The sequence below is a fragment of the Peribacillus suis genome (assembly GCF_059384845.1).
Genome location: NZ_CM182019.1, coordinates 3,632,034 through 3,747,376 on the forward strand (window position 1 = coordinate 3,632,034; position 115,343 = coordinate 3,747,376).

Consider the following 115,343-nt stretch of genomic DNA (forward strand, 5'->3'; position numbering starts at 1 on the left):
AATATACTAGTTAATGAAAACGCTGTCAAACTATTTATCAAAAAATAGAAAATTGTTTTATATTTTTTATTTAAACATATTCCATAACTCCGTTTTGGAAGTGGTGATCGACGATGCTCCCGCCTCAAGTGCGTTCAGGACCTCATCTGAATTACGGATCAACCCTCCGGCCAAAATCGGCGTTTGCAAATGTTCCTTCACCTCTTTAATCATCCAGGGCATGGCACCTGGCAACACTTCGATATAATCAGGCTTTGTCTTCTTTACCAACTTATAACTTTTCTCCAACGCATGGGAATCTATTAAAAAAATCCGTTGAATCGCGACAACGCCCTTTTGCTTCGCTTTTAAAATCACACTGGACTTTGTCGAAATCAAGCCATAAGGTTGGACCTCCTGGCAAATGAATTCTGTGGCATACTCATCACTTTTGATTCCTTGAATCAAATCTACATGGAAAATCATCTTCTTATTACGTTGCTTGGCCATCAAGCTCACATTTTTCAGCTGTGATATATGTAAATCCAGAAAAACCCCTATCTCATAGGAACTCTCCAAGAACCTCTCGAAATCCTTCATGCTTGCCGAAGCAGGCAGTATCTTCTGATCCATCATATCCTCCTCCTATGCTAACAATCCCATCATAATCAGAACCTGCCGTAAAAACAATAGGTCCCACCATCATTCCATAAGGACGCTCGCATTTATCCAAATTCCACGAGAAAAGAATGCGTGTACCCTAAGCATACAAAAAACCTAAATAAAGAGCCATTATTTAGGCCTTTTGTTGTTTTTTGATAGTCAAAGAGCCAATTTGATATTCATGGCACCCTCAACCAGCTCAAATGACTTAATCTGCCCGACCGGTACCTTTTTCACCATATCCCATGCGTTAAAATCAATTTTGATCATCCGATTATGATATTCAAAGAATGGTGGTTTATTAAACAGTTTATGGTTGATGAAATTAACATTAACCGGTTTCATCCCAACAAGCTGAAACAGAATCGTTCTTTTTTCGATTTGCACCGGTTTCAAGGTGACGGTGAAGGCAACCTTTTTCTTCAACATCATTTTCTTCACCTCTGTAGTCCCGCGCAGCACGATATACTCTGGTGAAATATGCACAACAATGTCTTCTTCGCCTGACTTCTTTTCTATTAAACTTGCCATCATCTTTGCCGTAATGGGGATTGAAACCCCCTCCGTTGTAGCCTTATTTATTATATCCTTGAATTTATCAAACATGGTTTCCCTCCCTTGCCCTATGCAAAAACTCCGTTGAATCATCTTATTCCGAATTGGGTAATTGCGGAACGACCCATTACCGCCCCTTCACTCCCTCTTACCATATTTTATCAGTATCTGTTCTGTTCTAACAGTTGACCACCTTTAAATAAAAAAATGCCACTCGGGATGACAGATGAATGACCGCTCAAACAAAATAATTTAAATTTTGTATTCGTCTTGCAAAACCACCCACAGCGTTCAAATTCTGGTAAAATTAATTCGCACTAAAATACCGTACGATAGAATAGGAGATTACATGATAAAAAAAGGCCTTTCACTAACCGTTATCCTCCTCTGCTTATTCGTCCTTGCTTCATGTTCAAATGATAGCCATCAGGATGCTATGGATAAGGGAATCGAATATCTAGGAAAACGGGATTATCATCAGGCAGCCATCCAATTCGAATTAGCCTTAAAGGAGAAAGAAGGAGATGAGGATGCCTCCGCTTATTTGGATCAGGCAAATCATATGGATACTGCAGTCACTGCATATGAAGAAAAAGAATTTGATACTTCCCTTGAATCTCTAAATGCCGTCATTACGAATAAAAGTACATTGAACACGTTGCAGACCGAAGCTAAAAAACTAAAAGAACAAGTCCTTGCTGATCAGGAAACAACCTCTTCGTTTGAAGACACGATGAAGCTGGTGAAAGAACTGATAGCAAAAGAAAATTACAGTTTAGCACAAAAGAAATTACGACTTTTAGAAAAAAGCTTGGAGTCGGATGAATTGCTATCAAGCTATCAATCCGAGTTGACTAAACTTACGGAACAAGTCGATCTTGCCCTGAAAGACCAGGAAGAAACGCAACCAGAAGAAAAGAAAGTAAAGAAAACTGAAGATAAGAAAACCGTAGAAAAAGCCGACGGTCAAAAAACTGCGTACCAACTATATCAAAATGGCCGTTATGGGTTCTCCATGTACTATCCCAAAGGCTTAAATATGGACACCCCACCAACCAATGGTGATGGAGCCAGGTTCTATAATGAGGAATTTGAAATTACCGCCTTTGCTAGCCATACGAATGTAATCAACGATGAAGAAACGATTGAAATGTATTATGAAGATGCTTTGAAAAATATCACAGAAGAAATCGCCTATCAGCGACTTACAGACGATTGGTATGTCATTTCCTACGAAGAAAATGGGAACGTTATCTATAAGAAATACTACTTTAATGATCAGGTCGGCACTACCTTTATCATTACCTATCCCGCTAGCGAACAGGAAAAGTACGGTCCAATCACCTCTCATATCGCAGAGACCTTCACCCCATCCACCAACTCATGACGGGGTGAGAATGATGCCACAAACCGTCCAGATACGCTTCGGTTTGTGGCTCTTTCTATTGTCAACAACCGATGTCCTTACCTGTAAAGAAGGTAAGTGGATTCGCAGCTGTTAGATCTAAACGTACATTCCCTTTGAAAATAGCCGCACCATCAAAAGAAGCAGCCAGGTCCCTTTGCCTGGCTGCTTCTTTCATTTACCCTCGTATTATTCAAAATGCAAGGTATAGTCGTCTGCTTTAATCCATTTTAATTTCTTTGAGAAAACGTAGATTAGTACAAGGTTCAACACAACCGGAAGAATGAAGAAAATGATGACCATGATGGATATGTTACTGAAAATCCATCCGCCTTCCGCCAGTTTCATGTAGTTCAAGGGACCGACCAATCCCGATAAACCAAATCCAGCACTATATGGGGTCCCTTGTATGTTTAACAAACCTGCCAACGCACCAAGAATAGCTGACGTGATTAACATGGGAAACGCAATTTTCGGTTTCATGAAGAAATTCCTCATTTGAATCTTAGGGGAACCCAACACATGGGCTAAAGCCGTCCCTAATGAATTCGCTTTGTAGCTTGCAATGGCTAGGCCCACACCAGCTGCCACGATTCCTAGGTTGGCCGCACCCGATCCTATACCTGAGAGCATAATGACCGTCGCCACCCCAACCGTTGAAATGGGAGATAAGATAATGAGACAGAAGATAACGGAAATAATGGCTCCCATCAAAATGGGCTGCAAGGACGTCACGTTAGCGATGCCGACTCCTAATAGTCCCGTAGCGGATTTTACGTATGGCAGAATGAAGTATCCAATCATTCCTGGTACCAAGATACTTAAAGTCGGCATCAAAAGAATCGCATACGCCTTTAATCTGTCGCCAATTAGTTGCAGGAACAATACGGTCAATGCCGCGGTAATTCCGGTATTGATTACAACGCCAATCCCATTAAGGGCAAATAAACCGTCAGCCGTTTTCTGGATGGCACCACTTCCGACCATGGCCGCGATCCCGATACTGGCCGTTTGAATGGATGGTAGCTTGAACGAAATCCCGACCATCACCCCAATCATGACAGGTAACAAGCTCATCACGAAAACGGTGATATCGAATATATGCTGTAACACGGGAAAATGTGGAATCAATAGTTTAAGTATTTCCCCTAACAAAGCATTCGGAATTAATGAAACGACAATCCCTATGCTCATCCCCGTTAATAATTTATTAAAAAAATCTCTCATCTGAATAATCCCCTATCTCGCTGTAATGTACACAATTATAAGAAATATTCTGACAATAGTCAAAGGATTTTTTTAATACTTCACCGCGAAAGTGTATAAAAGTATTTAAACTAAGAGAAACTACTTTCTAATAACGCTTATATTCTAAATTATCTGTTTTCTATTGACCTTTACTAATACTACCTGTATAGTCGTAATTAATTGAATAGTTCATTTTCTTATCCAGAGAGGTGGAGGGACTGGCCCTTTGATACCTCAGCAACAGACTTTACTGTACTGTGCTAATTCCAGAAGTGTTCAACTTGAAGATAAGAAGAGAATATAAGCATTGCTGATTATACCTCTTCTTTTTTAAAGAAGAGGTTTTTATATTTTAATAAGGAAAGTAGGAATCTACCATGTCTATCACTTTAACGAAAGCTCCATTCAAAGCCGACCACGTAGGAAGTCTATTAAGACCAGAAAGTATACATCTGGCAAGAAAGCAACGGAAAGAAGGAATCATTACCGCAGAACAATTACGCGACGTTGAAACGAAGGAAATCAAGCGTATCGTCGATAAGCAAATAGAAATCGGTTTAGAGGCAGTGACTGATGGGGAATTCAGACGCACCTGGTGGCACTTTGACTTCTTGGAACATTTAAATGGAATCGAAGGGTATGTCACGGAAAAAGGTCTCACCTTTGATGGAATTGAAACAGAACGTTATAACGTTCGGAATACAGGAAAAATTTCTTTCAACCCAGATCACCCCTTTATTAAAGACTTTATTGAGTTTAATGAAATCGTGGACGGACGGGCTGTGGCGAAACAAACCATCCCTAGTCCCAATCAATTATTTGCGGTAGGTGTCCATAATGAAGAAATCTATCCTGACATCGAAGACTATGCAAAAGATATTATCAAAGCCTACCAAGATGCTTTACAAGCCTTTTACGATGCCGGTGTACGTTATTTACAATTAGATGATGTATACATAGCCAGGCTTTCCGCTCCGGACTTCCAGTTCAAAGAGGGGAAATATACAAGGGAACAATTAATCGATTTAGCATTGCGCGTGATTAATGGGACGTTGGAGGGAAAACCAGAGGATTTGGTTGTCACGACTCACCTTTGTCGTGGAAATTACCAATCGACTTGGGCTTTTGAAGGCAGCTATGCCCGTATCGCCCCAACTCTATTGGCCAAGGAAAATGTAGATGGATTTTTCTTGGAATACGATGATCATCGTTCAGGGGATTTTAAACCATTAGAACACATTCCAAATGACGGCGCACAAGTCGTTCTTGGCGTGGTTACTTCGAAGAATGGCGAACTTGAAGATAAAGAAACCGTTAAATCACGTATTAAAGAAGCGGCACAATTCGTGCCACATGAACACTTGTGCTTAAGCCCTCAATGCGGATTCGCTTCCACACATCTTGGCAACAAGCTAACGGAAGAGCAGCAATGGGAAAAGTTAAAATTCGTTGTGGATGTCGCCAAAGAAGTATGGGGATAAGAACAAAAAGGGACGAGCCTATGCTCGTCCCTTTATTCAACAACATCGATCGTCCTCATCCTCTTTCTTCCCCACTACATCATCTGTCACCTTATCATCGAGCTGGTTCTTCAATGTCAATTCTGCGGCCTTTCCATCACTTGGCGACCCATCGGAAAAATACATCGGAAATAAGGAAAAGAACATAATATAGAAAGAGAAATATATGAATTGGTACCAGAGGACCGACTTCTCCAAGATTCCCTGATAAACCAAACTATATATCAACAACATGCTAATTAGGTTAAAGAGGGCTCCCCCTAAGTAAATCAAACTATTCGTGAACTTATTATCATATTTTAATCCCTTGAACTCACAATGCCCATTCCAAAAGTAGTATTTTCTCACTTCTATATTGCAAAAGGAGAAAACCTTTTCTCCACATCCGATCTTGATTTTTTTCTCCGTACCGCCAAATAGCGTGACAAAGAATAGATGCCCACCTAAATGAATGAGCGTGACAACCGGTAAAATCAGAAAAAAGGAAAAGAGAAATTTAGTGATATCAGACAAACCGAACATGCCAATCATCCTCCTTATTTGAGCTTGGTGTATACAGACAAGTCCTTATTCGAAGGATGATACTCTCTTACCCGGTGTGGATACGTTATAACTAGTAAATATTCACATGTCTTAAGGGACTCCCCCTTTAACCCACAAAAAACCGGCAGATCATCTGCCGGTCCATCCGTTGCTATCGCTCCAATTCAAGAGTGCCAAAGACCTCATCATTACTTTGTCCCGGCTTCATCCCAACATGTTTATACTCTGGAGTGAAGACCGATGTTTTGATGGGACAAGCCATCTGCCTCTGCATGTTTCCTTCTCCATCGGGCACTTCGACTATCATGCCACGCGCTTGCAGTTGCGGGTGATTGGTCGCTTCAGAAAAAGTCAGCACCGGTTCGACACAAGCCTCGAACTCTTCGAATATGCCCTGCCATTCTTCAAATGTCTTTTCAAGAAATGCATGCTTGATGATCCTTTTGAATTGGATGCTACTTTCCGCATCTTGCTTCATGCTTAACTCGAACAGTTCAGGCTGTCCGATTGCTTCACATAACACTTCACGGAATGATGGCTCCAAGCTTCCAACCGAGAAGTAACGGCCGTCTTTCGTTTCATAAAAATCATAAAATGTTCCGCCATTCAATACCAACTTTTCCGGTTCAAGCTCCAATCCACCCTGTAAATGTAGGGGGGCAGATATCGCGTTCAAAGCAAAGCTGCAATCGGTCATGCTAATATCGATGAACTGACCTTCACCCGTCCGCTCCCGGAAGATGACTGCCGACAAAATCCCGATGACAGCATGCATGGAGCCTCCTGCAAGGTCGGCTATTTGTGTTCCATTTTTTGCAGGTCCTCCTTTTTGCGTACCTGAGTAACCGGACAACCCCGCTATCGAAATATAGTTGATATCATGACCTGGACGATTCTTGTAGGGACCAGTCTGACCAAAGCCAGTAAGCGAACAGTAAATCAACTTTGGATTGATTTGTTTTAATTCTTCGTATCCCAGCCCCAACCGATCCATGACACCCGGCCGGAACTGTTCAAGGACAATATCATATTCCTTCACTAGATTCTTTACGGCATCAATCGACTCCTGCCGTTTCAAATCAAGGGCAACCGATTTTTTTGAACGGTTCAAATATTGATCGACTCCCCATGTATCAGCCTTGGCCGGCCGTTCAACCTTCAACACTTCCGCTCCTAAGTCTGCAAGCATGAGCGTAGCGAATGGCCCTGGCAAAAGTGTCGAAAAGTCTAGCACTTTCAGATTGGTCAGTAGTGTCATCGTTCATGCACCTTCCTTTTCTACCAAATGGATGCATTCTTCCTCAGTTGGGATTTCTATCTTTTATACTCATTCTTCTTCCACCCTTTCGTTTCCTGCAAAACAACATTCACATCCAATTCAATGCGACTAACATTGGTACATGTTCAATTTAAAATAATAAAATAACCGGAACCATGTCTGTGAACATGGTCCGGAAGTTTTCAGTCATACTTTTCATCAAAATTAATTTCCACTTCTTCGAGCTTAACGAATCTCGTTTTCCTAATCAGTTTATACCCAAACCAGAGGGCGAGAAAAAGAGGGATTCCTAAGTAAGCCGCCACCACACTTCCCCAATCGATATGGTCCGAAAAGAACGCTTGGATATTTTGAGCCAAGATGACGACCATTCCAATCGTAATGGCAAATATCGTCCCGATTGGAAACCATAAAGCCTTGTACGGCAGCTTATCCAATGAATGCCCTTGTAACACATATGCCTTACGGAAGCGATAATGGCTTATGGAAATGCCCAGCCAGAAGATAAATCCCGTTATCCCGATCGCGTTCATTAGCCATAGATATACGGTGCCATCACCGAATATGGAAGCCAAAAAGGCAAGCATTCCGATGGCACATGTTAAGATCATACCCGCCACTGGAACCCCTCGTTTGTTCAGTTTGGCAAAAATCCGGGGTGCTTGCCCGGCTTTAGCCATCGAATATAACATACGGGTAGAGGCATATAAGCTTGAATTCCCCGCAGATAATACCGCAGTTAAAATCACGGCGTTCATCAGGGAAGCCGCAAAGGCTACTCCCGCTTTCTCAAATATGAGCGTAAATGGGCTGACCATAACATTCTCGCCTTGTAAACTTGAATTCGTATAAGGGATAAGCAGCCCTATCACAAAAATCGCCAATATGTAAAAAAGGAGAATCCTCCAGAAGACGCTTTTAATGGCCTTCGGTATATTTTTAGCTGGGTTTTCACTTTCCCCAGCTGCAACACCAACGATTTCCGTCCCCTGAAAAGAAAAACCTGCTGCTATGAAAACGATGAATACCCCCATGAAACCACCTGGAAAAGGAGCATCGTCCACTGTGAAATTTTTAAAGCCTACCGCTTCCCCTCCCATAATGCCTACAATCATGAGTAAGCCGACAATGATAAAAATGATGATGGCCGTCACTTTAATGAAAGAAAACCAATATTCCCCTTCACCATAGCCTTTGACAGAGAGATAGTTCAATAGAAAAATAAGCACTAAAAATGAGAAACTCCACAATAGTGATGGACTATCCGGAAACCAGAATTTCATGATGATGGTCGATGCGGCTAACTCGGCCGCTATAGTCATGGACCAGTTGAACCAATATGTCCAACCCAAGGCAAATCCAAAGGCAGGATCGACAAATTTCGTTCCATATGTACTAAATGACCCACTGGTTGGCATAAAGGCAGCTAGTTCCCCTAAGCTTGTCATGACAAAGTACACCATGGCCCCGACCAATGCGTAAGCAAGTAGAGCACCGCCTGGTCCCGCTGTATGTATGGCAGCCCCACTGCTAAGAAACAATCCTGTTCCGATGGCTCCTCCAATGGAAATCATCGTTAAGTGACGAGATTTCAACCCTCTGTTTAACGCCTGTTCTTTTTTCGGTGTTTCGACTGGATACTCAAAGACTTCCTCTTCGCGTTTTACTATCATATGTACATCCCCTTTTGCTTTTGCACGCAGTTCAGAAAATTCCCACTTTAGAAATTATACTACTTGAAAGTTCTGAATGGATTAATTATTCTATTTCTTTCAGCAATTTTCATGCCACTTTTCACTTGTCAGCAAAATCCTACATCTTCACCCAATAAAACCGCGATATAGACAAATCCCTTTGCACTTACGCCATATTTCTTTGCGTTTTTGTGCCACGATATTTTGCACTTATTGGGGATTCTTCAAGAGGATAACGATTAATTTCCCTAAATTAGTTGCTTTTCTTCCTAATTGCTGTCAAGCTTATACAATCTGGACTATAAAAGAAAAGAACAAGTAGGTGACGAATATGATCGAAGTTAAAAATTCCACACTCAGTGATGGAGAGTTCAATAGAGGCGTTTTCGCAAAACGTGATATTAAAAAAGGTGAGCTGTTGCATGAAGCACCGGTTATCGCTTATCCAAATGAAGAGCATGTTCATATCGAGAAAACATTGCTAGCGGATTATGCGTTTGAGTATGGCATCAACCATACTTGCCTGCTTTTAGGATATGGCATGCTGTTTAACCACTCCTATACGCCGAATGCCACATATGACATAAACTTTGATCATCATACATTCGATTTCTTCGCTTATACCGATATTAAGGCGGGAGAAGAGATTACCATCAATTATAATGGTGAGGTCGATAACGAAGATCCATTATGGTTCAATAAAGAAGACAATGGTGAAGAAGCTGAGTAATTGATGACATAAAAGCGCCTGCCGTTTAAAAAACTTTCCCAGTTTTTTAAAGGCAGGTGCTTTTTACGTAATTCGGGAAACCAAAAAAGCTCCATCAAGGATATGCTATCCCTTGATGGAGCTTTTTTCATGCTACCTTAATTGATTGTTGAATTACTTGATTTTGATTTAGTGAAGGATTGGAGTTGGCTCTTTACCTTATCAATCATTTCAGGATTAGCGATTGATTTGATCTGGCTTATTGTTTTCTCACGCGTTTCTTTATTGCGCATTAAGTAAGCAGCTGCTCCCAATACGACGGTTCCAATCATTTTGTTTGATGGCATCTGAGTTTCCTCCTTATATTTTAGTATAGTATAGTATTTCCCTATAACCACTTCTTTAAACAAGGAGACCCAAACATCCATCCTTCAGGCGACCGGAAACGCATATAGATTGCGTAGAAACTTGTCTTCTAATTCGTGTGCTGGCAACGGTTTACTGAACATGTAACCCTGTACCTGGTTACACTCCATTTCTTTTAAAAAGTCGAATTGCGTTTGATATTCAACGCCTTCTGCCACGATATTCAGCTGCATGTTTTTGGCCAGCCCAATGATGGACGCCACAATCGCTTCATCCGGTCCACCGGTTGCCAAGTTCCTGATAAACGATTGGTCGATTTTCAATGTATTGATGGGGTAATCCTTTAAGTAAGCAAAGGAACTATATCCGGTGCCGAAGTCGTCTATGGCGATCTTCACGCCCAGCTCCCTTAACCTTTCAAAGGTAAAGATGGCCCTGTTCACATTGTTCATCGCCGTACTTTCAGTTATTTCCAACTCCAGATTCCTGCCATCTATATTCCATTTGTCCAACATGCACTTCAACTTTTCGATGAAATTCTCCTGCATGAATTGCCGCGTCGATATGTTGACGGCGATATGAATGGAATCGAATCCTTCTTTATGCCAGGCATGGAGTTGGGCACATGCCAAGTCGAGTATCTTTTCACCAAGTTGGATGATCAGCCCCGTTTCCTCAGCCAATGGAATGAACTCAGCTGGTGAGACGAACCCCAGCCTTGGATGGTTCCAACGGACCAAAGCTTCTACGCCTGATATTTTCTCAGTCTGTGTATCGATCTTTGGTTGAAAGTATAATAGAAATTCATTATCTTTATGAATCCCCGTCCTCATTTCTTCTTCAATCAGGATTTTATCCAATCTACTTTCCATGGACTCTTTAAAGAACTTATACGATGAGTCTCCCGTTCCTTTTCCTAAGAACATCGCCAGATCCGCTCTTTTCAAAAGTTCTTCGATGTCCCCCCCATCCTGCGGGTAAGCCGATATCCCAATACATGTGGTTGTGTAGATGTCATGGTTATTGAGCTTGATTGGTTCTACCAAAGATTCCAGTAACTTTTGGGCGGTGATTTCCACTTGTTCAAGCCCGGATATCTGCGGCAGGAATACCGCAAATTCATCCACCCCGATTCTAGCTAGGAGTTCTCCTGGTTCCAGGCAATCGTCAAACCGTTTGGCAATTTCTTTTATAAACCAATCACCTTGCCCATGTCCCAAGGTATCGTTAATGGTCTTGAATCGATCAATATCCATCAGGAGCAAAGCAGACATGCCTTCCACATTTTGCTCAATGAAGATATTTGCTTTTTCCTTAAAGGATCTTCGGTTTGGCAACCCTGTAAGTTCATCATGATAGGCCATATAATTGACTTTGGCCAAGGCCGCTTTCTGCTCGGTGATGTCCTTGGCAATTCCGTATACACCTTCGATTTCATTATCGACATATACCGGAACGGTCAAGACATTAAAAGTGACCTTGCTCTTATTTTTATGGATGGCCATAATTTCATAAGAGCGAAGGGTCCCTTTTAACGTATCCATATAGTAATTTTTACTTTCCTGCCATTCCTCTTCAGATACAAGACTTTCAATCGACAATCTTTGAATTTCCTCTGGTGTATAACCTAAAATCCTGAAAACCGCCGGATTGATTGTTTCCAACTTCCCTTCCTTATTCATCCTGAAAATGATATCCGGATTATAAGTAACAAGGGAATCGTACTTTTGCTGGGTTAGTAGCACCTCCTTGTTCTGTAGGGTGAGTTTCTTATCAAGGCTAATGAAAAAGAGGACAACTATTTGAATGAAAAGCATGGCACTTCCGATTCCGAGTGCCAGGAAGAGTGTTCCAATAGGAAGAGCTGAACTGGTTGGGGAAACCACGTGATTGCTGTGATACGTGGCAGCCGCCATTCCCATATAGTGCGTGCCTGCAACCGCTATCCCGATGATATTTGCACTGATGATTTTTTCAACTAGCCGGGTAGCCTTTTGGTGTTTATAGCGAAAATTGATCTTTAAAGCCGCGACTGAAGCGGAACAAGCAATCAGTACGGAACAGATCACCAATAGCGGATCGTACTGAATGGACGCCGCCATACGCATCGAAGCCATTCCCGTGTAATGCATCGTAAGGATGGCTGTACTCAATGAGGCACCTCCAATCAATAGCTGTTTCCAATTCATCGTTTCACGACTGACAAAGAACAAGGACATCCCTGAAGCAAAAATGGCGATCCCAACCGATATCAGGACCTTAAGATAATCATACGTAATTGTTTCATGGACCTGTAAAGCCAGCATCCCGATAAAATGCATCGACCATATGCCTAGACCCATCGTAATCGCTCCACCTACCAGCCAATATTTCTTGGCTTTCTGTTTTGAATGGATGATTCTTCCCACAAGATCCAAAGCCGAATACGAAGCCAAGGTCACAATTATGAAGGACAAAATGACAAGCCCTATGTTATAGCTTCCATGTATGTGCAATTTTTTTCTCCCTCATCAAAAATTCCCGTTTCTAGTCATATATCGGACACATTTCAGCAATTTCAATCTCCACATCCATTAAATATACATATTTGCCAAGCCAGTTCCTTCAAAAGACGAAAAAGAACCCGAACGACACCGTTCGGGTTCTACTTCTTGCCAATTCATTCAAGGCCCAGACCATTGATATAATCCACGCTTTCAGGACTTTTCACTACTTTTGCAGCTTGTTCTGGGTCAACGGTCGTTTGTTGAATGTTGTTCAGTTTGTAAGTCAGGACGCGCTTTGTTGATTCATCGATTCGTTCCATCGGGATTTCCCCTTTTTTAACGGCATCGATTATCCCGTTATACACCTCTAATTGGTGGGGATGTTCGTGACAGACCAAGACGATGTCCACGCCTGCAAGAATCGCTTCTTTGCCCATGTCCTTAAAGGAAAAGTAATTTTTCACGGCTCCCATTTCCATATCATCCGTGATGACGATTCCTTTGTAGCCAAGCTTCTCTCGTAGCAGGTCTTCGATAATGACCTTGGATAGGCTGGCAGGTTTTTCTTTATCATAAGCCGGATATTTTATATGCGTCACCATCATGAAAAACTTGTCATTATCCACTTCCTTGATGATTTCTTTAAACGGATAGATATCCGAGTTTTCCAGGTCAAGCTGGTTTGCTTCCACGGAAGAGGTCTCGACATGTGGATCAATCTCGCTACGGCCATTCCCCGGGAAGTGCTTCAGGGCTCCTGTAACGGATGCTTCATTCAACCCTTCAATCACTTTTTCCCCATATTGGTGGACTTTTTTGGGGTCCGTTCCAAATGAACGGCTATCTTTCTTCGATAAATCCAAAACAGGGGCAAAGTTAAGGTTGATTCCCATCGACTCCAGCTCTCTACCATTCAATTTAGCCACCAGATATACTTCATCCGCAGTGGCCTTTTCCCCTAACTTCTGTTGCGAAGGGATAGGGGAAACCTGTTCCCTCATCCGGGTAATGGCCCCTCCTTCTTGATCGATGGCAACCATGAGTGGAAGCGAGAATCGGCTACCTTCTGCAGATTCCTGCAGGGAGTTGGATAACTCGGCCACTTGTTTAGGAGAACTCATATTACGGTCAAAGTAAATGATGCCGCCTATATGTTTTTCTTCGATGAACTCCTGAACCTCGGTGCTCTTTTCCGTACCAGAAAAGCCGATCATCATGAGCTGCCCGACTTTTTCTTCGAGCGTCATCTTTTCTAGCATCTTCTCCACTTTTTCATTTTTGCTTGTGATGTCCGTCTTTGCCTTATTGTCTCGATCTTTTTCCTTCATGATATCCTCACTCTGATCCGAAGCTACACTTTTCTCTGTCTTTTCATTGGTCGTACCCCTATTCAACTGGATAAGTACAACCGTTAAAAACGCTAGAAGGGCAATGAAAAATAGGCTGAGATATGTATACTTTTTCTTCATTGGACTTCAGACTCCACTAGATTACTATCATGATTTGAAAACTTCCAAGCCGTAGATTCCTTCCCTACATGCCATTGGCCCCTACATCCTTCCCAATCTTCGGAGACTTTTACAAAAGAGGCAGTGGCTTTCCCCTCATTCATTGATTCTATTTCTGCATAGATCATTTCATCCCTCATATTATCCTCCATTTATCAGCTGCTGAATTTATTCTTTCCTTTACGGCCGGTACTGAATTATAATAAGCCGTTCCAATACTTATCTTTTTACCGGTCTATATTCCCCTTTATCATATAGCTTTAACCTCTTGTATACCAGCCATAATGGACATGGTGTCTTCTCTCCCTTATTTATGTTCCTTTACGAACGGTTATTACCCGGTTCTCTAAAATAATCACTCTTCCTCTGTTCCCTCAAGGGACAGAGGTTTTTTGTATAAAGCCTAAGATATGTGCCCCATACTACAGTATGACCCAATAAAAAGGAGAAGACTTCATGGATGATAAGGTAAAAAAACTTGCTGGGAAAGCACAAGCCTCTCTGAGTCATGCTGTAGATTATATGAAGGAAAAGATAATAGAACTTACAGGAGGAACCTCCATCACAATTATGGAGCTCGCTCTTTATATTCAAAACCAACCGGAGACGAATCGAATCGACAAGGACCTTTTAGGGAAGACCTATACCTTTTATTCTCTAAAGAAAGAAGGAGCGACCTACCATTTGGAAATGAAAAATGCCCACATCCTCCAGTTGGATGTCCACATCAAAAATCACGATATCATCTCCTATCGTTCCTATCGTGATCATTCTAAACTGTCCAGTCCCATTAAGATTCCTAATACCCTCTTGCCAGATTGAACGTCTTGAGTGGCCCTTTATAAAAAAGGGCCACTTTTTACTTTTTATTCCTCTTAAAACGAGACATATAGGAATAATATGGGTATATGATAGAGAGAGAATGAGCAGGAAAGGAGTCGATGGTATGAATGAAAAGTGGAATGGCGACCAAATGGCAGATGTAAAGGGGAAAACAGTTGTGATTACAGGGGCGAATAGCGGCCTTGGTTTTGAAACGGCTTTTGTATTAGCGGGGAAAGGAGCAGAAGTCATTCTTGCTGTCCGGAATGCTTCGAAAGGGGAAAAGGCGGTGGATCGAATCACGTCTGCCCATCCTAAGGCAAATGTCTCCGTGATGCCACTCGATTTAAGTGATTTGAGGGGCATTCATCAGTTTAGTGATTCATTCTTGGAGAACTACGATTCCTTATCCATTCTAATCAACAATGCAGGGGTCATGATTCCCCCTTATAGTCAAACGAAGGATGGGTTCGAGCTACAATTCGGAAGCAATCACCTTGGGCATTTTGCCTTGACCGGCCTGTTGCTTCCCAAAATCCTTTCGACGCCAAAATCGCGGGTCGTCACATTAAGCAGTTTAGCCGCCAATAACGGGACCATAAACTTCGATCACTTGGATGGGAAGGATCAATATAAACCAATGAGGTACTATGCCCAAAGCAAACTTGCCAATCTTCTCTTTTCCCGGGAATTGCAAAACAAATTCGAACAGCACCAGGAAAACTCGATCAGTGTCGCCTGCCACCCTGGACTTTCCCATACAAACCTCATGTCGCGCGGATCTGGCAAGTCCCTGAATAAGTTTGTCCACTACCTCTCCAAGACCTTCACCCAGCCCGCCAATATGGGTGCCCTTCCCACGCTTTATGCAGCAACGGAACCTACCTTAAGAGGTGGGGAATATATTGGCCCGGATGGAAAAAAGGGAAGAAGGGGCTTCCCTAAAAAAGATCCCATCATCGATTCTCTATATGATAAAGACACTTCAGAAAAGTTATGGGAGACTTCAGAATCCATGACAGGTGTTCAGTATCCCTTCACTTTTGCCAATATAAACCGATCATGATGCTTCTCTATAGAACAGGAACCAGCTGTTCTTTTTTTTCGTCCTTTTTCATGAAAGATGCGTAATTTCCCTTTTAAGAGAGATACTATAAAAAAAATTAATGAGGGACAAGCATGCTTGAAAACGGAAAAATTACTTCCTATCAATTGGCACTGATTATTTACCCAACCATCTTTGCTACAGCCATTTTGACCGTGCCAAACATATCCCATTCATATGCGGGGCGAGATATGTGGATATCTCCGATCATTGGCTCATTGAATGGTTTTTTCACAGCTTATATCCTATACCAATTACATAAGATGTACCCGAATGAAACGATATTCGAATACAGCCGGCATATTATAGGCAAGTTTCCTTCAAAGGCCCTGACTTGTTTGTATGTTTTCTTTTTCCTTTACATGTCGGGCTTCATTTTAAGGGAGTATGCCGATTTCATCATCATTACATTTTTGCCGGAAACGCCAAGGGTCGTCATCATGGGTAGCCTGGTCTTGGTGTCTGCCTTCGCCGTTTCTGGCGGTGTATCGGTGCTGGGACGTGCTTCATCTCTTTTCATTCCCATATTCATCATCCCGATTCCATTCATTATGTTGATTCTTTTTCAGGACTACGATACGACCAGGATTTTTCCGATATTGGAAAATGGTCTAAAGCCGCCACTATTAGGCGCCGCCGTTCCACAGGCTTGGTTCAGTGAAGTCTTTATCATTGCGGTACTTCTACCATTCCTTAGGGATCGAAAGCAGGGGATGAAATGGATCATCATCTCAATCATCGCCATTATGCTGAGCCTTATTTGTTTGAATCTAACTGCCTTGTTCCTTTTCGGTGATCTCACGAGCTACTACACATTTCCCGTATTCAAGGCGATTCGCTACATCAGTTTCATGAATTTCTTTGAGCACCTTGAAGCGGCGATCATACCAGGATGGATGCTTGGGGCATACATCAAGCTCACGGTGTTCTTCTATATCCTAGTTGTGGGTACTGCTCAGTGCCTGAATCTTCCTAGCTATAAACCGCTTATTCTACCGTTAGGATTCCTGGTTACATTATTTGGTTTTTGGGAGTTTTACAACTTACAGGGTCAGACCGAGTTTACTAGAACCGTCTTTCCTTTTTTGCTTCCCTTCATGTTGACACTGCTCCCGGTCCTGCTATTAGTAATAGCTAAATTGAAAAGACGTTTATACCAAAAGAAAGAAGTGCCGAATGGCTCTTCATCCCTAACTAAAAACTAGCCTGTAGAAAGGAGTAGGCCATGTCATGATTCAATCCGAACAAGAGAAAATAAAGCAGGACTTGCCGCTATTTAAGGATCTTCCCAAAAACCTTTCCTATTTACAAGCGACTTATTCCAATTGTTACGATGTGGTTTTTCGGACCTTTTGCATTGGGGGACATACGGATGCCGCCCTCCTTTATATGGAAGGACTATCCGATACGAAACAAATTGAAAATAATGTGATGAATACGCTGATGGAAGAGTCCCTCTCACTTTCTGACATCCATGAAGCCGTGAAAGAAAGGCTTCAAGTTCTTGATACAAAAGAAATTCGTACGTTTGCCGATTGCATCACCTATCTTTCTACCGGCTACTCGATTCTCTTGGTACAAAAAATGGATTATGCCCTGGCACTGGGCCTTGTGAAAGTTGATAAGCGCCCGATTGAGGACCCCGAAGCTGAAAGTGTGGTTCGTGGTCCCCGCGAAGGATTCATCGAATCCATACAAACCAACACATCTCTCATTCGCAGAAAAATCAGCTCCCCCACGCTTAAAATGGAAAAAGTAAAAGTGGGGAGTTATACAAAAACGGAGGTTGTCATTGCCTATATAGAGGGTAAGGCTGATAAACAAGTATTGGAGACATTGAAAACCAGGATCAACGAGATTGAATTGGATGGTGTTCTGGAAACAGGATATATCGAGGGATCCATCAAGGACAATCCATATTCGCCTTTTCCACAATTGCTAACAACGGAAAGACCCGATGTTGTGGCTGCCAATTTGCTGGAAGGACGTATCGTCATCCTAGTCGATGGGACACCTTTCGTTTTAATCGCCCCGGTCAGTTTCTATTCTTTTATCCAGTCACCGGAAGATTATTATTTTGGCTTTTTAATCGGTTCTTCTGTACGACTATTACGCTACCTATTTATTTTTTTCTCGGTTACCCTCCCGTCCTTGTATGTCGCCATCCTGACTTTTCACCAGGAAATGATTCCGACCACCCTGTTAATTACCATTGCCTCATCACGGGAAGCCATACCATTTCCGGCATTCGTGGAAGCAATCCTGATGGAGGTCACCTTCGAGGCTCTAAGGGAAGCAGGACTCCGGCTTCCTAAACAAATCGGTGCAGCCGTCAGCATCGTCGGGGGGCTAGTTATCGGACAGGCCGCGGTTCAAGCCGGAATCGTTTCCGCTCCGATGGTCATCGTCGTTTCTCTTACAGGAATCGCCTCCTTTCTAGTGCCCCGCTATTCGCAGGGCATCGCCTTACGATTATTACGCTTCCCCATTATCCTCCTTGCCGGGACACTGGGATTATTCGGGCTGATGCTTGGGATCATCACTATCGTCATTCATCTATGCAAGTTGACCTCCATTGGGGTACCTTACCTACCACCTTTGAAGAATGGTTCATGGCAAGACGCACTATTCCGGGCACCTTGGCAATCTTTACAGAAACGGAGGAGATTTTTTAATGAAGACAACCACCCCAATCAGAAAAACCTTAGGATGAGAGGAAAGGACTCCAAAGCATGAATACCATTCTTTCCAAGCCAATCAAAAAAGCCATTACAGTGACCATGCTTTGCTTTTTCACTTGTACCCTATCTGGCTGTTGGGGTAGCAAAGAACTTTCCAATATGGCCTTGGTCATGGCAGCGGGGATAGATATTACAGAAGAAGATCAAGTGAAAGTTACCATCCAGGTTTTCATTCCCCGGGCCGCCAGCAGTCAACAGCAAGGAGCCGGTCCTGGGACGGGTGGAGTCGAAAGCCTTGTCCTCGTTAAATCCGCAACAGGGGAAAATATGGCGGATGCCATGGTGAACCTGCAAAAGTTATTTTCTCGCCAGATTTTCTGGGGCCACTGTGATGCCTTTATTTTCGGAGAAAAATTTGCCCTTAAAGGTCATTTGAATGATCAGATTGATTTCATCAATCGCCATCCTCAACCCCGGGCACGTGGCGACTTATTTATCAGCAAGGGGCCGGCTTCCGAGATACTCGAATTGGTCCCCGCTCTAGAAAGTTATATGGGGGATGTTTTACAAAAATCATCGGAATTGTATATAAAAAAACCGATCACAGTCAAGGATTTCCAGCTGATGACCATCAGTGATTCCAAGGGCGGCATACTCCCCCTTCTTGAAATATCCAAGCCTGATCAACCAGAAAAGGCAACAGAGACCATTACCACGTTTTCTGGTGTCGCTATTTTCAAAGAGGATAAAATGGTAGGATCGATTAAAGAAGATGTCACGCAAGGTTTGCTATGGATCCGGAATCAAAATAAATTGGGAGCGATAACCACATCGACCCCTGACGGAAGGAAAATCTCGGTGCACCCACTTCGGCAATCGACAAAGCTGATTCCCAAGATTGAAAACGGAAAGTGGAGTGTAACGGTTGATGTGAACGTAGACGGTTTACTGGTTCAAAACGGCAGCAATCTGGATATCATGGAGGAATCTAGCTCGAAGCAGATTGAGACCTATTTACAGCATGAAATGGAACGAGATATAGAGGCTGCCATTACCGAGGTGAGGGATGGCATGGGGACGGATGCCTTCGGTATTGCTGAATCCTTTCATCAAAAGTATCCAGAAGAGTGGGAAAAGGTAAAAGACCATTGGAAGTATGTCTTCCCACAAGTCACAATAAACATGGATATCCATTTGAAAGTACAAGAACCAGGTTTGATGACGAAAACATTAGGAACGATAAAGAGAGGTGAGTAGGATTTGAAAATGGCCGCTATATTGGGAGTGACTGTCTTACTCTTCCTCCTTTTTCTTTTCAACTATCCTAAAATCGACCGCTCCCATAAAAGAGAGAAAAAAACGGTGGTCCTTTTACTGGCCATCGGATGGGTTCTGGCAATCCTTCTCATACTCTTTCCGGAAATGCCGGGACCTACACAAATATTCAACATCCTGTTTGGTCCACTAAAAAAGCTATTATAACGAAAAAGAGGGAGCCTAGGCCCCCTCTTTCTTCATTTATTATTCAGCGTCAAAAACTTCTACTTTCTCCATTTTGTCGCCATTTTTCATTGCTTTAGCCGTTTCTAGACCTGATGTTACTTTACCGAATACAGTATGAACACCGTTTAGATGCGGTTGTGGTTCATGAACGATAAAGAATTGGCTTGAGCCCGTATCTTTTCCGGCATGCGCCATGGACAAGCTGCCTGCTTCATGCTTGTGCGGGTTTCCAGCTGTTTCACATTTGATCTGTGTGCCGCTTCCGCCTGCACCTGTACCTGTTGGATCTCCACCTTGGCTTACGAAGCCAGGGATGACACGGTGAAAGACTACACCATTGTAAAAGCCTGTGTTTGCCAGGTTCTCAAAGTTAGCCACTGTGTTTGGTGCTTCATTAGGGAAAAGATCAAATTCGATTTTCTCTCCGTTTTCCATCAATATGTATCCTTTTTTAGCCATTATAAAACATCTCCTTTAAAATGAACTGAATCAGTCTTAATAGTACCATTTTTAGCAAGAGAAAGAAAAGAAAGCGCTGTGTTTTCAGATTCAATTATTATACAGCGTGCGTTTCTTCTCTTATAATAGGGAATATTCACTAAAAAAGGAGGAAAAAACAATGACCCAACAATTTGATGCCTTATTCGTAAACAAACAAGAAGATGACTTTTCCTTAACCATTCAGCAACTTTCACTCAGCGATCTTCCAGAAGGTGAAGTGCTCATCCGCGTGCATTATTCTGGCGTGAACTATAAAGACAGCCTAGCGACGATCCCTAACGGAAACATCGTTGGCCGCTATCCGATTGTCCCTGGCATCGATTTGGCAGGTGTTGTCGTTTCATCTAAGGATTCCCGTTTCAAAGAAGGAGACGAAGTGATTGCCACCTCCTACGAGATTGGCGTTTCACACTTCGGGGGCTACAGTGAGTTCGCCCGTATTCCAGCAGAGTGGGTTGTCCCGCTCCCTGAAGGCCTAACATTGAAAGAAGCCATGGTTATCGGAACTGCCGGTTTCACCGCTGCACTTTCCATCATGCGTCTAGAAGAAAATGGACTCAAGCAAGAGGACGGAAATGTTCTCGTCACAGGAGCCACTGGAGGCGTCGGCAGTTTTGCCGTCTCGATTCTTTCCAAGCTCGGCTATTCGGTAGAAGCGAGCACCGGGAAAAAATCAGAACACGCGTACATAAAGGAACTGGGTGCCACGAAGATTTTATCCCGTGAAGATGTCTATGATGGCACGCTTCGTCCACTTGGCAAGCAAAAATGGATTGGTGCCGTTGACCCGGTCGGTGGAGAAACATTGGCCTCTGTCCTGAGCCAAGTTAAATATGGTGGATCGGTGGCGGTCAGTGGATTAACCGGAGGGACAAACCTGCCTTCGACTGTCTTCCCATTCATTTTGAGAGGCGTCAGCTTGCTTGGCATCGATTCGGTGAATTGCCCTATGGATACGAGGCTGAAAGTTTGGAAACGCCTAGCAACCGACTTTAAGTTGGATCATGTAGAACAGCTCATTCAACAGGAAATTTCCTTGCAGGAACTTCCGGACGTCCTGCCTACCTTACTGAAAGGTCAAGCAAGGGGACGGACAATCGTCAAATTATAAAAAACAAAAGGTGACGTTAGCTCTGGCTCTCGTCACCTTTTAATGTGCCTTTGAATAGGGAGGATGATATCGACGGTGGTTCCTTTGCCGACCTCGCTACTAAATTTAATTTGCCCTTGATGCTCATGAATGATTTTTGTACTCACCATTAGCCCCAGGCCGGTCCCTTTTTCCGTTGTGCTATAAAAAGGCTCACCTAAATGCTTCATGCGTTCCTCTGTCATCCCACTACCCGAATCAATGAAGCGGATGACCAGGTTCCCTGGATCATATTCATCCAACTGGATATGAAGTTTCCCGCCATTTTCCATGGCTTCAATCGCATTATTCACTACATTAGTAAACACTTGCTTTAATAGATTAGGTTCACCAAACACTGTTGAATCGTCGACTTTAGTTTCCATCGTTATTTCGACATCGTTCAGATTCGCCTGAAGCTTGGCCAACGTTATGACACTATCTAAAATGGCAGGTATCCGGGTATGTTCACATGTTTGCAATTGGGGATTGGCAAGACATAAAAACTCTTTAGCCAACCGTTCGATCTTGTCCACTTCCTTCACTGACAGGTCAAGGTATTCCTGCTTGTCAGGCGTTTCACCCATTAATTGCAAAAATCCCTTGATGGCAGTTAGTGGATTCCTTATCTCATGGGCAATGCCCGCCGCCATCTGACCGACCGCAGAAAGCATATTCGTCTTGCATAATAATTCTTCTGTCTTCTTACGTTCGGTAATATCTCTACAGAAAACCTGGATGGCCGGTCGTCCCTTATAAATAATCGGAAGGGCGATGGTTTCACCATAAAATACTTCACCATTAAAGCGCCTGAACTTTTGCTCCAGTAACTCGACCGTCTTCCCCTCATCTCTCATCACTTCTATTCGCTTGCCGACCGTGTCTTGAGAATCGGGATGCACGAACTGAAAAACGGACTTCCCCATAATTTCTTCCACAGACAAGCCCAGCATTCTGGCACCTTCGGGATTCATATACTCAATGATTCCATTACGATGCACAAAGATTGCTTCAGGTGACACCTCGATCAGGTTGCGATACCGTTCTTCGCTCTCCCTCAACGCTATTTCAGCCAACTTTTGATTCGTAATGTCCCTGTATACGAACGCCAATGCCGTCGGTTCATCTTCGTTATTCCTGATCGTAAAAAGGGTGATGCTCACATCAATTAGCTGGCCATCTTTTCTTTGTCTGACCGTTTCGAAGCCCTTCTCTTGTTCCCCCGACTTGACCCTATTATGCAACTCGTCAACAGATTCCTTCAGGAAATCAGGGATGATCGGAAAAGGCTTACCAAATACCTCGTCATTCATCCAGCCAAAAAACTCCTCAAAGGCAGCATTAACTTGTAGGGTTTTACCATCTAGATCAACGATGGAAATGGCATCCGCACTTTGTTCCATGAAAGATTGAAGCTGCTTTGTGATATCATCTACTTTTTCTTCCACTTGCCCTTGTCTATCATTAATTAGCTTTTTCAACAGATTTATTCCTTTCCAATTCCGAAAATTCACTTACTCAATTTTACAGTAACAGTAAATCATTCACCAGTATTTTATAGTAGTTTTCACTATCAATGTAGTGAAAACCCAATAAAAAGAAGCTAAATCAGTCATGCAGATTTAGCTCTTCTCTTAAAATGAATTATATTTACATTCTCCAACTATCGGTTCATAGAAGCATGTAGCTTATTAAGATTGGATAGCATGTAACCACTATCATGGTATACGCACAATAATTTAACACGATATACATAAGAAAAGACGACACGTAGATGTGCCGTCTTTTCTAGTCATCAATCTTGTGGATCAAAAGCCGCTTCGAAAGCAGATGATACCTTTTCGAACTCCTCGTCCGTTTCGATATCATTTAACTCTCCTTCGCCTTCAACTCTGAAAAAGAAAATATCGATATCTTCCTCTGTGTCTTCTTCAATGTCTTCTAGCAAACCTACAGCTACATATTCCGTTCCTTCAACATCCAATGTTCCCAGAACTTCAACCTCGTGCTCTTGATCACTGTCGTCAGTAAGGGTAAACACTTCACCTTCGCGAATACTTCCCATCATAATCTCTCCTCTCAAGTCCATTTAAAATGGGTTTGTTTCCATAGTATATCTACTATTCCATACGGAAACAAATTTTTGCTTTAAAAAAGGGCAATTCTTTTCCTTTTCAATAAAAAATCCAGTAAAGTGGGGGAAATCGCTAGAATTTAAATCATTCAGACTATTTTGTTTATATTACTGTAATTTTATACCTAATCATATATACTAATATTGCTTAATAACAACAAGAAGGAGGAATCCCCTTTGACTATGAAGAAAGTCGATCATATCGGCATCGTTGTAAGAGATCTAGAAACATCCATATCCTTTTATCAAGAAGTGTTGGATTTGAAATTGAAAGCGCGTGTACCCCATACGAATGGTATCATTCAGCTTGCCTTTCTTGGGTATGACGGTTCAGATGAAACCGAAATTGAATTGATCCAAGGATATAGTGACACGTTGCCATCAGAAGCAACGATTCACCACTTTGCCATTACCGTGGATGATATCGAAGAAGAATACGCGCGGATCCAAAGCCTTGAGAATGTCGAACTGATTGATGAAGAAATCGTCACCTTGCCAAACGGCTATCGCTATTTCTACATATACGGACCAGAGAAGGAATGGATCGAGTTCTTCCAGAGATGAACACAAAAAGCAGAGCGATCAGCTTCTGCTTTTTTTAATGAGTCCAATAAAATAAATAGTTATCAAGCTTCGTCTACAGGTATCCGGTAATCAGGATTGCTCTGGTTCCAACCTCCGCCTTCTTCCACGGATTGATTGATACTACTGTCCCCATCACCATCAATCCAAATTCTCTCTCCATTCTCCAATGTCCGCCAATGAGGTTCCACACCATGTTCTTGATGATTTTCTTCTATTATATATGATCCATCTGACCCATTTTCTAGTGCAAGATCCGAACCATCCAATCCGCCTTCATTCCCATTTACATCAATAACGTCCGCCATATCCAAAATGGATACCCCCAACGCACCAACGGCGACTGTTTTCCCAACATTGCGTAATCCTTCTTTCCAACGTGTTTCGTCTCCATCCCTAAGTCCTCCGGCTACATCTCCAACATTCCCCACCGTCGCCTTAATACCTTGTCCCACTGCTTTCGCTGTATTCCCAACACCGTCCCCTAAATCCTTGAACCCTTGATCCACCTTCCCATCATCTTTCGATACTAGTCCACTTCCAAGATTCCAAACTCCCTCAGCAACATTCCCTAGTTGCTTACCTGTGAACTCCGTTGAATTCTTAACACCATCGCCAACCTCTTGGATGAACTTAGATCCCGTTAATTCTCCAACTCCCTTAATAATGCCTCCAGTCACACCGCCAACTAACCATCCCGCACCTTCACCGGCACTTTTGAGAAAACCCATATTATTAGCCCCCATATCCATTTAGTAGTTCAATATTACTACTTATTGTCATTTAATAACATACCATACTAAAAAAATACAGGGAACTAATCAAAAAAAGACCCTATTGGCCCTTTCCTTTAGAATGCATATTGATATAACCCATAATATAACGGTCCGAGTGTAATGAGTAATGTGACTCCGATGAGGATACTTTTCGCACGTCCTGATATATCTTCCATTGCTGCTTCTCCATCATCATGCTTTCCGATATAACTGAAAAGTACATCCCACAGCAAACCACCTACAAACACGAATTTCCATATAAGAGGCGTGAGTATGGCTGTATTCGTCACAAATCCAAATAGTCCGATCCACGTAATAACTGAAATGATGAAATCCACTATTAAAGAGGGGGTACGAAGGCCTTTAAGCAAAAAAGCAATCGCCACCGTTCCTAAAATCCCTAAATAAATCGTCCAAAAAATATGCATATTCCATCCTTCTTCCGGTAAGATTCTTCAATTATATGAAGTATCGGATGAAAAGGGAATACAATAACGACATTCTCTTAATCTAGTACATATATCTCATTAAACTTTTTACCTTTTTGATTAACCCGGTAAAATTTTCGAAGAATGATAAAGGTTTTGGATTTTACCCCTAAATCATACGTCCACTTTCAAGTATTGAGGGCAGATTTTATTACCGTCGTAGATAAAGATGAATAACTAATTAAGTATGTACTAGGAAAATAGAAATGATGAAACCTACTTGAATCAACCAAGAGATTTCCACGTTAAGAAAGGAACTTCAACAGAAGGAACTTCAACAGAATTATCGGGGTTTTGAATAGGAGAGTATCAAATGCTAGAAGAAGGTGATTCCGGGTGTAAATACCCAGTGATCACCTTTTTCATTCTATCTTAGATTACCAGCTTGCCTTTTTGATGCCCGCGATTTGCCCGATATGTGCAAGGTCACGGAAAACGATCCTGGACATGTTGAATTTCCGCATATATCCACGTGGTCTTCCCGTAACTCCACACCGATTGTGAATACGTGTTGGCGAAGCATCCCTTGGGAGCTTGGCCAATGCTGCATAATCTCCTTTCACTTTAAGTTCCTGTCGAACCTCTGCATACTTCTCTACTGTTTCCAGCTGTTTTTTTGCCTTTGCTATCTTTGACTTTTTTGCCACCTTAGTTATCTCCCCTTCTATAAAAATGATTATATTGTACCCGGATTACTTTGTTTCACGGTGAAGTGTGTGTTTCTTTAAGCGCGGGCAGTACTTTTTCAATTCGATTCGATCAGGATGGTTTCGCTTATTTTTCGTCGTTATATAATTCCGATCTCCCGTCTCTGTACATGCCAAGGTAATGTTTACCCTCATGTTTGTTCCCTCCTAAATGTTTTATAAATATCCTTAATCGTCATGATTACGGTTTATGATGTTTACCTTCATATAATAAAACGTAATGATTACTATTTGCAAGTTTTTTCGTAAGCTTTTTCGATTTCCCCTTGGTTCCCTACTCAACATCAAATATCTCCATAATGAAAAAGCAGGCTTCCCGACCATGTCAGGAAGCCTGCTTTTTTCTAAAAATACATTTTTTAAATCTGGAATTTACGAACCACTTGCTTTAGCTCATCTGCCATAGAGGTCAATGAATGCACGGATGAATTGATTTCTTCCATCGATGCCAGTTGTTCTTCCGTTGAAGCCGCCACTTCTTCTGAATTGGCCGCATTTTCCTGTGCGTGTGCCGTTAATTTATTCGACGTTTCCGATACTTCATCTACACTGACTGAAATTTGTTGAATGGAAGCCGTGATTTCTTCGATTTTTGGAGTAATGTCTCTCGTACTTTGAAGGATCTGGGCGAATTTATTCGATGTTTCCACTGAAACCTTCACGCCCTGTTCCGCATTATCCATCACGTCTTTCATGATCGTAACAGAATTCCTTGTGTCGTCTTGCATCCCCGTGATTAAATCCGTGATCAATTTAGTAGAGTTCTGGGATTGTTCAGCTAATTTCTTCACTTCATCGGCCACCACGGCGAATCCCTTACCATGTTCGCCCGCCCTTGCCGCTTCGATTGCTGCATTTAATGCCAATAGATTCGTCTGTCCGGCAATGCCCGTGATTACATCGATAATATTCCCGATTTGATTAGAACGTTCCGATAAAGAATCGATAACCTGATTCGATTGGTTAACCGATTCATGGATGAATCTCATTTGCTTCAAGTTCTCCTCGACATAGTGGCTGCCCTCTTCTGCCTGTTTCTCGGTTTCTTTTGAAAGCTCTGACATGCTAGCCGTACTTTCGGTAATCCGTTCCACACCCTGGCTCACTTCATTCAGTGAACCGAGACTAATTTCCAGTTGCCTTGTTGAACTTTCAGAAGCCCCGGAGATTTCCTGTATCGAAAGAGCGATTGTTTCTGCTGCCAATTTCGATTGTTCAGAACTGACACTTAATTGCTCAGCCGATGATGTAACTTTATTCGTATTGGAGGAGATGGCCGTAATCGTATGATGCAGATTTTGGGTCATCTTTTCAAAAGATTGATTTAACACATAAACCTCATCGCGGGTTCTTACCTCGATTTTTTCTATATTCAAATCTCCTTCAGCGACCCGGTTAGCCATTTTACTCAACTTCTCGATTGGTTTGGAAATAACGTTTGAAATCAATAATCCATCAGCCATCGCAAGCACGAAAGCTATCAGGCTTAGAATGATAATCTTCTTAGTTGCCGACTTAGATTTATCCTGAACCTCTTTCACCTTTTGCACCATGATGTCGTCTTTGATCCATGTATAGAATGAATTCGTTTGCTCAACCATTTTGGTACTGATGGGAACCACATTATCCCGGGCTAGGGACTTGGCTTTTTCAGGATCGGCTCGTACCGCTTCTACAGATTTACGACTCTCCTCAATCCATTCGTCATTTGATGCTTTGATTCCATCGAGCTCTTTGGTCATTTTATCTGAGTGCGACAAATCTCTCGCTTCTTTTATTAATTCATTGATGTTTTCATTCGATTCATACATCTTCTCTTTCATATCAGGTGTTTCATATAATAGATATCCTCTTAAATACGTTACCTGACGTGCTGCATCCGTCTGGATACTTTGAGTGATTGATTGAACCTCGGAGATATTATCAAGAATATAATCATACTTCTTGTTCATATCTTTCATACTGTGATAAGAAATGAAAGCTGAAACTCCAAAAATGATGGAGACAAGAAAAAAGCTTAGTAGTAACTTATTCTTTATGGATAATTTCATTCTTTTTTACCCCTCTATTTCTTATGTAATGGTCACGCTTATCTATCCCTTTTCATATAAAAAGCCCACAATTAAAGTGGACGGTAAATATGTTCCCAAGGAGTAATAGTTTCCTTTTCTTTTATCGGTTAAGAAAAGGAAAAATTAAATGGAACATGGTGGTAAAATAAATATTATTTGTTAAACACTATCATTTAAGAGGGCAGGGGAATGCATGTTATTAAGAAACGCAACATATTTGAATGAAGAGTATGCCATTTCAAGGGGAGATCTGTTAATACATGAAGGGAAAATCGTCACAAATCCTTCTCTCTCTGAAGGGAATGCTTCTGTCGAAGAAATGGATTGTGAAGGATATATACTAATACCTGGATTATACAATGCTCATTTTCATGGTTATTCATTAACTGCCCAAGGACTTCAAAGGGATATGAAAATTGAAGAGTGGTGTAATGACAGCAAACAAGGACACCTTCAATCCGGTTATTTTGATAAAATCGATGCACTGACCAGAAGGGAATATGAAACGATTTGTATGAAGGCTTACGCAGATATGGTGAAGAAAGGAATCACGTTCGTCAGTGAATCAGAGCCGAGTAATTGGCCGGATGCGATTGCCGAAACCATCAACCGCATTGGAATGAAAGGTTTTGTCGATACCTATGAGAAGATTCCGGAATATCACGATCTGCAAAGTGGGCAGGTCAACTTTGGTACGCATTTGCTAGAAGAAGAGGATATCACGGATGAAACCCTTGCTCTCTGTGTTTCTAGTAAAAAGGACTTTGATTCCCTCTATACCACGCATGGGATGGAAAACCAATGGAGAAGGGACCTGATTTATTCTCAATACGGAAAGTCATCCATCGAGTTATATAAAGAGCAAGGGCTACTCGATAACAAGACGATTTTTTTCCATGGCGTTCACTTGAATGAAATGGATATCGATTTACTAGCTGAGGCAGGTTCCTCTGTCGTCCATTGTCCCGTCTCGAACCTAAGCACTGGAGCAGGTATAGCCCCCGTATCCAGCATGCTTGAAAAAGGCGTGAATGTTTGCATGGGATCTGATTATGCCAGTACCGATTTATGGGAAAATATGAAAATCGCCTATTATCTACTAAAAGCGATGTCCCCGACACATCCGTTCACAGCGGAGAACATCTGGCAAATGGCAACGCAAAATGGCGCGTCCGCCTATCATCAGAACATGAGTGGAAGAATCAAGGATGGATTTCATGCAGATCTTGTCTTCATAAAAAAGAACTCCCTTATTCCAGAGGTCGATACAGACGAGTTTTCCACGACCGTGCATAATCTATTACTTGAAACGAGCGAACCATCCATTCATCATGTAATGGTCAACGGGGAATGGATCATGTTCAATCGCACCCTTACACACGTGGATGAGGAAGAAATGAACCGGGCATATAAAAAGATCCTGACGAAAGTCTATCATCAGGTTGTTGAATAGGTTTCAATGACACAGGGGCTGTCCCAAAAGGTGTAATTACCCCGTAATTGAATAAATAGTAAAAGGCAGAAACGTTGATTTAACAACATTTCTGCCTCTTTGTTTTTGCGGAATTCAATGGAATAAGGACTTATTAGACAGCCCCTTGTCTCATGATTTAAACGGCCCGCTTCTCCTCGGGTTGACCTTCTCCGGCCATGCCGTAATGTGCATGTTTTTCCTGAACGAAAGCAATGGCGATCGCTCCTACTACCGCAGCGATTGCAATCAAGGAAAAGTTCATTTGAGCTGGCAGGTTCATCGTTAAGAGGATGCCTACAAAAGTTGGTGCAAAAATCCCACCTAGGCGACCGAACGCCATCGATGCCCCCACTCCACTGGAGCGCATGGAAGGTGGGTAATATTGTGATACCATCGCGTTGCTTATATTCTGCACCCCGACCGACGATGCACCGATGAAACCAATCAATATATAGGCAAGCACCGCATTTTGTGTAAGACCGATGCTTGCAAGGGCAATGGCTCCACATACATACAGGGGAATCATGACTTTTTTGAAACCTAGTTTATCCGTAAGCGGACCGAACGCAATCGTTCCGACGATCGCACCGACATTCATCATCGCAACAAATAGCAAACTAGAACTTAAACTATACCCTGCCTGGATCATCAATTTGGGCAGCCACGTGTTCATCGAGTATATCAGGACAAAGCAGCTGAAACAGGAAATCCAAAACATGAGCGTACTGAACCCCCGTTTTTTCTCAAATAATTTCACAATGGTTGAACCTTGTTCAGGTGCTTCCGTTCTTTCGAGTCTTGTCTCCCCATTCAAACTTAACTCTGGATTGACTTTCTTAAGAATCTGCTTTACTTCCTCGTTTTTCCCTTTTTCCAATAGGAAGACCGCCGACTCTGGAATCGCTTTAGCTATAAAGGGTAGGACCAATAGCGGCAAACCCGCAATCCAGAAAATCGGCCTCCATCCAAATTCCGGGAGTATGGCACGGCTGGCTAGGGCGGCTGCAATCGCTCCGACCGAATACCCACAGAATACAAAGGAAATCATCGCACTCCGAATCTTTTTCGGTGCGTACTCCGTTGTCAGGGCAATCACGTTCGGCATCACGCCTCCCAGTCCGATTCCTGAAATGACACGAAAAACGGTGAACAAGACTGGTCCACCAGCCACCCCGGATAAAGCAGTAAAAAGACTGAAGAGAGCCGTACAAAATAAGATGATTTTCTTACGTCCGACCTTATCGGCCAAGTAGCCAAAAAAGACCGCTCCGACCACCGTACCCATTACCGTATAACTGCCGATTGCTCCCGCTGTCACCGATGATATGGACCACTCCTCAATCAATGAAGGAACGATTGAACCATAGATGACCACATCATAACCGTCGACCAGGATAATGAAAAAACCCCAAAAAATTAATAGTAAGTGAAACAGGTTAAAACGACTTTTATCTATCGTTTCACCAGCATGGACTGTCCTCAATCCTACACCTTCTTCCCTTTATTTAGTACGTTGAAGCACAAAAGCCAAAGAACAGACAGATGCGTATGACACGCACCTTTAATCAATTAGTATCAAAGTCGACCACAATTAAATCTTCAAGTCCAATCTCTTCTAAATAGGTAAGAATCGCTTGATGCGATGGATGCGGCAAGTATGCTTCAAATGTCGTCCTGTCCTCAAATCTGGCAGTCATGCCTATCTCGTACCCTTGATTGCGCCCCGCAAAATTCCTTCCTTGCTGGATATCCAGTAAACCTGGTATAACATCTTTTAGAGACAGAGTCCTAGAAATCAATTCATCCACTTGATCATCTGTTACATCATCACTTAACTTAACCAAAACAATATGTTCAACCATTCTGCTCACCCTTATCTGCTATTTAAAACATGACGGTCAAAACCGGCAATTTGTTTATATTTATTGGCAATATCTTCTAGTTCCTGTTGTGATATGACATCATGTAAATGATCGAATCCCTCTGGAGCCCGGTCCTCGACAATTTGCATGACCTCTTCCGGTCCATTCTGACGATTGGCCAGCACGATGGCCGCCGTCTTCTCAAGACGTGATTCTTCATAAGCACATAAAGCCGCTTCTGCATGTACTCCACTTAAAATGGCTTCCCCTAACGCATCCGCATCCAGTATCGCCTGGGAAGCTCCATTGGAACCAATTGGGTACATCGGATGTGCGGCATCACCAAGCAACGTGATTCTGCCAAAGGACCAGCGTGGAAGAGGATCGCGATCGACCATTGGGAATTCGAAAACGGACTCCGTTTCCTCTATTAATTTAGGTACATTCAACCATCCAAAATCCCAATCGGCGAAAGCTTGGGCAAAGACTTCCTTCTCTACTTTCCGATTCCAATCACTTCGGGAAGGCGCATCCCCTTCAATCGTCAACTCCGCAATCCAGTTCATAAGCGAACGACCACTCTCTGCCAAAGGATCGACAGGATAAGCAACGAATTTCTGGTCTTGATAGCCAGCCATGATCATTGTCTTCTCGGTTAAAAAAGATGACGATTCTGTGATGCCACGCCATAAAATCCGGCCGCTGAATTTAGGGTCACCTTCATTCGGATAATAGAATTTTCGAACTGTGGAATGGATGCCATCTGCTGCAATCATGATGTCTGCTTTATATGCCCCTAGATTCTCTCCTGTTTTTTTATTCACAAATTGAGCTTCCACGCAATCATCGAACAGTTGGAATGAAGATAGATGGTGACCGGTTATGACCGAGTCTTCCCCCAACTCTTCCTTGACCGCTTTTAGTAGCAGCATCAGCAGACTTCCACGATGGATGGAATATTGCGGCCACCGATATCCTGCATTCAACCCCCTCGGTTCCTGCCAAATTTGTTGACCGTATTTATTGAAAAAACTCAACTCGGCCGTAGGCAGTCCAATCTTCTGAAGTTCTTCCCCTAATCCAAGCTCCGTAAGGACCCGTACAGCATGGGGAAGAAGATTGATGCCCACTCCCAATGCTTTTATCGTTTGTACACTTTCAAAAACTCGCACTGACACACCAACGCGGTGAAGTTTAAGGGCAGTAACAAGCCCGCCGATGCCCCCACCAGCAATAATTGCCGTATTCACTTTTGACACAGAAACCCCTCCAAATGACCTGATAAGTTATTCAAATATTTTAATTATTCTAATTATGTCACAAAACTCCAGTTTAGCAATATAAATTCTGGGATTATGCAATAAAATTTCATAGGATCATAAGGAAGTCTTACCTGTAAATCTGCTTCTACGCATAAAAAAGCTGATTGCGCATGCAATCAGCTCTCCTATTATTTATAAAATACTTTATCAATGTTGTATTTAGCATGAAGTGTATTGATGATGTACGTTTCATATATTTCACGTTCCATCGCATCTTCTACGATGATAACCTCAATTTTTTTCACTTCATTACGATGTTCTTTAATCGGTGAAACATTATCCTCGAAATGCTTTTTGACTCTTTGTCTTAATTTACGTGCCTTTCCGACAAAGATCAACTCGTCCTTCTCATTATAAAACATGATGATGCCGCCCTTATCACGGGGAATCAAATGGAAATCAATGAATCCGAAGATTTCCGGGATGATGGCTTCATCGCCCTCAATCACTTGTTTTCTTTGTTTAATGCTGATATCCGCTGCTGGGATTTTAATATTAATCATCAAAAGTCACGTCCTCTATTTGTATATGTATGTGAGTGCTGGAAATAGTCATATTGATAAATCACACTATGTTCTAGTGGAATATAATGGGCTTGTTCAAGCTCTTTCCAACACTTGCTCTACCATGTCCTTAAAAGTAGATGGTATCATAATTTTGGCGGAAAAGCCATGGCATGAACATAGCGGTTCAGTAAAAGGCAATGGACCCCTTTAAGGAAGGAAAAGAAGAAGACCCGTTACGAGTCTCCTTCTCCATGATCAGAAATATCCATTACCACCTGTGGGCCTTCGCATTGCTTCTTAGTATAATGTTCGTTTGCGATACTTCCGTATGGCCATTTACTTGAGACTTCGAACGCTTAGGTCTTGTCCAATTATGGTGAAACTTTTGAGAATGTGGATCTAATTGATCTTTATAACTCATGTTGTATCACCTCATCGTAAAAGATTGGGATATTTCTTTTCAAAGCAATAGGAGGTTCCTATCACAGTTTTAGTATGGATTGGGGACGAGTAAACATACATTACTTCTTAAAAAGAAAATTCTACCTTTTTCCCTTTCGAAAGCACTTTCCCTTCACCATTTACGGCATCACTGGTCAGAACCGAAATCCTCCTCACGTCTTCCTTTTTGAGGATGAACCCGATATTCCCTTGCTTTGAGCCCTTCGCTTTTATATCCCCATTCAAATTCTCCAGGTAAATATCATCTTTCCAAGTCAAATGTTCTCCCCCGTCCGTCTCAAGAAAAGCGACCGGGGAAATCTTGGCGTCCGCATTGGTAGGATTATGGACCTTCACATTCATTTTCACGACATCGAATGCGTGTTCATGGGTGTAACCATGAAAGAAGTCAATCATGCTATAATCCGGAACCACATGCATCACCTTGATATCCTTCATTTCTACCGTGATTGGCCCGACCTTCACGGTTTCATTTATCGGCTTATATTCTTTTACTGTCAATTCGCCTCGTGAATCGGAAACCTGTTGGCCGACTTGTTTCAAATCACGATCATCCGGTAACTGGGGGTTAGGAACATAGACATCCTTCTTCACCAATGGTCTTTCCTTTTCCTCTGTCTTTTCTATTACGTTTGGTTTTTCATCAAAAGCTGGCTGCGTATTAAGTGCACCAAATGTGGTTAATAAAAAGGCACCAAAAAGTAGTTTGTTCACCGAATCCCTCCCAGCGTTTTATTTTCCTTTATTTAATAAGTCGAAGATGATCGTGGCATGATCCGTGTTATCGACCTGTCCGGCAAAACGGTCCTTGTAGGGCCCGAATGCATAGACGGGCACATCTTCCCCCGTATGTCCCCCGGTAGTCCAAGCCGTATTGGACCTGTTATCAAAAATGGCTTCGATTGCATTATCAATCGTCGTAACATGTTTACTTGTTGTGGCATCCTTGACGGATTGGATTTCCTCGTTTGTAAGTCTCACTTTCTTTTGATCAATATACCTTTTCAAAGTTTTTTCAACATCCTCACCCTTTACGATGGCATCCGCCATGAAGTCAGGTGTCCGTTTGGCAGCCTTAATCGGCTCACCGGACCAATTATAGACTCCCTTCGCTCCGATTGAGAACCCTCCCGTGGAATGGTCAGCCGTAGCGACAACTAAGGTATGTTTATCTTTTTTCGCGAACTCGATGGCTGCCTTGTAGGCTTTTTCAAAATCCTCCATTTCACTCATCGCCCCGACAATGTCGTTATCATGGCCAGCCCAATCAATTTGACTTCCTTCCACCATCAAGAAGAATCCATCTTTATCTTTATTCAGGCGTTGAATCGCCGAGTCCGTCATCTCTTCCAATGAAGGCGTTTCATTGGTGCGGTCAATCATTTTAGGCAAACCTTCTGAAGCGAACAACCCAAGCACCTGTTTATTTTTATCCTTTAGGAGCTGCTTTTTATCGGTAACATAACTATATCCATCTTTTTTGAACGCTTTTGTCAAATCGACATCCGGCCGGACAAAATTCGATTGGCCTCCACCCAAAAGGACATCGATTTTATGTTGACCGTCTATTAGGTCCCGGTAATAATCATCAGCAATTCCATTCATGTTTTTCCGGTTTTCGTCATGGGCACCGAATGATGCTGGGGTGGCGTGGGTAATTTCCGATGTGGCGACAAGACCGGTTGATTTCCCGCTTTCCTTGGCCGCTTCCAATACCGTTTTCACTTCTGTCTTATCGTTATCGACTGCGATTGCTGCGTTATACGTTTTCACCCCGGCTGACATCGCGGTTGCTGCAGAAGCGGAATCCGTGATATTTTGTGTCGGATCTTCTGGGTATGTCATCTGCTGACCCACCAAGTATGGATCGAATGCCGTCCTTTCAGCCACCGTCGTAGAAGGTCTATCTTTTAAATACCGGTAGGCGGATGTATAAGAGACACCCATTCCGTCCCCTATCATGAAAATGACGTTTCTAATCTCCGGTTCTTTCTTAGGCTTTCCTTTTGCCAGGACATCGTTGTTTGTGACCGACCATGTAAGACTTCCAAGAGCTAATGCGGAAATGATGGCAACAGGCAAAATCTTTTTACTGAATGAACGTTTCAAGAAAACGACCTCCTACTGATTTAATGGATGATTCAGTTAAAATATACCGCATGAAGATGAACCTACTGTGAAGGGAGTGTAAATATATGGGGGGGTTATGTAAATGAATAGTAAAGAAAAAAAAATAGGTAGAGAATGAATAGGTTCAGGGGACTGCTACAACAAAGACAATTCCGCCACTTCAAAAGAAGTCTTCCAGTTCATGAAAGAAGAAAGCACACACTAAAAAAGACCGCCCCAGAAGAGGCAGTCCATTCTGGATTATTCTTTGCCTTCCCCTGGGGCCGGGCGTCATCGGTCAAAACATAATTATTGATAGCGTAAACGCTATGCTGATAAATCGGGATGTCCATTTTTTTGCATCGCTCGATGATTCAGTAATTTAAATAATGGCGGCAATGTCACATATACCATCAACACCCTGAGTACCTGAACAGCAACGACAAACATCGGGTCGGATTCGAGGGCAACCGAAGTGGCGGTCATTTCCGCAACTCCTCCAGGCGCAAAGGCCAATGAAGTAGTCATAAAGGACATTCCAGTCATTCTGGAATCGATATATGCACAAAGGATCATCATGAATATAAAAGCAACGGTACTTAATGAAGAGACGACCAGAATTTTTTTCATTCCTACGAACATTCCCCTATTGAACTTGGATCCCACACTTGCCCCAATCATAATTTGTGAAACAATCATGATGCTATCTGGCCACCAGGCAATCAAATCCACCCCTGCAATGAGTGAACCGGAAGCTTGAAAAAATGCAACCGTCAACATACTGCCTACTAGCCACGGCGCAGGTAACTTGAGGATTTTCCCGACATGGAAACCACCCCAGGCAGCGAGAGCCAGCACAAGCGTCCATCCTATTTCAACTTCATTAAAACTTTCCACCCCACCGAAAAAACGAGCCGGAGTTGAGGCTAATGGATTAGCTCCAAGTACAAAGAAAGGTACAATCATGACAACCAAAAAAATCCGGATGGTTTGTATGATCGTCACAACTCCGGTATTGGCCCCTGCTTCCTGAGCCATTCCTGGCATAGCTGAAAGACCTCCCGGTGCCGTAGAAAAGAAACTCGTCAGCATATCCATTTTACATAACTTGTACAAAAGAAAACCGGAGCCTAAAGAAAACAACAACGATAAAGCCAAGACGATGATGATCGTGATGCTATTTTCCATGAATATTCTCAACACGGAAAGGTTGAGTTGTAAGCCCAATTCAATGCCGAGCAGGCATTGTCCTGTTCTTAACCAAATTTGCATGCTATTCGATTGACTATCAGGTAACTTCAAGAAAGCTGGCTTCCAAAAAGAAAGCAGGGCGGACATCAACAGGGATCCGATCATCCATCCGATGGATAATCCCGTTGACGCCAGAAAAGCCCCTCCTAGGCCGCATAGTATCACTAGCCAAATGCCTTTCATTGTATCTACTAATCGCTCCATTCGATGACCTTCCCACTTTTATTTTTCATCTTTTCGTACAAATCTCAAAGAAACGAACATACCTGTTCACTTTTTCCTTGCCACTAATAACATCGCCTGCCCTTGGAAAGAGAGAACTTGGTTTTCAACAACCTCGATTGAAAGAAAATCGGTTGTTTCCTTTTCAGCCGCAATCATATAGGCCATCAATTCATTTTGTTCCTTTTCAGGAAGCTGCATCATTTCACACCACTTCTTAAATTCGAACTTTTTTTTGAATGTCGTAAAACTTTCAATAATAAAGCCTGTGTTTTCAATAAGTGAAATCCATTCAGTTTTTTTATAGGCCCTGTAATGGCTAGGATCCCTTTTCTTTTCTATATAGTTATAAAAGTGATCGTATTCATCCTTTTCGGCTGCAACGTTATCTATTAGGAGGAAAAGGCCATTTCTTTCTAAGACCCGGTTTGACTCCATTACAAATCGGTTTATGTTCGGGAAATGGTGGGGTGCAATCCGACATGTAACCGTCCCAAATGATTGATCGGAAAAAGGGAGCTGCTCGGCATCTCCTTGAACAAACGATACATTTCCAATGCCATTTGAGGTGATGAATTTCTCTGCTTTCTCTAACATTTCAGGGGTCAAGTCAAGAGCGGTCACTTGTTTAAATAGTGGAGCTAAAGCTTTGACCACATGACCGCCTCCCGTTGCGATATCCAAAAGGTTATCCTTTCTGTTCTTTTCCACGATCTTTATAAGTAAATCCAGATCTTCTCCACTCGCATGCGTTTTGCTCGTCACATAGTTGGTAGCGTTTTTTCCAAATTGGGAAAGAACTTGATCTTTTTCTCCCATCTTAAAACCTCCTTCTTCTCGCTTCTTTTCCAAATAAAGAAAACCGAATTTTCTAATATAGAAAAAGTCGGCTTCCTTATCTTCATCCATTATTCTTTACTGAGTAACCGTGTCTCTTCGGTTTTCCAAGGCATACGAAGCGGCAGATGTTCCTGCAAGTTTACCATATACAGATCCTGACATTAACCCAGATCCGCCTGGATAGTTTTCGTAGAAAATCCCTCCGACCATTTCACCCGCAGCGAACAGTCCCGCAATAGGTGCTTCCTCTTCATTCAATACCTCGCCTACCGTGTTGACATGTATTCCACCAAACGAAAAAGTGATTCCACATGTTACCGGGAAAGCATAAAATGGACCTTGTTCAATGCGAAGTGCCCAATTTGATTTTGGTGGGGTAATTCCATCCGTTCCTTTACCGTCTTTTTCCGTAGGATTATAATTTCCTTCTTGTACAGAATGGTTATACTCCTCAATCGTTTTCAAGAATTGTGCTTGATTAACCGGCAGCAAATTAGCAAGTTCTTCGAGCGTATCAGCCTGATAAATGGTAGCCTCTTCAAGATCATACTCTTTACGCAGATACGGTCGCACCTGAGAATCATAAATCTGATAGGCTACATGATCAGGCTGTTTCAAGATTTCCCTTCCATACTTGGCATATGTATAGTTTCGGAAATCCGCACCCTCATCGACAAACCTGTTTCCATCTTTATTAAGCATGATGCTTAAAGGATAAGAATGTTTTTTGAAGATGTCTCCTGGTTTCGTAAAATCACCGACTTTTGGAGCATTATAATCCGTCCCAATTGAATGGCAGCCGGACCATTGCCCATATTTCTGTGCTCCTACCGCCAAAGCCATAGTTAACCCGTCTCCAGTATTATATTCCGTTCCTCTCACAATAGCCGCATTCCATTCCTCACCGATAAATTCGCTCCGTAGCTTTTTATCTGCTTCAAATCCTCCACACGCTAAAACGATGCTTGTCGTATTGATCGTTAGCTCCTTGCCTTCTTGCTGTACAACGATTGACTTGATCTGATTATTCTCGAGCTTCAGCTCGGTAGCGCGCGTCTCGTACCAAACCTCTATGCCAAGTTCTATCACACGTTCATTCAGTTTTCTAATCAGCCCTACACCTTTATCATTGGTTTTTAACGGAAGACCACCCCAAAATATCCGTTTGCCGTCTTTTTCAAAAGATTGATTTTCATAATTAAGTTCAAATTCAATGCCATGGCCCTGCATCCATTGAATGGTTTTATAGGATTGAGTAACCAATTGCTTCGCCAATTGAGGATCACTCTGTCCTTTCGTAACCCTCATGAGATCATCATAGTATTCTGTTTCACTATAAACGGGCACATGAATTTTCTCGGCTTCCTCGTCAGTGATAGAAGGAATGATTTTTCTGATATCATCCAGACCATTATAAGCAGTGCGAATGGCTCCATCCGTAAAGAATGAATTTCCACCTCTCTTTTGCTTCGGTCCTCGCTCGAGTACTAGTACGCTTGCGCCTTTTTCTCTAGCTGCTATAGCTGCACATAAAGCGGCATTTCCCGCTCCTACTACTATTATATCGAAATTAGATTGAACCATATATCTTCCTCCTAACAATTTTTTACTTGAGCTAAGCTTAATACACTTCAAAAAATAAATGAAATATATAAATTTAGCTTAAGTCGATAAAAAATATTTATAACCAAACAAAAAAAAGACTTAGGATGGAGTCATTCCATATCCCTAAGCCCGTTTTATTATCTTTCCTTAACAAGGAAATCCACAAAAGCTTTTACTACCGAAAGATTTAAAAAATTGGCATCGTACATTAACCACGTGTTCCGTTGCAAAGGTGTTCCCTGTTTATCTTTTAAGCATAACTTATGTAGAAAATCATTGGGCTGTAGAGACATCTCCGGGATTATTGCCACCCCTAATTCATTTTTGACCATTTCCTTGCATGTCTCCAGCTTATCTACTTCCATGGTGATACGAGGTGGAGAAGAAAACTGATCATGCCACCAATCACTGATTAAATTTTTCAATGAGTTGTCGGTATGATAATTAATGAACGGCAAGCTCGGCAGCTCCTCTATCGTAATCTCTCTTTTCGAAATCAGATATAACCTCTCTTGGGATAATAGGGACTTTTCTCCCTTCCATTGATAGTTGTTCCGCACGATCCCCACATGTACCTTTGATGAATCCAGGAGGCTCATGATTTCGGTACTCCATCCCGTATTTAAATTAAATTGTATATCTGGATATTGCTTCGAAAATCTTTTCAAGATTTCAGGCAACTTATACCGTGCAAAATTACTGGAAACACCTAAACGCAACGTTCCATTGATTCCATCATTCATATTCATCACATGGTCTTTCGTTTGTTGCAATTTCCTTTGCATTTCCTCGGCGTACTTGACTATATAGTCGCCCTCAGAGGTAAAATCGATCCCTTTCTTCGTCTTGAAAAATAAAGCTACGCCAAACTCTGCTTCTATATTCTTTAATCGATAGCTTAAAGCTGGCTGCGATATATATAGTCGTTCTGCCGTGCGTGTAATGCTTTTCTCCTCATGAAGTATGTTTAAGAAAATCCAATCCTTTTCATCCATTCGAACCCGCCTTTTCTAATGTTATAATTTGTATTTATAAGATATTAAAGAAAGTATACATTGAATTTATGAGTTTATCGAATACCCTTTCCTCTCTTTCGACTTCTTCCAAGCCTAAATAGTTTAGTATGCTTTAGCGTTACTTCCTCCTTTAGGTACCAAAAAAGAACCCCTGACATTCCCCTTAAGATTGTGATGAAGTACATAGGTTATAAACTTTTTTAATGACAAATCGAAAAAAATATATATTTAACTTATTAACTTTCCTGTATTACTATTTAACAAAGATAACCAATAACAACATTGAGGTGATGCAAATAGGAATTTTTAAAATTAATTTTCTGAATAATCAATCAAGAAAAGTCTTTAATGTAAGCGTATTCAAAAGGAGGGGAACCGTCCATTGCTAACTATATTAGGAGTTTCCATGGTTACTATCTTTACATATTTGATTATGACCAAAAAGATGTCACCGATTGTGGCTTTAACACTTATACCTATCATTTTCGCTATAATTGGTGGCTTTGCTTCTGATATCGGTCCCATGATGCTTGAGGGGATAAAGCTCGTTGCACCTTCAGCCGCTTTATTATTATTCGCTATATTGTTTTTTGGAGTGATGATCGATGCTGGGTTATTCGACCCGCTTATCGCAAAAATATTACAGATCGTTAAACGGGACCCTGTCAAAATTGCGATAGGGACAGCCATTCTATCCCTCATGGTAGCATTGGATGGAGATGGCACAACCACATATATGATCGTGGTTTCAGCCATGCTTCCTCTTTATAAACGAATTGGCATGAATCCTTTGATAATGGCCACTATCGCTATGCTCTCCTTAAGTGTAATGAGTGGCATGACACCATGGGGAGGCCCCGCTACACGGGTCATAGCTGTTTTGGGTCTTGATGCTTCCGAATTCTTCGTTCCCCTCATCCCAACAATGATTGGGGGAGCTTTATGGGTGACCTTCATTGCTTTTTTACTCGGAAAAAAAGAACGCAAACGGCTTGGAAGTATCCATTTCCCTTACGCAGAAGAGGATTCTATCGCTCAATCTGAGACTGCCGCTACTATAGAGGACACTCTCATTAAAGAAGAAAGCGATATAAAAAGGCCTAAGTTATTGTGGGTAAATCTCTTGATCGTCCTATCCATCATGACTACTCTTATACTGAACCTACTGCCTGCTCCCGTATTATTTCTGATTGGCTTCATCCTTGCCCTGCTGATAAATTACCCAGACTTAGAGAAGCAAAAAGAACGGATGCTAGCTCACTCAGGTAACGCTCTAATCGTGGTCATCCTTGTTTTTGCAGCTGGCGTTTTTGCTGGAATTTTATCCGGAACAAAAATGGTGGACGCAATGGCCAACACCCTGGTTTCCATCATTCCGGAATCTTTAGGCGCCTTCTTCCCTTTAATCGTAGCGTTTACCAGTATGCCTTTTACTTTTGTATTATCAAACGACGCCTATTATTTTGGAGTCTTGCCCATCCTTGCTGAAGCGGCCTCCGCGTATGGGATTGCCCCTATTGAAATTGCCCGGGCTTCCATATTGGGCCAACCCGTTCACTTAATGAGTCCATTAGTTGCTTCGACCATCTTATTAGTCGGCATGATTGGGAAAGATATAGGTGACCATCAACGTTTTGCTTTAAAATGGGCCATTCTTTCATCCCTGATTCTCACTGGATTGGCGATATTGACTGGGGCCATATCCTTCATGTGATACACATTTTTTAACTATTACATCCATCTACCAATAATAATCCTCAAGCAAAAGCACTCCATTCCTGGAGTGCTTTTGTGTTTTATTTTTCAACCTTCATGTAACTCAGTGCACGGGTTGCGGCTTCCCTCGCCGTTTCGACAGAATCAGCTGTGGATAATGCAACAGCAACCCTTCTGCCAACCTTCGTGACCGGTTTTCCGAAAACGCGCACCTGCGTATTCGGTTGAGCCAAGGCTTTATCTACCCCGACTATAGAATATTCTGATAACTCAACCGGTGCTTTCAAGGGACGGCTTGCTCCTGGGGTGATCAGTGTGATTTCAGGAATCGGGAATCCTAGAATCGCACGGGCATGAAGGGCAAACTCCGATAGGTTTTGGGTGACCAATGTTACTAATCCTGTATCATGCGGACGTGGGGAGACTTCACTGAAATAGACCTTATCCCCTGAAAGGAATAACTCCACTCCAAATAATCCATATCCACCAAGTTCATCTGTAATCTTCTTGGCAATCCTTTTTGCTTCGATGATTTGTCCTTCCGTCATAGCATGTGGCTGCCAAGATTCTATATAGTCCCCGCCCTCCTGGACATGACCGATTGGTGCACAAAACATCGTTCCGTTAACGGCACGGACAGTTAGCAACGTAATTTCCGAATCAAAGCGAATGAACTCTTCAATGATCACTCTTCCATTTTGGACCCGGCCACCTTCCATCGCTATTTTCCAGCAGGCTTCCAAATCATCTTTTGAACGACAAACGCTTTGCCCTTTACCAGAAGAACTCATTAGCGGTTTCACGACATTAGGAAAACCGATTTCTATAGCAGATGAAACAAATTCTTCATATGTATTGGCAAATCGATAAGCTGCCGTTGGTAACTTTAGCGTTTCAGAGGCCAACCTTCTAATTCCTTCACGATCCATCGTCAATTTAGCCGCTCTTGCCGTTGGGATAACCGCGAACCCTTCTTCCTCCAATTTAAGCAATTCGGAAGTGGCGATGGCCTCAATTTCCGGCACGATTAAATCAGGTTGTTCTTTTTCAACGACTTCCCTAAGCTGCTTCTCATCCAACATATCAATCACATAACTTCGATGGGCCACTTGCATGGCAGGTGCATGTTCATACCGGTCGACCGCAACGGTATCAATACCAAGCCGCTGAGCTTCCAGGATGACTTCCTTGCCTAATTCTCCTGAACCCAATAATAAAACCTTTTTTGTTCTATACATATTCCACTTCTCCCCCTCCATGTGTTCAAAACCATTATATACGAACTATATACTAATAAAAACATATTTCGTTCGCTTTTCATTTTAATTTCCCTCTAAAACCCTTGATTTCATATAAAATATTTTGTTTTTTAATCATAAATCTTTATAAACAAAGGAAGATACCATTTGATTGGAGGACGGAATGCCAAGTACGCTCAGTGAAATCAGCACCGTTCTTTACAGAATGGAGGAGTGATATCTTATACATGTCGAAATTTGTACTACGATACTTTTTGAAAATGTAAGCGCTTTCCATTATAATGTAAGTAGGTTGGATGGCATGCGTGGCCGTCAAAGTATTCGGCGTAGGCGGGGCCAATACTAGCGTTAAAAGGAGGAAAACGCTTTTAACGCACAACTATTAGCACTCCTTGGATAAGGGCTGTTAAAGATTCTTAACAGTTACTTGCAAGATATATGCACCATACATAGTCATGGACAAGGGTTGTCTAACATGCCCTCGTCTTTGCAGCAGCCCTCATCGTTTCAGTCTAATAGTTTATAAGATTAAAAGCTCTTCCACTGAAAAATCAGAGAAGAGCTTTTTCGTTTGTACCTAACATTCTAGTTCCTTCCCCATCTCATCCAGGATGGTCAAGACTTGCAAAAATCCAATAACAGACCATTTAAAAACACAAGCTGAGACTGTAGATGATGCATGCGCTGTGATTGACATGAACTGTATACCGACATCTCCAACTAGGTAGGACCTTCGCTTAATACGAAAAAACAGGCATCCATTGCACGAATGGATGCCTGTTTAGATGTTGATTCTATTCTTAGACTTCTTGCGGTACAGCTAATCCAAGACCTTCAGCAATACGTGTTCCGTATTCTGGATCGGCTTTGTAGAAGTGTCCGATTTGACGAAGTTTAATTTCTTCTAATTCTACTGGTTTCATTGCACCCACGACATTTTCTACAAGACGTGTTTTTTCTTCGGCGCTCAATAGGCGATATAGATCTCCTGCTTGAGTGTAGTGATCATGATGATTATAGGCAACCTGAGCAGCTTGTCCAGACACTTCAAACGGCGCAAGTTTGTTTTCGTTTGATTCAGCTGGTCCCCCAAAGCTATTTGGTTCGTAATAAACGGAACCTTTCCCATTATCATCGGCACGCATGAAGCCATCGCGTTGATATGTGTTTGCTTCCACTTTCGGGCGGTTAACCGGAAGTTGGTTATGGTTAGCACCTACACGATAACGATGGGCATCGCCATAAGCAAATAAACGGCCTTGAAGCATTTTATCTGGAGAAGCTTCAATTCCAGGTACGAATGTTCCTGGTGAGAATGTTGCTTGCTCTACTTCAGCAAAATAGTTTTCAGGGTTTCTGTTCAATTCCACGCGGCCAAGTTCGATTAATGGATAATCTTTTTGCGACCAGACCTTAGTCACATCGAATGGGTCAAAGCGGTATGTGTCCGCGTCTTCCAAAGGCATGATCTGTACGCATAATTTCCAAGCCGGGAAATCGCCTTTTTCAATCGCGTTGAATAGATCTTCCGTATGGTAATCAGGGTTTTCACCTGCAAGTTTAGCAGCAAGGTTCACATCAAGGTTTTTGATGCCTTGCTCTGTTTTAAAGTGGTATTTCACCCAAACAGCTTGTCCTTCTTCATTCACCCACTTGAATGTATGGCTTCCGAATCCATGCATATGGCGCCATGTTGCTGGAATCCCACGGTCGGACATCAGCGTAGTTACTTGGTGAAGTGATTCTGGTGAATGAGACCAGAAATCCCATACGGCAGTCGGATTTTTCAAGTGTGTTCTAGGATCTCTTTTTTGTGTGTGGATGAAATCAGGGAATTTGATTGCATCACGGATGAAAAATACAGGTGTATTGTTCCCAACGATATCGTAGTTTCCTTCTTCTGTGTAGAATTTGACCGCGAAGCCCCTCGGATCACGTAATGTATCGGCAGAACCAAGTTCCCCAGCTACCGTTGAAAAACGGATGAACATCTCCGTTTCTTTCCCTACACCATTGAATACTTTGGCCTTCGTATATTTTGACAAATCATTCGTAACGGTAAAAGTACCAAATGCGCCACCGCCTTTAGCATGGACGACACGTTCAGGAACACGTTCACGATTGAAATGTGCCAGTTTTTCTAATAAGTGAACATCTTGTATAAGCACTGGTCCACGTGACCCAGCAGTAATTGAATTTTGGTTATCGCCAACCGGGGCACCCCAGCTAGTTGTCAGGTTTTTCTTATTCGACATAAATGAACCACCTCTTCATTAGTTTTAATATACATATAATAATATAGTTTCTTAGAAAAAAATCAATACTTATTTATAATAATTTTAATATAATAATAAGATTCAATAAGTATAATTTCTTTTCTACATGCTAGTAAAGTATAAAATATGTAGGGGAAATGAGGTATTATGCATTTATTTAGGTATTCACTATCTATATATTGGTATAACTCCAGCGGTGGCGCATTCTCTTTATTCTTGCTTTTTTATCAATTATAAGAAAAATATAATAGTAATCGAGAATACTAGAGGGTTAAATTGGAAGTGTTATCAATTAAGATGCTTCGCTTTCTCTCATTTTATAGGAAATCAGCCTGTTTAATCAGTGAAGATTCCGTGAATTTTACTTTCACGTGTACCCATTCGCCAAACAGTCGAAAGATGCCTCTAAATATAGAAGATTTTTTGTGCCAATTCAGCAAATCCCCCCCTGATTTGCATGAGGTTTTAGTATAATAAGGAATGTATATAGTGTTTTAGGAGGTTTCCATGAATATAATCATGCGTTTTCTTGCCAATGGGCTGATATTACTTTTCATAGACTGGCTTCTCGACTCCATCACGATAAAATCTTATGGCACAGCTTTGCTGGCTATCTTCATATTATCGATTATGAACATGTTAGTTAAACCCATTCTACAGCTCATCACTTTACCAATCACGATCCTGACATTCGGATTGTTTTCCTTCATCATCAACGCTTTCACTTTTCTGATTACGTCGTATGTGGTCAGTGGTTTTGTCATTCATTCTTTTTGGGGCGCGCTCATCGGTTCGTTTTTACTAACCATCAGTCAAAGTTTACTCGTCAAAAAAGAGTAGGAACACTCGTCAGTCGACATGCTGACGATTTTTTTATCTCGTGACTTTTTCCATAACACCGTTCGATATTTCCTGGGCTATTTCCCTAATTTTTGCAAATTATCACTAGCAGTATTCACTCATTTTCGAAAAACAAAAAGGGAATGGAACCACCTTTGCATAAGTTTATCCATACATACGCTAAAAACAGGTATGAATCGACTTATGGAGGAATGACATGTACACCAATCGTAAACCAAGAATTCTTCTGTCCCTCATGCTCGTGCTCGCTTTCCTTATTCCAGCTTCATCCTTAGCCGCAACCGGGGATGGAAGCCCATCTTCTCCTTACTCCGTCTCTCAGGCTTTCGTAAACCAAAATAGTTCCATTCGTACTGTCAGTGGCTTTGTAATCGGCCAGCCCACTTCAGCCACTAGCGTCGAGTTCAGCAACTATCCAAGTGATTATGCGCTGGCAATTGCTGATAGTTCCTCGGAAACAAACGTATCGAATATGCTTTTTGTCCAAATTCCCTCCTCCTTCCGTTCTGAATTCGGATTGAAAACGAATCCTGATTTAAAAGGTCAAAAAGTCACCATAACCGGAACACTGACTTCCTACTTTTCTCATTCTGGCTTGAAGGACCCGTCAGTCATGGTGAAAAACGGGAGCACTCCAGACTCAGGAACTCCGAATGCCGGATCTTATTATGACTCGGCTACCGGAAAAACCGGGCGTGCTCTAAAAGATGCCCTCCATGAAATCATTGATGACCATACGAAAATTTCCTACGCAAATGTGTGGGAAGCCTTGCGAGAAACCGATGAAGATCCAAACAACTCCAATCATGTCATTCTTCTATATACAGGGCGTTCACAGGCAAAGACCACCAATGGTGCAGGCGTGAATGACTGGAACCGTGAGCATGTCTGGGCAAAATCCCATGGCGGATTTGGGACATCCATGGGTGCTGGCACCGATTTACATCACTTGCGGCCGACCGATGCGTCCGTCAATAGTACGCGCAATAATCTCGACTTTGATAATGGGGGATCCGAACACTCCGAAGCCAAAGGGAACTATTACGACTCCGATTCATGGGAACCACGGGATAAGGTGAAAGGAGATGTGGCGCGGATGCTCTTCTATATGGCGGTGCGCTATGAAGGAGAGAACGATGAAGTCGATTTGGAATTGAATAACCTAGTCAACAACGGCTCAGCTCCATATCATGGGAAACTGGACGTGTTGCTTGATTGGCATGAACAAGATCCAGTCGATGCATTTGAACGAAATCGAAATGAAATCATTTATAACGACTACCAACATAATCGAAATCCTTTCATCGATCATCCCGAATGGGCTGCTTCCATCTGGGAGTAATGAAACCGGCTGCCCATTTCCTAAGGGCAGCCTTTTTCATACAGACATCAAGTAGTAAGAAAAATTAGTTAATTAACTTTCGCTAAATAACAATTACCTTACAAACTTCATATATTCTCTTAAAAATTCCCTTATTTGGTAAGCGTTTTCATTTTTTTCTTTACAAATAAACTATTAGTATATATTATTTAATTGTAATATTTTGAGAAAAGACAATACATATTATGCTCCTCAACTCTACTAGTGATAAAATAGTAGAATGCGTTAAAAACCCATATTCCTACACAAGAAAAGAGGAAAATTATGCAAAACTCCAAAGATTCTCAATTACATAGAGGATTGGAAGAAAGACACATCGCATTAATGTCTCTTGGCGCTGCCATTGGGGTCGGGTTGTTTCTTGGCTCTGCATCGGCCATTAAATTAGCCGGTCCCGCAATTATTTTGGCTTATGCCATTGGCGGCTTTATTATTTATCTCATCATGCGGGCTTTAGGGGAAATGGCCATTAAAAACCCCGTTGCCGGTTCCTTCAGCCGCTATGCAAGCGATTTTATCGGTCCTCTCGCCGGATACATTACAGGCTGGAATTACTGGTTCCTTTGGATTGCAACGTGCATGGCCGAAATTACGGCTGTCGGCATTTACATGCAGTTCTGGTATCCAGACACTGCACAATGGGCTTGGGCATTAGGCGCACTTGTGATTATGACAACCGTTAATTTCCTTGCCGTTAAAGCTTATGGTGAATTAGAGTTTTGGTTTGCCCTAATTAAAATTGTCACGATTATCTTAATGATCGTTTTAGGATTTGGCATGATTTTCTTTGGTATCGGTAACGCTGGGGATGCAGTCGGATTCAGTAATCTATTCTCACATGGAGGCTTCTTCCCTAATGGTATCTCGGGCGTTGTTCTTTCATTCCAAATGGTGATGTTCGCCTATTTAGGCATCGAGATGCTTGGAGTGACGGCTGGGGAAGTAAAGAACCCTGAGAAATCACTTAAACGGGCAATCAATACCGTGTTTTATCGAATTTTACTGTTTTATGTTTTGGCTCTTACTGTCATTCTTTCAATTACTCCATGGGATCAAATGACAGGGGAAAACAGCCCGTTCGTTATGATGTTCGATAGAATCGGCATCCCAGGGGCGGCAGGCATCATCCAGTTCGTCGTACTGACAGCAGCTCTCTCTTCTTGCAATAGCGGAATCTTCAGTACGGGTCGAATGCTGTTTAACCTGGCACAGCAAGGCGAATCACCAAAAAGTTTCGGTCGTGTCACAAAGAATGGCGTGCCTGGCACAGCCATTATCGTATCGGCCGTCGTTCTCCTTTTTGGCGTCTACCTGAATTATATGAAAGCTGACAAAGTATTTACTTATGTGACTAGTGTGGCGACATTTGGAGCACTATGGACATGGGGCACCATCCTTATCACACACATCAGTTCCCGAAAGAAAATGAGTGGACAGGAAAAACAAAACTTAACATTCAAAATGCCGTTTTTCCCGCTCACTTCTTATTTCGCCCTTGCCTTTCTAGTATTTGTCATGGTCGTTCTCGGCTTTTCTCCTGATACGAGAATCGCTTTGATCGTTGGTCCGATCTGGATTATCCTGCTTGTCGTGTTGTACTACATAACAGGATTGCATAAGCGAAAAAAATAAATAGCGAAGAAAGGGTGCCCATTGAACACGGGCACCCTTTCTTTAGCTATTTTCCCTTCTTTTCAACCTTTGCTAGTCCACCTAGGGGAAACATGACAGCGACATTAAAGAAATAACTCCATTTCACTGCCTTTCTCACTGAAACCCATTTTCTTGTATAGATGTTTCCCGTTTTCGGATGTATGCAACCAAATCCGTTTAACGCCCCTTGTTTTACTGTTATCTATACAATGCTCGAGTAAACGCCCCGCCAACCCGTTTCCACGATGCTCTGGGACTGTATACATATTAAGAATATAGGCTTCAATCCCTTTTAGATTTTCTAAATACGGTGGTCTTTTGAATAAAACCATTCCACTGATGCTTACTGCTTTCCCATTCGCTTCTGCCATATAGGATATAAATTCGTTGTCTGGAAGTGCTTTTTGTAAATACTCTCTTGTTGATCTTTCCATAAGCTGCTCCTCTTTTGGAGACTGTACCTCACCTAATTCCATTAAAAGCGCTAATCGCAAACCAACTATATGATCAATGTCTTCCATAGTAGCCCTAGTAATAGTAAACGGAGTATTGTTTTGAAAACCTGGTCCTTTATTAGACGTTAGATGTCTATCATTCATTTTTTCACCTTCCATTCGTTTTACTCTTACTTTCCCCATGATAATAAAAAATGGAATAAAGTTACACTTAATAACCCATTAAAATGTTTTATTTAGACCATTAGAGGTAATGGTATAACAACGACCAAATATGTAGAAAGATGGTGGATGCATTATGAATTATCGAAAATTAGCAAAAAGCGTGTTGATTCCTGTTGTCGGAGGGTCCATTGTCGGGGCAATTGCCACAAGAAACTCCAAAGAGATTTACAATGACCTCAAGAAACCTTCATTCGCTCCCCCTTCATGGGTTTTCCCCGTCGCTTGGACAGGCCTATATACCGTCATGGGAATCGCAAAATATCGTGTATCCGTGAAGGAAAAAAACACAAAATCACCGGAACTCCTCTATGATACCCAGCTCGGACTGAACTTTTTATGGTCTTTCCTCTTCTTCAAATGGGGCTTGCGTGGAACGGCTTTCATCGAAATGGCCGCCCTATTGACCTTGATTACTTTGACAGCCTTCGAGTTTTACAGCATCGACCGTAATGCTGGCCTCGCCATGGTTCCTTATATCGGCTGGGTGACTTTCGCTTTGGGCCTTAACTACTCTATGTTCAGAAACAACTGATGAAGAAAAAAGAGCATTCCATGTTTCGGAATGCTCGCTTTTTTTGAATTGGACCGATAAAACATCCAGTTTGACCGATATATCTGCCAAACGGACTGACATCCTTCCTGAATGGACCGATAAAACTCATTTTAGTTATTGATGTTCGTGATTCTACCTTCCGTAACCGCCGTAATTTTTCCACCTTTAAAAGTGTTTTTCACATATTCAACGAAAGCCTCTAAATCGGCATGGCCGAATACGCGCTCTTTATCTTTTAACACGGTATAGTTATCGCCGCCGCTTGCCATGAAGTCATTGACAGTCACGGTGTACGTTTTTGACTCGTCGATTGGGGTGCCATCCGCTTTCTTCATTTCCGTGACGCGCTCTGCCACTGGCTTACTGAAATCAGCGGTATAGCTCAATCCGGAGATTTGCAAAGTTTTCGGATTGCCTTCAACGACCCACTGCTGTTGCAGCAATGTTTTCACTTCCGCACCTGTTAATTCAAGTTTGACCAGTACGTTTCCGAATGGCTGGATTTTTGCCAAATCGGCATACGTTACTTCACCTTGTGGAATATCGGCACGAATTCCACCTGGATTCATGAAAGCGAAATCAGATTGTAGATCGGCTTTCATTGAATCCGCGATTAAATTTCCAAGACCCGTTTCCTGGGTATAGGCGTTCGCTCTTAAAATCTTTTCATCCGTCGTTCCTAGTGGCGCTTTCAGTTCTGGGAACTGATCCAAATATGAGTTTATGAACTTCGTCGTTTCAGCATCTGGTGTGATTCCGTCTTGTGTGACTGTCACGATCTCAGCTGATTTTTTGACAATGTCCTTTGTTTTCGGATCAATTTCCAAGTCAATGTCTTCAAAAGCCGTTCCGTAAGAATACGCTTGAACGATTAACTTTCCATCGACCGTACTATTATTCTTGGCATGATTGTCTCCAGCTAAAATGACATCGACTTCATCATCGATATCTTTTGCCAGTTCCGCCACTTCCCCTGTAATGACCCCATCTTTCTCAGTGCCTGGATCATGCGAGACAACGACAATCGATTTGACGCCTTTTTCCTTTAACTCATCGACCGCTTTATTGACGGCTGGGGCCTGCTCAATGAATTCTACATTCTTGATACCGGCAGGGCTTACCTTTTGAGGTGTCGTATTCGTGACGACACCAATAAATCCGATTTCCACACCGCCGACCTCTTTAATGACATAAGGATCTAATATTGGTTTTTTTGTGTCTTTATACACGACATTTGCCACCACATACGGGAAGTTCAACTTATCGAAGACAACATCCGAAGTGGGTGACTTTCCGCCATTAATTTGGGCCATCAGCGTTTCGATTCCTTTATCGAACTCATGGTTTCCGACCGTTCCTACATCAAACCCCATATTATTCAGAAACTGAAGAGTTGGTTTGTCCTGTAATAGAGAGGAAACAGGAGCGCTCGCACCAACGGCATCCCCAGCTGAGATTAACAGGGTATTTTCCGGATTCTCTGCCTCACGCTTTTTTAAGTGGGCCGCTAAGTAATCGGCACGTCCTTGTTTGACTCCGCCAAACTCAGAAGTAGTATCCATTTGACCGTGAAAATCATTGATGCCCAACAATTGAACTTGAATGTTGTTATTGGCTAGATTGAATTTGTAGATACCAAATCCTTTATCATCCGTTTTGCCTGTATATGAAATAGCACTTTCTTCATTTAAATATTCTGCACCTTTTGGCGATGAAGTGAATGTAACATTCACCTTGTCGGAAATCGGGGCAATCGACCAGTTATTGTCTGCGGTCGGATTGATTTCCTTCTCTTGTGTAATGTAATCCATCAAGATCTGACGGTTTTCATCAGCGGAGTCGACAATGTATTCACTGCCTTTGACGCCTGGGAAATTCCCTCCGCCCGAAGCACGGTAATTATTCGTTATGACGATGAATTCTTGATTTGGATCAACGGCTTTACCCTCGTATTTCAAGTTGGTGATCCTGCTTGAATCTGATAGCTTCTCGCCTTTTTCATCATAACGAGGAGCTTTCGTGACATCGACTTGATACGTCACGCCATCAATCACGTCAAAGTTATAGACTGCAAACTTTTCATTCAGTAATTTCTGTTCCTCTGTTTTCGCAGGATCGATTGTATTGAATTTCCCTGCGGACATTTCAAGCCATTCTTTGACCACGGACCCTTTGATTTTGATGGCTTTTAATGTATTATCGTACAAATATAGGTCGCCAGCGCTGCGGATTGTCAAATCACCCGTTTTTATATCGGTGTATTCCTCGACTCCATTGCGGCCAGCCTTGAATGGTGCCCCTACAGAAAGGATTGGTAAGTCTTTATATTCAGGACGATTGTTCTTAAGATAATTTTCAACATACCATTTTTGTGCACTTGTTACGACCTGTACAGAAGGATCATCCTGCACAAGGGCAAAATAACTGTGGATTGGTGCTGTTGTTTTACCGATTGGCGTGTTAACATACTTAACCGTTGCCTCGTGGTCTTTTTTGACCGCCTTCACAACAGCCGCATCTTCCGCCGCTTTCTTACCGGTTACTTTGTCATTGATTGCCCGGGTTGAAGAATCTGAGTTGATGACTTTCCATTTTCCCTTGATATTCTGAATATCAAGGTCGATGATGCCAAGATTACTTCCACCATATCCTGCTTGGACGGCTGGTACCCCATTGATCGTTCCCTTTTTATTATCAACGCCCGCAAGGACTTTGCCTTGACTGTCTTTGAACAGGTTGTCCAATGATGCCTCATCTTGGGCCGGGAAGACTTTATGAGTATGTGAGAACGTGATGGCATCGATATTGGCCACTTTACTTAATGAATAGATAACATCCTCGGTATTTTTGGCGTCGCCGCTAAAACCGGAATGTGTAAGCGCCACGATGACATCTGCACCCTTTTTCTTCATTTCAGGGACATATTTTTTGGCTGTCGCAATGATTTCCTTTGTTATGACTTTCCCTTCAAGATTTGTTTTATCCCAATCCATGATTTGTGGAGGGGCAAATCCGATATAGCCGATTTTCACGGACTTTTCATTACCATTTATATCTTTCACTTTCTTCGTCACAATCTTATAAGGCGTGTATTTATTTTTATCATTATTTGGATTTTTGTCTTTGTCTTTTTTATAAACGTTTGCATTTACATAGGGGAATTTCGCATCATTGATGGCTTCATCCAAATAGGATAAGCCATAGTTGAATTCGTGGTTACCGAATGTAGCCACATCATAGTCTAGTAGATTCATCGCTTTATAGACAGGGTGCACTTCTCCCTTTTTAAGCGGGGCTATATTCGCTTTGTATGTACCAAGCGGCGTGCCTTGAATGAGGTCCCCATTATCTACTAAGACACTATTTTTCACTTCTTTTCTTGCCTGTTTGATCAAGGTTGCCGTGCGGGAAAACCCTACTGAATCCGATACGGCATTTTTGTAATAATCATAACTTACTAGATTGGTGTGTATGTCTGTCGTTTCCATGATTCTCAGTTCAAATGGCGCGTCGGAAACCGAAGTGGCCAAGCTTGTTCCGAAATTACTCGTTTTTCCATTATAGTTGGAAACGACGGATACCTTGATCCAATATCCTGACTTGTACGTGTTGAAGTGAGCAGAAAACTTTTGTGCTGTCTTGATGTCCGTCTCTACTGCTGATTGCGAAACGACCTTTGTCCCATTCATTAACTGAAAGACAACGGCTTCTTTCCCCTTATTGCCCTTTTTGGGCGTAACGGTCACAGTGGCTTTTGCCCCATTTGTGTAACTTACCGAAGGAGCGGATATGGCAAACGGTTTCGCTTTTGCCTCTCCTCTAGCGGATGCATCCACCGGAAGGGCAAATGGTGCTGTAATTAAACTTACAGCAAGGATAGGGACTAGCATTTTGGACTTGAACGACATACTTCACAACCTCTCAGATTTTATCAAATTCTAGAATAATATAACATATCCTTATCAGAATTTTTACACATTTTATTATGATCTTACATTTTTTGATAAAATACTTCTTTTGCATCATTTATTTATTGACAACAAGGGAGAATATACCATTTTATTTTTCTTATATATTTGTAAAAAAAAAAGCCCGGCTCATTATATGAACCGGCCTACTAATCTATTTGATTATCTTGTGCTTTCCTCTTCCCTTAACGGTGTTTTTTTCACTGTTGTAGGTTTAGGCGCCTTTCTAAAGTCCTTACGCAGCGTTTTATAAAAGGCAGCCATGATGAGTATCAGAATGATCGTGAATGGCAGGGCCGAAACGACTGATGCAGACTGTAATCCGGTCAATCCACTCGATAGGAGAAGGACCAAGGCAATTGCCCCCATCAGGACACCCCATATCACTCTGACGAGCACTGGAGGGTTTAAGCTACCGTTCGTCGACATCGAGCTTAAGATAAAAACGGCTGAATCGACTGATGTCACAAGGAAAGTCAGGATTAAAATCAAGACGAAAACCGTGACGACACCTGTGAAGGGAAGTTCTTGAAGCATAGTAAAAAGGGCACTCGTTATATCATTATTCACAGCGGTTGCAATTTGCGTCCCTTCAAACAAGTCCATATGAAGGGCTGTACCACCAAATATGGCAATCCAGACTAACGCGATGACTGGCGGTGCGACCATCACACCTATGATAAATTCGCGGATGGTACGCCCCCTCGAAACGCGGGCGATGAATGATCCGACGAATGGCGACCAGGCAATCGCCCAAGCCCAGTAGAAGATTGTCCATTGATAGACCCAAGGATTGCCCGTATATGGATTCAACCTTAGACTATACGATACGAAATTAGAGATATAATCACTAATCCCCACAATGAATGTATCCAGGATAAATTGGGTCGGCCCCGTAATGAAGATGAACAGCATGATCACGAATACCGCAAATAAGTTATAGTTACTTAACCATTTCATCCCTTTGTTCAACCCCGTGATGGCAGAAGTTAAAAAAAGGGCTGTCATCGCGATTACGATGATGATCTTGATCCAGTTTGCATCCGGCACATTATAGGCGAAACGCAAACCACCATCTATCTGCATGATGCCTAATCCCAATGAAGTGGCAACACCCATGATCGTTGCGGTGATGGCAAGGATATCAATGATTTTTTTTGTTGGTTTCACATGCCGTCCCTTCCCGATTACAGGAGAAAGCGTGGTTGAAACCAGACCGTTTTCCTTTTTCCGGAACTGAAAATAAGCCATGGCAAGTCCCACGATTGCGAATATGGACCATTGACTGACGCCATAATGAAAGAAGGAATACCCCATTGCCAATCGGGCGCTTTCTGTCGTTAATGGTTCGACGTCTTTGTATGGTGGCGTAAAGAAGTGGGTCATCGGTTCTCCTATCCCGTAGAATACTAAAGCAATGCCAAACCCACAGGAAAATAACATGCCAATCCATGTGAACATAGGGAATTCCGGACGTTCATCATTCCCGCCCAAACGAATTTTTCCGTATTTGCTAAAAACAAGATAAATCAGGAAAACGACGAATAAGAAGACAGCGGCCAAAAATAGCCAGCCAAAAGAAGATGTAGTAAATGCTAGAGCGGCATTGGCCCCTTTCGCAAAAGTGTTAGGAACCATCGCTCCTATAATGACAACTAACGATACAATCATAGCAGAAATCCAAAAAACGCTGTTTAATTTTAAACGCATCGATTCTTCCTTTCTAAGGTGCATGGTTTTTTATTGAAATGGGTTATGTTATATGAATGGTCATTCGAGGGGAAAGAATTGAATTGGATAAAAACAAGAAGATAAAAAAGGAGCTTGCCTATTCATGAATAAACGCTAACCTGTGCTGCTTATTTCATTTTCTTTAGATCACGGATGCTGGAATCCAAAAATCTTCTACGTCCCTTTAACAAAATCAATTCTTTAATAATATAGCTACCATTTCTAACCGGCTTTTTGAAAACATATCAGTCTAAATTTCTATATACCCCATTTTTTACTTGATAATCATAAAATTTGGCCATACAAGAAAGGAACTGGAAATGTGGGTACATTCACCAGTTCCCCTTTGTCCTTATAAATGACGGTCAATCAAACTGGCGGAGACCGGTTGGATGCCCATCTCCCTCGACCAAATCGACAGCTGACCGATATGATGGATTTCGTGGGCAATCAGGTGCCTTAATACCTTGCCCTTTTCATAACTCCCTTCCATCCATGGTGCCTCTATACATTCAAACTCCATGGCAGGTGACCACGTCTCCAAGAACTCTTTCACTTCCGGATGATATCTTGCGGATAAGTCCTGAATCGCTTCAACTGTATGAAAGGAATCCAAATCTATCTCGAGATCCGGCTTTCCCTGCATGGCCCTGATCCAACTATTTTCGACATCGATGACATGGGCGAGCGTCTTCAATATTTGGCCCATCCCCCCGTTTCTCTTCCTTAGTAGTTCATCAGAATGGAGTTCGTGACACCAACGAAACCACTCGCTTCTTACTTGCCAGTTATAGCTAAAAAGTGTATACAGACTATCATCTCCTTTACCTAAAGGCTCGAACGCCTCCTATTTAGAGAACTCATAGATGAGCGGATCGTGCCTCCCTGTTCTCTTCCTTATACCGATAATAATCCTGCCGCTGTATCGTCTTGAACCCACATGATTCATATAGCCTGAGGGCATGGGCGTTCGTCGCTTCCACTTCCAAAAAGATTTCATAGCCTAGACCATGCTGTTTTGCCACTATCTTTTTCAACACCTTTTTGCCAATGCCTTTCCCCTGATATTCCGGAAAAATGGAAAACCCGTAAATCCACGCTTCCCCTTCACTATGATCGACACGGATCTTGCCGACGGTCTTCCCATCTGCCTCGATCATCAAGGTCTTCAATGTATGTTCAAACTGAATGCGCTGATAATATTCCCTCGCTTCCTTCTCCAGAAATTGAAAACACTGAATGTCCAACTGAATCTCCGTTTCTGCATCCATTTCTCGTGAAGGGCGAATGACAATATCTTCATAGTCTGACAGTTCGGTAGGCGTCCATTTCATTTGGTACTCCGAGAAAGAAAATTCACAAGGAAGCCGTTTCAAAAACTCCTTCCCCGATTGTGATGGTCCTGGAGTGTTCAGGATGATCTCTCTGGCCTCCCTTCCCAACGCATCATCCAATGCTTCATTCACCAGCTTAGTGAAAATCCTCTTCCTCCGGAACTCCGGGTGAACCATGCCACACATCTCCAATTTACTTCCGAAGTCATATAACCCCACAAACCCGACAAGCTGTCCTTTTTCGTAATGAAGAAAATCATTTTGCATGATGCCATTCCGGCTCCGGAGTGTATCCCAATTCAGCTTCAATGTAAAATCTCCTTGTTCACTTTCTTGTTGTAAGCATTCAAGGTCCCTTAGTTGTTTTTTATTCAAAATAGTTCGCCCCCCCATCCTCCATTCCATTTTATTCCTATTCAATGAAAAATACAGCATCCTCAAATGGATTGCTGCATTTTTTTTCATATCTTATAAAAATGTTGTTTTTTCAAAAGTATTTTCACTTTACTCTATAAAACTAAAAACGTATGGGAGGGGGATTTCCACTAATTCTAAGGACCGATGCATTATATCAATAAAATGATTCTATTTGAGGATTATTTTTTCCATTTTTTTGTGTTATATTCCAAGCTAGGGGAACATAATATCCTATTCGGGCAAAATATGAATAGAAGGAAATAGGCTTCGTCACCTCATGTTCAATCAGATTTTGGATCCGATGAATATAGGATCCAAAATCCATTTTTCAACCTAGCCCCTCGTTACCTTTATGTCAACTTCTCTTTTTATGGCCTGTTTTCTTTAGGTTTTCTACTTCTACAGTTAGTTCGTTTAGTTTTTTTCCGAAGCGGAAGAGCAAAAACATTGAAACGACGAATGGATAGCCAAAATCGCTAACTAATGATACCCACACAGTAGCATCCTCAATCATCATCCTCTTCACCCCTTTTCTTGTATCTATTAAGTAAAGTGAATAATGTCCGAGCAAAATCAATCTAGCACTATCGGTTTATAGCAAAAAGAACAAATGTTCGTATATAATTGATTTATTCCCCTTGTCCATCACTTTAGAACTTAAGGAGGGATAATAAATGAACAAGTTAACGGCCCATTTCTTTTCTTATTCACTTGATGTGTTACATCAGAGATATGCTTCATTCTTTAATCAACCCATCATCCAGGTTTTTTTACAAAATCCTGAACATTTGAAGATTTTCACGGATACGCTTGAATCCCCTTCTACCAACAACCTTTGTCATCTCAACGAGACATTCCAAATTTTCTATTACAGGGCCAAGGTGTACAAATACTTATGCTCTTTAATTTACTTTTTCTCAGTTGATTATGATAAAAGGGCGCGAAAGCAACGGGAACGCTATCGAATGGATCTCGACATGACCTCGGATAGCGGCGGTATCATCGACCGAATCGGAAATGTAGATGTTCAACTTGAAAAGATGGGGGAAACCGGCGACCTTTCTTCCCACATTAGTGATGAACAACTGGTGAATGCGCTGCAAAAACTAACGCCCAAACAAAATAGGGTACTCACGATGGTCTATTCCTACGGCCTAACCAACAAAGAAATCGCAGCTTATTTCAAAGAATCACCCCAGAATATTTCGAGCATTCGCAAACAGGGACTCGAAAAACTGCGAAAACACTATTTGAATGAGATTTATGTTAGGAAGGAGAACAGGTACTGTGGATAACAAACTATCAAAGAAAGAATTGATGGAAATGATCGATTCTTTAGACCCCAAAATAAAAAAGTCCTTAAAGAATACACACCATCAGGACAGAAAAGACCTGGAACAAGAGATAAAGCTCAAAATCATAGAATCCTATGAAAAAATTGCAGCCATCGAAGCTCCCAACTTCGAGGAATTCCTGACAGAATTCTTGAACAAACAGAAACGGTAAGGAGTGCCAAGTTCAGCTCTTGCTGGGCTTGGGGCTCTTTTTTTATGTGGCTTTCCGTCCAAGCCTTTTTCAAGGACAAAAAGGACCTCACTTTTTAGAAAGTGAGGTCCCTTCTCCTATTCAGGCTTCAATGTCAGCGTATCGCCTTTTGGTTTATCTAGCCTGGTTTTGTGATACGTCCCTTCCGCCCAATCTTCGAGCTGGTCATGATACCATTTACTTTTGACATGTCCGGATTGCCCAGGACCGACGAGGTGATAAGCTTGATTCATATCGGAAAGATCCATGACAAACCTCCAGGAGCCGCCATGATTGACGGTACCGTCGTCAAGAAATGCAGCGGCCTGGACAGTGACACTGCTCCCGCCAACGGGAATCCCTCCTTCTCCGTTAAACAAATAGTTCAATGGGGAAACGCTTGAAAGCGGATGATCGAAGCGGACTTGGTGGTACTCTCCCCACGCCCAATCGGTTAGGTCGCCTCCTTGCGTTTTCTCCAATTCTTTCAATGTCTCCTGTAATGACTTCGCCAATACCTGCTCAAGTCCCCCTGCTTCCTCGATCCATGGACCTGGCTTTCCGCTCAGGGCCTCCCGCAGCAATTCATCAATCGCCGATTTCCTTCCATTAAAAAGCTTAAGGGTTTCCTCTGGAATTTCTTCCGTCAGCAGGACATCCCCGATTTTTTTCATCCACACATTGAAGATCATCGGTGCAGCGGCATCTGCAGAATCTATCTGATTCCATTTTTGTAGAATTTCTAACGCCTTTTGTTCCTGCTTTCCTGATGGCCCGTTTAAGATCGTTAAAAATTGCGGGACAAATTCTCTCGCCTGCAAATTCACCTGATCCATCTGCAGACTTTGCATATCCCCTGCAGTCAGTTTCTTATTCGCTTCCAAGAACTCCTGAATCCTCATCTGACGATAGGGCTGTGCCCAGTTATTACTGATGTGGTACGGATAATCATCTGATATGACCTTGTTATTCGCGGTCGAGATGAATCCCTCCTTTGGATTGATCGTTTTTGGCAATTCATCGAATGGAATATAGCTTTTCCATTCATATTCATCCGTCCACCCTGGCACGGGCAACATGCTATCACCTTTTTTACGGATTGGAATCTTCCCGTTCGCCTTATACGCTATCGTCCCATCGTTGGAGGCGAAAACGAAATTCTGTGCAGGCGTTTCGAATTTCAAAAGCGCCTTTTCGAATTCATTCCAATTCTTTGCCTTATTCATATTCAAAACCGCTTCCAGTTCTGCTGACGGATCTAGTGCCGTCCACCTTAATGCCAGGACCGTATCTTTCCCACTTTTACCGGCGAATTCAGAAACGACCGGGCCATGACGTGTAATGGTCACCTGGTAATCAATCGTCTTACCGTCTTTCACCTTGATCGGTTCATCGATTATTTTGGCCTTTTCCCATTTCTCCTTATAAGCAAATTCATTCTCGTTCTTTGGGTTCCTCTTCTCAATATACAGATCCTGAACATCCGGACCCGTATTCGTCACACCCCAGGCAACGTTTTCGTTATGACCCAATATGATGCCAGGAATTCCTGCAAAAATGACCCCACTCACATTGACGGTCGGTGCCTTCAGATGCATTTGGTACCAAACCGAGGGAGTGGCGAGTCCAAGATGGGGATCGTCGGCTAAAAGCGGCTTTCCCGTATCCGTCTTTTCACCGGAGACCACCCAGTTATTACTGCCATTGAATTCATAAGGTATGACGGCACCAGCAAAGCTCTTCTCAATGTCCAGCTCTTCCTTGCCGATGATATAAGGTGCATCCTTTGGATAATCCGGGAATAAGTCATAGGCCTTTTCCTTTGGGAACGTTTGGAGTAAGTACTGTCTGAATGCCTGATCTTCCCAGTTCCCGCCTAGATCAAACGCCATATACTTCCCAATCGTCAATGAATCCACAGGTGTCCAGGGTTTCGGCTCATAGCCAAGCAAAGTGAACTCGACCGGCCATTTTCCATTATCCTTCAATTCGTCGATATAGAGATTCACACCTTCAGCGAATACATCCAATGCTGCTTTCCCTTCACTTGAGTAGCCCGCATATGAAGATTCGGCAGCCCGCCTTAGCCCAAGCGTTCGAAAGTATTTATCATTTTTCACGGTCTTCTCACCAATCACTTCACTTAATTCCCCGGATGCCTGACGCCTGCTTAGGTCCATCTGAAACAAACGGTCCTGCGCCTGAATATACCCTTGAGCCAAATACAGATCATGTTCATTATCAGCCGTAATATGTGGAACCCCACTCGAATCACGTATCACTGTAACCGGTTTCAAAAGACCGGGCAATAATAAATCCCCCTTCGTTTCAGGAAGCGACCTTGATAAGAATACATTTGCCGCAATCACGGCTATCACTATAAGCAAGAGCAGCGATACAAAAACCCAAAGGACACGTCTTTTCCATTTTCTTTTTGGTTTTGGCTTTGACTGAGGTAGGACTGCTTCCATTGTTTCATCTCCCTTTTCTAATAACTCTCTCTTTCTACTTTAAAGTATTCGCTTTCATATCCGACTTCCCTACCAATCCTTCAATATTTTTCTACTTATTCTGAAAGGATTGGATATATGCCTCTCCTTTTTCCTATGTACGATTAAGGAAAAATTCCTTTTGAACGCAAATGAAACGCATCGATGAACCGATGCGTTTCATTTAGGCGTTAAGGTTAAGATATTCAATCACCTTCTCCACTTCATCCGTATACAAAAGGGACTTATCAAAATCATGGACGGCTTTCGTCTCCGCTTCGAGGTAGTCATATCGGGAAATTAGATTCAAGTATCTTTTCCACTTATGTTTTTCCTGCAAAAGCCTCTTTTCCCTTTCAATATCTTCCGGAATCACTTCATTAATGATAAAGCAAGGATCCGAAAGAACCGGATGATTGAATCGTTCGTTTAAGGTAATCAATTTTGCTTTATCCCATTCGACCCTGACCAGGTCCGATATGGCCCCTACATTATCGACTGAATCAAGGATACGCTTTGATAGCGCCTCATACTCTTCATATTCGAGGCCGTTATCCGTCATGATCCCCACACTGAACCATTTTACTTGTGGATCGAGGGTGTTTTTTTGTTTGAAAGCCACTATTCATTCAACAACCTTTCGTCTATGTAAGTCATGTTTTCCATATATACGATTGAAGATAGCAGGCACCCCGTTTCTTATGCTTTTGACTAACTTATCATAATTCTTCAAAGTAAAGAAATACCGGTCACTTTTGGTCAAAAACATCATCACTCTACATGCTATAAAAAAAGGATCCTCATTCATAAGGATTCCTTCAATTCGAATACTGGATTGTAATTCCCCTCTGTTTAACGATATACTCCATGGCTTGGGCGAATGATAAGAATGATTTAACCTGGTGAGAGAAATCAAGCTTGATAATTTGCCTGACTACGGCCGGTGTAAACCCGACAAACATCGTTTCTGTACCCATCAATGCTAACGCGCCAACCAACTGGTCGAGCAGGGAAAACATGTTATCATCCTGCGTATAAGTGATGCCGGAGAAATCCAAAATCATTACTTCAGCATGGGAATCGTTACACTTTTGCAGGACCGTCGACTGCAAGGACCCCATTCGCCATTCGTCGATACGTCCGATTAACGGTACGAGCAACACATCGCTTAACATGGTTTGGACGATTGGCGTCGCCAACTCCTCCATGACTTCTTGATTTTCTTTTACCTTCTTTAAAGATTCGTTTGCCGATTTGGCAATTTTCTTATAATAATTCACAAAACTCACACTCATGCAATAGAGGAACTCGTCCAATACGGCATCAATGATTGAACTAGCTTTCAACAAGACTTCGATAGAATAGTGTCGATTGCTGACTTCCTCTTCAATGAAGCTCCAGAAAAGGTTACGCGCCAGCTGAATCTCCCCAATGATTTTATCTAACGAAACGCCCATCTCCACAATTCGATTCCCAACTCTCATCCCGATTTCACTCATGCTTTCCATCGCCTGGGCTTTTCCATGGATCAAGGCGTCAGCATGGATTTGAATGATTTGTGCCCGAATCACCTTGCTGGTTTCCAAATCATATGGCGAATCTTCTTCGAAAAGTTCGAGATGTTGGACCAAGATATATTTGAATTTTTCGATTTTTTCTCCAATCAATACCAATTCTTCCTCCAAAACGGCAACAGCCTCCATTCAGCTCTTGATTTAAATATCAAGCCTTTTTTTAATTTTAGCAAATTTTTATTTAAAAGCGATATAAAAACCTTATATTACCAATAGGATAAAGGAAGTTTCATTTTATTAAAATAAGGGTATTACGATAACTTGGAGGAGGGATTCCTAATGAAAAAAGAACAACAAGACTTTGAAGCAGAAAATATGAGTGACTTAGTTGAACTGATCAATAGTAAAAATAATAGCCGGAGAATCTTAGATGTACTTCGTCGTAATAAAAAAGACAAAAAAGAAAATAGAGATGAAAAAGGCAAATGAAGACCCAGACCAAAAAGGTCTGGGTCTTCATTTCCGATGAGGCTTAAATTTTGAAAGTATGGATGATGCCATCCATTTCTCCGGCTAGTTTCCGCAAGTGTTCAGCAAAGGCGCTGATTTCTTCTATTGCGGCGGATTGTTCCCCCGTAGCCGTCAAGACATTTAGTGTCGCCGCCTCTGAACCCGCCGCTGCAGTGGATATCATCTCCATCGACTGTACAGCCATCCTCGTTCCCGCTTCCATTTTTTCAATCGTCTCCCCCACTTGCCCCACTTGATCAGAAAGATCGTTTATGGAGTGGTGAATTTCTATAAATGTATCTCCAGCTCCGGTCATCACGTTGATTCCTTCGCTTACCTCGCGATTGACAGACCCCATTTGCTCGGCCACCTGCTTTGTTTCTTTTTGGATATGGTTGATGATTTCACTGATTTGCTGAGTTGCATGGCTTGATTGCTCTGCAAGGTTCCTCACTTCATTGGCCACCACGGCAAACCCTTTTCCTTGATCACCAGCCCGTGCCGCCTCTATGGAAGCATTCAAGGCCAATAGATTCGTCTGCGCAGCTATCCCTGTAATCACTTCAACTATTTTCCCTATCTCGACGGAACGTTCCCCCAATCCATTGACGACCCTTGCCAATTCATTCACATTCGAATAAATGGACTCCATTTGTTGGCCCGCCTGTTCGATTGAGTTTTTTCCTGCATTCGCTTTCTCCAAGGACTTATGGATGGAGCCAGATACCTTCTCCGCCCCGATTGTTACCCTTGAAAGGCTGGATGACATCTGATAAATCACCTCAGTAGTCTCGTTCACTCCCTTTGCCTGGTTTCTGGCTCCTTGTGCGACATCTTCTATCGAGCAGGAGATTTCTTCCGTCGCGCTGCTTGTCTGATGTGCTCCTTCCGCCAATTCATTGGAATAGGCGTTCATATTCTTCGATGCCTCCTGAACCTTTTTCAATACGTCGCTCCAAGACTCCACAGTGTGATTGATATGAAGTGCAATCGTTTTCAAAAAACCTAACTGATCTTCACTTATCCTTTGTTTAAGGTCACCGTCCGCAATTTTCTCTAGATAACGATTAATCAATCCAATCGGACGAATGAACCTTCGATGGTTGATCACGGAGGAAATAATTCCGACAACCACACCGCAAATTGTAATGAAGACCAGATTCCATAGCATGGGCATTCCCGAAATACCATTTGCGAGACAAACGAACAGCCCAATCATGAAGGTACCTGGTACCACAACCAAGCTCGTCCGAATGATATATTGAATTAGTCTCATTAGTATCCACTCCTATGATTTTAAATTTTTTAAAATGTTCACAGAATTATCATACTATTTTCCTATTATAATTTCCACATTTATCCTTAAATAGTACTTATTTATCACAAATAAAAAAAGCTGATTTTGTTTAGCAAGGACAAAATCAGCTTTCTATTCTACTATTCACTTATTTAAGAACGGCGCTATCTTTTCCTTTGGATAGTCTTGACTTCATCACCGTCCGAAGAGATATAGACCGTTTCATCTACTTTATAGGATAAATACCGGTCACAATCTATTTCCAATATCTTTCCGTTATCGAATTTCATTGCGCAATTCGAACCCTCTTCTGTTTTGCTCACGTTAATGACTTCATTCGTCTTAAAGCCAATCGCCTTGCCATCGGAAAAATGAGGGTAGTACTTCTCGACGATCACCACTTTGTCCAACCGGCCTGGACCTGTTAAATATACAACCAATAATATGATTAAAACGGCTATTAAACCACCTAGGATTACTGTTTTTCGTTTCACTCTATCTATTACCCCTTCTTTTTATCAATCTATTACTTACTATCCTTTTTCAATAGATTATATTCAGAAACCTAGTAAATATGATAGAAAAGAGACTTTGTTTTCCTCTTTTATTTTACCTTTTTCAACATCCATATACAAATGGCCGCCAAAATGATCAAGATGGATACAACGGAAATGACTCCTCCCCAGCCGAACCGGATTAAGAATATACCGCCCGTGGCCCCCACTATACTGGATCCTCCATAATAGAAGAAAAGGTACAGAGCCGAGGCTTGGGCCTTCTCGTTTTTATCCGCCAACCTTCCGACCCAACCACTCGCAATCGAATGGGCCCCAAAAAAACCAAAGGTGAAAAGAGCCAATCCCAATATTTTCATCGATAGAGGAACTGCCAAGGTCAGGAGGGCCCCTGCTAGCATGATCAGTATCCCGGTTAGTAACACGCGTCCCCGGCTATAGCGGTCAGCGAGCTTCCCCATCCAAGTCGAGCTGAAGGTCCCGACGAGATAGATAAGGAAAATGAAACCGATCAGTGTTTGTGATAATTGATAAGGCGGCTCCATCAAGGGAATCCCCACGAAGTTATAAACGGTGACAAAGGAACCCATTAATAAGAAAGCCATGCCAAATAGCCATAATAATTGTGGATTCTTCATGTTATGTCGTAAGGATTCTATCATTCTCTTCACAGACATGTTCGTGTGCGTGACATGCTGAGAGGAAGGCAGCATCCACCAAAAGAACAAGCTGATAAGTAAGCTTAAAACGCCAAGACTTCCAATCGCTACATTCCATGAGTAGTGATCCGTCAACACCCCGACAATCAATCTCCCTGCCAGCCCTCCAATTGACGACCCACTAACGTAGATGCCCATCACATACCCCAGGCTTTTCGGATGGAATTCTTCATTGATATAAGCCATGGCGATTGCCGGGAACCCTGCAAGGACTGCCCCTTGAACCGCCCGGATGGCAATCAACAGGTAGATGTCATCCTGGACAAAACTGACACTGATCGACAGCAAAGCAGACATGGTCAGGGCTACACCCATTATCTTCTTTCGATCAATGCTTTCCGAAAAAAAAGAAACCAGCAATAGGCATATGGAGAGCGTCCCGGTTGCAAAAGACAACGTAAGACTTGCCATTGGTGGAGAAACCCCAAACTGCTTCGCAAAAACCGGTATGACCGGTTGCGTACTATATAGATCTGCAAATGTTACAAAGCTTCCAAGAAATAAAGCCAAAATCGTTTTCCGAAATGATTTACCCGCAGGTTCAATATAATTCAATTCTGCTCAGACCTTTCAATTCCTTATTTCTTATGTTAATACGTCTGAACTCAATTGTCTATTTTACGAATAAGGAGCAGGCCCATGGGATTGCCAGGCATAAAAAAGTCCCTTCACAGATACCGTGAAGGGATGGAAAATCGTTAATGAACTTGTCTATCCTTCCGCTCACTCTTGACCATCAGCCAATATACAGGTAAGCCGATTATCAAAATAATTATGGAGTAGAGGGCATCCATCGGTGTATCGATTAATGTGCTAAGCACTATGTATACCGCACCGATAATTGCCAGGATAGGGATGAACGGATAAAGCGGCACTTTATACGTTTTTGCATCCGGATCTTTTTTACGTAGAATGAAGACTGCAAAGAAGGCTAGCCCATAAAAAGAAAAGACAGAGAATATCGCCATATTCGATAGCTTATCCGGATCTGTCACAATCATCATGATGATCGCAATGACCACTTGTAGAATCGTGGCATTGACAGGTGTCCTGAATCTAGGTGATATCTTCCTTATCTGTTTATGACCAGGAACCATCTTATCCTCAGCCATCGCAAGTGTAATCCTTGGGAAGGTTAGAAGCTTGCCGTTCAGGCAACCGAAGATTGAAATCAAGATTCCGATTGCAATTAATTTTCCGCCTAGCTCGCCAAAAAGAACGGTGGCTGCAACATTAGCGGAATTCGTTCCATTCGCAATGATTCCATCAGGGCCCAGAACGTGTAGCATGGCCAGGTTTACAGCTAAATAGGCTACCATGACCACGACTATCCCCGTGATGATGGCCCGAGGTAATGTCTTCTGTGGATTCTTCATCTCACCAGCCATAAAGCCGACATTGATCCAGCCATCATACGCCCAAAGTGTTGCAAGAATGGCCCCTGCCATACTCACCTTCACCGTCGTTTCAACATCCATGTTGAAAACGGGCATCTCACCTTGAGCCATGCCGAACACAGCTATGAAGACGATTGGAATCAATTTGGCAACCGTTGAAACGGTTTGGATCAACCCGCCATATTTCGTCCCCAACAAGTTCATGGCCGTCAAAAAGACAATCGTGATTATTCCAATACCCATTGTATAATCCATGGATATATTAAATAAACCGGCCACCAACGCACCAAAGTATAAACAAAGTGCGCCCATTACTGCAGGTCCATAAACTAGCGTTTGAACCCAACCGCAAAGAAAGCCCCACAACTTTCCATACACTTCTTCTAAATACGCATATAAACCGCCCGTTTTAGGAATTCGTGTACTCACTTCGGCGATTGTCAATCCACTTGCCAGCGTAATCAAGCCACCAATCAGCCAAGCCAATAAGGACATCGTTGAATTACCACTTAACTCAAGTACCACTCCCGGCTTCATGAAAATACCAGAGCCTATGACTGTACCCACTACTATAGATGTTCCAACCCAAAAGCCAATCGTTTTTTTCAATTGATCATTCACATAATGTCCTCCTTCCGTGTACACACCTTCTATTTTCTCAGAAAAATTATACCACGAAAAATATACAAGAATAGTTTATCGAATAATCTAAATAATCAATCTGATGTTACAGGCCTTGTTATCTCTATATTGTATCCGTTTTCATAATTATTTTAACTTTTCTTCATTTTCACTAAATTACGAATTATTTTTTTTATAAATTCAAGTTTTCATACTTTAAAATGACTTAAGACGAATGATTTAGTTAATTATACATATAATATTTCGTATAATTCCATTCTATCTTCAGTTATTTCATTTATGGTTTCGATATCGATGGAATGATGCATACAAGGTCCTCAGATTCATATCTTTATCCTTATATAGAGATTTAATCCAATATGAATATAACATTAACATTCTTTTGTGCTCGCTAAGCCACGAAAAAAGGCAGAAATGTTGATGTCGCAACATTTCTGCCTTTTTCTTTTCATTTTGTTAAACCCTGCTTCTTACCAAACAATAAATAACAGGATAATGGCTAAGACCATACGATAAATAGCAAATGGCGTCAACTTCACTTTATTAATCAATAATAGGAAGAAACGTATGCAGAATAACGCAAATATGAAGGCACTGATAAACCCTGCGATAAAGAATGGTAACACGTCAGGCGTAAAGTACTCCCAGTATTTTACGATTTTCAGCAAACTGGCTCCTGCCATGATAGGCACAGCCATGATAAACGTGAAATCGGAAGCTGCACGGTAACTCATCCCCAGCAGTACGCCGCCTGATATGGTGGAACCCGAACGGGAGAAGCCTGGCCAAAGGGCTAGACATTGTATCAACCCGACACCTAAGGCTTGTTTATAAGTAATTTGATCAACCGTTTCGGCTGTCAATTTCGGTCGGAACCTATCCGCTGCAATCATCAGCAAAGCACCGAGGAATAATCCGACGATTACCGTCTTTACAGTGAATAAATGGTCATCAATATAATCTTCGAACAATAAACCTAATACGGCCGCAGGCAGCAACCCTACGATGATTTGAAGCAAATTCAACTTTTTCCCTGCCACGGCAGAGGGGTTCTTCATCTTTCGTAATCCGAGCAAGTCCATGAACCGCCCCCAAAAGAGCACAACAACAGCCAGTATCGATCCCAGTTGAATGACGACCTTGAATGCATTCGCTACTTCACTACCAAATATTTCGGTAGATTTCAGCCATAGATCATCAACTATGATCATATGCCCCGTAGAAGATACTGGTGCAAACTCCGTCAGGCCTTCCACAAGGCCAAGGATAACGGCCACAAAAATTTCCCATATATTCATTGTTTTCACCTCATTATTTCTCCGCTTGTAAATGGAAATACCATTGTATTTTACTCGTTGTTTAAAATATTGTCTATTAATCATTGCTGAAAGAAAGAAGAGATACATGTATCATAGATTCAAGGTTCTTCTTTTCAGAAAAAGGAGTGATGCATGTGAAAAACACCCAAATCTATGCCCACCGTGGATCCAAAGGAACGCATCCTGAAAATACGATGATTGCATTCAAAGAAGCACTACGAGTCGGGGCGGATGGCATCGAGTTCGATGTCCACCTCAGTTCGGATGGGGAATTGGTAATCATCCATGATGAAACACTTGACCGGACGACCACTCTTTCCGGGTATGTAAAGGATTTCTCCGCAGAAGAGTTAAAATCAGCGGATGCGGGAAGCAAATTTTCCGAGGAATTCCATGGTGAGAAGATTCCATTCTTAGGTGAAATTTTCGAATGGGCGAAGGAACATACATTGTGGATGAATATTGAGCTTAAAACAGATAAGCTCCCTTACGAAGGCATCGAAAAAAAAGTTGTGGGTTTAATCCGGCAGCATCACATGGAAAATCGAGTGATTCTTTCTTCTTTCAATCATCAATCGATTGAAAACGTAAAGACGCTGGCCCCGGAATTGGAGCGGGCTTTATTATTCGAGGGATTGCCAGCAAACGTCGAGGAAATTTTAGCCGAGAAAAAAGAAGCTGGCTTTCATCCTGACAAAAATAGCCTGACCCCTTCCATTCATGCCACTGCGAGGAAACTTGGATACAAAGTCCGCCCTTGGGTGGCCAATAAACCAGAAGATATCGAGCGGCTAGTCAAATGGGGAGTCGATGTCATCATGACCGATTTTCCTGAGAAAGCCATCACGACTCTGAAAGGCATGTCAGCTAAATAAAATGTGAAAGAGAAGGGGAACATTCCCCTCCTCTTTCAATCCATGTTTATTCAGTTATTAACGAGTCGATCCGCCTAATTGTTGTTCAGCCATTTGCACTAAACGTTTTGTAATTTCTCCACCAACTGATCCATTAGCACGTGATGTTGTGTCTGCACCAAGGTTTACACCGAATTCAGAAGCAATTTCATACTTCATTTGCTCTAGAGCTTGTTCTGCACCAGCTACTACTAGTTGATTACTGCTATTGTTGTTTGCCATGTGTTTCTCACCTCCTTATATATATTTATTTACATCTCCCCCTCCAATTATGTTTTCCAATTTATTGAATAATCGTAACTTTATGAAGATAACTTCTTCGCTCGCTATCATGAATTTCTTCCTATGCTCATAAACTGTTAGGAAACTTTCAGTAAGGGGGAAAAGACGTGCAAATTCATGTGGTTAGGCCTGGCCAAACGTTATTTGGCATCGCCCAAACATATAGCGTGAGCGTTGACCGGCTCGTTGAATCAAATAAAATTCCTAACCCAAATAATCTTGTCATCGGGCAGGCCATTGTCATTCCAATCGTCGGCAGCTATTATTTTGTCCAGCCTGGTGACACTTTATTTTCGATTGCTCAAAAAGTGGATGTACCCTATCAAGAATTAGCGAGGATCAATGGCATTTCCGATCAGGACTCCTTATCCGTGGGGTACCGCCTATATATTCCTGCCCGAAAAAAACGGACTGCTGAATTCAACGGCTATGTCGAGCCCCGTGGTACAACAGTCGCTCCTGCCCTTGAAACAGCTGCTCAGGAAGCCGCGCCTTATTTGACATACTTAGCGCCATTCAGCTTTCAGGCACTGCGAGATGGCACCTTAAAGGAACCGTTGCTCAATAACTTTCCCACCATTGCAAAAGAAAACAAGAATGTCCTCATGATGGTCATCACCAATCAGGAAAACGATCAATTCAGTGATGAACTTGGTCGGATCATCCTGACGAACACCTCCGTGCAGAATAAGTTCCTAAACAACATTGTGACCACAGCCAAGAAATATGGATTCAGGGATATTCACTTTGACTTTGAGTTTCTCCGCCCGTCCGATAAAAATGCCTATAACCAATTCTTACGTAAAGCAAGGGATCGTTTCAAAAAAGAAGGTTGGTTCATCTCGACGGCACTTGCACCAAAAACCAGTGCAGAGCAAAAAGGTGGCTGGTATGAGGCACATGACTATAAGGCACATGGTGAAATTGTCGACTTCGTGATCATCATGACGTACGAATGGGGATACAGCGGCGGTCCAGCACAGGCGGTATCCCCGCTAGGACCGGTTCGGGACGTACTGGAATATGCCATCACCGAAATGCCGGCCAATAAGATTCTGATGGGCCAGAACCTATACGGATATGATTGGACATTGCCTTTTGTCCAGGGCTCCATCGCCAAAGCGATTAGCCCTCAGCAGGCCATCCAGATTGCTGCCGCGAACAATGTATCCATAGAATACGATGAGAAAGCGCAGGCGCCCCATTTCAATTACACGGATGCAGATGGGAAGGAGCATGAGGTCTGGTTTGAAGATGCCCGGTCCATTCAAGCAAAGTTCGATTTGATCAAAGAATTGAACCTTAGAGGAATGAGTTACTGGAAGCTAGGCCTTGCCTTCCCGCAAAACTGGTTGCTCATCAGTGAGAACTTCAATGTCCGACGACGGGTCTGAGGGATTTTCATATTTTTTTGCAAAAACCATGTGGTCCTCGCATATCATCAAGTATTGAGCATGAAGTCCTTTTCTGGATACGTGACTCCACATGATAAAAACCTTCCGTCAGGTCACGGAAGGTTTTTATCATGTATTTGATCTCATGTTCTTACTAGAACTTCTATATATATCCGTTAACTCCTTATGAGTTCAGTCCATTTTGTCCATACTAAAAGGACTGTCGTAGGGGGGATAACATGATCCGAATCAATCCGTTCAGCAACACTTTTAAAAGGTCTCCACGTTTACTCAAACTATTTTTGACCATCATCCTATTTTTACTTGTATTCGGTTGGCTGATTCATCTAGTCGAGCCTGATAATTTCCCTTCCATATTCGAGGGAATTTGGTGGGCAATCGTCACGATATCGACCGTTGGATATGGGGATTTCACCCCACTTACGAAGTTTGGGAGAATCCTCGGGATGCTTCTCATCTTATCGGGTGTCGGGCTCATCACTTCTTATTTTGCCTACATCGCCAAAATGTCCATCTCAAGCGACCAACAATTCCTTTCCGGAAGAAAGGAGTTTAGCGGCACCGGTCACTTTATTATCATCGGCTGGAATGGACGTTCAAAACGAATCATCAAGAACATTCATGAACGCATGCATAACCAATATATTGTCTTGATTGACGACACATTGACCAAGCACCCTTTGCCACGGACGAATATACATTTTGTCCAAGGGAAAGCCAGTTTGGATTCCGTTTTGCAACAGGCCAATATTAAACAGGCGGCACGGGTCCTCATCACTGCCGATCTCCAACAAAACGAACTGCAGACCGACATGTTCACCGTGTTGGCTTTACTGGCTATAAAAGGACTGAACCCTCATGTATATTGTCTTGTTGAAATTTTAACGCAGGAACAGAAGGAAAATGCATTACGTGCGGGAGCAGATGCCATTATCGAAACAAATAAGTTTGCGAGTGATTATATGCAGGAATGTTTATGGAGAGGCATGGAAAAGCGGGAAGAAGAAAATTCGGCCACCGAAAATGGTTTAAAGATTGAACAGATGCCCGTCCAATTCGATTGGAACGGGCAAACATTCAAACAATTGGGGATTACATTATTAGATAAGGATATTCTCTTGGTTGGCATCATTTCAGGAGGCGAGACACGTATCAAGCCTCCTGCAGATGCAATCATCCATCAAAATGATATCTTGCTCATCATCGATCGTTAATCCAATAAGATTTTTTCAAGGTCCCGAACGAGGGATTTCCCATACGCAATATATTCCTGAGGAAATTCAGCATCGGGGTCTTCCGGCTCGGCAAATTGATTAAATGAAGCGGAGAGATTCCCGATATTTCCCTCGCGGTCGATGCCATCTTCATACTTATGAGATAATAAATACGGCGTCATGATTTCAACCATGGCCCCGTCAGTATCAAGTGACCCATCCACAGCTTTGAAGGGAACACGCAAAAACTGATAGCCATCTTTGTCGTCCATTTTGAAATCGAAGGTGCCGTGGTCATAATCCCAACCACCACCAATCATATACCCTTCTGGTTTAAGCTTCGTTTCCAAATCGAATAATCCAAAGGTTTTCCCTTCCAATTTAGAAGATATTTCAATCATGTTAAAAACCTCTTTTGCTAATTTTAATAATTAGCTTACCCAAAAGTCTTAAAATAACCCCTATTGATCACTATCCTCTTTCGATTGGGTAAAAAACAAATTGGCTTCGTCACTGATTTCCAGGCGATCTTTTTGTTTATTTTCTAGGTATTGGATTACATTATCAACCTTTTTTCTTAACCTTTTCTTAAGCCGATAATAAAGGCATCATGCGTGGACAATCTAGTCCAGCATGATGCCTTCTTCACTTAATTTTATAAACGCTGTTCGAGTTCCGCCTTTTTCTCTTCATACCCTGGTTTTCCTAGCAGGGCAAACATATTCACCTTGTAAGCTTCGACCCCAGGCTGATCAAACGGATTGACCCCCAACAGATAGCCGCTCATCGCGCAAGCCTTCTCAAAGAAATAAACAAGGTAGCCGAATGTGAAGGCATCCAGTTTTGGTACGGAAACAATCAGGTTAGGAACACCGCCATCCGTATGAGCCAATAAGGTACCTTCAAATGCCTTGTTATTGACGAATTGTACGGTTTCACCAGCCAGATAATTCAAACCATCTAAATCATTTTCTGCTGCTTCAATCGAGATTTCATGACGTGCCTCTTCCACTTTGATGACCGTTTCGAAAAGGTCGCGTCGCCCTTCCTGTACATACTGCCCCATCGAATGCAGGTCCGTAGAGAAGTTGGCGGCTGCCGGGAAAATCCCTTTCTGGTCCTTCCCTTCACTTTCGCCGAACAACTGCTTCCACCACTCTGAGAAATATTGCAGACCAGGTTCATAGTTGATCAACATTTCAATGGTTTTCCCCTTATTATAAAGGACGTTACGGACGGCCGCGTATTGATAAGCCTGGTTCTCGGAAAGCTCCGATGAACTGAAGTCCGCTCTAGCGCTCTCCGCCCCTTCCATCACTTGATCTATATCCGCACCACTTACAGCAATCGGAAGCAAGCCCACTGCAGTAAGTACAGAATACCTTCCACCGACATCATCCGGAATGACGAACGTTTCAAATCCCTCTTCCGTGGCCACTGTCTTTAATGCGCCCTTTTCTTTATCGGTAGTCGCGAAGATACGGCCTTTCGCTGCTTCTGGACCATACTTTTGCTCGAGAAGCTTACGGAAAATCCGGAACGCAAGGGCAGGCTCCGTCGTTGTGCCCGATTTGGAAATCACATTGATTGAAAAGTCCTTGTCGACCAATACGTCCATGACATCTTGCATATATGTAGAACTTATGTTGTTACCAACGAATATGATTTGCGGAGTGTTTCTCTTATCAGAAGGCAAAAGGTTATAGAAACTATGTTGCAGCATTTCAATGGCTGCACGTGCTCCTAAATACGAACCACCGATTCCGATGACCAACAGGACGTCCGAATCTTCTTTTATTTTGGCGGCAGCTTTCTTGATCCTGGAGAACTCTTCTTTATCATAATCCTTCGGTAAATCAACCCAGCCCAGAAATTCATTGCCCGCACCGGTCTGTTCGTGTAGAGAATGATGTGCCACTTTTACAGCATCCTGTAAATAGGTCATTTCGTGCTTTCCGAAAAACGGTAGAGCTTTTGAATAATCGAAATGTAGATGGGACATGCCAATTCCTCCTTTATTCTTTGGTTACCCTTTTACTTTATCTGATGTATTTAGCAGAATCAAGAAATCGCTAAGTCTTTTAGAAAAAACTCCCACTATCGAATAGTGGGAGCCTATCGTAAGGTTCTTATAATGAAGCACGTAGAATCGCAAGGACATCTTCGCGATTCAATACTTTAAACCGACCGAATTCTCCATTGCTCATCGCTTTATCGGCAATGACTTCAAGTTGTGAATCGTCGATATCGTAATCTGCAAGACGCGACGGGGCCCCTAAGCTGCTCCAGAATGACTGAAGGCGTTCAATTCCCTCAAGCGCAACCTCTTCACTGGATTTGCCCTCTGGGTCGACCTGAAAGACACGGACGGCAACTTGTTTGAACCGCTCGACATTTTCATGGAGCACATGTTTCATCCAATTAGGGAATAATATTGCCAGGCCTCCCGCATGGGGAATATCATAGACCGCAGAGACGGCATGTTCAATATTATGAGTGGCCCAATCGCCAAGATATCCTACTCCCAGTGAACCATTTAACGCCACATTGCCCGCATACAAAATCGTAGCACGATTTTCATAATCCTCGAGATCTTCCAATAACTTTGGAGCCGTTTCCATGACCGTCACCAGAAGTGATTCACAAAAGCGGTCCTGAAGCGGAGCATGCGTTTCTTGATGGAAATACGTTTCGAAAACATGTGACATCATATCGACCATGCCATAGACGGTTTGATTTTTTGGAAGTGAAAAAGTATTTTCAGGATCAAGGACCGAGAATTTAGGAAATAACAAAGGACTTCCCCATCCGTATTTCTCTTTCGTTTCCCAATTCGTAATGACCGAACCCGAATTCGCTTCAGAACCGGTTGCAGCAATCGTAAGGATTGTCCCAAAAGGAAGGGCTTCTTTGACGGGAGCCTTTTTGGTGACAAGATCCCAAGCGTCTCCTTCATACTTCGCACCCGCAACGATGCCTTTTGTTGCATCGATGACACTTCCGCCGCCTACCGCTAGCACGAAGTCGATTTGATGTTCCTTACACAACTCCACACCTTTACGGACAGTCGTGATCCTTGGGTTTGGTTCAACTCCTGCCAGTTCATATACTTCCACCTGGATTTCTTTCAATTCCTCCATCACTTTATCATACAGCCCGTTTTTCTTGATGCTTCCGCCACCGTAGACGAGCAACACTTTCTTTCCGTAGGCAGGAATTTCCTCTTTTATGCTTTTCAATTGGTTTCTACCAAAGATGATCTTAGTAGGATTCTTATACGTGTAATTTTCCAATATATATAATCTCCTTTTGCATTGCCTTTTTTTCAGCAGCCCCATGCCACTGCAGCAATGGATATTTTATCCCTTCATTATGACGAACATTCCATATAAATACAAAATATCCGTTTAGAAGTTTTTTCTGGGGTGTATATAATTATCTTCAAAAAGCATGATAAGTAAAGAAAGATGCTTATAAAAAAGGAGGCTATACAATGAGTGGATTACAAAAAACGGCACTTGTTTTAACAATCATCGGAGCCATCAACTGGGGACTAATTGGATTTTTTCAGTTCGATCTAGTCGCAGCGATATTCGGCGGACAAGATGCTGCTTTGGCTCGCATCGTTTATGGCTTAGTGGGAATCGCCGGGCTTATCAATCTTGGTCTTCTCTTCAAGCCAAGTCCCCAAACGTCTCGTGAAACTGAAACAAAACCAACTCAATGAATCGCTAAAAGAAAATATGTATAAAATAAAGCCGGTCCATGAAACATGTCCCGGCTTTATCAATTATTGAAGAATAATAAAAAAACCGGATGGTCCTAAGACCATCCGGTTAAAAAAATTATTTTTTGATTAAGTCTTCGCGTTCAGATTGATCGATCCACGCTTGAAGTTTATCTTTTAAAGAGTTGAATCCTTCAGTAGACTCGATGTGTGATGTTGCTTTAACAGATGCTTGGCGTTTTTTTGGAGCTTTCTTAGGAGCTTCAGTACGCTCAGGAGCTTCTTCTGTTGCGCGGATTGATAAGCCGATTTTTCCAGCTTTTGAATCGATTGAAAGTACTTTAACTTTCACTTCATCGCCCACTTTTAAATGTTCGTTAATATCTTTTACGAACCCGTGAGTGATTTCAGAAATATGAACTAATCCTTGAGTTGAATCATCTAAAGCAACAAATGCACCGTAAGGTTGAATACCAGTTACCTTACCAGTAACTACTGCACCAATTTCGAATTTTTCAGACATGGTAACACTCCTATTTTATATATATTTTTTCGGCTTTTCACGCAATACAAAATTATATCACAGAGCTGGAAATAATCAAAGTTAAGTATACCATACTTTTTCCGCTAAAACGTAAAAATTTTGTAATTGAGTGTCCATTTCGATATATGGCTATTATTTATAACTTATCCTAAAAGTTTTCATTTAATTCTTTGTCCCCCTTTTTTCAATCACTAATATTTCAAAAAATTAGCATAACAAAAAACTACCCAATCCAGATTAATCGTAGTAAGATGAGAAAATGTTTATCTCTACATTCACGTATTTCTATACCTCTAAAGGAGTTTTTCACCATGGCAAAACAAGAGCAATGGTCTTCCAAAATCGGATTCATTCTGGCAGCGGCTGGGTCCGCTATTGGTTTGGGTGCCATCTGGAAGTTTCCATATATGACAGGGACAAATGGAGGCGGCGCCTTTTTCCTTTTTTTCGTGATTTTCACCCTCATGATCGGCACACCCTTACTCATCGCCGAATTCACCATCGGCCGGAATGCACAAAAAGATGCCATTCGGGCCTACAAGCACATTTCACCAGGTAAACCCTGGGTGTTATTAGGATATGGTGGCGTTCTTGCATCCATCATCTTACTTTCCTTCTATAGTGTTGTCGGTGGCTGGATCCTTTCCTATTTATGGAGAAGCTTTACCGGGTCCCTATCAAATTTAACCCAATCGGAATACAGTGGCCTTTTCAATATCGTTATCAGCAGTCCTTATGAAACGGTCATTGCGCAGCTTCTTTTCATGGTCTTGACGATTTGGGTCGTACAAGGTGGCGTATCCAAAGGGATCGAAAAGGCCAATAAGTACATGATGCCTTCCCTATTCGTCCTTTTTCTTGTCCTTCTCGTTCGTTCCATGACACTTGAAGGTGCGATGGAAGGTATCCGTTTCTTTTTGAAACCGGATTTCTCCTCCTTGACGGAGCAGACGATTTTATTAGCGCTAGGACAATCCTTCTTTGCACTGAGTGTAGGTATTTCCGTGATGGTCACCTATGCTTCGTACTTAAGTAAGAATGATAATATTACAAAATCGGCATTATCCGTAGTCGGGTTGAATATTTTCATTTCCTTATTGGCGGGCTTGGTCATTTTCCCGGCCGTATTTGCCCTTGGTTTCGATCCTTCAAGTGGACCAGGACTCGTCTTTGTCGTGTTGCCTGCGGTCTTTAATGAAATTACATTCGGTGGCATTTTCATGGCGATTTTCTTCGTATTATTATTATTCGCTACGCTTACTTCAGCGTTCTCCATTCTGGAAATCATCGTAGCATCCATGATAAAGGGCGATGCTCGGAAGCGCCGGAAATCTTCATGGATAGCCGGCCTTGTTGTTTTCGTGATCGGGATTCCAAGCGCATTATCATTTGGCGTACTCTCCGATGTGAAGATTTTCAACTTGACCTTCTTCGACCTCGCTGATTATGTGACAAGCAACATCGCCTTGCCTATCGGAGCCTTATTCATTTCTCTTTTCATTGGCTATCAGATGAAAAGGCTCCAAGTTCAGAAAGAGTTCGAAATGGGGGCAAGCCCAGGATTCTCTTTCTTTAAACTTTGGTACTTTCTCATTCGCTATATCGTTCCGGTAGCGATACTCGTCGTCTTTTTGAGTTCAATCGGTCTATTTGACAAGTAATGTTTCCTTCATTCAAAACGCCGCATCGGTAATCGATGCGGCGTTTTCTTTTCACAAAATATCCATATCATTCCCACTGTGTACAAGTTAAAATATGGTAAAATGACCTTATTACTACTATTTCCTGAAAAAGGAGTGATTGACATGTCAAATATCGCAAAGAATATTCGGCAATACCGGGAAGATCATAATCTCACTCAACAAGAACTGGCTTTGAAACTGCGTATGGGCACCAAAAAAATTGAAATGTATGAATCAGGGGAAGTCACGCCTGATACCCAGACCATTTTACGGCTTTCCACCGTTCTTGATATCCCTGCCTCAGAGCTAATCCAAAATGGTCCCGTTGCGAATGCTTCCGGTTTGGATGAAGAAATGGAAGAACTCATTCAGGAAATTGGACTCAAACAGGCTAAGCTCATCCTCCGTACCGCGAAAGATTTCAGTGAAGAACAAATTTTAAATATCATGCATCATTTATATAACACACAAACTAAATTGTAAAAATATCCATATCAGGCGTATTAATTTCTATAAACTGGATATACTATGATTAACACTTTCTATGTTAATCCATTAAGATTAACTCTTTTTTCTAATTCCCCCTATGGATAGGGATTCGCCGTATATTACGGCGAATCCCTATTTTTTTGCGTATGGGGTTTTAGTACTTGCTATATTTCTGCATGAACCGATCCATTCTTTTAATGGCTTCCTGAAGCTGTTCCATGGAAGAAGCATAAGAACAACGGATATGCCCCTCACCACTTTCCCCGAAAACATCTCCCGGTACCACGGCCACAAGTTCTTCAGTCAGCAGTTTTTCTGCGAACTCCATGGAAGTCATGCCCGTTTTCTCAATGGATGGGAAGGCATAAAAAGCTCCGCCTGGATTATGGCAGTCCAGACCGATTTCGTTAAATGACTTTACGATATAGTTGCGTCTTCCTCTGTAGCTGCGGCGCATATCTTCCACATCTTGCATTCCATTCTTCAAAGCTTCCAATGCTGCAAACTGTGCCATGGTCGGAGCGCACATCATCGCGTATTGATGGACTTTGAGCATCGCTGCGGAAATTTCCGGAGGCGCACATACAAATCCAAGACGCCATCCAGTCATCGCAAACGCTTTAGAGAACCCGTTGATGACGATCGTACGCTCAAGCATGCCGTCGATGGCGGCAAATGACGTATATTTCTCATCATATGCAAGCTCCGCATAAATCTCATCGGAAAGGACTAATAAATCATGCTTTTTGATGATTTCAGCAAGTGCTGCCAACTCCGATTTCTCTAACTGAGTTCCAGTCGGGTTATTCGGCGAACAAATCAAGATTGCCTTCGTCCTTGGTGTGATGACCGCTTCGAGTTGCTCCGGCATTAACTTAAAGTCATGCTCCCTGGAAGTTTGGACAGTGACCGGCACCCCTCCTGCCATCGTTACCAATGGTGCATAGGCAACGAAACAAGGTTCGACGACGATGACTTCCTCACCAGGATTCAAGATTGTCCTAAGGGCAATGTCGAGGGCCTGACTTGCACCCACCGTAACAATGATTTGATTCTCGGGATCATACGAAACCTCAAACTGCTTTTTCATATATCCACTGATTTCCTGCCTCAATTCCATCAAGCCGGCATTAGCTGTATAAGAGGTGTATCCTTCTTCCAATGAGTTGATTGCCGCTTCCCGGACTGCCCAGGATGTAACGAAGTCCGGTTCTCCCACTCCAAGTGAAACGACTCCTTCTAGATTGGCAGCCAAGTCGAAAAATCGACGGATACCCGATGGTTTTAGCTCTGAAACCGTTTTTGACACGAAACTCGTTTTAATCATGGTGATACCACTATCCTTCTGTCTTCTTCTGTTTGTTCAAAAATTGTCCCATCATGCTTATATTTCTTCATAATAAAGTGAGTTGTCGTGGAAATGACAGAATCGAGCGTCGAAAGTTTTTCCGATACAAACCTTGCCACTTCATTCATTGAACGACCTTCCACGATGACGGAAAGGTCATACGCACCGGACATCAAATAAACGGACTCCACTTCTTTGAATCGATATATACGTTTGGCGACTTCATCGAAACCAACTCCGCGTTTTGGGGTTACTTTAACATCGATCATGGCTGTCACACCGTGATATTCATCTACTTTTGCCCAGTTAATCACGGTCAAGTAACGTACAATCACACGCATATCTTCCAATTTCTTCAACGTTGCTTCAATGTCCGCTTCAGATAACTCGGTCATTTTAGCCAAATCCTTCTGATCGATCCGGCTGTTATTTTCAATGATTCTTAAGACTTCCAATTCCCCTTCATTCAAATGCATTGGAAAACCTCCCTATTAGAATTCATAAATGTAGACATGATGGTTTGGCTGGCAGAAAGCCCGATCAATTTCCTTTTAAAGCCTTGTTTAAAGGCATGTATGACACGATTAAATTAATAAGTTCTATTCTGTCAGGATAAACTTACACTATTATACCAAAGTTCACGTAATATCTGTTATAGTAATTGTATTTTTTAATGGGGATAATTTCTGGTATTGTTATGTAACAGGATAAAGAGGAAATTATTTAAAACTAAGGAAGATAAGCAACAGCAGTAGCTTCTTATTTTGCTTAGGAATGGTAGAGGAGAACACGAATATGGAAAGTTACGTAAAGAAAGACATTGAGCAGATCGGGGATATCGATATGTATTATGAACACATTCATGTTCATGACTCTTTCCCCACCCTGGTATTAATCCATGGGTTTTTATCATCAAGCTTTAGCTTCCGGAAACTGATACCCCATTTAACGAAAGACTATAATGTCATCTCGATAGACTTGCCTCCATTCGGTCAAAGTGGGAAAACTAATCGCTATACATACTCTTTCCGGAACATCGCAGGTTCCGTCGTACAGCTTTTGGAAGAAAAGAACATCAAGAAGTTCAGCATCATTGCGCATTCCATGGGTGGACAGGTTTCCTTGCAACTCATCAAAGCTTATCCTGGCCTGGTCGAGCGCGCCGTCCTTCTTGCCGGATCCGGGTACGAGCCAAGCTTCCCGAGAAAGATGAAGATGCTCAGCTACTTCCCTTTCTTTTCATTTGGGGTAAAGGGATATCTCCAAAGGTCCGGCATCGAAAAGAATCTAAGGAATGTCGTCCATAATCAGACGATGATCGACGATGAAATGCGCCAGGGCTATCTCGATCCTTTCATGAAGAAGCATGATATATTTCGTGCCTTAGGAAGGATGTTACGTGATAAGGAAAGCGATTTATCATCCGAACAACTTCATTCAATCGATACGCCCTGCCTGCTTGTTTGGGGGCGGTATGATCGAGTGGTTCCGCTCGACATTGGAAGAAGACTACATGAAGACCTCCCCAATTCCAAGCTCATTGTCATGGAAAACACGGGCCATTTACTTCCGGAGGAGAAACCCGAAGAAGTGTATCAGTTAATCAAGGAGTTTTTAGACGAATAGACGAAACCATATAAAGAGGGATGACCCGAATTCGGAGTCATCCCTTTTCTTTAAATCGAGCAGCTGGCATCATTTTTGATGATCAGCAGTTTTTGTGCAACCTGTAGACACCGTTCCAACTGGACGGGTTCATCAAATGCAAATTCGTAGATGGACTTGATTTTTTCCGCCAGTTCCTGAAGGTCATCTATATCGCGTAAGGCCACGACCGTGTCGGCAATCTCCGGTTCATATAATTCCCCGCCAATCCCATACGGATCCCATTCTTGCAAAGTAGCCACAAACGCTATATTCATTTGTTGTGTATCCATTATAATCACCTGCTCCATAATTTCGGAAAGAACATGTTATCATAGTATCATAACAAGTATCTTTTCGTTAAGACGTTAACAGGGCATGAAAAAAAATGATTTGGCGGTGAATATATTGAACAGATCTATTTTTGATGAACACATCAGTAGGGAACATACCGGTTCTGTTAAGTGGGACAAAATGGCCCTTACATCATTGTATGGCAGGGAAGACGTCCTGCCTATGTGGGTGGCCGATATGGATTTTCCTTCTCCTGAACCTATTCAAAAAGCATTAATCGAACGAGCGAATCATCCGGTCTTCGGATATACCGTCCCTTCAGAGTCGGTGTACGGCGAGATTCAAAAATGGGTGAAAGACCGGCATCAATGGTCCATCACAAAAGACATGATCACATTCAGTTCTGGCGTCGTTTCAGCCATCGGTTCCACCATTCAGGCCTTTACGGAACCTGGGGATAAGATTCTGGTGCAATCTCCTGTCTATACCCCTTTCTTCGACATGATTAAAAACAATGGACGGGAAGTGGTCAATAGTCCCCTTCTCTTGGAAGCTAACGGATTTGCCATCGACTTTGAAGATTTTGAGGAAAAGTTGAAGACCGGCGTTAAGCTATTCCTCCTTTGCAGCCCCCATAATCCTGGCGGTCGCATTTGGACAAAGGAGGAGTTATTGCGCATCGGGGAACTTTGCTTGGCCCATCATGTCACCATTGTCAGCGATGAGATCCACGCAGACCTCTTTCACTCAACAGCCATGCATCATCCTATCGCTTCATTGGCGGACAAGTTAGCCGATATCACGGTCACGTTAATGGCACCAAGCAAAACGTTCAATATCGCTGGTCTCCAGGCCTCGTTCTTGATTACCAGCAATAAAGAGCTCCAGATCAAACTGCAGAATGCCCAAACAAGACAGGCCTTTCACGGTTTGAATATTTTTGCCTTAACGGCCATGGAAGCCGCCTACCGGGATGGGCTTAGTTGGCTCACCGATTTGATTGAGTATATTGAAGAAAATGTTAAAGTGGCCGAGGCGTTCATTTCTGCTGAAATTCCTTCCCTTCGCGTCATGCATCCTGATGCCTCTTACCTCCTATGGATTGACTGTCGCGAACTCGGTCTTTCCGATAAGGAAATACAAGAACGACTGATCCATAAAGGAAAAATCGCCTTAGAGCCTGGAACAAAATATGGTGCAGGCGGAGAAGGATTTGTCCGGATGAATATCGGCTGTTCACTCAGCCTGCTGCAAGATGGATTAACTCGTCTCAAACTGGCTTTTTCATAAAACAGACAAAGAACCAGGCGAATTGCCTGGTTCTTTGCTTTTGGCTATTGGTTTTCTTCCTCGACATACGGAGCTTTTTCATAACGCGGCAAATCTCCAAAGGGAGTCTGAGTATCCTCTTCTATTAAATCATCTTCTATTTCCTGGTATTGGACGTTATGATAAACCGTTAAGTTTTCCCCATATAGATCCACACCGGCTATATTCTCATAGTTCTCGACGAATCCTACATTTTCAGACGAATCGATATACGTATCCTCATAATCACTTGGTGGATAGGCAAAGTCGGAAGGCGTCTCCGATGTACCATATCTAGCTACGTCTTGCCAGCTATCTTCCGCATCATATCCGACAGAGCTCGTCCCATCACAATCATATGTGGCGAAGCTTGGACCAAGCACCTCCTCTTCGACCGGACGATTATGGGAAGTCTCTTGAGATGGGCTATGCTCCACACAAAAAGTCGTGGTCGGAACAATATTCAGCCTTTCAAGCGGAATCTCCTTCGAACAAACCTCACATTTTCCATAATTCCCTTCATCAATGGCCTTAAGCGCTCGATCGATATCCCTGATTTCATCACGATAATGCTCCCCAAGTGCCAAATCTTTTTCACGTTCGAATAATTCCGTTCCTTGATCCGCCGGATGGTTATCATACACGGATAGTTCCCCTGTCCAATTTCGTACGTTCTTTCTTAAGCCAAGTGCGTAAGATTCCTCTAATTGCTCTCCCAACCGGTGCTTCGTTTGCTGAAGTTGCTGTTGGAAGCTATTTAGTTGCTGATTGGATAGCATATGCAACACCCTTTCATAATCAACCTTTCCCTAGTATTTCTCTCTTTGGCGCATTCCATAAAGGTATTTTTTCCCTCGAGAATAAATTGAACAATCCTGCAAAAACTAACTAATGATACCAAATCTTAAAGGAGGCTAATCATTGTATTTTTATAAAGAGGATCTAATTAATATGATCGTACCGGACAAACCGGATCCACATGCTGCAAAAGTCCTTCAAGAAGCGCTCGGTGGCCAATTCGGAGAGATGCGTACGTTGATGCAGTTTTCGTTTCAAAGCGCCAACTTCCGTGGTAAGGAAAAAAAATATAGAGATTTAATACGCGGCATTTTTATAGAGGAGCTAAGCCATGTAGAGCTTGTTCAGACCACAATCAATCAGCTGCTAAATGAAGCGGGTGGAAATCTACCGGGAAATTCAGGTCCGAATGGTGCACCACTTGAGGAAGTGATTCAGTCTGGTGCGAACCCCCACCATTTTATCATCGGTGCCAAAGCTTCCCTTCCCGTAGACGCGGGAGGTAACCCTTGGAATGGGTCATGGGTATACGATCATGGAAACTTAATTGCCAACCTTTTAAACAATGTGATGCTTGAATCGACGGGGGTACTCCAAAAATCGAGAATTTATGAAATGAGCTCCAATAAAACCTTGCGTGAAACCATTGCGTTCCTCATGGTACGTGACAACGCCCATCAAAATGCGTTTGCAAAGGCTTTAGAAACACTGGGAGTGGATTGGGGTAAAATCTTCCCTGTCCCAAATTATGACCTGAATAAATATCCGGAATGCCGGAAATATGTAGATTTGGGCTACCATAATGCCCAATTCAACTTCAGGCTTGACCAAACCCAGATCGGCGAAGTATTCCAAGGGGAGACACCAAGCCGTAATGGCGGCAATCTTTCTGTCATGGAACCACCTAAAGGATTTCCAGTTCCAGAGATGCCGGACATGCCTAGTGAACATGCTCCAGGTTTGAATGACCTCAATAACTAAACGAAAAAGCGGACACATCGCTGTGTCCGCTTTTGTATGGATTGTGGATATTAATTATTGATATATTTTTCGAACACATACCCGAAATCTTTCACATGGTACTTCTTGCGGCTATCCATCAACCAGTCAAACGCAGCGGCATTGATATCCTTGAAGCTGGACACCATTTGGCTGCCATCTGTACGGACTTGATTCAATGTCGATGAGGCCAAATTTACGCTTTGTTGCGCAAATTGAAGGGCATAGGCATTCTCATGGCAAATTTCCGAAATTTTAACGAGTGATTTAAATAGATCCTTCAATTCCTCGATGAATTTCTTATGCACGTCAATCGAGAAGGTTTTAGCACCGATCGAGAATTTAATCTCAGCATCTAAATCGACGGTACCAGCGGTTTCTAATGTCACATGCGAAAACTCATACTGGCTATAGCTATATCTGGTCAGCATCCGTTTCTTGCTGATGGCACTTGTTCCGTCGAGATGGATGAACGCTTGGTTCGTGAAGCAATATTCATCCGTTTTCGATTTAATCAAGAAATAAATTTTCTCGTCATCTTCATGCATGATGTAATCATCAGCATCGACCTTATCATAATCAGCAGGCTTAATCACACTTCCTATATCACTGAGACCCAGAGCATCTGCTGCCATTTTCTTAAACATATCCATTCCTCCTATTTAAACTAGTTTTTCGAGAATGATTTCATCCCGTATTGGAATGCCATCGGAGCTGTAAAACGGGATTTCCGGTTTTGTCTTTCTTGATTCTTCCACGGCATTCCTCACAATCTCGGAAATGACATACCCACGTTTTTGAAAGAACTTCAAAGCCTGTAAATTATCATTCGTGGTAATGGCTTTAATGGAGTGGCAATTCTTTTCCTTGGCGATATTCTCAATCACATAAAGTAAGGATGAGCCCACGCCCTGATTCTCATGCTCACTGTTCAGGGAAATGATTTCACATTGTTGATTCAGCACTTTATACGTGACCATTCCCGTGATTTTCTCATCCCCATCCATTACCGCAAATCCATCGAGTTCCGCATAATGGAACATGCCGATTGAAAAGACGACTTGAGTCGTCTCCCAATGTTCCATGAAGAAGCTCTTGACCGTATCTGTCGCAATCATTCTCTTCGCTATGATTTGCATAACACTTTCCGCCCCCAAAACTCTCTCTCTATAGCTTATAGTATAAAATGCTTATGCCAAAATGGGAACTAGTTTATTTGTTTCATTTTTTTCTAAAGTATTCCCGTTTTGCTAAAACGAGGTAGTCAGAAGCACAAAGCCGTTCAAGAAAGGGAATCATCTTGTAGATGCCGGTTTCTTTTCGTCACTTCCTCCTCGAACTTCTTCGTCTTCAATTCTTCTTTCTTCGAGTATCTGATGATGGCCCTCATCGTAAACCCAGCTGCAATCAAAAAGATGACACAGGTAATGCCTGCGGGAATATATTCACTTTTGTCTTCCGGAAAATAAAGAAACATGCCTAATAGTGCGGAGTAGAGAACGTCCATCTATTTCATCCTTCCTGAAAAATGATCTTTTTCCTCATTATAACAATTATTGAATCAATCCACTAGTCAAGTTCCTCCCCTAGAAACTAAAAAGCGAGAGGCCCTATGCCCCCCGCTTCACGTACCTTCGTTTATAAAATCGGAATGCCTTTAATGACTACATCCACAGCTGGCTTGTCTCCCGCAACCGTCTCTACATTGGCGATCGTATCGACAACATCCATGCCCTCGATAACTTGGCCAAAAACGGAATGTTTGTGGTCTAACCATGGTGTTCCGCCATTTTCCATATACGCACTGATGATTTCTTCCGGATATCCGGCTTGCTTCATTTGTTCACCCATTCTGCTGTCTACATGCTGTGCCTGAACGATGAAGAATTGGCTTCCGTTCGTTCCTGGACCCGCATTCGCCATGGAAAGGGCTCCGCGCAGATTGAACAGTTCCATGGAGAATTCATCTTCAAAATTCGTGCCCCAGATGCTTTCCCCACCCATTCCTGTACCTGTCGGATCTCCGCCTTGTAGCATGAAATCCTTTATGACACGGTGGAAGATGATTCCATCGTAATATCCATTCTCGGCATGTGTTAAGAAGTTTTCTACTGTTTTAGGAGCATGCTTGGGAAACAGCTTGATTTTAATATCACCAAGCGTCGTCTGCATGATCACCGCTTTTTCATTTTCCGATATTTCGGTTGTTAATTGTGGAAATGTTGTCATGGTTCATTACCTCTTTCGTTTTTAAATAAATGGCTCATATCTCCATTCTTTAACCTTCATTTCTACACTTTACACGACTTCGGAAAAAAATGCATCTTTGATACAGTAAACAAATTCATTGTATAAAATCATCGTACTTATGTATCATGTAGGGAGTGAACAAGAAAGGTGGATGAAGGAATGTCCGAGCATGAATTCAAGGTTGGCGATAAGGTAACCGCCATTTATAAAACAGGGAAATATATCGGGGAAATCACCGATATCCGTCCTTCTGCATATCTTGTAAAAGTATTGGCAGTCATGAAGCATCCTATGCAGGGAGACCTTCATAATCCGAAGCAAACGGAAGTATCCATGTTTCATCAACGACGTGCCCTTGCATTCCGGGAACAAACCAATGTCCCGATGAATATGGTGAGGGTATACGATGGGGACATTCCAGATTATAAGGAATCCTTACGGGTATCTGTTGAGAAGATGTCCCGCACTTTAACCGAAAGCCAAACAGAATGGAACAACAAAAGTTTGGAGCTGCTTGAAGACCTAGCAGCGGATTATTTTAAATAACATATAATAAAAGCCAAATCAATAGAAATTGATTTGGCTTTTATAACGCTAAATGATTCAATACTTTGGATAAATCGATGCGGTCACCGATTGTCGTCGGTTCGTGATTTTTCATATAACTTTTGTCTTTCTCCACCAGTTTAAAGATATTATACGTGGTAATGGCATCATCAAGGGCCCTATGATGCTTACCTGTCCCCTCTTTTCCATAGGCCTGTACGGCTTTCCATAATCCCGTTTGATTTTGATCTCCGAAGAAACGCTTGTATTCCAGGCAAAGATCGCTCTGTTTCCCCGTGAAAGGGAAATTCAGACCTGCTTTTTGACAGTTCTGACGAAGCACCTTCATATCCATGTTACCCCAGGTGACGATGGTCGTTGGATGCTTCTCATCCAATTTTGCTAAAAAGGAAACCAATTCTTCAAATGAAATTCCACGATCCACCTGGTTTTGGGTAATATTCAGGAATTTCTTGCATCGATTCGTCAATTCTGGAAACCTTGACGGATTAACGTAGGAAGAAAACTGTTCTTGGACTGTATCGTTTACGACTGCGATTAAACCGACCTCAATGATCTCCGGATAGAAACCAACTGGATTTGCCTTTCCTTCGGGCATTGTAAATTCAAAATCAATGAATACATACTGCTGTTGTCCATCCATTTTCCGAACCCTCCTTATTCATGACATCTTTCCGCCGACTAAATTTGGTTATTTTTTCCGTAAGAATATTATAACAGAAGATTGAAATAAGTTTTTATTTGATTTTCATTAAGCCAGAGCCATTCACCCAGCCAGTTTTTCCCCATTGCGTTAAGCAACTTCAGAAGAAACCCTTTATCATCTTCCTTATTTGGATTATGATGGATAAAACGGAGCGAAAGGACCACTCTTTTTTACCCACATATTTTCCATTAAGTTACTAAAAATATATTAGTTAGGAAGTTGAACTATGCGCGCGTACCTTGGCTATATCACGATTTTCTTCTTAGTTCCTGTCTTATCCATCTTCATCTTTCTTTCCTATCAGGAGTGGTCTTTAGCTGAAACTCCCCATCATGTCTTGGATGAACGCATCCCCTTCGATCAGATTGACCTGGCTCAGACCAGTTACATGACGGCCGCAAATGGGAAAGTGATTAGTGAAATTCCCAATGGAGAAAACCGGATCTATTTGAAGCTTGACGATATCCCCGTGTTTCTAGAAGACCTGTTCATTGTCACGGAAGATCAAAAATTTTATGAGCATAGGGGAATTGATATAACCGCGATCAGTAGGGCCTTGCTTGTCAATTCACAGAAGAGTGCGATCAAACAAGGCGGGAGTACCATCACCCAGCAATTGGCCAGGAATGTTTTCCTTACCCATGACAAGACGTATAACCGAAAGCTAAGTGAACTCTTTTACGCCTACCAGCTAGAACGGAAACGGTCCAAGTCCGAAATCATCGAGCTCTATATGAATGCCATTTACTTCAACAACGGGGCTTACGGAATCGAGGCGGCTTCCCAACTCTACTTCAGCCGATCGATCAAGGATCTATCAAAGGCCGAAGTGGCCTTTCTTGCAGCCATTCCTAATAATCCCGAACTCTATAACCCTCTTAAACACTTTGATAACACGAAAAAGCGTCAGGAGCGGATACTAAAACAAATGGTTGTCCAAGGTAAACTTGAGCAGAAGGAATTCGATAAACTCATTAAAAAGGAAATCAGGTTGGACTTGTCCACCAACATCGATTTATACCCTGATTATGTGACATATGTCCATCAAGAGTTGAAAAACCTGGTCGCTTCGGCGGAAGGTCTGACAAAACCATTGAAAAGCTCGGATGAAGTCACACGCAATCAAGCGGAAGCCAAACTGAATGAACAGGTCACAAAGCTTCTGAAATCTGGCGTGACCATTCACACGGCACTCGATATCAATTTACAGACCCAGGCCAAGTCGGCCATGCAATCGAAAATCGGATTCAATGATATCGAAGGTGCGTCAGTGGTTATACAGCATCATACGCACCAGCTTGTCTCTTTGATTGGGGGAAAGGATTATAAAAAAAATTCTTTCAACCGGGCATACCAAAGTTACAGGCAACCTGGTTCGACCATAAAGCCTCTTCTGGATTATGCACCTTATATAGAAGAAACGGGAGCGGAAATCGATCAGCTTGTTAGCGGCGCAAACTATTGTAGCAACAGCTACTGTCCACAAAATTACAATGGGGCGAGCTACGGCATGGTCACGATAAGGAATGCTTTTGCACAATCCTATAATACGCCGGCCATCAGGCTTTTTGAAAAGACCGGCATAGAAAAGAGCTTCAGCTATCTTAATGCCTTTCAATTCAAAAAGGTGTCCATCCAAGATCACCACATCAGTTCGGCCATCGGCGGATTTGAATACGGGATGAGCCCTCTCGAAATGACCAATGCCTTTACATCATTCAATGATGGCCGCTACCAGCCTGCACGGGCAATCACGAAGGTCACGGACCAAGAAGGAAACGTTCTTTATAAATGGAAAAATCAATCGAAAAAGGTGTGGAATAAAGAAACCGTCAGCAAAATGAGGCAGCTTCTTCACGAAGTCACCATGAATGGGACGGCACGCTCAGCCTATTTCCCGTCTGAATATATCGGGGGGAAAACAGGCACAACCAATGATGCCAAAGACATTTGGTTCGTCGGCCTGACAGGAAACTATACAACCGGCGTCTGGGTTGGGAAAGATAAGCCAGCCAACCTGCAAGCCGTCTATTCGCGACAGCCCCAGATAGAGATATGGAAGGCAATCAGCCAAGCCGCTGAATGGTAAAAGCAAGTCATGATAAGACGACGGAGGGATTATGATGCTAGGAATCGCAATTGAAAAATCACAGGATCATTTACTCATTAAATGGCAACTATCCACAATAGAAATACCCATTTCCGAAATCATAAAGGTGACTCAAGATGATACATATGCGGGTGAAAATAAACGTGCGATCAGAATTGGCACGCCATATGCTACAACGGATCGTATCGTGCTTCATACTGTATCTGATACGTATATCTTGTTCACAACGAATGCCACTTCCATACAAAACAAGATCAACGCACTCATATAAGGAACCAAGTACACGATGAGAAAAGAGCTGCCGGATGTTCCCGGCAGCTCTTTTCTCCGTATATGGATGAGTATTCGCTATATCGGTAGGCTGGCAATCACGCTGTTATACAACTTCAACCCTGAATAAGCGACGATGGCGACTAACGCGGTCCATACGAAGATGGGAAAGAAGATGAGTCCGACCAGCCCAGATACATTCACACTGGAGCTTAACTTAAACACAAAGTAAATCAGGGCCACGACATTCGTGATAAGGAAGATGGAAATGAGCCCCGGGAGGAATTGGACGCTGAACAATGAACAAGCTCCGCCGATCACATAAATAACCGACCCCATCCTGATGCTCGTCAATGCTTTCCCATCCGAATCTTTGGAAAAGAATAGAAGGGAAAGCTCAATGACCGTGTCCGAGATTAACTTCAGCGCTGCAAACACCATGAACATGACCAACAACAACACAATCATCAAGGCAAGCTTAATTCCTGTCTCGGAAAAGAACTCCAGCATCCCTTGATAGATTCCTAAATTCCCGAATAAGATAAGCACCTGCATTTCCCCATAAATCGCAAAGGACAGACTAAACAGTAGTATCGCAATGATCGGGAAATAACTAAGTAAATACGTGTTTTTCATTTTTTCTCCATCCATGTATCTTTTATCCTATTATTATGCAAGATATAAAAGGATTTCACAATGGATTTTTACATATATTCCCCTCTTTGCACCCCTCTGAAAATATTTTTTGAGCCGTTTCACGCTCCTTTTCTACCTATATATAAAACTCGATATCAATCAGTATTCCTCGCTCCTTATGTCATGCAAACCCTCAAAAATTGGGTTATACTTTTAGGAATGACACGTAACACATATAAAAAAAACACATTCAACGAAGATACTTTACCGTCTAGGATTGTGTAAAAAAATGCATAATAAGGCGATGACTTCGTTTATAAGGGGGGAGTTTATGTCTTTGCTTCATTGGGCGGTATTATCACCATTTCTTTTGGCCATCTTAATACCGTTTTTATACAAGTATTTACGTCGAATACATACTGGCTGGTTTGTACTGATTTTACCCGTTCTTCTATTTAGCTATTTTTCCCGGTTCATTTCTTCAACCAAACAAGGGGAGACCATAACTGAACGGGCTACTTGGATTCCTTCACTAGGAATACATATTGACTTTTATGTAGACGGACTAGGTCTTTTGTTCGCTCTGCTCATAACGGGGATTGGTTCACTCGTTATTTTGTATTCCATCTTTTATCTATCAAAAGAAAAAGAAAAACTGAACCAGTTTTATGTCTTTCTCTTACTATTCATGGGCGCCATGCTTGGTGTGGTCCTTTCCGACAATTTAATCGTTCTCTATTCATTTTGGGAATTTACAAGTTTGTCATCCTTTTTACTCATTGGGTATTGGAACGAAAGGGAACGCTCACGTTATGGAGCTCAAAAATCCCTGCTGATCACCGTCTTTGGCGGATTAAGCATGCTTGGGGGAATCGTGCTCCTTTCCATCATGGGAAACACCTACAGCATAAGGGAACTGATAGCTCAAAGCAGCGAACTGTTGGATCATCCGCTTTTCATCCCTGCTCTTCTACTCATTTTACTGGGTGCCTTCACTAAATCGGCACAGTTCCCATTTCACATCTGGCTACCTGATGCCATGGAAGCACCGACACCAGTCAGTGCCTATCTCCATTCCGCGACAATGGTCAAGGCTGGCATTTATCTGGTTGCCCGTCTAAGCCCGGTGTTTGCGGAATCCGGTGTCTGGTTCTGGCTCGTTTCGATTGCCGGGTTGGTCACCTTATTCTGGGGTTCATTCTCAGCTGTGAAACAAACGGACTTAAAGGGGATTCTTGCCTTTTCCACCGTCAGTCAGCTTGGTTTGATCATGTCTCTATTGGGAATCGGAGCCGCTGCCCTTCACTATGACACGCTGGGAGACAATATATACCTGGCCGCAACAGTGGCCGCCGTCTTCCACTTGATTAACCATGCAACCTTCAAAGGAAGTCTATTCATGGTGGCAGGTATTATTGACCACGAAACCGGTACAAGGGACATCCGCAAGCTTGGTGGCTTGATGCAGCTGATGCCCATCACCTTTACGGTGGCCATCATCGGTGCCTTTTCCATGGCCGGGCTTCCTCCGTTCAATGGGTTCTTAAGTAAGGAAATGTTCCTGGCTGCCATGGTGAATGTATTGGAACTGGATATATTCAATATGGAGACATCGGGCGTGTTATTCCCGGTAGTGGCTTGGGTTGCTAGTGTTTTCACTTTCATTTACAGCATGATTGTCGTTCTTAAGCCTTTTACAGGGAAACTTCGACATTTGGATAAGAAACCGCATGAAGCACCGATTGGCATGTTGATTTCACCGATTATCCTTGCGTCTTTGGTCCTTGTATTCGGGATTTTCCCTAATCTACTATCTTCGTCAATCATCGAGCCGGCTGTGGCGAGTATACAGCCAAGCTTGGCAGACCCGGATTATCATGTTCATATCGCATTCTGGCATGGTTTCCATCCGGAAGTATGGATGACGATCGGAATCATTGTGGTAGGGATCATTTTATACAAAACGTTATCCAAATGGAACGGCATCTATCGGATAGTGCCAGACCGTTTTTCATTGAACTCCCTTTATGATCATGGATTAAAGGGGATGGAACGCTCGGCATCTACCATCATGAAGTTTCTCATGACAGGGTCGATCCGGAACTATCTGCTCTCGATTTTCCTTTTCTTCATCCTTTCCTTAGGCTTTTCCCTTTACTGGAAAGATGCCTTTGTACTCGATACAGGAAACTTTGCCCCATTCGGCGTCTATGAAGTCGTTTTGGCGGCTATCATCGTGATTGGATCGATTGCCATTCTATTTGCGAAATCCCGTTTAACATCGATCATCCTCTTAGGGGCGGTCGGCTATACCATTTCCCTATTTTTCGTCTTGCTTAGAGCACCGGATTTGGCATTGACGCAACTTGTCATTGAAACCATCTCCGTCGCGCTTTTCCTGCTCTGTTTCTTCCATTTACCATTACTTGCAAGCAGGAAGGAAGAGCGGATGACATTCAGGTTGAATAATGCCTTGATTTCAAGTGGCGTTGGCGTGATCGTCACATTGATTGCTTTATCAGCGCATAGCAATAAGCTATTTGCTTCCATTTCAAGTTATTACCTTGAAAATGCGTATAAGGAAGCAGGAGGAAAAAACGTGGTCAATGTCATTCTCGTTGACTTCCGCGGACTTGATACGATGTTTGAAATAAGTGTTCTTTCCATCGCAGCACTCGGGATCTTCGCGATGATTAAATTGCGACTGACTGGGAGGAAAGATAAATCATGAAACAAAATGACTTGATTCTTCAAACGGTGACAAAGGTTGCGGCCTTTGTTATCCTACTTTTTTCCGTTTCCATCTTTTTAGGCGGCCACTACTCACCGGGGGGCGGGTTTGTCGGCGGATTGATGACATCAGCGGCGATTGTCCTTCTTTTACTCGCCTATGACATTAAAACCGTCGCGGAGATCTTGCCGATTGACTATAAACTGATGATAGGTGCAGGTTTATTCATCTCTGCCTTGACTGTAGCCGGTTCGCTCCTGTTCGGGGTTCCGCTCATGACTCATGTGTACCGTTATATCGATTTTCCCATCCTTGGTCACATCTCGCTTCATACAGCGGTACTTTTTGATTTAGGCGTTTACCTCGTGGTTGTTGGTGTAACGATGACCATTATTCAAACGATAGGGGAGAGTGAATAATGGAACTTTTAATGGCCATTGTCATAGGAATTCTATTTATGTGTGCAACCTACTTGATGCTATCCAAGAGCATTTTGCGGATCATCATCGGTACAGGGTTGCTTAGTCATGGGGCCCATCTTTTGATTTTAACGATGGGTGGTTTAAAAGGAGGTTCCGTCCCATTGCTTGGGGATGTGGCGACGTCTTATGTTGACCCGCTTCCACAAGCTCTCATCTTAACGGCGATCGTCATCAGCTTCGGTGTGACTTCCTTTTTATTAGTACTTGCCTACCGGACCTACCAGGAACTGGGGACGGACGATATGGAAGAAATGAGAGGTACCGACACAAATGATTAATCTACCATTCTTGCCTGTTTTATTACCGCTTTTTACAGGCATCATCCTTATTTTCTTTTCAAAAAAAATCAAGCTTCAACGAGGGATTTCTTTCATTTCATCCCTCATCGGAATCGGGATTGCTATCTATTTGGTCCTTTCCGTTCATAATGAAGGGATCTTGACACTGGGAGTCGGCAGCTGGGATGCGCCTTTCGGTATTGTGATTGTCGCTGACATGCTTGCCTCCTTACTCGTTCTGACCACGAATATCATTGGATTGGCGATACTGGTTTACTCGTTTTACTCCATAGGGAAAGAACGTGAGGCCCATTATTACTATCCTGTCTTTCAATTTTTGCTGATTGGCGTAAATGGGGCATTCCTTACCGGTGACCTGTTCAACCTATTCGTCTTTTTTGAAGTCATGCTGATGGCCTCCTACGTACTCCTTGTCTTGGGAGGAACGAAAATTCAGCTGAGGGAATCATTGAAGTACATCATCGTCAATGTTCTTTCTTCCTCCTTTTTCGTCATCATGGTCGCTTATCTGTATTCGGTGCTCGGCACGTTGAATATGGCACACCTGAGTCAGCGGATAGCAGAGGCAGGACAACCTGCCATCCTATCGGTCCTCGCGATCGGCTTCTTGATCGTCTTTGGCTTGAAGGGAGCCATTTTTCCGCTATTCCAGTGGCTTCCGGGTTCTTACTATGCACCGCCTATCCCCGTGATGGCCTTATTTGGAGCCTTGCTTACCAAAGTCGGGGTCTATTCCATTTTCAGGACCTATACACTCATGTTTCATCATGACCAAGATTTCACCCATATGTTTCTCCAAGTCCTGGCGATTTTAACCATCATCATGGGAGTCATCGGTGCAATCGCCTATTGGGATGTTAAAAAAATCATCATTTATAATATCATCATTGCCGTCGGCGTCATCATCTTCGGAATTTCGTTGATGAATGAACCAGCCTTATCCGGATCGATCTTATACATCATTCATGACATGTTGATCAAAGCCGCACTGTTTTTATTGGTGGGCATCATGATTAAGATCAGTGGCTCTGATGATTTACGGAATATGGGCGGATTGATCAAGCAATATCCTGGCCTTGCCTGGACCTTCTTCATCGCAGCCATATCACTGGCCGGAATCCCTCCATTCAGCGGATTTGCCGGCAAGCTGATGATCCTTCAAGGGGCAGCCGACAAAGGAGCCTATATTGGCTTGGCAATGGTCTTGCTATCAAGTTTGATGGTCTTATATTCTGTGATGAAAATTTTCATACACGGTTTTTGGGGAACCCCGAAAGTCGCGTATACCCTAGGTAAGGCAACGGTCAACAAAATGCTTGTCCCTGCGGTCCTGCTTGTCGCCATTTCCGTCTTATACGGAGTGGGAACAGAAGCGGTTTACCCCTATATTTCACAAGCCGTTGACACATTAATGAATCCCGATATTTATATCGATGCGGTTTTAAAGGAGTAATGCCTGATGTCCTTTCAAATTTTACTGAATGTATTCCTGGCTATCATCTGGATGTTTTTGAAAAATGAATTCAACGGAAGCACCTTCATCATTGGCTATGTTTTAGGACTTGGCATCCTGTTTATCTTCCGTCATTTTTTCACCAGCCGTTTTTATCTTAACCGAGTGTATGCCGTCATCCGGCTGTTCTTCATTTTCGCCAGGGAGCTCCTGTTATCCAATATTAGCGTACTTAAGGTCATACTTAAGCCAAGGCTCGATATGAAACCGGGTATCTTCGCATACGAGACCGTGCTTACGAAGGATTGGGAGATTACCGTCCTATCCAATTTAATCACACTGACCCCAGGCACCCTGGTTGTGGAGGTTTCGGAAGACAATCGCATCCTTTATATCCACGCGATGGATATCGCTGATAAAGAAGAAGCCGTCGACAGCATTAAATACACATTTGAAAAAGCAATCATGGAGGTGAGCAAATAATGTTCGATCTTTTACTTAAAATCGCTTTGCTCGGTGTCTCACTATCCATGCTCGGGTTTCTATACCGGTTAATTAAAGGACCTTCTGTTCCTGACCGGGTCATTGCCCTGGATGCGATGGGCATCAACCTCATCGCTCTCGTGGCGCTCGCATCCATCGTCATGGATACGAATGCTTATTTAGAAGCCATCCTGTTGCTCGGCATCCTGTCATTTATCGGAACGGTCGCTTTCGCCAAGTTCCTTGAGAAAGGGGAGATCATCGAAAATGACCGAAATCGCTGAAATTCTTTCTGCAGGCTTTATTTTGATCGGTGTCTTTCTATTCTTGGTATCCGCCTTCGGCATTATCCGGTTGCCTGATGTTTATACACGAAATCATGCCGTATCCAAAAGTTCCACCCTCGGGATCATGTTCATCCTGATTGGGACACTCTTATACTTTTATTACAAGCACAGTCATTTCGATTTCCGTGTCGTACTAGCCATCATCTTCATCTTCATGACCAGTCCAGTAGCCGGACATTTGATCAACCGCTCCGCCTACCATTCTGGCGTTAAAATGTGGGATCAAAGTGTCCAGGATGATTTGAAGAAAAGCCGATGAAGCAAAAAAGGAGCTGCCGTTTTACCCAACGGCAGCTCCTTTTTGTTCACTCTCACTTTGGCAGGTCGATGACTGCCAGCGTACATCTGGAAACGCAGACCAGGTTTCCTTCTTCATCCCGGATCTTCACATCCCAAATCATGGTCGTTCTCCCATGATGAAGGATGTTCCCTTCTGCAGTGACAAGGCCCGAACGGACACCCCTTACATGATTTGCGTTGATTTCAAGCCCGACGACCGCTTGTTTCGTGCCGTCGACCAGCTGGAAACCACCGATGCTCGCAACCGACTCGGCCAGGGCAACCGATGCGCCTCCATGCAATAGACCAAATGGCTGTTTTGTCCGTTCGTCGACGGGCATGGTCGCAATGACTTTCCCATTACTCAATTCCTTCATTTCTATCCCAAGTGCGCCAATCAACGAACCTTCCACATTGATATCCATCTTGACCCATCCCTTTCATTTTAGAATTCTATCATTAAAACCATTCTACCTTGTCTGGGTGAGTTATAACAGATATAAATGAATAACCATTCATTATTGATGAAGAAAAGAGGATGATCCGGGTACCTTCCAGTCATCCTCCATCTCATATGCATGCCTGTCTTACTTGGATATAACCTGCTTCAGCTCCGACCAGTTTGTCAGTCTAGGGATGGATTCTATCTCACGGTTATAGGAATTATCGATGGCATATACCTTCGTTTGAATGCCCACCAACGTTTCCAAAACGGCCGGTTTATCATCGAAATAATAGTCCAGCTCCAATTTCTTGATCGTTTCAATTTTTTCATGGTCTTTCATGCCGCAATAAAAATGGTCGTCCTTTACAGGGAATCCATTCTCGATCATCCATTGTTTCGTCCGTTCACCATGCTCGGCTTTTCTTGCCGTAATATAAAAGATTTCATGTCCTTCGTTTTCAAGGGTCTGTAATGCTTCCACTGCCCCCTCAAACGCCGGGCACGAGGAATAATAGATTTCTTCGGCAAGGCTATTCCACATTTTTCCGCCTTCTTCTTTACTCATCTCGAACAATTCATGAATCTCCAAGGTTTTCAAGGCTTTGAATTTTGTTAACTCTACATTTTTATTGAGCTTTTCATTATATAACTGGAATGCATATTCCCTTAAATTAATCAAAGTATCATCTATATCAAAACCGAATCTCATCTTCTTCACTCTCCATTTAAACATACGCGGTAAACAAGGATTCAAAAGATTTCTCCATGTCCACCTGCAAGGCCTGTAGCTTTTCAATATAAGCTCTTCTTTTTGGCTCCGCCCTTTTGAGCCCCGTTAATCCGCTATCTCCCAGAAGGATGTGTTCATAAATTTGTTGGGCCACTAGCTCAGCGTCCCCAAGGGCACAATTGAGTCCGAAAGCACCAGTGGGGGTCATGGTATGGGCCGCGTCCCCCACTAGCAGAACACCATCTTTGGTCCACGTTTCACATGAGCAACTATGAACGTCCAATAAAATGAAGTCCTGCCAGGATTGGATATTTTCACGGACCACACTCCGTAACTCTGGGAAATTCATGATCAACTTTTCAATAAAAGGTTCAAAAGGCTGTTTCCGAAGCTGAGGGTACGAACCATGTTCTATATTCCATCCGATTTGGATGAAACCCCCCGCCTGAGTGAAGAGTGCCAACTGGGAACCATTGACCAATGCATTCTTGATCGATGGCTTCCATCCGTAAGGGGCCGGTATTTTAGCCCAGAGTAAATCATAGCCGTGGTTCTTGACCTCAACCGGGATTTTCGCTTTTTTCCGGACCGTTGAAAACCTTCCATCCGCCCCGACAATCAATCGGCTTTGAATGGTGAATTCACTCCCATCCTTAACGGCTTTCACTCCACAGAACCGCCCCTCTTTGTCCTGGACGAGATCTGTCACCCTCGTGTTCAGCATCAAGTGGAAGGAATCTAACTTTTCAGCTTCATCCAAGATCACCTTCAACAGATGCTTCTGCGGAACATGAATGCCCAGATTATCTTGATGGGCGTCCGGATAAATCTCTTTTACCAGTCGCCCCTCCTGCCAATATTCAATCTGTTCCATTCTAAGCAGGCCCAGATTCTCCACTTTCGCAAATAAGCCAAGCTTTTTAAGGATGCTCTCCCCTTCATCGTTTAAGAATTCCCCTCGAAATTCCTGTGCGACTGCCTGATTCCGCTCAAGGAGGATGACCGAAATGTTCTGTTTGGCCAATAAATAGGCTAAAAGCGCCCCTCCAGGTCCTGAACCGACAATGCAAACATCCGTTTTACCCATCATGCTTCTCACCTGTTGTCTATTTTATTTTGGATAAGCCGTTATGCGGATGTCTTCCCCAAACGTATCAACATGAGAGATGGAAACATCCAAGGCTTCATCCATTTGATCTACATCGTCCCCTGAAAAAGGAGTAAGTGAGTTTCTTCCACCCAATAGTTTAGGAGCTACATAGATTAGATATTTATCGATGAGTCCTGCCCTTAAGAATGAAGCATTTACCTCGCTTCCGCCTTCAAGCAAGACATCCGTTATCCCCTTTTTATATAGTTCGGCCATCAGGATCTCCAAATCCAACCCTGCTTCTGTTTTGGGGACCATGATGAATTCAACTCCCCTTTCGCTTAGGGAGGCGATTTTTTCCAACGAGGCATTTTCATGCGTGACAATGACCGTTCTCGCTTCTTCTACCTGTAAGACATGGGAATCTAGAGGCACACGAAGTTCACTATCCAAAATGATGCGGACCGGATTTTCCCCCCCGCCTTCAGGAAGCCGGGTCGTCAAGGATGGATTATCGGCCAGGACCGTTCCGATGCCGACTAAAATCGCATCGACCTCATTACGTAGCAAGTGGACCGAGTGACGGGATTCTTCCCCTGTAATCCATTTCGAATGTCCAGTGTGGGTCGCCAGTTTCCCATCGAGCGTCATCGCAAATTTGGACAGGACAAAAGGACGCCCTGTCGTCATATTATGGATAAAGCGTTCATTCAGCCTTCGTGCTTCTTTTTCCAAGATGCCCACTTCCACTTCAATGCCTGCCTCTTTAAGAAGCGCGATTCCTCTCCCTGCAACTTCCGGGTTGGGATCTTCCATGGCCACTACGACCCGTTTAATTCCCGATTCCTTCACCAAGTTCGCACATGGTGGTGTTTTCCCATAATGGGAACAAGGTTCAAGCGTCACATATAAAGTTCCACCTTTGGCATACTCTCCCGCCATTTTGAATGCATGGACCTCGGCATGCGGTTCACCGGCTTTGCGGTGAATCCCTGTTCCGGCAATCACGCCGTCTTTCACAATAACAGCCCCGACGATGGGGTTCGGGTTCGTCTTCCCTTTAGCACTGCCCGCTAGGTCCAAAGCCAGTTTCATGTAATATTGATCATTATTCATCATCACAGCTCCCCTTCACACAATTACAGTGGGATCCTCTAGTGGGATATGCCCGGATTTCTTGATTTTTGTATCCAGATAGAAACTATTCGTTTCAGTCAAACCACCCCAAAGCGGGATATGATTCTTCGCCGTCAAGCCATGCTCCTTAAGCGCTGCCAGCTTTTTAGGATTATTCGTAATCAGCGTTACGGGTTTATGACGCAGAGCTTTCAACACCGTGATCGCTCCTTCATAAGATCTTGTATCATCTTCGAATCCCAAAGCATGGTTCGCTTCAACGGTGTCAAATCCTTCTTGCTGAAGCAAGTAAGCCAATGATTTTGTAAATAAGCCAATACCTCTTCCCTCATGATCCGCAAGGTAAAAAATGGCGCCGGTTCCTGCGTCGGCAATCATCCTCATCGATTGGTGAAGCTGGTATCCGCAATCACAACGTTGACTGCCGAATATATCCCCCGTATGGCAGATGCTGTGCATACGGACGAGTGCATCCTCCGCTTTCTCGAAATCACCATACACCAATACCGAAGATTGCTGGCCAAAAGCCAAGTTGGCAGTCGAAAGCGATTCGAGCACTGCTTCTTCAACATTATCCTCGCCATCAAGCTGAAGCCAGGTGTACCATTGGAAGACAGCCGAAAAGTCACCTTGCTTAACAGGGAGATTCACGGGACCGACCAGGCATAGATCATCTTTACCCGGTGTTTTCAGGATGTTCATTTTATCTATTAAAAGGTCTTTTATTTGCTTTGTTATTTTCATAGTAAAATCACCTATTTTTTAGTTTTATATAGTACGGTCTCGCTACTTACTTAAGGTAAGCAAGTATTTTAAGTATACTACCAAGTGAGGATTTTTACAAATAATAGTGTACACTTCTTTCTATTTTCCAAGTAAGAAAAACGGCTTTCTAAAACACTATCATAATCTTCTACATCCACTCATATTTTAACCTATATAATAAACCTGTCTATGGAAAGACATAGGAAAGGGAGGCAAACCTTTGGCTGATATCCCTTATTTTTTTTTCGACCAAGATTTTTTCCAGAGAAACCGTGATTGGGGAATGCCTTATCGCAATCAGGTAGATCCGCTGCTTCGCCCTTTCTCCGCCGGAAACCCCGACCTCCTGATTCAATCGGCTAAATCTTCGCAATCGTTAATGGATGATGCAAAAAAAGTAGTGGATATGATTGCCTCGTCCAAACCATTTTCGACACGGCTCATGTCCGCCGCCCAAGAATCGAAAACGGCTGCCGTCACCGACATGATCAAAAAGACAGGTATTAAAAACGAACCAGATATCAAGTACAATCCCGATGGCATCCGTTTTGATTTTTATCCGAAAAAAGGAGAGATAAATTGCCATGTCATCATCAGTTTGAAGTGGAGCAACATATGAAAAAACCGAAGCCTCTTTCCGGCTTCGGCATCGATCCTAGTTCTTGCCCGGATTGAATGTTTCCACAAGAAGGGCAAGGGTACGGGTCATGACTCCAGTCGCCCCGGCCGTACCCAGTTCATTTGCGCTCGCTGTCGTGGATGTTCCCGCAATATCGAGATGGACCCATGGGGTCGATTCGGCAAATTCACCGACAAAGGCACCACCCATGATGGCATGCCCGGCTCCTCCCGGCGAATTATTCAAATCCGCAATCTTACTATTACGCACACGCTCTTTATCCTTTTCGGTAATCGGCAGGCGCCACATTGGCTCACCGGCTTCCTCAGAGGCCTTTTGAACTTGTTCATAGAATTCCACGTTATTGGTCATGGCACCTGTCATATCATTGCCCAAGGCCGTTATAACACCACCCGTTAAGGTGGCAACATCGACAAGGTATTCCGCACCATGGTGTTTCGCATATGTCACGGCATCCGCCAATACAAGCCGTCCCTCGGCATCCGTATTCAGCACCTCGATGGTTTTACCACTCATGGCGGTAATCACATCATCCGGTTTAAATGCATTTCCACTGATCATGTTATCGGTAGAAGGAATGACGGCAACGACATTTTGATCCGGGCCCAATTCCCCGATGATTTCCATCGCACCCAAGACGGCCGCTGCACCGCCCATATCCGTTTTCATTCCAACGATTCCAGCCTTCGTTTTTAATGAGTAACCTCCTGTATCAAAGGTAATTCCTTTTCCGACCAACCCGATTACATCCGTCCATTCTTCTTTTCCCTGATATTTGAGGACGATCATTTTCGGTGGTTCGACCGATCCTTGATTGACCGCTAGAAGAGCACCCATTCCAAGCTTGAGCATGTCTTCCTTCTCGAGGATTTCAACCTCGAATCCATACCGGTCCCCCAATTCCATGGAATAGTTCGCTAAATCCGTGGAAGTCAGTAAGTTCCCAGGTGTATTAACTAGCGTCCTCGCTGAATTCGTCGCTTTCCCAAACACACGGCCGACATGTAGGGCCGCTCCCACTTCATCCGTTTGGCACTCACTATAAACCGTGATGGCTTCCAAACTTTTTTCTATCTGGTTCGATTTCTGTTTATACCCGGCAAATTTATAGCCTGCCAGCTCAAATGCCTCGGAGAATGCATGCGCCGCATCCAGTGCGTCCAACTGTTCAGTCGTGAAGGTGTCCAAAGCGATGCTGATTGTGGTAAGCCTTGATTCAGCCACCACTTTGCGGGCCTTCCCTAAAGCTTCCCTTAAAGTCTCGAAAGATAGTTCTTTTTCTTTCCCTAGACCGACAAAAATCAGCCTCTTTACGCCTAGTTTTCCTAAAGTATGTATTTTAGTGATGGACTTCTTCTTGGAAGAGATATCACCATCCTTCACCAATTGTGTAAGATGTCCCGATAATTTCTCATCCGCTTCCTGCCCAATCCCCGTGAATTTAATCGGCCGATCAAACACACCCATTAACAGGCATTCTTCCGTAACATCTAAGTTTAATGTATGTTTCACTGTAAACATTCTGATACGCCTCCATTCGAATACTCCTATTATAACCAAATTCCCCGAAATTTCCGAATTCAATGCACAAAGTGGATTTGAAATGCCCGCTTCATTCATTTAAACGAGATGATCCATTCGATTTCACTTAACCAATTTGTACATCAGGATATCATCGACATATTCATATTCACTCATTTTAAATTCTTTAACCTTGCGACCTTCTTCAATGAACCCCATTTTCTTGTACAATGAAATAGCACCGTGATTTGATGCGAAAACGCCTAAACTCACTTTTTCGATGAAGGGATTGCTCTCTGCCCAATCCAATAATGTCTGTAGTAGCATACTTCCAATCCCCATTTCTCTGTAACCCTTTCTTATCATCATGCCAAAGGTGCCTGTATGGGACAATCGCATTCTATTTTTGGCCATTTCGAATACTATCCAACCAACGACTTCTCCCTCACTTTCAGCTACCAGTAATGTTTCTCTTTCATGATCCAATATGCTCTGAACCCATTCGCTTTGTTGGGAAGATGTTTTATTGAACTCTGTGGATAACGCGATTAGGAATTCACCTTCTGACACAACGGATTTCTGGATGTCTAAAATCGCCTCGGAGTCTTCCAGTTTTCCAGGACGAACCATGTAACTAACCGGGTCTTTTGAAATAGACAATACTATCTCCTCCTTATAAAACATATGATTACTATTCATATTCTTTATCGACCTACCTAGACCTTCTAAAGAATCGCCTCTTCTTTCTAAATCTTAGCTTTATTTCACCTGCCTAGTAAGGAAGTAGTTTAGAAAGCCGCTCTTTAGAGAAATAGTATAAGAAAGATCATATTTATTTCCAATAAGCAGGGAATCGATAGGATATGATGGAAAGTATTAGTAAGGATGAATATTTTCCCGTCTCACCGTTACTTTATAAATGGAAAGAAGGCTGAAACTTTTGGAATTTTTTTTAAACTTCCCTTTAATTGCCGCTTTAATCGCCATTTTCTTTGCCCAATTCATTAAAGTCCCGATTCATTTCATCGCCTTTCGTAAATGGGATTGGTCGTTGATCAACTCAACGGGCGGTATGCCAAGTTCACATTCGGCCGCCGTGACTGCACTTACCGTAGCAGTGGGGATTGAAACGGGCATGGACTCACCCATCTTTGCCGTTGCGACACTTTTTGCCATCATCACGATGTTTGATGCAACGGGTGTTAGGAGGCAGGCAGGGGAACAGGCTGCCGTCCTGAATCAGCTTGTCACAGATTTCAATTTATTTGTCGAACAAGCGAAGAATTGGCAGAAGAAAGAGGAGAAGCAGAAGCAACAGCAATTGAAGGAATTATTGGGCCATAAACCAATTGAAGTCTTTTTCGGCGCATTGACTGGAGTATTCATCGCACTTGTTCTTCATTTTTTAATCTTTCAAGGGTAGGTGACTTATAAATGAAATTAATCTCTCTTTGCCCAAGTAATACTGAACTCTGTACATATCTCGGAATCGAAGACCAGTTGATTGCCATCGATGACTATTCGGATTGGCCCGACTCCATACAGCATCTGCCTAAAGTCGGTCCAGATCTGTCCATTAACATAGATCTCGTGGAATCATTAAAACCTGATTTGGTTCTTGCTTCCCTCAGCGTACCTGGTATGGAAAAAAACATCGAGGCACTCAAAAAACGACAGATTCCTTATATCATCTTTAATCCGCAATCGCTTGAAGATATCGCCCAGGATTTACTGACCCTTGGGGAAGCCGTTCAGGTACAGGAAAAGGCCGCGTTGCAGGCGGACAAATTCCGTTCCACCATCCGGCAATATAAGATGGTAGCGGACAGCATCGACCATCCCCCTTCCCTCTACTGGGAATGGTGGCCCAATCCCCTTTTCTCACCTGGCGGGGTCAATTGGTTAACGGAAATCAGCCGTCTGGCTGGAGGGTATAACCTCTTTGAAGAAGTAGACATGGCAAGCATTCAAGTGCCATCGGAAGAAGTCCTAGAAAAGGACCCGGACCACATTTGTTTAGCATGGGTCGGCGTCCCGTTACATAAGGTCAACCCTGAATTAATCAAGAAACGGAAGCGCTGGTCGGAAATGAAAGCCGTCCAAAACCATGCGATTCATATCATGGAAGAACCCTTATTCTGCCGGCCGTCCCCCAGATTGCTGGATGGACTATCCAAACTGGCTAGGACGCTTCATCCCGAAGCCTACCTCCACATCCCTACAGATTGAACGGCAAAAAAGCCGGCTCTACATTGAGTCGGCTTTTTTGCGAGCATTCATGTATTTAAAACACAAAGGAAGACATGTTTGTATGGACCGCTTTTTCGGCGATTGTATGTTTGAAGACCTGCCTCACTTTCATTTCATTCAACTCATATAACTGTTCCTCTGAAAAACGCCCGTTTCCTTTTTGTACAAGATAGACCTCCAGGGTTTTCTTTCCCCACTTCTCATATACATCTTGCACCGTGTCGTAATACAGGTCAAGGTGGTTCCCTTTAATCGCCCCACCCTTATCGGCTACCACCCCAAAACCATAATCAGGGATCCAAAGGATGGTACCTATCGGAAACACGGATAGATCAGCAGCAATTGTCGAAAACATATCCCGCTTCACCTTCACCCCAGAATAGGTAATGCCATAAGACGGGCTATCCGGATATTTACCGGTGGATTCATAGCCTGCTGTATATCCCGTTGCCAACACCTTATGTTTTGGATACTTCGAAAGCTCTATAGCCTCTTCTATCGTTGGCGGTCCTCCACTTTTTTTCGTGGACGATGCTATAAAGGTCGCTTTATGGTGCCCACGATGAAAGGCTTTATATTCTAGCTCGAATACCGTATTTTTCCTAATCGTTTCTTCCAAAGGATGGACTTCGGGCTCGGCTCCAAAAACATGATGAACGGTTGATTCAATAGCCAAGAAAAACAATAGGATGATGGCAACCCGCAAAAATAATGTCCGTATGATTTTCATATGTATGTCATTCCACTCCTCTCACAAGGATATTTGTTCCCTAACATGAGGAAAAGTATTCATATATACCCAAAAATGACTACATATCACTAGAAAAACAGAAAAAAGGACCACCACTAAATGGCAGCCCCACCTATTTAAAACATTTGGTACCCCTTATTCCTCAATATCTTAATCGTGATTCCAGCCCCTATTGCACCAATTAATCCACTTGATAAAATCATCAGATCCGCCGCATGCAAAGATGCTAGGCTCGTCCCAAGTTCGGAAAACGTGTCTCTGGGTTGTCTGAAATATTCAATCAACTTGGCTTTATTCACTATGACAAGGAAAACGATAGGAAAAAGGACGACCATGATCCATGATGATCGAAAAAGCATGTTAAGTAAAAAGCCTATCCCGAAAAACAATACAAAGAATAAAAGTATTGAGATGACCAATACCGGTAATGGCATAATATTCTAGACCTCCTTAAAAGAACCACTTTTAGTTTACAGAATACATAATTGGTTCGTCAACGACATAATACCAATTAATCCCTTGTGATGCATCATTGTCTTACATAAATAATTTATAAGAGGTATATCCGAAATGATTCCCTGGATTGACTCCGTCGAGCATCGTCTGCATTCTTTCCTTTTTAAAGGATAAAAGATGATTCAATAACACAGACTGCTTGCCTTCCGCAATGAGGGCTTCCGGATTATAGAACTTAGCTTCATATAGCTCGTCCATTTGAGCCGATACATCAAAACTAAGCGGCTTAAGTAAAAACACCAACATATTATCACTTATTTCCCCTTTGATGACTCCACTCCTGACGCCTACCATCCCTTCAATTTCCGTATGAATCCCCGTCTCCTCCAGCACTTCTCTAATGACTGCCTCATCCACCGTTTCATCATTTCGAACGAAGCCGGCAGGGAGGGACCATTGACCTTCCAATCCTCCATACCGTTTATTAACGACAAGCCATTCGCCTTTATCGGAAATCACGAGACCCGATACAGCCAACCAGACATTTTTGCAACGTTCCAATCATTTCACTCCTCATTTCTCTCAATATTTGTATTATAAACCTTTTTTTTCAGTCATACACAATAGAAAAAAGCCATCCCGGAAATTTCTTGAATGGCTCATACCTTTTATTATGAAATTACAGGATGTTGAATTTACCCTTTTTCGCAACCAAATAAGGGCCGCCTATCAATAATAACGCTCTGTTATCCACCATTTTCTTCATGAACGAGGCCGTTTTCCCCGTCACTTTCTTACCAAAAACAACCCCGATTGCATCATGCTCACCAAGTGAACATACCGTCCCTTTGTTTTCGAACGTAAAGGTATCTAGGTCGGTTTGGTTGCGGACCAACTTGGTAATGTTCTTCGCAATGACTTCTCCTTGCTGCATGGCAATCTGTGCGGTAGGGGGATATGGCCGGTTTATTTCTTCATTGATGATCAATGAACAGTCACCCACGATGAAGATATCATCATGACCTGGTGCCCGCATATCGAGGTTCACTTTTATGCGACCACGCATTGCATCGAATCCCGAAGCTTCAATGACGGAATTCCCACGAACTCCAGCTGCCCACACAACGGTCCCTGCCTTGATCTCCTCGGTTTCCTCTTCACCAATTGCCACGATGATTCCTTCAGGGGTAGCTCCCTTGATGGGCGTGCCAATCTTGAATTCCACTCCTTTTTTTTGAAGATATGAAACGGCATAATCCACTAATTCGGGATCGAAACCAGGAAGTACCGCCGGTGCAGCTTCTACACAGTACATGCGGACTTTCTGAGGGTCAATATCATATTCCTTACACAGCACAGGAACACGATTGGCTAACTCCCCAAGGAATTCAATGCCCGTAAACCCAGCTCCACCGACTACGATGGTCAAGCGATTTTCGTCTTTTTCTATTTCCGAGCTATATGTGGCAAATTGCAATTGGATATGATCCCGTATTTTCCGGGCCGAGTTTAAATTGGAAATGGAGAAGGCATATTCCTTTAATCCTGGAATGCCGAATGTTTCTGATTCTGGGCCAAGCCCGACCACTAAGATGTCATACGAAACTTCGCCATTTTCTAGAATGACTTTTTTCTGTTCGGTCTTGATTTCTAGAACGGAGTCTTGAACGAACCTCACTTTACTTTTGTTGATGACATTCTTGATGGGATAGCGCACACGATCATGATGAAGGGTTCCGGCAGACGCCTCATGCAACCAGGTTGTTTCATAATGATAATCATTTTTATTCACTAAGATGATTTCCGCTTCATTTTGTCCCAATGCTTTTTGTAATCGGGTTACGGTCATCAAACCGCCATAACCTGCTCCCAAAATAACGATAGTTGGTTTTTTCAAGTAATCTTCCACCTTTACAGTATTTTTCTTTATCCCGCTTTCCATCTCAATTTCTATGCGATATCCTTAATTTCCATTAAAGAAGGCAATCCTATTCATATGTGATGCCTTTCACTAATTAAAGTTCACGAACGAATCAATAAATTCCATATAATTGAATATTATTCCATTCCCTCTCATTTTTCAAGGAAACTGATTTCCCTTTGATTAATGGAAAATCCGTCTACTTGATGCCGTAACTTTTCATTTTGATGATTAGTATGCCTGATTGCTCCCACTAACTTTCTCATTTTTCAAAAAAATTTATCCATCTTCTTTAACTTCAACTATGTTAAAATGAAGAAAGAATTTCAACAAACCTAGTATATCGGAGGGATAGCGTTGGAAGTAAATGAAAAAGTATATGATATTACCATCATTGGTGGTGGACCTGTAGGCTTATTTACCGCATTCTATGGTGGTATGAGACAGGCATCAGTCAAAATCATTGAAAGCCTCCCACAATTGGGTGGACAATTATCCGCTCTTTATCCTGAAAAATACATCTATGATATCGCAGGTTTTCCTAAAGTGCTGGCTCAGGAATTAGTCAATAATTTGAAAGAGCAAATGGCGAAATTCGAACAAACCGTCGTCTTGGAACAATCCGTTCAAGAAGTGGAGAAACAGGCCGATGGCGTCTTCATGTTAACCACGGATAAAGAAGTACATTATTCCAAAACAATCATAATCACTGCCGGAAACGGGGCTTTCCAACCTCGACGCATCGAAATCGAGAATGCTAAGCAATATGAGGGTACGAACCTTCATTATTTCATTGATGACCTTAACCGTTTTGCAGGGAAAAAAGTGGTGGTCTTCGGAGGCGGCGATTCCGCAGTGGACTGGGCACTCATGTTAGAGCCTATCGCTGAAAAGGTGAGCATTGTCCATAGAAGGGATAAATTCCGCGCTCACGAACATAGTGTCGAAAATCTAAAAAATTCTAAAGTAGAAATTAAAACCCCTTACATACCTGCAGATTTAATTGGTACGGAAGATCGAATTCAAACAGTCGTCCTTAAGGATACGAATGGAGAAGAAACCGAAACATTGGATGTTGATGCAGTCATCGTCAACTACGGCTTTATCTCCTCTCTTGGTCCCATCAAAGAATGGGGGCTCGATATTCAGAAAAACAACATCTTAGTCAACTCCAGAATGGAAACGAACATCCCCGGAATCTACGCGGCTGGTGACATCGCAACCTACGATGGCAAAGTCAAATTAATTGCCAGCGGCTTTGGCGAAGCCCCTACTGCCGTCAATCATGCGAAGCAATACATTGACCCAAAAGCAAAAGTGCAGCCCATGCACAGCTCTTCCATGTTTTAGCATCCTATCGCTCATTTCACTTTTAACCGGCTCTGAATTGAGCTGGTTTTTTTATTTGTTTTATTAACTTGTGGATAACTTCCGGGAAAGCAGTTATCCACAATGTGTTCTAGATGTTTTCGGACTCTTCAATAAAGGGTAATGAATGTAAGAGAAGATAAAGAAAGGAGTTTACATTCATGAATATCTTAATAGCAGGCGCGAATGGAACGACTGGTAAGAAAATCATCGAAGAACTATCAAAAACCCAACAGGATACGGTATATGGAATGATCCGGAAAGAAGAACAAGCACAAGGGATAAAAGACCTTGGCGGACAACCCATCCTCGCCGATTTAGAGGGAAATGTGGATAAAGCGGTGGATAACATGGACGCCATCGTATTTGCTGCTGGTTCAGGTCCGAAGACAGGACCTGATAAGACCACGGCTGTGGATAAGAACGGAGCAATCAAACTGATTGATGCCGCTAAGAAAAAAGGCGTCGGGCGCTTTGTCATGTTAAGCTCCGTCGGTTCCGATCAGCCCCAACAAGGTCCCGAAGGAATGCAACACTATCTCGAAGCCAAGCATGATGCGGATGAACATTTAAAGGAGAGCGGTCTCACTTATACCATCGTCCGTCCCGTCGCATTGACTAATGACCAAGCGATTGGGAAAATTAAGGCAGATGCAAAAGTCGACCATGTCGATACTTCCATACCACGAGCTGATGTCGCTAAAGTATTGGCCCAAGCCATCTCCGAAAAAAACACCTTCAATAAAACGTTCGAAATTCATAGTGGTGACCAACCGATCAAAGAAGCCTTGAAAACCCTATAAGAATGATGGAAAAAAGGGGGACACTTCAAAATGTGTCTCCCTTTTTCCATAAGAAAACCCTAGGGAGATTTTAGTCTTCCTAGGGTTTCAATATTATTTATCTGTTTGTTTTTGCTTTTTTTTCAAATACTCCGCACGCAGATTTTCAATATGCTGCTTTTTATCAAATTTGGCAGTCGTCTGCTTTTCCTGATATCTTGTCACAGCTGCCTGGCCTTTGTAATCCAATTGATATTTTCCCACTATGTTCACCTACTTTTCCTGTCTTTAAAGAGAATCTATTCAATAAATATATCATACCTTATTTTTGTGAAGTAAACCTTATTACTTTATTTGTGTCCTGCTAACCTTCCATATATACGGTTCGTGCACACACGTAATACTAACATAGCAAGGGACTTTATGCTTTAATCGACAAAAGACGACGAATCCACATAAGCATTTCATTATCATTTTAGAATGCTCGCTTCTACGTGTTTATTGGATAAGTCTTTTATCCTGACATAAAAAGACGCCTCCCAACGTATCGTTACATACGTCAAGAAGCGCCAGATATAAACGTTGATATCGAATTAACTAAACGCTAACGATCACTGACCGTCAACCAACCATTAACAGTTCTCCGGCGTACCTTTTTCGGTAGCCGTCCTGAAGGAAGATCCACAACCGCATGACGCGATGGCATTAGGATTTTCAATCGTAAATCCTCCACCCATCATCGTTTGTTTATAATCGATGACCGTTCCATTCAATATGCTGGCATCCTCTTTGTCCACAAGGATATGGATCCCAAATTGCTCCAACTTCTCATCCTTCTCGCCAGGTTCCTGTTCCAACCCCATGCCATAGGATAATCCACTGCAGCCTCCGCCTTTTACAGCCACTCTTAAAAACGATCCCTCTTCTTCGTTTTGCTTCATCATTTCTTTTATCTGAAAAGCAGCTGCTTCCGTAATCTGAACAACTTCACTCATTATAAACCGCTCCCTCTCCTAAAGATGTGAGATAGAATCTTTCTTTACTTATAGTATATACCAAAGAAATTCCCCTGCTCAATTTTCCAGCTTGAAAAAAATTAAATGTTCCAGATCATTATCCCCCCACATTTCATGAAAAAACTAGATTAAATCGTGATTTATGGGTATAATTACCTGTGTAATTAGTCTTATAAGATTTTATGAAGGAGGTAATCTCTATCGAAGAATTACAGCCTCTATATGATAAAAGTATAGAATGTCTTCATTGTAAACAAACATCAACCACTAAGAAAATACGTTCACGCTTTATTAAAGTATCCCGTTATGACACTGATTTTT

Annotated in this window: 119 protein-coding genes and 1 riboswitch (1 of these 120 only partly in view); of the genes, 45 read left to right on the top strand and 74 right to left on the bottom strand. The window is 42.6% G+C overall.

What is annotated here, in order from left to right; genetic code table 11:
• Window positions 1-66: 66 nt before the first annotated feature.
• Together AC503W_RS17840 and AC503W_RS17845 are read right to left on the bottom strand one after the other, a co-directional pair.
• Complete coding sequence (locus tag AC503W_RS17840; protein WP_402876044.1) at window positions 67-612, bottom strand: glycerol-3-phosphate responsive antiterminator; 546 nt, start codon at window positions 610-612, stop codon at window positions 67-69.
• Window positions 613-801: 189 nt separating this feature from the next.
• Window positions 802-1,248 carry a hypothetical protein gene (locus tag AC503W_RS17845; protein ID WP_427685616.1) on the bottom strand — a complete coding sequence of 149 codons (447 nt, stop codon included), beginning with the start codon at window positions 1,246-1,248 and terminating at the stop codon, window positions 802-804.
• A 298-nt stretch (window positions 1,249-1,546) separates the two neighbouring features.
• Here AC503W_RS17845 and AC503W_RS17850 point away from each other — a divergent pair, with 298 nt between their 5' ends.
• A complete protein-coding gene (locus tag AC503W_RS17850) occupies window positions 1,547-2,584 on the top strand; it encodes an outer membrane protein assembly factor BamD (RefSeq protein WP_427685618.1) in 1,038 nt (345 codons plus the stop codon).
• Window positions 2,585-2,645: 61 nt separating this feature from the next.
• Here the strand turns inward: AC503W_RS17850 and AC503W_RS17855 are convergent, their stop codons facing one another.
• Together AC503W_RS17855 and AC503W_RS17860 are read right to left on the bottom strand one after the other, a co-directional pair.
• On the bottom strand, window positions 2,646-2,780 hold the full coding sequence (locus AC503W_RS17855; protein ID WP_427685620.1) for a hypothetical protein: 135 nt from the start codon (window positions 2,778-2,780) through the stop codon (window positions 2,646-2,648).
• 11 nt (window positions 2,781-2,791) lie between these two features.
• Window positions 2,792-3,829: a PTS sugar transporter subunit IIC gene (locus tag AC503W_RS17860; protein WP_427685622.1), complete on the bottom strand. Its 1,038-nt coding sequence runs from the start codon at window positions 3,827-3,829 to the stop codon at window positions 2,792-2,794.
• 215 nt (window positions 3,830-4,044) lie between these two features.
• Window positions 4,045-4,144: riboswitch (SAM riboswitch) on the top strand.
• A gap of 83 nt (window positions 4,145-4,227) precedes the next feature.
• Between AC503W_RS17860 and AC503W_RS17865 the strand changes: the two genes are divergently transcribed.
• Window positions 4,228-5,331: a 5-methyltetrahydropteroyltriglutamate--homocysteine S-methyltransferase gene (locus AC503W_RS17865; RefSeq protein WP_402954163.1), complete on the top strand. Its 1,104-nt coding sequence runs from the start codon at window positions 4,228-4,230 to the stop codon at window positions 5,329-5,331.
• Between the two features lie 36 nt (window positions 5,332-5,367).
• On the opposite strand, the gene AC503W_RS17870 is transcribed toward AC503W_RS17865, so the two are convergent.
• The 3 genes from AC503W_RS17870 to AC503W_RS17880 form a co-directional block, all read right to left on the bottom strand.
• A complete protein-coding gene (locus tag AC503W_RS17870; RefSeq protein WP_427685624.1) occupies window positions 5,368-5,892 on the bottom strand; it encodes a hypothetical protein in 525 nt (174 codons plus the stop codon).
• A gap of 172 nt (window positions 5,893-6,064) precedes the next feature.
• Window positions 6,065-7,171: a CaiB/BaiF CoA transferase family protein gene (locus tag AC503W_RS17875; RefSeq protein ID WP_427685626.1), complete on the bottom strand. Its 1,107-nt coding sequence runs from the start codon at window positions 7,169-7,171 to the stop codon at window positions 6,065-6,067.
• 203 nt (window positions 7,172-7,374) lie between these two features.
• A complete protein-coding gene (locus tag AC503W_RS17880; RefSeq protein WP_427685628.1) occupies window positions 7,375-8,865 on the bottom strand; it encodes an amino acid permease in 1,491 nt (496 codons plus the stop codon).
• A 352-nt stretch (window positions 8,866-9,217) separates the two neighbouring features.
• Here AC503W_RS17880 and AC503W_RS17885 point away from each other — a divergent pair, with 352 nt between their 5' ends.
• Window positions 9,218-9,616, top strand: coding sequence for an SET domain-containing protein (locus AC503W_RS17885; protein ID WP_402871281.1), 399 nt, complete (start codon window positions 9,218-9,220; stop codon window positions 9,614-9,616).
• Between the two features lie 137 nt (window positions 9,617-9,753).
• On the opposite strand, the gene AC503W_RS17890 is transcribed toward AC503W_RS17885, so the two are convergent.
• From AC503W_RS17890 to AC503W_RS17905, 4 genes are all read right to left on the bottom strand, one after another.
• On the bottom strand, window positions 9,754-9,942 hold the full coding sequence (locus AC503W_RS17890; protein WP_402871278.1) for a hypothetical protein: 189 nt from the start codon (window positions 9,940-9,942) through the stop codon (window positions 9,754-9,756).
• 84 nt (window positions 9,943-10,026) lie between these two features.
• A complete protein-coding gene (locus AC503W_RS17895) occupies window positions 10,027-12,417 on the bottom strand; it encodes a bifunctional diguanylate cyclase/phosphodiesterase (protein WP_494915275.1) in 2,391 nt (796 codons plus the stop codon).
• A 203-nt stretch (window positions 12,418-12,620) separates the two neighbouring features.
• Entirely contained in the window at window positions 12,621-13,916 is a 1,296-nt protein-coding gene (nagZ, locus tag AC503W_RS17900) for a beta-N-acetylhexosaminidase (protein ID WP_494915279.1), read from the bottom strand.
• Complete coding sequence (locus AC503W_RS17905; protein WP_494915283.1) at window positions 13,913-14,095, bottom strand: hypothetical protein; 183 nt, start codon at window positions 14,093-14,095, stop codon at window positions 13,913-13,915. The genes nagZ and AC503W_RS17905 overlap by 4 nt, the downstream gene beginning before the upstream one ends.
• Before the next feature lie 316 nt (window positions 14,096-14,411).
• On the opposite strand from AC503W_RS17905, the gene AC503W_RS17910 reads away from it, so the two are divergent.
• The 6 genes from AC503W_RS17910 to AC503W_RS17935 all read left to right on the top strand — a co-directional run bounded on the left by AC503W_RS17910 (window position 14,412) and on the right by AC503W_RS17935 (window position 20,045).
• On the top strand, window positions 14,412-14,777 hold the full coding sequence (locus tag AC503W_RS17910; protein ID WP_402871266.1) for a hypothetical protein: 366 nt from the start codon (window positions 14,412-14,414) through the stop codon (window positions 14,775-14,777).
• A gap of 124 nt (window positions 14,778-14,901) precedes the next feature.
• The gene (locus AC503W_RS17915) at window positions 14,902-15,843 is read left to right on the top strand and encodes an oxidoreductase (RefSeq protein ID WP_494915285.1); all 942 of its coding nucleotides are present in this window, start codon (window positions 14,902-14,904) and stop codon (window positions 15,841-15,843) included.
• A gap of 113 nt (window positions 15,844-15,956) precedes the next feature.
• Entirely contained in the window at window positions 15,957-17,087 is a 1,131-nt protein-coding gene (locus tag AC503W_RS17920) for a GerAB/ArcD/ProY family transporter (RefSeq protein WP_402871263.1), read from the top strand.
• A 25-nt stretch (window positions 17,088-17,112) separates the two neighbouring features.
• On the top strand, window positions 17,113-18,618 hold the full coding sequence (locus tag AC503W_RS17925) for a spore germination protein (RefSeq protein ID WP_494915287.1): 1,506 nt from the start codon (window positions 17,113-17,115) through the stop codon (window positions 18,616-18,618).
• A complete protein-coding gene (locus AC503W_RS17930; protein ID WP_427591361.1) occupies window positions 18,615-19,820 on the top strand; it encodes a Ger(x)C family spore germination protein in 1,206 nt (401 codons plus the stop codon). The genes AC503W_RS17925 and AC503W_RS17930 overlap by 4 nt, the downstream gene beginning before the upstream one ends.
• Window positions 19,821-19,829: 9 nt before the next feature.
• On the top strand, window positions 19,830-20,045 hold the full coding sequence (locus tag AC503W_RS17935; RefSeq protein ID WP_402871350.1) for a hypothetical protein: 216 nt from the start codon (window positions 19,830-19,832) through the stop codon (window positions 20,043-20,045).
• A gap of 39 nt (window positions 20,046-20,084) precedes the next feature.
• Here the strand turns inward: AC503W_RS17935 and AC503W_RS17940 are convergent, their stop codons facing one another.
• Complete coding sequence (locus tag AC503W_RS17940; RefSeq protein ID WP_251540275.1) at window positions 20,085-20,525, bottom strand: peptidylprolyl isomerase; 441 nt, start codon at window positions 20,523-20,525, stop codon at window positions 20,085-20,087.
• A gap of 160 nt (window positions 20,526-20,685) precedes the next feature.
• Between AC503W_RS17940 and AC503W_RS17945 the strand changes: the two genes are divergently transcribed.
• Entirely contained in the window at window positions 20,686-21,678 is a 993-nt protein-coding gene (locus tag AC503W_RS17945; RefSeq protein WP_402871253.1) for an NADPH:quinone oxidoreductase family protein, read from the top strand.
• 32 nt (window positions 21,679-21,710) lie between these two features.
• Here the strand turns inward: AC503W_RS17945 and AC503W_RS17950 are convergent, their stop codons facing one another.
• Window positions 21,711-23,177 carry a PAS domain-containing sensor histidine kinase gene (locus AC503W_RS17950; protein ID WP_402871251.1) on the bottom strand — a complete coding sequence of 489 codons (1,467 nt, stop codon included), beginning with the start codon at window positions 23,175-23,177 and terminating at the stop codon, window positions 21,711-21,713.
• A 314-nt stretch (window positions 23,178-23,491) separates the two neighbouring features.
• Window positions 23,492-23,761: a DUF1292 domain-containing protein gene (locus AC503W_RS17955; RefSeq protein ID WP_402871248.1), complete on the bottom strand. Its 270-nt coding sequence runs from the start codon at window positions 23,759-23,761 to the stop codon at window positions 23,492-23,494.
• A 252-nt stretch (window positions 23,762-24,013) separates the two neighbouring features.
• Here AC503W_RS17955 and AC503W_RS17960 point away from each other — a divergent pair, with 252 nt between their 5' ends.
• Window positions 24,014-24,394, top strand: a complete 381-nt coding sequence (locus AC503W_RS17960; RefSeq protein ID WP_402955105.1) for a VOC family protein — start codon at window positions 24,014-24,016, stop codon at window positions 24,392-24,394.
• Window positions 24,395-24,456: 62 nt separating this feature from the next.
• Here AC503W_RS17960 and AC503W_RS17965 read toward each other — a convergent pair whose 3' ends face one another.
• From AC503W_RS17965 to AC503W_RS17985, 5 genes are all read right to left on the bottom strand, one after another.
• The gene (locus AC503W_RS17965; RefSeq protein WP_402989872.1) at window positions 24,457-25,143 is read right to left on the bottom strand and encodes a hypothetical protein; all 687 of its coding nucleotides are present in this window, start codon (window positions 25,141-25,143) and stop codon (window positions 24,457-24,459) included.
• A 119-nt stretch (window positions 25,144-25,262) separates the two neighbouring features.
• Window positions 25,263-25,616, bottom strand: coding sequence for a hypothetical protein (locus tag AC503W_RS17970; RefSeq protein WP_402871239.1), 354 nt, complete (start codon window positions 25,614-25,616; stop codon window positions 25,263-25,265).
• 437 nt (window positions 25,617-26,053) lie between these two features.
• Entirely contained in the window at window positions 26,054-26,323 is a 270-nt protein-coding gene (gene rpsN / locus AC503W_RS17975) for a 30S ribosomal protein S14 (protein ID WP_402871237.1), read from the bottom strand.
• Window positions 26,324-26,368: 45 nt separating this feature from the next.
• Window positions 26,369-26,518: a 50S ribosomal protein L33 gene (gene rpmG / locus AC503W_RS17980; protein WP_402871234.1), complete on the bottom strand. Its 150-nt coding sequence runs from the start codon at window positions 26,516-26,518 to the stop codon at window positions 26,369-26,371.
• A gap of 224 nt (window positions 26,519-26,742) precedes the next feature.
• Window positions 26,743-28,434: a methyl-accepting chemotaxis protein gene (locus tag AC503W_RS17985; protein WP_494915290.1), complete on the bottom strand. Its 1,692-nt coding sequence runs from the start codon at window positions 28,432-28,434 to the stop codon at window positions 26,743-26,745.
• A gap of 214 nt (window positions 28,435-28,648) precedes the next feature.
• Here AC503W_RS17985 and AC503W_RS17990 point away from each other — a divergent pair, with 214 nt between their 5' ends.
• Window positions 28,649-29,908: an amidohydrolase family protein gene (locus AC503W_RS17990; RefSeq protein ID WP_402954196.1), complete on the top strand. Its 1,260-nt coding sequence runs from the start codon at window positions 28,649-28,651 to the stop codon at window positions 29,906-29,908.
• 157 nt (window positions 29,909-30,065) lie between these two features.
• On the opposite strand, the gene AC503W_RS17995 is transcribed toward AC503W_RS17990, so the two are convergent.
• From AC503W_RS17995 to AC503W_RS18045, 11 genes are all read right to left on the bottom strand, one after another.
• Window positions 30,066-31,412, bottom strand: a complete 1,347-nt coding sequence (locus AC503W_RS17995) for an MFS transporter (protein WP_402954198.1) — start codon at window positions 31,410-31,412, stop codon at window positions 30,066-30,068.
• A gap of 82 nt (window positions 31,413-31,494) precedes the next feature.
• Window positions 31,495-31,791, bottom strand: a complete 297-nt coding sequence (locus AC503W_RS18000) for a Dabb family protein (RefSeq protein WP_402954200.1) — start codon at window positions 31,789-31,791, stop codon at window positions 31,495-31,497.
• Window positions 31,792-31,802: 11 nt separating this feature from the next.
• Window positions 31,803-33,050: a flavin-dependent oxidoreductase gene (locus tag AC503W_RS18005; protein ID WP_494915292.1), complete on the bottom strand. Its 1,248-nt coding sequence runs from the start codon at window positions 33,048-33,050 to the stop codon at window positions 31,803-31,805.
• 191 nt (window positions 33,051-33,241) lie between these two features.
• Window positions 33,242-33,616, bottom strand: a complete 375-nt coding sequence (locus AC503W_RS18010) for a nucleotide excision repair endonuclease (RefSeq protein WP_402871219.1) — start codon at window positions 33,614-33,616, stop codon at window positions 33,242-33,244.
• A gap of 271 nt (window positions 33,617-33,887) precedes the next feature.
• Complete coding sequence (locus AC503W_RS18015; RefSeq protein WP_402871217.1) at window positions 33,888-34,040, bottom strand: YpzG family protein; 153 nt, start codon at window positions 34,038-34,040, stop codon at window positions 33,888-33,890.
• Window positions 34,041-34,147: 107 nt separating this feature from the next.
• Window positions 34,148-34,795 carry a DUF4352 domain-containing protein gene (locus AC503W_RS18020; RefSeq protein WP_494915295.1) on the bottom strand — a complete coding sequence of 216 codons (648 nt, stop codon included), beginning with the start codon at window positions 34,793-34,795 and terminating at the stop codon, window positions 34,148-34,150.
• Between the two features lie 18 nt (window positions 34,796-34,813).
• The gene (locus AC503W_RS18025) at window positions 34,814-36,190 is read right to left on the bottom strand and encodes an alkaline phosphatase (RefSeq protein WP_494915296.1); all 1,377 of its coding nucleotides are present in this window, start codon (window positions 36,188-36,190) and stop codon (window positions 34,814-34,816) included.
• 327 nt (window positions 36,191-36,517) lie between these two features.
• Window positions 36,518-37,645: an AbrB family transcriptional regulator gene (locus AC503W_RS18030; protein ID WP_494915300.1), complete on the bottom strand. Its 1,128-nt coding sequence runs from the start codon at window positions 37,643-37,645 to the stop codon at window positions 36,518-36,520.
• Window positions 37,646-37,711: 66 nt separating this feature from the next.
• The gene (locus AC503W_RS18035) at window positions 37,712-38,482 is read right to left on the bottom strand and encodes a class I SAM-dependent methyltransferase (protein ID WP_494915301.1); all 771 of its coding nucleotides are present in this window, start codon (window positions 38,480-38,482) and stop codon (window positions 37,712-37,714) included.
• Window positions 38,483-38,578: 96 nt separating this feature from the next.
• Entirely contained in the window at window positions 38,579-40,087 is a 1,509-nt protein-coding gene (tcuA, locus tag AC503W_RS18040) for an FAD-dependent tricarballylate dehydrogenase TcuA (RefSeq protein WP_402871205.1), read from the bottom strand.
• A gap of 158 nt (window positions 40,088-40,245) precedes the next feature.
• Window positions 40,246-41,103, bottom strand: a complete 858-nt coding sequence (locus tag AC503W_RS18045) for a LysR family transcriptional regulator (protein WP_402871202.1) — start codon at window positions 41,101-41,103, stop codon at window positions 40,246-40,248.
• A gap of 403 nt (window positions 41,104-41,506) precedes the next feature.
• Here AC503W_RS18045 and AC503W_RS18050 point away from each other — a divergent pair, with 403 nt between their 5' ends.
• Complete coding sequence (locus tag AC503W_RS18050) at window positions 41,507-42,838, top strand: CitMHS family transporter (RefSeq protein WP_402871199.1); 1,332 nt, start codon at window positions 41,507-41,509, stop codon at window positions 42,836-42,838.
• An 82-nt stretch (window positions 42,839-42,920) separates the two neighbouring features.
• Here the strand turns inward: AC503W_RS18050 and purT are convergent, their stop codons facing one another.
• Together purT and katA are read right to left on the bottom strand one after the other, a co-directional pair.
• Window positions 42,921-44,078 carry a phosphoribosylglycinamide formyltransferase 2 gene (gene purT / locus AC503W_RS18055; protein WP_494915304.1) on the bottom strand — a complete coding sequence of 386 codons (1,158 nt, stop codon included), beginning with the start codon at window positions 44,076-44,078 and terminating at the stop codon, window positions 42,921-42,923.
• An 821-nt stretch (window positions 44,079-44,899) separates the two neighbouring features.
• Window positions 44,900-46,354, bottom strand: a complete 1,455-nt coding sequence (gene katA, locus AC503W_RS18060; protein ID WP_494915306.1) for a catalase KatA — start codon at window positions 46,352-46,354, stop codon at window positions 44,900-44,902.
• Between the two features lie 528 nt (window positions 46,355-46,882).
• On the opposite strand from katA, the gene AC503W_RS18065 reads away from it, so the two are divergent.
• From AC503W_RS18065 to AC503W_RS18075, 3 genes are all read left to right on the top strand, one after another.
• Entirely contained in the window at window positions 46,883-47,215 is a 333-nt protein-coding gene (locus AC503W_RS18065) for a phage holin family protein (protein WP_402871190.1), read from the top strand.
• Window positions 47,216-47,432: 217 nt separating this feature from the next.
• Window positions 47,433-48,578, top strand: coding sequence for an endonuclease (locus tag AC503W_RS18070; protein WP_494915313.1), 1,146 nt, complete (start codon window positions 47,433-47,435; stop codon window positions 48,576-48,578).
• Window positions 48,579-48,881: 303 nt separating this feature from the next.
• Window positions 48,882-50,249 (top strand): amino acid permease, encoded by a 1,368-nt coding sequence (locus AC503W_RS18075; protein WP_402871185.1) that lies wholly within the window; start codon window positions 48,882-48,884, stop codon window positions 50,247-50,249.
• A gap of 104 nt (window positions 50,250-50,353) precedes the next feature.
• Here AC503W_RS18075 and AC503W_RS18080 read toward each other — a convergent pair whose 3' ends face one another.
• Window positions 50,354-50,884 (bottom strand): GNAT family N-acetyltransferase, encoded by a 531-nt coding sequence (locus AC503W_RS18080; RefSeq protein ID WP_494915315.1) that lies wholly within the window; start codon window positions 50,882-50,884, stop codon window positions 50,354-50,356.
• A 139-nt stretch (window positions 50,885-51,023) separates the two neighbouring features.
• Here AC503W_RS18080 and AC503W_RS18085 point away from each other — a divergent pair, with 139 nt between their 5' ends.
• Window positions 51,024-51,482, top strand: coding sequence for a TspO/MBR family protein (locus AC503W_RS18085; protein ID WP_494915317.1), 459 nt, complete (start codon window positions 51,024-51,026; stop codon window positions 51,480-51,482).
• Window positions 51,483-51,613: 131 nt separating this feature from the next.
• Here AC503W_RS18085 and AC503W_RS18090 read toward each other — a convergent pair whose 3' ends face one another.
• From AC503W_RS18090 to AC503W_RS18110, 5 genes are all read right to left on the bottom strand, one after another.
• Window positions 51,614-55,411 carry a bifunctional 2',3'-cyclic-nucleotide 2'-phosphodiesterase/3'-nucleotidase gene (locus tag AC503W_RS18090; RefSeq protein ID WP_494915319.1) on the bottom strand — a complete coding sequence of 1,266 codons (3,798 nt, stop codon included), beginning with the start codon at window positions 55,409-55,411 and terminating at the stop codon, window positions 51,614-51,616.
• A 222-nt stretch (window positions 55,412-55,633) separates the two neighbouring features.
• Window positions 55,634-57,181, bottom strand: a complete 1,548-nt coding sequence (locus AC503W_RS18095; protein ID WP_494915320.1) for a BCCT family transporter — start codon at window positions 57,179-57,181, stop codon at window positions 55,634-55,636.
• Window positions 57,182-57,554: 373 nt separating this feature from the next.
• Window positions 57,555-58,013 carry a DinB family protein gene (locus AC503W_RS18100; protein WP_402871346.1) on the bottom strand — a complete coding sequence of 153 codons (459 nt, stop codon included), beginning with the start codon at window positions 58,011-58,013 and terminating at the stop codon, window positions 57,555-57,557.
• Between the two features lie 49 nt (window positions 58,014-58,062).
• Entirely contained in the window at window positions 58,063-58,911 is an 849-nt protein-coding gene (locus AC503W_RS18105; RefSeq protein WP_494915322.1) for a GNAT family N-acetyltransferase, read from the bottom strand.
• A 397-nt stretch (window positions 58,912-59,308) separates the two neighbouring features.
• Complete coding sequence (locus tag AC503W_RS18110) at window positions 59,309-59,470, bottom strand: YvrJ family protein (RefSeq protein ID WP_402871171.1); 162 nt, start codon at window positions 59,468-59,470, stop codon at window positions 59,309-59,311.
• Between the two features lie 157 nt (window positions 59,471-59,627).
• Between AC503W_RS18110 and AC503W_RS18115 the strand changes: the two genes are divergently transcribed.
• Complete coding sequence (locus AC503W_RS18115) at window positions 59,628-60,248, top strand: sigma-70 family RNA polymerase sigma factor (protein ID WP_494915325.1); 621 nt, start codon at window positions 59,628-59,630, stop codon at window positions 60,246-60,248.
• The gene (locus AC503W_RS18120; protein WP_402871166.1) at window positions 60,241-60,459 is read left to right on the top strand and encodes a hypothetical protein; all 219 of its coding nucleotides are present in this window, start codon (window positions 60,241-60,243) and stop codon (window positions 60,457-60,459) included. Before AC503W_RS18115 ends, AC503W_RS18120 begins: the two co-directional genes overlap by 8 nt.
• 116 nt (window positions 60,460-60,575) lie before the next feature.
• Here the strand turns inward: AC503W_RS18120 and AC503W_RS18125 are convergent, their stop codons facing one another.
• From AC503W_RS18125 to AC503W_RS18135, 3 genes are all read right to left on the bottom strand, one after another.
• Window positions 60,576-62,948: a penicillin acylase family protein gene (locus tag AC503W_RS18125; RefSeq protein ID WP_494915326.1), complete on the bottom strand. Its 2,373-nt coding sequence runs from the start codon at window positions 62,946-62,948 to the stop codon at window positions 60,576-60,578.
• 202 nt (window positions 62,949-63,150) lie between these two features.
• Window positions 63,151-63,588 (bottom strand): hypothetical protein, encoded by a 438-nt coding sequence (locus AC503W_RS18130; protein WP_407406913.1) that lies wholly within the window; start codon window positions 63,586-63,588, stop codon window positions 63,151-63,153.
• A gap of 196 nt (window positions 63,589-63,784) precedes the next feature.
• Window positions 63,785-64,651: an STAS domain-containing protein gene (locus AC503W_RS18135; RefSeq protein ID WP_402871157.1), complete on the bottom strand. Its 867-nt coding sequence runs from the start codon at window positions 64,649-64,651 to the stop codon at window positions 63,785-63,787.
• Window positions 64,652-64,819: 168 nt separating this feature from the next.
• Between AC503W_RS18135 and AC503W_RS18140 the strand changes: the two genes are divergently transcribed.
• Entirely contained in the window at window positions 64,820-64,969 is a 150-nt protein-coding gene (locus tag AC503W_RS18140) for a hypothetical protein (protein WP_402871155.1), read from the top strand.
• A 43-nt stretch (window positions 64,970-65,012) separates the two neighbouring features.
• Here AC503W_RS18140 and AC503W_RS18145 read toward each other — a convergent pair whose 3' ends face one another.
• The 5 genes from AC503W_RS18145 to AC503W_RS18165 all read right to left on the bottom strand — a co-directional run bounded on the left by AC503W_RS18145 (window position 65,013) and on the right by AC503W_RS18165 (window position 70,858).
• The gene (locus AC503W_RS18145; protein WP_407406916.1) at window positions 65,013-66,266 is read right to left on the bottom strand and encodes a methyl-accepting chemotaxis protein; all 1,254 of its coding nucleotides are present in this window, start codon (window positions 66,264-66,266) and stop codon (window positions 65,013-65,015) included.
• 185 nt (window positions 66,267-66,451) lie between these two features.
• Window positions 66,452-66,781 carry a hypothetical protein gene (locus AC503W_RS18150; protein ID WP_402871149.1) on the bottom strand — a complete coding sequence of 110 codons (330 nt, stop codon included), beginning with the start codon at window positions 66,779-66,781 and terminating at the stop codon, window positions 66,452-66,454.
• A 110-nt stretch (window positions 66,782-66,891) separates the two neighbouring features.
• A complete protein-coding gene (locus tag AC503W_RS18155; RefSeq protein WP_427685678.1) occupies window positions 66,892-68,076 on the bottom strand; it encodes an MFS transporter in 1,185 nt (394 codons plus the stop codon).
• Window positions 68,077-68,219: 143 nt separating this feature from the next.
• Window positions 68,220-69,539 (bottom strand): APC family permease, encoded by a 1,320-nt coding sequence (locus AC503W_RS18160; RefSeq protein WP_402871145.1) that lies wholly within the window; start codon window positions 69,537-69,539, stop codon window positions 68,220-68,222.
• 491 nt (window positions 69,540-70,030) lie between these two features.
• Window positions 70,031-70,858, bottom strand: a complete 828-nt coding sequence (locus AC503W_RS18165; protein WP_402871142.1) for an undecaprenyl-diphosphate phosphatase — start codon at window positions 70,856-70,858, stop codon at window positions 70,031-70,033.
• 155 nt (window positions 70,859-71,013) lie between these two features.
• Here AC503W_RS18165 and AC503W_RS18170 point away from each other — a divergent pair, with 155 nt between their 5' ends.
• Window positions 71,014-71,754, top strand: coding sequence for a glycerophosphodiester phosphodiesterase (locus AC503W_RS18170; RefSeq protein ID WP_427685680.1), 741 nt, complete (start codon window positions 71,014-71,016; stop codon window positions 71,752-71,754).
• Between the two features lie 57 nt (window positions 71,755-71,811).
• Here AC503W_RS18170 and AC503W_RS18175 read toward each other — a convergent pair whose 3' ends face one another.
• Window positions 71,812-72,015: an alpha/beta-type small acid-soluble spore protein gene (locus tag AC503W_RS18175; RefSeq protein WP_402871137.1), complete on the bottom strand. Its 204-nt coding sequence runs from the start codon at window positions 72,013-72,015 to the stop codon at window positions 71,812-71,814.
• Between the two features lie 167 nt (window positions 72,016-72,182).
• Between AC503W_RS18175 and AC503W_RS18180 the strand changes: the two genes are divergently transcribed.
• Together AC503W_RS18180 and AC503W_RS18185 are read left to right on the top strand one after the other, a co-directional pair.
• Window positions 72,183-73,469 carry a glycoside hydrolase family 18 protein gene (locus tag AC503W_RS18180; protein WP_494915329.1) on the top strand — a complete coding sequence of 429 codons (1,287 nt, stop codon included), beginning with the start codon at window positions 72,183-72,185 and terminating at the stop codon, window positions 73,467-73,469.
• Between the two features lie 239 nt (window positions 73,470-73,708).
• A complete protein-coding gene (locus AC503W_RS18185) occupies window positions 73,709-74,704 on the top strand; it encodes a potassium channel family protein (protein WP_402954255.1) in 996 nt (331 codons plus the stop codon).
• Here AC503W_RS18185 and AC503W_RS18190 read toward each other — a convergent pair.
• From AC503W_RS18190 to AC503W_RS18200, 3 genes are all read right to left on the bottom strand, one after another.
• The gene (locus AC503W_RS18190) at window positions 74,701-75,105 is read right to left on the bottom strand and encodes a YugN-like family protein (RefSeq protein WP_402871129.1); all 405 of its coding nucleotides are present in this window, start codon (window positions 75,103-75,105) and stop codon (window positions 74,701-74,703) included. The two genes, AC503W_RS18185 and AC503W_RS18190, sit on opposite strands and share 4 nt — an antisense overlap.
• A 254-nt stretch (window positions 75,106-75,359) precedes the next feature.
• On the bottom strand, window positions 75,360-76,706 hold the full coding sequence (locus AC503W_RS18195; protein ID WP_402989946.1) for a glucose-6-phosphate isomerase: 1,347 nt from the start codon (window positions 76,704-76,706) through the stop codon (window positions 75,360-75,362).
• A 127-nt stretch (window positions 76,707-76,833) separates the two neighbouring features.
• A complete protein-coding gene (locus AC503W_RS18200; RefSeq protein WP_402954264.1) occupies window positions 76,834-77,997 on the bottom strand; it encodes an iron-containing alcohol dehydrogenase in 1,164 nt (387 codons plus the stop codon).
• Between the two features lie 200 nt (window positions 77,998-78,197).
• Here AC503W_RS18200 and AC503W_RS18205 point away from each other — a divergent pair, with 200 nt between their 5' ends.
• Window positions 78,198-78,431 (top strand): DUF378 domain-containing protein, encoded by a 234-nt coding sequence (locus AC503W_RS18205; RefSeq protein WP_402871121.1) that lies wholly within the window; start codon window positions 78,198-78,200, stop codon window positions 78,429-78,431.
• A 118-nt stretch (window positions 78,432-78,549) separates the two neighbouring features.
• On the opposite strand, the gene yugI is transcribed toward AC503W_RS18205, so the two are convergent.
• The gene (gene yugI, locus AC503W_RS18210; protein WP_402871118.1) at window positions 78,550-78,954 is read right to left on the bottom strand and encodes a S1 domain-containing post-transcriptional regulator GSP13; all 405 of its coding nucleotides are present in this window, start codon (window positions 78,952-78,954) and stop codon (window positions 78,550-78,552) included.
• A gap of 332 nt (window positions 78,955-79,286) precedes the next feature.
• On the opposite strand from yugI, the gene AC503W_RS18215 reads away from it, so the two are divergent.
• Both AC503W_RS18215 and AC503W_RS18220 read left to right on the top strand, forming a co-directional pair.
• Window positions 79,287-80,636 (top strand): sodium-dependent transporter, encoded by a 1,350-nt coding sequence (locus tag AC503W_RS18215; protein WP_494915331.1) that lies wholly within the window; start codon window positions 79,287-79,289, stop codon window positions 80,634-80,636.
• Between the two features lie 144 nt (window positions 80,637-80,780).
• Window positions 80,781-81,140: a helix-turn-helix domain-containing protein gene (locus AC503W_RS18220; RefSeq protein WP_402954270.1), complete on the top strand. Its 360-nt coding sequence runs from the start codon at window positions 80,781-80,783 to the stop codon at window positions 81,138-81,140.
• Window positions 81,141-81,300: 160 nt separating this feature from the next.
• Here AC503W_RS18220 and AC503W_RS18225 read toward each other — a convergent pair whose 3' ends face one another.
• Both AC503W_RS18225 and AC503W_RS18230 read right to left on the bottom strand, forming a co-directional pair.
• Window positions 81,301-82,473, bottom strand: a complete 1,173-nt coding sequence (locus AC503W_RS18225) for an aminotransferase (RefSeq protein ID WP_402954273.1) — start codon at window positions 82,471-82,473, stop codon at window positions 81,301-81,303.
• Window positions 82,470-82,970 carry an Lrp/AsnC family transcriptional regulator gene (locus AC503W_RS18230; protein ID WP_402871106.1) on the bottom strand — a complete coding sequence of 167 codons (501 nt, stop codon included), beginning with the start codon at window positions 82,968-82,970 and terminating at the stop codon, window positions 82,470-82,472. The genes AC503W_RS18225 and AC503W_RS18230 overlap by 4 nt, the downstream gene beginning before the upstream one ends.
• 319 nt (window positions 82,971-83,289) lie before the next feature.
• Here AC503W_RS18230 and AC503W_RS18235 point away from each other — a divergent pair, with 319 nt between their 5' ends.
• Window positions 83,290-84,120 (top strand): alpha/beta fold hydrolase, encoded by an 831-nt coding sequence (locus AC503W_RS18235; protein WP_402871103.1) that lies wholly within the window; start codon window positions 83,290-83,292, stop codon window positions 84,118-84,120.
• Window positions 84,121-84,170: 50 nt separating this feature from the next.
• Here AC503W_RS18235 and AC503W_RS18240 read toward each other — a convergent pair whose 3' ends face one another.
• The gene (locus tag AC503W_RS18240) at window positions 84,171-84,431 is read right to left on the bottom strand and encodes a DUF1871 family protein (RefSeq protein WP_402954276.1); all 261 of its coding nucleotides are present in this window, start codon (window positions 84,429-84,431) and stop codon (window positions 84,171-84,173) included.
• Window positions 84,432-84,516: 85 nt separating this feature from the next.
• On the opposite strand from AC503W_RS18240, the gene AC503W_RS18245 reads away from it, so the two are divergent.
• Complete coding sequence (locus tag AC503W_RS18245) at window positions 84,517-85,722, top strand: MalY/PatB family protein (protein ID WP_494915334.1); 1,206 nt, start codon at window positions 84,517-84,519, stop codon at window positions 85,720-85,722.
• 44 nt (window positions 85,723-85,766) lie between these two features.
• Here AC503W_RS18245 and AC503W_RS18250 read toward each other — a convergent pair whose 3' ends face one another.
• Window positions 85,767-86,519: a TraR/DksA C4-type zinc finger protein gene (locus AC503W_RS18250; protein ID WP_402954282.1), complete on the bottom strand. Its 753-nt coding sequence runs from the start codon at window positions 86,517-86,519 to the stop codon at window positions 85,767-85,769.
• 142 nt (window positions 86,520-86,661) lie between these two features.
• Here AC503W_RS18250 and AC503W_RS18255 point away from each other — a divergent pair, with 142 nt between their 5' ends.
• A complete protein-coding gene (locus AC503W_RS18255) occupies window positions 86,662-87,519 on the top strand; it encodes a manganese catalase family protein (protein ID WP_402871092.1) in 858 nt (285 codons plus the stop codon).
• 50 nt (window positions 87,520-87,569) lie between these two features.
• On the opposite strand, the gene AC503W_RS18260 is transcribed toward AC503W_RS18255, so the two are convergent.
• The 4 genes from AC503W_RS18260 to AC503W_RS18275 form a co-directional block, all read right to left on the bottom strand.
• A complete protein-coding gene (locus tag AC503W_RS18260) occupies window positions 87,570-88,184 on the bottom strand; it encodes a PH domain-containing protein (protein ID WP_402954285.1) in 615 nt (204 codons plus the stop codon).
• 15 nt (window positions 88,185-88,199) lie between these two features.
• Window positions 88,200-88,676, bottom strand: a complete 477-nt coding sequence (locus tag AC503W_RS18265) for a GNAT family N-acetyltransferase (RefSeq protein ID WP_402871088.1) — start codon at window positions 88,674-88,676, stop codon at window positions 88,200-88,202.
• 143 nt (window positions 88,677-88,819) lie between these two features.
• Window positions 88,820-89,044 (bottom strand): hypothetical protein, encoded by a 225-nt coding sequence (locus tag AC503W_RS18270; RefSeq protein ID WP_402871085.1) that lies wholly within the window; start codon window positions 89,042-89,044, stop codon window positions 88,820-88,822.
• A 131-nt stretch (window positions 89,045-89,175) separates the two neighbouring features.
• The gene (locus tag AC503W_RS18275; RefSeq protein WP_494915337.1) at window positions 89,176-89,766 is read right to left on the bottom strand and encodes a peptidylprolyl isomerase; all 591 of its coding nucleotides are present in this window, start codon (window positions 89,764-89,766) and stop codon (window positions 89,176-89,178) included.
• Window positions 89,767-89,946: 180 nt separating this feature from the next.
• On the opposite strand from AC503W_RS18275, the gene kapB reads away from it, so the two are divergent.
• The gene (gene kapB, locus AC503W_RS18280) at window positions 89,947-90,333 is read left to right on the top strand and encodes a kinase-associated lipoprotein KapB (RefSeq protein ID WP_427650453.1); all 387 of its coding nucleotides are present in this window, start codon (window positions 89,947-89,949) and stop codon (window positions 90,331-90,333) included.
• Window positions 90,334-90,373: 40 nt separating this feature from the next.
• On the opposite strand, the gene kapD is transcribed toward kapB, so the two are convergent.
• Window positions 90,374-90,997: a 3'-5' exonuclease KapD gene (gene kapD, locus AC503W_RS18285; RefSeq protein WP_402871079.1), complete on the bottom strand. Its 624-nt coding sequence runs from the start codon at window positions 90,995-90,997 to the stop codon at window positions 90,374-90,376.
• Window positions 90,998-91,286: 289 nt separating this feature from the next.
• Between kapD and AC503W_RS18290 the strand changes: the two genes are divergently transcribed.
• Window positions 91,287-93,149: a transglycosylase domain-containing protein gene (locus AC503W_RS18290; protein WP_427650451.1), complete on the top strand. Its 1,863-nt coding sequence runs from the start codon at window positions 91,287-91,289 to the stop codon at window positions 93,147-93,149.
• A 34-nt stretch (window positions 93,150-93,183) separates the two neighbouring features.
• Complete coding sequence (locus AC503W_RS18295) at window positions 93,184-93,441, top strand: SunI/YnzG family protein (RefSeq protein WP_494917402.1); 258 nt, start codon at window positions 93,184-93,186, stop codon at window positions 93,439-93,441.
• Between the two features lie 77 nt (window positions 93,442-93,518).
• Here AC503W_RS18295 and AC503W_RS18300 read toward each other — a convergent pair whose 3' ends face one another.
• Window positions 93,519-94,091 (bottom strand): DUF5366 family protein, encoded by a 573-nt coding sequence (locus tag AC503W_RS18300; RefSeq protein WP_402871073.1) that lies wholly within the window; start codon window positions 94,089-94,091, stop codon window positions 93,519-93,521.
• A gap of 316 nt (window positions 94,092-94,407) precedes the next feature.
• Here AC503W_RS18300 and AC503W_RS18305 point away from each other — a divergent pair, with 316 nt between their 5' ends.
• From AC503W_RS18305 to mnhG, 7 genes are read left to right on the top strand one after another with little or no spacing between them, the layout of a single operon-like run.
• Window positions 94,408-96,807: a Na+/H+ antiporter subunit A gene (locus tag AC503W_RS18305; protein ID WP_494915340.1), complete on the top strand. Its 2,400-nt coding sequence runs from the start codon at window positions 94,408-94,410 to the stop codon at window positions 96,805-96,807.
• The gene (locus tag AC503W_RS18310) at window positions 96,804-97,226 is read left to right on the top strand and encodes a Na(+)/H(+) antiporter subunit B (RefSeq protein WP_402871069.1); all 423 of its coding nucleotides are present in this window, start codon (window positions 96,804-96,806) and stop codon (window positions 97,224-97,226) included. The genes AC503W_RS18305 and AC503W_RS18310 overlap by 4 nt, the downstream gene beginning before the upstream one ends.
• The gene (locus tag AC503W_RS18315; protein WP_402871066.1) at window positions 97,226-97,567 is read left to right on the top strand and encodes a Na(+)/H(+) antiporter subunit C; all 342 of its coding nucleotides are present in this window, start codon (window positions 97,226-97,228) and stop codon (window positions 97,565-97,567) included. Before AC503W_RS18310 ends, AC503W_RS18315 begins: the two co-directional genes overlap by 1 nt.
• Complete coding sequence (locus AC503W_RS18320; protein WP_494915343.1) at window positions 97,560-99,041, top strand: Na+/H+ antiporter subunit D; 1,482 nt, start codon at window positions 97,560-97,562, stop codon at window positions 99,039-99,041. Before AC503W_RS18315 ends, AC503W_RS18320 begins: the two co-directional genes overlap by 8 nt.
• Before the next feature lie 6 nt (window positions 99,042-99,047).
• Entirely contained in the window at window positions 99,048-99,524 is a 477-nt protein-coding gene (locus AC503W_RS18325) for a Na+/H+ antiporter subunit E (protein ID WP_402871061.1), read from the top strand.
• A 47-nt stretch (window positions 99,525-99,571) separates the two neighbouring features.
• On the top strand, window positions 99,572-99,808 hold the full coding sequence (locus AC503W_RS18330; protein ID WP_402871344.1) for a Na(+)/H(+) antiporter subunit F1: 237 nt from the start codon (window positions 99,572-99,574) through the stop codon (window positions 99,806-99,808).
• Entirely contained in the window at window positions 99,792-100,130 is a 339-nt protein-coding gene (gene mnhG / locus AC503W_RS18335) for a monovalent cation/H(+) antiporter subunit G (protein ID WP_402954303.1), read from the top strand. The genes AC503W_RS18330 and mnhG overlap by 17 nt, the downstream gene beginning before the upstream one ends.
• A gap of 52 nt (window positions 100,131-100,182) precedes the next feature.
• Here mnhG and AC503W_RS18340 read toward each other — a convergent pair whose 3' ends face one another.
• The 5 genes from AC503W_RS18340 to AC503W_RS18360 form a co-directional block, all read right to left on the bottom strand.
• Window positions 100,183-100,575 (bottom strand): hotdog fold thioesterase, encoded by a 393-nt coding sequence (locus AC503W_RS18340; RefSeq protein ID WP_402871057.1) that lies wholly within the window; start codon window positions 100,573-100,575, stop codon window positions 100,183-100,185.
• 162 nt (window positions 100,576-100,737) lie between these two features.
• Complete coding sequence (locus AC503W_RS18345) at window positions 100,738-101,304, bottom strand: 5' nucleotidase, NT5C type (RefSeq protein ID WP_402871341.1); 567 nt, start codon at window positions 101,302-101,304, stop codon at window positions 100,738-100,740.
• 16 nt (window positions 101,305-101,320) lie between these two features.
• Window positions 101,321-102,415, bottom strand: a complete 1,095-nt coding sequence (locus tag AC503W_RS18350; protein ID WP_403125167.1) for an FAD-dependent monooxygenase — start codon at window positions 102,413-102,415, stop codon at window positions 101,321-101,323.
• 21 nt (window positions 102,416-102,436) lie between these two features.
• Window positions 102,437-103,531, bottom strand: coding sequence for a bifunctional diaminohydroxyphosphoribosylaminopyrimidine deaminase/5-amino-6-(5-phosphoribosylamino)uracil reductase RibD (ribD, locus tag AC503W_RS18355; RefSeq protein WP_494917404.1), 1,095 nt, complete (start codon window positions 103,529-103,531; stop codon window positions 102,437-102,439).
• A gap of 15 nt (window positions 103,532-103,546) precedes the next feature.
• A complete protein-coding gene (locus AC503W_RS18360) occupies window positions 103,547-104,296 on the bottom strand; it encodes a GTP cyclohydrolase II (RefSeq protein ID WP_402954312.1) in 750 nt (249 codons plus the stop codon).
• Window positions 104,297-104,537: 241 nt separating this feature from the next.
• Between AC503W_RS18360 and AC503W_RS18365 the strand changes: the two genes are divergently transcribed.
• The gene (locus AC503W_RS18365) at window positions 104,538-104,936 is read left to right on the top strand and encodes a YuzC family spore coat inner layer protein (protein WP_402871049.1); all 399 of its coding nucleotides are present in this window, start codon (window positions 104,538-104,540) and stop codon (window positions 104,934-104,936) included.
• A gap of 36 nt (window positions 104,937-104,972) precedes the next feature.
• Here the strand turns inward: AC503W_RS18365 and AC503W_RS18370 are convergent, their stop codons facing one another.
• Both AC503W_RS18370 and AC503W_RS18375 read right to left on the bottom strand, forming a co-directional pair.
• Window positions 104,973-106,478 (bottom strand): leucyl aminopeptidase, encoded by a 1,506-nt coding sequence (locus AC503W_RS18370; protein WP_402954320.1) that lies wholly within the window; start codon window positions 106,476-106,478, stop codon window positions 104,973-104,975.
• A gap of 123 nt (window positions 106,479-106,601) precedes the next feature.
• Window positions 106,602-107,138, bottom strand: coding sequence for a GNAT family N-acetyltransferase (locus tag AC503W_RS18375; RefSeq protein ID WP_494915347.1), 537 nt, complete (start codon window positions 107,136-107,138; stop codon window positions 106,602-106,604).
• A 280-nt stretch (window positions 107,139-107,418) separates the two neighbouring features.
• Here AC503W_RS18375 and AC503W_RS18380 point away from each other — a divergent pair, with 280 nt between their 5' ends.
• The gene (locus tag AC503W_RS18380) at window positions 107,419-107,901 is read left to right on the top strand and encodes a divergent PAP2 family protein (protein ID WP_402871041.1); all 483 of its coding nucleotides are present in this window, start codon (window positions 107,419-107,421) and stop codon (window positions 107,899-107,901) included.
• A gap of 11 nt (window positions 107,902-107,912) precedes the next feature.
• Window positions 107,913-108,707, top strand: a complete 795-nt coding sequence (locus AC503W_RS18385) for a cobalamin-binding protein (protein ID WP_494915349.1) — start codon at window positions 107,913-107,915, stop codon at window positions 108,705-108,707.
• Window positions 108,708-108,762: 55 nt separating this feature from the next.
• On the opposite strand, the gene spsC is transcribed toward AC503W_RS18385, so the two are convergent.
• The 4 genes from spsC to AC503W_RS18405 form a co-directional block, all read right to left on the bottom strand.
• Complete coding sequence (gene spsC / locus AC503W_RS18390; protein WP_494915351.1) at window positions 108,763-109,458, bottom strand: stationary phase survival protein SpsC; 696 nt, start codon at window positions 109,456-109,458, stop codon at window positions 108,763-108,765.
• 137 nt (window positions 109,459-109,595) lie between these two features.
• Window positions 109,596-109,913, bottom strand: a complete 318-nt coding sequence (locus tag AC503W_RS18395) for a YuiB family protein (RefSeq protein WP_494915352.1) — start codon at window positions 109,911-109,913, stop codon at window positions 109,596-109,598.
• A gap of 103 nt (window positions 109,914-110,016) precedes the next feature.
• On the bottom strand, window positions 110,017-110,496 hold the full coding sequence (locus AC503W_RS18400) for an NUDIX domain-containing protein (protein ID WP_407407366.1): 480 nt from the start codon (window positions 110,494-110,496) through the stop codon (window positions 110,017-110,019).
• 118 nt (window positions 110,497-110,614) lie between these two features.
• Window positions 110,615-111,832 carry an NAD(P)/FAD-dependent oxidoreductase gene (locus AC503W_RS18405; RefSeq protein WP_494915354.1) on the bottom strand — a complete coding sequence of 406 codons (1,218 nt, stop codon included), beginning with the start codon at window positions 111,830-111,832 and terminating at the stop codon, window positions 110,615-110,617.
• A 381-nt stretch (window positions 111,833-112,213) separates the two neighbouring features.
• Here AC503W_RS18405 and AC503W_RS18410 point away from each other — a divergent pair, with 381 nt between their 5' ends.
• Together AC503W_RS18410 and AC503W_RS18415 are read left to right on the top strand one after the other, a co-directional pair.
• Window positions 112,214-113,206 (top strand): NAD(P)/FAD-dependent oxidoreductase, encoded by a 993-nt coding sequence (locus AC503W_RS18410; RefSeq protein WP_402871026.1) that lies wholly within the window; start codon window positions 112,214-112,216, stop codon window positions 113,204-113,206.
• A 179-nt stretch (window positions 113,207-113,385) separates the two neighbouring features.
• Window positions 113,386-114,027, top strand: a complete 642-nt coding sequence (locus AC503W_RS18415) for an SDR family oxidoreductase (RefSeq protein WP_402990002.1) — start codon at window positions 113,386-113,388, stop codon at window positions 114,025-114,027.
• 93 nt (window positions 114,028-114,120) lie between these two features.
• Here AC503W_RS18415 and AC503W_RS18420 read toward each other — a convergent pair whose 3' ends face one another.
• A complete protein-coding gene (locus tag AC503W_RS18420) occupies window positions 114,121-114,270 on the bottom strand; it encodes a hypothetical protein (RefSeq protein ID WP_402871020.1) in 150 nt (49 codons plus the stop codon).
• Between the two features lie 368 nt (window positions 114,271-114,638).
• The gene (locus AC503W_RS18425) at window positions 114,639-115,001 is read right to left on the bottom strand and encodes a HesB/IscA family protein (protein WP_402871018.1); all 363 of its coding nucleotides are present in this window, start codon (window positions 114,999-115,001) and stop codon (window positions 114,639-114,641) included.
• Between the two features lie 203 nt (window positions 115,002-115,204).
• Between AC503W_RS18425 and AC503W_RS18430 the strand changes: the two genes are divergently transcribed.
• Window positions 115,205-115,343 carry the 5' portion of a DUF2225 domain-containing protein gene (locus tag AC503W_RS18430; RefSeq protein WP_494915357.1) on the top strand. Its footprint extends 587 nt past the window's final position, so only the first 139 of its 726 coding nucleotides appear in the window; its start codon is at window positions 115,205-115,207; its stop codon lies off the right edge, out of view.

Excerpts from the sequence above, each read along its gene's own strand:
- AC503W_RS18185 (WP_402954255.1), top strand. The coding sequence starts at position 73,709 with ATGATCCGAATCAATCCGTTCAGCAACACTTTTAAAAGGTCTCCACGT.
- AC503W_RS18270 (WP_402871085.1), bottom strand. The coding sequence starts at position 89,044 with ATGGACGTTCTCTACTCCGCACTATTAGGCATGTTTCTTTATTTTCCG.
- AC503W_RS18415 (WP_402990002.1), top strand. The coding sequence starts at position 113,386 with ATGAATATCTTAATAGCAGGCGCGAATGGAACGACTGGTAAGAAAATC.
- AC503W_RS17930 (WP_427591361.1), top strand. The coding sequence starts at position 18,615 with ATGAATACCATTCTTTCCAAGCCAATCAAAAAAGCCATTACAGTGACC.
- AC503W_RS18360 (WP_402954312.1), bottom strand. The coding sequence starts at position 104,296 with ATGAAAATAACAAAGCAAATAAAAGACCTTTTAATAGATAAAATGAAC.
- AC503W_RS18330 (WP_402871344.1), top strand. The coding sequence starts at position 99,572 with ATGCTCGGGTTTCTATACCGGTTAATTAAAGGACCTTCTGTTCCTGAC.
- AC503W_RS17940 (WP_251540275.1), bottom strand. The coding sequence starts at position 20,525 with ATGGCTAAAAAAGGATACATATTGATGGAAAACGGAGAGAAAATCGAA.
- AC503W_RS18215 (WP_494915331.1), top strand. The coding sequence starts at position 79,287 with ATGGCAAAACAAGAGCAATGGTCTTCCAAAATCGGATTCATTCTGGCA.
- AC503W_RS17920 (WP_402871263.1), top strand. The coding sequence starts at position 15,957 with ATGCTTGAAAACGGAAAAATTACTTCCTATCAATTGGCACTGATTATT.
- AC503W_RS17885 (WP_402871281.1), top strand. The coding sequence starts at position 9,218 with ATGATCGAAGTTAAAAATTCCACACTCAGTGATGGAGAGTTCAATAGA.
- AC503W_RS18010 (WP_402871219.1), bottom strand. The coding sequence starts at position 33,616 with ATGATTAATATTAAAATCCCAGCAGCGGATATCAGCATTAAACAAAGA.
- AC503W_RS18245 (WP_494915334.1), top strand. The coding sequence starts at position 84,517 with ATGAAAAAAAATGATTTGGCGGTGAATATATTGAACAGATCTATTTTT.
- AC503W_RS18225 (WP_402954273.1), bottom strand. The coding sequence starts at position 82,473 with ATGATTAAAACGAGTTTCGTGTCAAAAACGGTTTCAGAGCTAAAACCA.
- AC503W_RS18315 (WP_402871066.1), top strand. The coding sequence starts at position 97,226 with ATGGAACTTTTAATGGCCATTGTCATAGGAATTCTATTTATGTGTGCA.
- AC503W_RS17845 (WP_427685616.1), bottom strand. The coding sequence starts at position 1,248 with ATGTTTGATAAATTCAAGGATATAATAAATAAGGCTACAACGGAGGGG.
- AC503W_RS18190 (WP_402871129.1), bottom strand. The coding sequence starts at position 75,105 with ATGATTGAAATATCTTCTAAATTGGAAGGGAAAACCTTTGGATTATTC.
- mnhG (WP_402954303.1), top strand. The coding sequence starts at position 99,792 with ATGACCGAAATCGCTGAAATTCTTTCTGCAGGCTTTATTTTGATCGGT.
- AC503W_RS17925 (WP_494915287.1), top strand. The coding sequence starts at position 17,113 with ATGATTCAATCCGAACAAGAGAAAATAAAGCAGGACTTGCCGCTATTT.
- AC503W_RS17840 (WP_402876044.1), bottom strand. The coding sequence starts at position 612 with ATGGATCAGAAGATACTGCCTGCTTCGGCAAGCATGAAGGATTTCGAG.
- AC503W_RS17985 (WP_494915290.1), bottom strand. The coding sequence starts at position 28,434 with ATGAAATTATCCATAAAGAATAAGTTACTACTAAGCTTTTTTCTTGTC.
- AC503W_RS17850 (WP_427685618.1), top strand. The coding sequence starts at position 1,547 with ATGATAAAAAAAGGCCTTTCACTAACCGTTATCCTCCTCTGCTTATTC.
- AC503W_RS18325 (WP_402871061.1), top strand. The coding sequence starts at position 99,048 with ATGTCCTTTCAAATTTTACTGAATGTATTCCTGGCTATCATCTGGATG.
- AC503W_RS17875 (WP_427685626.1), bottom strand. The coding sequence starts at position 7,171 with ATGACACTACTGACCAATCTGAAAGTGCTAGACTTTTCGACACTTTTG.
- AC503W_RS18395 (WP_494915352.1), bottom strand. The coding sequence starts at position 109,913 with ATGCCATTACCGGTATTGGTCATCTCAATACTTTTATTCTTTGTATTG.
- AC503W_RS18345 (WP_402871341.1), bottom strand. The coding sequence starts at position 101,304 with ATGAGATTCGGTTTTGATATAGATGATACTTTGATTAATTTAAGGGAA.
- AC503W_RS18260 (WP_402954285.1), bottom strand. The coding sequence starts at position 88,184 with ATGTTTAAGAAAATGGCAGCAGATGCTCTGGGTCTCAGTGATATAGGA.
- AC503W_RS17855 (WP_427685620.1), bottom strand. The coding sequence starts at position 2,780 with ATGAAAGAAGCAGCCAGGCAAAGGGACCTGGCTGCTTCTTTTGATGGT.
- AC503W_RS18295 (WP_494917402.1), top strand. The coding sequence starts at position 93,184 with ATGCTAGGAATCGCAATTGAAAAATCACAGGATCATTTACTCATTAAA.
- AC503W_RS18065 (WP_402871190.1), top strand. The coding sequence starts at position 46,883 with ATGAATATAATCATGCGTTTTCTTGCCAATGGGCTGATATTACTTTTC.
- AC503W_RS17910 (WP_402871266.1), top strand. The coding sequence starts at position 14,412 with ATGGATGATAAGGTAAAAAAACTTGCTGGGAAAGCACAAGCCTCTCTG.
- AC503W_RS18250 (WP_402954282.1), bottom strand. The coding sequence starts at position 86,519 with ATGCTATCCAATCAGCAACTAAATAGCTTCCAACAGCAACTTCAGCAA.
- AC503W_RS18045 (WP_402871202.1), bottom strand. The coding sequence starts at position 41,103 with ATGGATGAAAAGGATTGGATTTTCTTAAACATACTTCATGAGGAGAAA.
- AC503W_RS18015 (WP_402871217.1), bottom strand. The coding sequence starts at position 34,040 with ATGAGTTATAAAGATCAATTAGATCCACATTCTCAAAAGTTTCACCAT.
- AC503W_RS17960 (WP_402955105.1), top strand. The coding sequence starts at position 24,014 with ATGAAGAAAGTCGATCATATCGGCATCGTTGTAAGAGATCTAGAAACA.
- tcuA (WP_402871205.1), bottom strand. The coding sequence starts at position 40,087 with ATGGTTCAATCTAATTTCGATATAATAGTAGTAGGAGCGGGAAATGCC.
- nagZ (WP_494915279.1), bottom strand. The coding sequence starts at position 13,916 with ATGAAGAAAAAGTATACATATCTCAGCCTATTTTTCATTGCCCTTCTA.
- AC503W_RS18070 (WP_494915313.1), top strand. The coding sequence starts at position 47,433 with ATGTACACCAATCGTAAACCAAGAATTCTTCTGTCCCTCATGCTCGTG.
- yugI (WP_402871118.1), bottom strand. The coding sequence starts at position 78,954 with ATGTCTGAAAAATTCGAAATTGGTGCAGTAGTTACTGGTAAGGTAACT.
- AC503W_RS17945 (WP_402871253.1), top strand. The coding sequence starts at position 20,686 with ATGACCCAACAATTTGATGCCTTATTCGTAAACAAACAAGAAGATGAC.
- AC503W_RS18085 (WP_494915317.1), top strand. The coding sequence starts at position 51,024 with ATGAATTATCGAAAATTAGCAAAAAGCGTGTTGATTCCTGTTGTCGGA.
- AC503W_RS18080 (WP_494915315.1), bottom strand. The coding sequence starts at position 50,884 with ATGGAAGGTGAAAAAATGAATGATAGACATCTAACGTCTAATAAAGGA.
- AC503W_RS18165 (WP_402871142.1), bottom strand. The coding sequence starts at position 70,858 with ATGAATATATGGGAAATTTTTGTGGCCGTTATCCTTGGCCTTGTGGAA.
- AC503W_RS18300 (WP_402871073.1), bottom strand. The coding sequence starts at position 94,091 with ATGGATGGAGAAAAAATGAAAAACACGTATTTACTTAGTTATTTCCCG.
- AC503W_RS18090 (WP_494915319.1), bottom strand. The coding sequence starts at position 55,411 with ATGTCGTTCAAGTCCAAAATGCTAGTCCCTATCCTTGCTGTAAGTTTA.
- AC503W_RS17870 (WP_427685624.1), bottom strand. The coding sequence starts at position 5,892 with ATGTTCGGTTTGTCTGATATCACTAAATTTCTCTTTTCCTTTTTTCTG.
- AC503W_RS18175 (WP_402871137.1), bottom strand. The coding sequence starts at position 72,015 with ATGGCAAACAACAATAGCAGTAATCAACTAGTAGTAGCTGGTGCAGAA.
- ribD (WP_494917404.1), bottom strand. The coding sequence starts at position 103,531 with ATGAATAATGATCAATATTACATGAAACTGGCTTTGGACCTAGCGGGC.
- AC503W_RS18235 (WP_402871103.1), top strand. The coding sequence starts at position 83,290 with ATGGAAAGTTACGTAAAGAAAGACATTGAGCAGATCGGGGATATCGAT.
- AC503W_RS18195 (WP_402989946.1), bottom strand. The coding sequence starts at position 76,706 with ATGTCCCATCTACATTTCGATTATTCAAAAGCTCTACCGTTTTTCGGA.
- kapB (WP_427650453.1), top strand. The coding sequence starts at position 89,947 with ATGTCCGAGCATGAATTCAAGGTTGGCGATAAGGTAACCGCCATTTAT.
- AC503W_RS18110 (WP_402871171.1), bottom strand. The coding sequence starts at position 59,470 with ATGATGATTGAGGATGCTACTGTGTGGGTATCATTAGTTAGCGATTTT.
- AC503W_RS18240 (WP_402954276.1), bottom strand. The coding sequence starts at position 84,431 with ATGGATACACAACAAATGAATATAGCGTTTGTGGCTACTTTGCAAGAA.
- AC503W_RS17905 (WP_494915283.1), bottom strand. The coding sequence starts at position 14,095 with ATGAGGGATGAAATGATCTATGCAGAAATAGAATCAATGAATGAGGGG.
- katA (WP_494915306.1), bottom strand. The coding sequence starts at position 46,354 with ATGTCGAATAAGAAAAACCTGACAACTAGCTGGGGTGCCCCGGTTGGC.
- AC503W_RS18340 (WP_402871057.1), bottom strand. The coding sequence starts at position 100,575 with ATGGATATCAATGTGGAAGGTTCGTTGATTGGCGCACTTGGGATAGAA.
- AC503W_RS17990 (WP_402954196.1), top strand. The coding sequence starts at position 28,649 with ATGTTATTAAGAAACGCAACATATTTGAATGAAGAGTATGCCATTTCA.
- AC503W_RS18350 (WP_403125167.1), bottom strand. The coding sequence starts at position 102,415 with ATGATGGGTAAAACGGATGTTTGCATTGTCGGTTCAGGACCTGGAGGG.
- AC503W_RS18305 (WP_494915340.1), top strand. The coding sequence starts at position 94,408 with ATGTCTTTGCTTCATTGGGCGGTATTATCACCATTTCTTTTGGCCATC.
- kapD (WP_402871079.1), bottom strand. The coding sequence starts at position 90,997 with ATGGATGGACAACAGCAGTATGTATTCATTGATTTTGAATTTACAATG.
- AC503W_RS18205 (WP_402871121.1), top strand. The coding sequence starts at position 78,198 with ATGAGTGGATTACAAAAAACGGCACTTGTTTTAACAATCATCGGAGCC.
- AC503W_RS18030 (WP_494915300.1), bottom strand. The coding sequence starts at position 37,645 with ATGGAGCGATTAGTAGATACAATGAAAGGCATTTGGCTAGTGATACTA.
- AC503W_RS18095 (WP_494915320.1), bottom strand. The coding sequence starts at position 57,181 with ATGCGTTTAAAATTAAACAGCGTTTTTTGGATTTCTGCTATGATTGTA.
- AC503W_RS18310 (WP_402871069.1), top strand. The coding sequence starts at position 96,804 with ATGAAACAAAATGACTTGATTCTTCAAACGGTGACAAAGGTTGCGGCC.
- AC503W_RS18370 (WP_402954320.1), bottom strand. The coding sequence starts at position 106,478 with ATGTTTACAGTGAAACATACATTAAACTTAGATGTTACGGAAGAATGC.
- AC503W_RS18425 (WP_402871018.1), bottom strand. The coding sequence starts at position 115,001 with ATGAGTGAAGTTGTTCAGATTACGGAAGCAGCTGCTTTTCAGATAAAA.
- AC503W_RS18075 (WP_402871185.1), top strand. The coding sequence starts at position 48,882 with ATGCAAAACTCCAAAGATTCTCAATTACATAGAGGATTGGAAGAAAGA.
- AC503W_RS18265 (WP_402871088.1), bottom strand. The coding sequence starts at position 88,676 with ATGCAAATCATAGCGAAGAGAATGATTGCGACAGATACGGTCAAGAGC.
- AC503W_RS17860 (WP_427685622.1), bottom strand. The coding sequence starts at position 3,829 with ATGAGAGATTTTTTTAATAAATTATTAACGGGGATGAGCATAGGGATT.
- AC503W_RS18035 (WP_494915301.1), bottom strand. The coding sequence starts at position 38,482 with ATGGGAGAAAAAGATCAAGTTCTTTCCCAATTTGGAAAAAACGCTACC.
- AC503W_RS17915 (WP_494915285.1), top strand. The coding sequence starts at position 14,902 with ATGAATGAAAAGTGGAATGGCGACCAAATGGCAGATGTAAAGGGGAAA.
- AC503W_RS18320 (WP_494915343.1), top strand. The coding sequence starts at position 97,560 with ATGATTAATCTACCATTCTTGCCTGTTTTATTACCGCTTTTTACAGGC.
- AC503W_RS18220 (WP_402954270.1), top strand. The coding sequence starts at position 80,781 with ATGTCAAATATCGCAAAGAATATTCGGCAATACCGGGAAGATCATAAT.
- AC503W_RS17970 (WP_402871239.1), bottom strand. The coding sequence starts at position 25,616 with ATGCATATTTTTTGGACGATTTATTTAGGGATTTTAGGAACGGTGGCG.
- AC503W_RS18275 (WP_494915337.1), bottom strand. The coding sequence starts at position 89,766 with ATGACAACATTTCCACAATTAACAACCGAAATATCGGAAAATGAAAAA.
- AC503W_RS17880 (WP_427685628.1), bottom strand. The coding sequence starts at position 8,865 with ATGATAGTAAAACGCGAAGAGGAAGTCTTTGAGTATCCAGTCGAAACA.
- AC503W_RS17890 (WP_402871278.1), bottom strand. The coding sequence starts at position 9,942 with ATGCCATCAAACAAAATGATTGGAACCGTCGTATTGGGAGCAGCTGCT.
- AC503W_RS18115 (WP_494915325.1), top strand. The coding sequence starts at position 59,628 with ATGAACAAGTTAACGGCCCATTTCTTTTCTTATTCACTTGATGTGTTA.
- AC503W_RS18230 (WP_402871106.1), bottom strand. The coding sequence starts at position 82,970 with ATGCATTTGAATGAAGGGGAATTGGAAGTCTTAAGAATCATTGAAAAT.
- AC503W_RS18125 (WP_494915326.1), bottom strand. The coding sequence starts at position 62,948 with ATGGAAGCAGTCCTACCTCAGTCAAAGCCAAAACCAAAAAGAAAATGG.
- rpmG (WP_402871234.1), bottom strand. The coding sequence starts at position 26,518 with ATGAGGGTAAACATTACCTTGGCATGTACAGAGACGGGAGATCGGAAT.
- AC503W_RS18290 (WP_427650451.1), top strand. The coding sequence starts at position 91,287 with ATGCGCGCGTACCTTGGCTATATCACGATTTTCTTCTTAGTTCCTGTC.
- AC503W_RS18385 (WP_494915349.1), top strand. The coding sequence starts at position 107,913 with ATGAAATTAATCTCTCTTTGCCCAAGTAATACTGAACTCTGTACATAT.
- spsC (WP_494915351.1), bottom strand. The coding sequence starts at position 109,458 with ATGAAAATCATACGGACATTATTTTTGCGGGTTGCCATCATCCTATTG.
- AC503W_RS18000 (WP_402954200.1), bottom strand. The coding sequence starts at position 31,791 with ATGGTTGAACATATTGTTTTGGTTAAGTTAAGTGATGATGTAACAGAT.
- AC503W_RS18145 (WP_407406916.1), bottom strand. The coding sequence starts at position 66,266 with ATGAGACTAATTCAATATATCATTCGGACGAGCTTGGTTGTGGTACCA.
- AC503W_RS17955 (WP_402871248.1), bottom strand. The coding sequence starts at position 23,761 with ATGGGAAGTATTCGCGAAGGTGAAGTGTTTACCCTTACTGACGACAGT.
- AC503W_RS18140 (WP_402871155.1), top strand. The coding sequence starts at position 64,820 with ATGAAAAAAGAACAACAAGACTTTGAAGCAGAAAATATGAGTGACTTA.
- AC503W_RS17865 (WP_402954163.1), top strand. The coding sequence starts at position 4,228 with ATGTCTATCACTTTAACGAAAGCTCCATTCAAAGCCGACCACGTAGGA.
- AC503W_RS17965 (WP_402989872.1), bottom strand. The coding sequence starts at position 25,143 with ATGGGTTTTCTCAAAAGTGCCGGTGAAGGTGCGGGATGGTTAGTTGGC.
- purT (WP_494915304.1), bottom strand. The coding sequence starts at position 44,078 with ATGTATAGAACAAAAAAGGTTTTATTATTGGGTTCAGGAGAATTAGGC.
- AC503W_RS17935 (WP_402871350.1), top strand. The coding sequence starts at position 19,830 with ATGGCCGCTATATTGGGAGTGACTGTCTTACTCTTCCTCCTTTTTCTT.